The following is a 107885-nucleotide window of genomic DNA, read 5'->3' on the forward strand; positions in this document are numbered from 1 at the left end:
ATCTTTTTCTGCACCAGCGGGATGGTCGTGATGTCGTCACTGATGTTAATGATCTGACCGCCCGTGGTGTAAATGACGCCAGGCCCATAGTAGTCATGAACGTTTAATTGCAGCGTATCAACCAGGTAATAGCCACGCGGCACATACGCTCCAGAACCCGCTGCCAAGAACGCAGCAGTGCTGTCGACCTTCCCAGTCGGGTCAGCGCCGAAGTCATCCACGCGCTCAATGTTGGTCGGGCCTGAGGCGTTCGCAATTTCTTTAAAGGTTGCCGCGCTCACTTGCTCATCGCGAGCTTCGCCGGACCCTGGAGCGTTGTTACTGTTAAAAGTCATTGGTTTTCCTATGCACAAAAGCCTGCATTTGCAGGGCCTTAAAATCAGGAAGAAAAACCCACTCAAGCCGTAATGCTTTCACGTAAACCGGAAGCTTGAATTTTTGATTCTCGGCACTGCGGCGAAGTCCCAAGAAAAAACGCCGCCTTCGCGTTTCCGGTAGGCGGCGTTGTTCCTTGGATGAATAGCATGACGATTTGGAGTGGGTTTTTCGTTGTGCTCCACACAGGCCTCCCTATGTGGAAATGGCGCTCGCCGTTGGGCGGTTTCGGTATGCGCTATTTCATTGCCAATCCTCCGTGCTGAGTGGGTGATATGCAGGTGGCCGGCGCGGCGCCGGGTGTTCGTCCGCATCGGGGTGTGATCTGGTCGGAGGTGCGGTCTCTTCAACAGCCCGCCGTTCAACTCGCAGCGCTACAAAGGCTCACCGCCAGGGGCTGCCTGATCGCTGGCTTCATCCTCGGTCTGCTGTGACATCTGCAGACCAGATCACACTCCGATGCGGCCTGGTGCTGGGGAGTACCAGGTGCTCGGGCAGTTAACGTCAGGCTGACGTACACGGGGATCAAAACTGGTGAACAGGAAACCTTCGGGCAGGGCGCACGAAGAAAGCTGCCCCTTCGCCGTAAGGGCTACGCGTGCCGTCATCAAAGTCCATGAAGAAAGCGTTATGGGCTGAGCGCTGAGTGCTACTCCAGTACCAGCCTCTATCGAGGCTTGCAGCAATGCTCTGCCACGCCTGGCACAGTTCGGCGATGCATGGCAGGTAGAAGTCGTGGTGACCGTCTGCTGAGTAGCCGTGGGCCGCCTGAGCCGCCGGAAACAACCCGGCGCCATCCAGAAGGATTGCCGTGTTCTGTAATCCGTTGGTCTCGCTATTGGCTTTCGTGCCGGCGCCGTACTCGCCCCAGGCATGCTTGCCAACGTCCTTGTCCGCGAAGATCAGGTGGTACGACTCACCATCACCCTGATAAACACCGGCGTAGATACCGCCCTGGCCAGGCCAAATGCTGCCGATCGCCGGGATGGCGCCGTGCGCTACGTAACTTGTCTGCATGGTTGATTCCTTGTCGGTGTATTTCCCGGATGGCCCTGTTGCCAAGGCCATCGAGGAAATCTGTTCTCTCCACCACGCGCATCGCCCGATTCATATCTCTGGCCAGGTCACACATTTCGTGTCCGGTGTTCTTCCTGGCTGGCTTGCGTGGTTTGGCGTTCTCCCTTGTTGGGAGCCCGGCCAGTTCCAGAGCTGGCATGGAGATCGAATTTGTTGCTCGCGCTGTGCCCATGTCTGGGGATCGATCTGCGAGGTTCCCGAGCTGTTAAAGAGCGGCGGGTCTGTTGAGGCCCTTCGCAGTGCCTGTAGCGCTGCGATGGGTGAAATATGAACTATTGGTTCACATATGGTCAAGTACCAAAAGTACGTATTTTTTAGAAAGGTACAGATTCCTACAAATTTCACAGTCAATTCCTCTGGGGATTTACCGAAACGAATCGCTTCGCTATAGTTGTTTGGCGCTGGATATATATACAGTATTAGGGGTTGGAAATGGCGAAGCCGAAGAAGCAGGAAAAACCAGCACAGCGGGAAGAAATGAGCGGGGTAGAGCGGTTGGGGCTACGCGTGTCCTCTATGATCAATCACCCAGTCGCGCAGGCGCAGCGCTGGGTGAATATCCATCGCCTGGATTCGGACGGAGAGCGGGAGTGGGAGGAGGTGATGGGGTTGCTATCCGAAACGGACGGGATAGTCATGACGTTCAACGACGACGAATCGGTGACCTTGAAGTGGGAGCCTCAGGCTGAGGAAGATCGCGTGGTTGAAGTGGATGACGCGTTTGCCGCTGAGGAGCCAGCACCTTTCTGAAGGCAACAAAAAGCCCGCTCAATGGCGGGCAATCTGTCGAAGGGGCGCTGATCCGTCAGCTGATCTCAGTGTAGCCCTGGATTCTGGATAGGGAAAGGCAGATACGAAAAGTCCGTCCAGACGTATAGACCCGTGAGATCAGTGAAGCACAGGGGAAAAGAGAATCCTGGCAGTCTCGTCCAGCCGCTTCTCGATCCCAATCAGCTCAGCCTCTTTGATGTGAATCGCGCTTTTGTTTATGCAGACCATGAGCCGCAGAAGCTCAAAATCTGTAAGCGTCTGGTCAATACGCCTTTCTGATCCTAACGCTTAGTGAACCGTCACACCCATTTGTCATAGCAAATGCGATCATGTAGAGCAGTAGACTGAAGCCTGCACGCGACACAGCGATCCAACAAAGGGAAAAGCACATGACGACGTTCAATCACCAGGACGGCCAGCATATTGAGATAGACCACGCGAGCCTCTACTTTGAACAGCAAGGGAACAAGGAAGGCCCTGTCTTGGTATTCCTCCACGGCGGTTTTGGTGACATCGAGACTTTTAATTCCATCACGCCCCGTTTGGGCCGGAACTACAGGTTGATCGGCATCGACAGCCGGGGCCAAGGAAAATCCACACTTGGTCCATCACGACTGACCTATAAGCGCATCCAGCAGGATGTGGAAGCAGTGGTCAGGCACCTGGGGCTTGAGCATTTCAGCATCATCGGCCATAGCGATGGTGGCATAGCTGCACTGCGGATTGCCGCCGCCAACACTCTCCCTATAGACAAGCTGGTAACGATTGGCGCGCACTGGGCATTGAAGGCAGACGACCCAACGCGCGGCATATATACAGAGGTAACAGCCGAGAGCTGGCGCGAGATGTTCCCGCACAGCTACGATAGTTATCAGGTCATGAATCCCGCACCAGATTTTGAGCGATTGGCAGTGGCGCTGCGGGCTCTCTGGCTCGATTCAGGCGCGGATGGCTACCCGAACGAAGCTGTGCGCAACATCACCGCCGATTTGCTGGTGGTCAGGGGCGACGAAGACATGCTTGTCTCGCGCACGAATGCAGTTGAACTCGCTGATCGGGTGCCAAACGCTAGGCTCTTGAATATTCCATTCGCGAATCACTCGCCCCAAGAAGATCGACCAGAATGGTTGACACCTGTTCTGGAGGCATTTCTGGCGGATTGATCGGTACGTTCATCTTTTAGCGGTAAGCGTCCGCCAAACCAAAAGAGGGAACGACATGCGGATTTTGATAGGGGCGCTGGCAGTGCTTAGTTGAATCTACCGATGTCGGACGTGAAAAAGCCCAGTCAAGTGCTGGGCTTTTTCGTATCTGGCGCGTTTCGCAGTAAGCGTCCGCCCAGCTCACATTGTGTGACTCAGGCAGCTATCAATCACCTCTATGCCATTTGCCCTGATCCCTGCGGCTAAGGTAAACGTCCGGCCAAGTCATTTTACCTGTGCCGCAAGCTAGCCTTTTCTAGCCGTTAGCTAATTGATAGCAAGCGCTAACAAGACAAGTATGAGCAGCGCAATGTAAATGTGTGCATGCAGCTTGTCCGGGATTCTCCCTGCAAAAGGTAGTGTCAGGCGAACGCCGATTAACGAACCGACGGTCAATAAAAAAAATGCGGGGAGATAGATGTAACCCAAAAAACCGTTGTTTATTCCTGCCGTCTCGAGTTGCCCGGTAACTGCGTACATCAACGATCCTACTAGCGCTACTGGCATGCTCAAGGGATTCGCCAGTGCCGATGATTGAGCCATGCTCAAACCGGCTCTGCGCATTAGCGGCACAGTCATAACGCTGCCCCCTACGCCCAGCAGAGTAGCAACCGCTCCGATGGTGACGCCTTTGATAGGTATCGCACGCACAGTCTTTTTGGTGTGACTTGCGCTCTGTAAAAAACCCTCGCGAAGCAGGCAGTCCGCGATGGTCAGCCCCAGGTAAACCATGAACGCTATCCGGACACCGTTACTGCTCATTGCACTGGCTAGCACTGCTCCAGCCACCGAACCAAGTGCGATGTAACCTACCAGCGGCCAGATATAGCCCCGAACAAGTTTTGCAGCCTGATGCTGTTTGAACGTTGCCATCGATGCGCTGATCACCATAACAGCCGTTGAAGTAGCCACCGCGATTTGCATCGCAGAATCATAACCGGGCTGGCCCGGAGCGTGACCGGCAATCAGCACGTGATACACCAGCGGCACGACCACAAAGCCGCCGCCGAACCCGAACAGCACAGTGGTCACTCCAGTCAAGCAGCCAAAGGCTGCGAGGATCAAAAGGCTCATCCAGTATCTTCCATTGCTCAATGTTTATTGAACAGGCATCTTAGTGATGCGGCGCCTGGACGACCTTAGCGAACAAGCCAACCGTGTTTTCGTTCCGGCCAAAGCCTCTTGGATCATCACGATGCACAATGCTTCCATCACCATTTTGGATTCCACCCCTCGTAACGTTGTGGCTATCAGCACAGACTATAAGCATGGGCACCGCCTACCGATGCACAGCCATCGGCGCTCTCAATTGCTCTATGGATCGAAAGGCGTCATGCAGGTAACTACGAGCCTTGGCACCTGGGTGGTGCCACCACAACGCGCTGTGTGGATACCGCCGCAGGTACCCCATGAAGTGCTCTTTCTTGGCGTAAGGACTCACAGTTTGTACATTGAGCCCAAAGAATCACCGATCAAACAAGAGCAATGCCAAGTGATCGAGGTGAGCGCATTAATGCGCCATCTGCTTCAGGAGGCCGTGGATCTGCCTTGGGAGTACGAAGAGGAGGGTCGAGATGGCGTGCTGATCAGTCTTCTTTTGCACGAAATACAACGTGCAAAAGAAATTCCTTTGCACATCCCTATGCCCACACATGGGCGGTTGCTGACACGCTGTAAAACCTTCCTGATGACGCCGGATATAAACCTGTCTCCCCAACAATTGGCTGATTCGTTATTCATAAGTGTGCGGACATTCACTCGTCTTTTTCGGGAGCAAACCGGCCTTAGCTTTGGGCAATGGCGTCAACGAGCATGCGTCGTTGTGGCCCTTTCACGACTGGCCGACGGCCACAGTGTGACCACCGTGGCCCTAGAAATGGGTTATGAAAGCCCCGCTGCGTTCGCGACCATGTTTCGCCGAGTATTGGGTCAGGCACCTTCGGTGTACCTCATTAATTAGGCCGCTTATCGTAAGCGTCCGTCCAAGACACCTTGCGCAACGAAACTGACTTGCACCGGGCTAGAATCCTAACCGCAGCCGCGTCGGGGATGCTGGAAGCGATGCGTTAGGTGCAAATGGAAGTGCGCGTAGCGAGCAGCGGAGCGAAGTCGGAGCGCCGATGGAAGGACAAGGGCCCCCTGATATCACCCGCGATTTTGCCCGTAGCTCTACAGGCCCCGGGGGGACTGAATATTCCATGCCCGTCGTGATCGACGTAATCGCCAAGCGGTTCTTGCGGGGCGCAGAACGTGGGGACGAAATTAAGTCCAAGCTTTATGCGGCAGCGCCACCTGATTTATCGGTAAGCTACGCTTTTAGCTCGCTGTAAATCCACTCCTAACCACACCCTGATGACCAATATGCTTGACTGGGACAGCCTCCGTTTTTTCTTTGCCTTTGTTCATGAGGGCTCCTTAGCCGCTGCGGCTCGCTCGCTGGGGGTGGAGCACGCGACTGTGGCTCGCCGAATAGCTGCCCTTGAAGCCTCTTTGGACATGAAGCTGGTAGATCGTAGGGGCCGTGTCTACCAACTGACCGAGGATGGTGTGAGGGTAGGTGAATATGCAGCGCAGATGGAGTCTGCGTCACTTGCGCTCAGGCGATTCGCTGACGGGGGAGAAAGCCGTATTGAGGGTACGGTGATCTTGTCTGCACCTCCTGCATACCTCGGAACGTTGGTAGCTCGGCGACTTGGGGTATTGCGCGAGCGTTATCCCCGGTTGCAGCTGACGCTCGTCGGAGCCAAGTCCACTGCGTCGTTGGCAAGGAAAGAAACCGATATTGCCATTACCTTCAGCAGGCCGGATGAACAGAGTGTCGTCGCCAAAAGTCTCGGCTCCTTGCGTTTTTACCCTCATGCTAGCGAGGACTACATTAGTCAACGTGAACCTGAAGAGTTCGAGTTCATAGGCTACGACCGTAGCATGGACGATTCGGTACAGCAGCAATGGCTCCTGGATCGACTGGAAGGAAGACCGCTTTCCGTCACCAGCAACGACCTGCGCATCCAGGCATTAGCTGCCGTAGGCAATGCTGGCATAGTTTTCCTTCCGGATTTTTTAGGCAAAGAATATGGGCTGGCAAGGGTTGATATGGATCACACACCGCTGGAACTACCTATCTGGCTCGCGTTTCATGAAGATTTACGCAGCTCTCTAAAAATCCGGGCAGTGCTTGATTTCCTCATGGAGGGATTAGTGCAGGCACAGGAGCTGTGAATTATTTCACATCCGGTTTGTGACTTTGATGAATGGGGCATCACGAAACATTTCTCTACTCTGGGCTCCGAATTGAATTCCTGCCCACTGAGAGGCCCTTCACCAATGAGCCGTTCCCATCCCATAAAAAGCTCAATGCCTGTGTACCGTACAGCGTGGATCGTGACCGCGATTTTTATACTTTCAAATGCCGCTACGCCACTCTACAGCTTTTGGCAGCAGTCCCTCGGCTTCGCGTCGGGGGTGCTAACCGTAATTTTTTCCTGCTACATCATCGGTCTTCTTCTAACTCTCACCGTCGCTGGGCAGCTGTCCGACCACTACGGGCGCAAAGCCTTGCTTCTACCCTGTGTGGGGCTGGCTATCATTGCAGCGATTCTGTTCGACCAAGCGCACAGCATCGGCGTCTTGATGCTCGCACGCTTCCTCACCGGCGTTTCGGTGGGCCTCGTTGTATCTGGGGGTATGGCGAATGTCGTCGAGCATGCTCAGCCTCATCGCAAGCATTTTGCTTCGCTAATGGCATCTGTCGCGATGGTGGCCGGAGCGGGCACCGGGCCGCTATTGGCAGGAGTCGTTGCGCAATATCTTCCGAACCCGATCCACACAGTCTTCCGAGTGGAAATCGCGATTTTGTGCGTGGCGCTCCTAGCGTTACTCAATCAAAAGAACCAGAAGCTTGGGGTCGGTACGTTTAAACCGCGCTTGCCCACCGTCGCTAAGGAAAACCTCGGCATCGTGCTATTGGGGATAGCGTTCTTCGGCCCTGGAATAACTTCGACATCATTCATCCTGTCGCTCGGCCCCAAGCTGGTAGCGACTTTTCTAGGCGTGAATAGTCCCCTTGTCACGGGTTGTATGGCCTTTTCAATGTTCCTCGTCGCCGTGGGCGTGCAGTTTGCGGCGAAGCGATACAGCAGCCGTACCGTGTTTTCGCTTAGCGGGATCGGTACTGTCTTCTCAATGATTTCCGTGTGGATCGCGCGGGAAACCGGTTCCGCTCCATGGCTGATCGTTTCCGCTCTGTTGGCAGGCGCCGGTCAAGGCTTGGGCCAGTTAGGTGGACTGACCCTTATTGCTGACCGAGTGCCTGCGCAGCGCAGAGCCGAAGCCAACGCAGTGTTCAACATGGGGGGGTATGTGCCCGCTGGGGCGATCCCGGTGTTAACAGGTTACTTGATCGACTTTTGCGGGCTGAGCATTGGAATAAGCTCACTTGCGCTCATTATCGCGAGTCTTGCTTCTTTGGCGCTCATGCAGCTTTGGAGGCACGCCCCTAAGCAAAGCCAAACTCGTACACACGGCGAGGCTTAACGAGCCCACTTATGCGGCGGCAGATCGATAATCTGACTGGCGCGCTGGGTTGGCAAGCGCGCGAGGACGTCTTTCAGTAAGCGTTTGCCGAACCCACCTTCCTGATGCCTACGCGTAGGGCGATGGAGCCATCTATTGAGATGCCCTCTCCCGTCGGGCAAACTCCGGTTGCTTCATTGGCCGATAACAGGAGTTTACGGATGCCATTTCCACTGACGGAACATGATGCCTTGTTGGCCTTAAAGGGCGTAGGGCCGGCCGTCATTGCTCGCCTTGAGCAGATGGGCATTGACTCGCTAGCTGTGCTCAGCAGAGCGAATGCTGGTGACATCCTGGCTCAGGCGTCGGCAGCAGTGGGATCGACTTGCTGGAAGAATAGCCCCCAAGCTCGGGACGCCATTAACGCAGCCATTGAGCTTGCAAAGGACTCTCAGTTGAGCCCACCTAGTGCGTAAAGCTGATCGTTTATTTCAGTTGGTAAATCTGATTCGTGTCCATCAGCCAATCTCTGCTGAACGACTGGCTAGCCGAATTGGCGTTTCCGTTCGCTCAATCTATCGATACATCGACGACCTTTCCTTCAGTGGAATCCCAATCTATGGTACTGCTGGCGTGGGGTATGCCTTGGATGCCGATTTTGAGATGCCGCCGTTAACGTTGAACAGGCTCGAACTGGATGCATTGATGCTCGGGATGGAGATGCTTTCCGCTTGCGCCGATAACGATCTAAGTGCTGCTGCAAGGATGTTGTTGAGCAAAATCTCAGCGTCCATAGTCCATCACAAGGTTGACCCCAGCACGGCAAAAATCAGGGCTCTTGGAACGACACCGTCCTCGACACGGGGCCATTTGGCAACCCTTCGAAATGCCATTGAAAACACTCAGGCGCTGAAGATAACTTATACCAGCCTGGACGGTGTGGTTTCGCAACGCCTCATTTTCCCCCTTGGCCTTTTCTACTGGGGAGGAAAGTGGACGGTTGGAAGCTGGTGTAGTGCCAGGGCGGCTTACCGCGATTTTCGGGTCGATCGCATAGCCTCCATCGCTATTGCCCAACAACCATCACCCGACAATCCTGCCCTTGATCTCCAAGCGTATATGAAGCACCAGGCAAGCCAGTGGAAAGCGATCACCACTACTGACACTACGCTGTCAGTATGAGCCTCTGATAATTGGGACTCCCTAACACACAGAAGGTCATCCCTATGCAGCACTCATCTCATGTACTCGAATTAGCCATTTTCAAGGTCAAACAGGAATGCGTTGCGCAAGTGCCGGTGCTCCGCGCAGGACTTCGTGAAACGTTAAAGACCTTTCCTGGTTTGATTGAGTACCGCGCCTACTGCCCTATGAGCGACGACCGAATCTTCGCGGATTTAGCAATGTGGGACAGTCTTGAGAACGCACAAAAAGTGGCAAAGGCGTTCAACGATGGAGATCCGAGATTCTCTGAGTATATGTACGCTATTGAAAACCTGACGTTCATGAGTCACCTCGTTCCAGAGATGAGTTGACCCCGACGGACTGCCAGAGCAGGCAAGAGACACCGATGCCTTTGCTGTCAGGCATCGGTGTCGTCACTTCCAGTGTAAGTGTTCTCAGATCACCTATTGCTAGGTTCCGGGCTGCAAACAGACGTTGTCTGGTAAAACCGTTTCGAAAAAACGTATCGTCCGCCCTCACACGTTGTGTGACTAAACGGGCGCCCACCTATGCGGCAGCAACTCGGTAATCTTACTCGCACGCTGCGTCGGCAGGCGAGTAAGAACATCCTTCAAGTAAGCATACGGATCATGCCCATTGAGCCGTGCCGACTGGATCAAACTCATGATCGTCGCCGCACGTTTACCGCTGCATAACGAACCCGCGAACAGCCAGTTCGAGCGCCCAAGAGCCCACGGCCGGATTTGATTCTCGCACCAGTTATTATCGATGGGCACAGCACCGTCATCGAGATAGCGCGTCAGCGCTATCCAGCGTTTGAGGCTGTAATCCAACGCCTTGGCGATGGCCGAGCCCTCAGGCACAAGCTGCCTTTGGGCGATCATCCAGATATGAAGTGCATCGATGATCGGCGCTGCTTTTTCCTGCCGTATTCGCTGCCGGACACCCGGTTCCAGCTCGCGAGCCTCTCGTTCAACTTCGTACAAGGCCGCGATGTAGTGCAGCGCTTTTTCGGCGATCTGGCTCTTGTTGGTCGCGTGCAAGTCGAAGAACTTTCGGCGTGCATGGGCCATGCAGCCGATCTCCGTGACGCCCAGTTCAAAGCCTGCCTTGTAGCCAGCGAAGTCGTCGCAGACCAGCTTGTCGTTCCAGTTGCCAAGGAAGTTTCGGGCATGTTCGCCGGCACGGCTCGGACTGAAGTCATAAACGACCGCAGCAAGTTCAGAGAACTGGCTGGTGGCATAGGCCCAGACGTAAGCACGATGAGTCTTCTTCGCGCCAGGCGTCAGCATTTGTACCGGAGTTTCGTCGGCGTGGACGACGCCGTGCGTCAGCACGACTTCGCGCAAAGCGTCGATTAGCGGTTGGAGTTGTACGCCGCAGTTGCCCACCCACTGCGCCAAGGTCGAACGAGCGATGGGCAGTCCGGCTCGGCCGAAGATTTTCTCTTGGCGATACAGCGGTAGATGGTCGGCGAACTTGGCCACCATGACGTGGGCCAGCAGGCCCGCTGTCGGGATGCCCTTGTCGATGACGTGCGCCGGTACCGGCGCCTGGATCAGCGTTTCGCATTGTTCACAGACCCATTTCCCACGGATGTGGCGCTCGACCGTGAATACGCCGGGCGTGTAGTCGAGCTTTTCGCTGGCATCTTCGCCGATGCGTTTTAAGGCGCAGCCGCAATGGCAGTGGCTATTGTCCGGTTCGTGATGGATCAATGTGCGAGGGAACTGCGATGGCAGCGGTGCGCGCTTGGGTTGCTGGTGCACTTTGACTTCGACAGGTGCCGGTTGCAGCGCCTCAAGCTCCGCTTCGATAGCGGCGATATCGGTGTCGATCAAATCGTCGAGCAAGCTGGCCTGATCCGGACTTAGCTGCTCACTGCGCTTGGCAAATTTGAAGCGCTTGAGCAGTGCGATCTCGTGGGCCAGCCTCTCGTTAACCGATTTGTGATGGGTAATTTGCTTGTCCATTGTCTCGACGCGCTGGATCAACTGCGCCGCCAGGGCACGCAGTTCTTCAGGGTTTAATTGGTCGAGATTTGGATGCGAAGTCATGCCGCCAATTTTGCCAGAGAGGGCTGGTGGCGACGATAGACTGATGGGCCAATTGCGCTGGCAAGCGGGCCATGGCAGGCGAGTTAGAGCACCGTGATGGCTCCTCCAGAACCGACGCGTTGCCAAGGTAACCCGAGTACCAGGGCTTGAAGTTGCTCGACGTCCAACTCGACTTCAGAGCCGTACCGCACCCCTGGCCAAAAGAAGCGCCCTTGATTCAAGCGCCGGGCTGCAAGCCAAATCCTCACCCCGTCATGCACCAACACTTTCATACGATTGGCGCGGCGGTTGGCGAACAGATATGCACAGTGCGGCTTCGCCGCACCGAACACCGCCACGACCCGCGCAAGCGCGGTTTCTGTGCCGGCTCGCATGTCCATGGGCTCAGTGGCGAGCCAGATGGAGTCGATGCGGATCATTGAGTTAGTCTGCGAACGAATCGGGCACAGCCATCAGGATCGGAAGCTGGCCATTTCACGGTCATCGTTCCTTGCCCGCATGGCAACTCGATGCTGATGGACTTCTCGTTCGGAATGTTTGGTTCCAACTTCACCGGCAAGAAAGCGGGCAAGTCAGTGAACTGGTGATCGCGGTAAAGCGGCAACCATTTGCGCACGACGTTAGCGTTGATGCCGTGACTCATCGCGACACTGGCAACAGAGGCGCCCGGTTGCAGGCATTCCAGGACGACTTGGGTTTTGAAGGGCTTTGGATAAGAGGTTCGTTGGCGCATGGCGATCCGCTTGTGGGGCTAAAAAGTAACCGTCTGGCGAAGTCACCTCGACCAAGGGTTACCTTGAATATGCGCGCAGGCAATCCTTTCGATGAGCCCTAATAAGCCATAGCGAAGAGACGTGGAGGTCTTTCATACGCTCTGGGTGGAAAGCAGAAACCGCAAGAACGATCAAATGCTTACCCCATTCATTTGATAACGTTGCTCTAGCGTTCATGGAGATTCGTCATGCTGAGTATCGAGAGGGCCCTGTGGTACATCGAGCTGGAGCTGGGATCCCAACTCGATCTAGGACGTGTCGCGCGCCATTGCAACATGTCTCCTTTTGCCTTGGCCCGCTTGTTTGCGCTGTCGACGGGCTGGTCGGTGATGCGTTACATCCGTGCACGGCGTTTGAGCCAAGCGGCACTGATCTTGCGTCGAGGTGCACCGGATATCCTGCAAGTAGCGCTGGATGCTGGCTACGGCTCCCATGAAGCTTTTACGCGCGCCTTCTGCGATCTGTTTGGGTTCACTCCGAAGCAGGTTCGTGGGCACGAGGATGAACATCTCTCACTGGTGGAGCCGTTACGTATGAAAGAAAGGAAGCTCATAACACTCTCTGAACCCCGCTTTGAAACTAGAGCAGAGTTTTTCATCGCTGGTCTGGGGGATCGTTTTACCTTCGATAAGAACGAAGGCATCGTCGGTTTGTGGCAAACGTTCGTCCCCTACATAGGACGGGTACCAGGTCAGGTAAACAATTGGAACTATGGCCTGTGCTGTAATCCTGGACTGGATGGTAGTTTTGAGTACATTGCCGGTACAGAGGTGTCCTGCGTCGATGGTCTTCCTCCGGCTTTTCGGTATTTCAGAGTGCCGCAGCAAAACTATGTCGTGTTTCGACACCAAGGCCATATCTCGACGATCCATCAGACTTTCTTCACCATTTTCAACCACTGGTTGCCTGAATCTGAATGTGAGCTTGCCCAAGCTCCTGAGTTCGAGCAGTACAGTTCTGATTTCGAGCCATCCCAAGGGAAGGGTTACGTGGACGTGTGGATACCGATTGCAAGACTCCAAGCATCCCATGCTATGAATTTATAAATCAGACCACTAAGTATGGAGCCTGCCCCATGAGTTTTAATTGGCACAATGATCAGCTCACAAAAAATACGACAGTTTGCAAGAATTACCGAAATACACAGAATGTCCGTAGATTCATGGTGGAGCACTGCGGCGTGAACTTTAAATTCGACAGAGGTTTTATGGCCTGGATACGTAATGACGTACCTAAAACTCTCGGAGATGTCGTCAATGAGTGGCTGCACCGAAATCGCGATACCAATTGAACGACCGACAAACATCAGGCCAAACACTCTAGATGTTCAAACGGACGCCCACTTGTGCGGCAGCAACTGCGTAATCTCACTCGCCCGCTGCGTCGGCAGGCGCGTGAGCAGCTGCTGGTGAGCCTTGGATAAGCGTCAAGTCAATACCTTCCGAACATTGGCACTTAGGGCCTTAGGTCAGAAAGGCGTGTTTCCCGGACGGTTACGAAGTAGGGTAGGGAAGGGCAGATACGAAAAGCCCGGCTCTGGGCCGGGCTGCTCATTGATCGCATTGAGCGGTGGGGTCATAGCACCTTAAATGCCATAGAGACCTTGCGGTCAAAAAAGCTAGGGTCTACAGCGATCACCTTACTTTCTGGCACGCTCATCGACACGCCTTTGACTGTGAAATACGCGCCTTCGACTTTGACTTTTTTGTTAATAAGCTGCTTCCAGATGTATTCCTCCCCTTCGGGCAGATTATCTCTCATGTCCACTATCCCAATCCCGTTTTGCTCTCCAGCATTGGTGAGGGACTCGAAATACAGCCAACCGGACCATGGGCCACTACCTTGTTTCACACGGCCAAGCAGCCTTTCCTGACGGATAGGAAGGTTATCCGGTACTCCCTCGATCTTATAGCTCGGATCACCCTCAACGACGTAATCTGCCGAAGTGATAGGGATTTCGCGAGCAATATCCTTCGCATATTGCAGGGTCCGTTCGGAAACACCTCCGGCCCGTTTGAACGCTGCGCCAATCGCGTCGTTTTTTAGAAAAATGGCATAAGTCTCCAGGTTTATTTTTGACATAAACAAAACGACATTGCCTGTCCGCTCGCCTTTGAAGTAGCTGTACAGCGTCTCATCCATGCTGTAGCCAGCTTTTTCGAACGCCTTGTTCATATATTTAGCGTAAACGTAAGATTGCTCCGGCGTAGGGATGGCAAATTTTGGGACTCTAGCCATTTCGCTTTTGAAATCGTCTTCGTAGTCGTCCTTGAAGGCATTGACGATCCTCTGCGACGCAGCCATGTCCAGGGGAGCTGCGAGTTGGGCAGCCTGAACATTAGCGCACAGGAAAAGAAAGCAGGACGTTAGAAACAGTCGAATCATGAGGCATCCTTGAGACAATACTGCTGGCAATTCTCCTTGCGGCCAGCAAAAAAATTCATGACGCTTTTGACCTACCAGTATGGGGTCGAACGCGCAGGAGTCATCGGAGGATCGGCTGATTGCGGAAGATCTTTAGGAGGAGTGGCGAGCTACGGGGAAGGAGGGAGGGGCGATAGCGTTCGCCCAAAGCTAGTCTCACCTAAGGCAATTTTTGGCAGACAAAGAAAAGCCCGCGATGGGGGGTAGCGGGCTTAAAGGGATGTTCATAAGGAGCTGAGATAACCATAGACTTTAAGTTGTGAAAGATATGTGAAATTTCGGTCTGCATATTTTGCCAGCGTTATCGGTTATCAGAGCGGGGCTGCTCCATTGTTTTCAAGAATGAATCCCTAAGCCGTGGCAGCTCGACCTCTTCGGGCCATCGAAGCTCCTGTGGCCTGGAATCGGAGCTTGGCGATCCGGTGACCTTCGCATGAACGTAGGTTACCTCCCGGTTCACTACAATGGCCGCATAGGTCAGGCAAGCGCAGGCGCCCAAGAAAGCAGTGATCTTGATAAGCGTATTAGTGGCAGGTTTCATGCGCCCCCCCCCTCCATGCGGATGCGAGGAACGATCCTAACTGGTAAGGGCAGATACGAAAAGCCCGGCGCTGGGCCGGGCTTGATTACCAGGGGAGCTGGGATAAGGTATATCGCGGCCTGCCGTTGCCAACCGTTCTAGCACTAACTTGAATGATAAAGACTTCATTCAGGTGCATATTGATAACTGCCGGATTTTCAATTGCAGCGGCAATTCTTCCGTGTATCACAACCCCTTCCTGAGTCTTGAATTCGAACCGTCTTTCCGCAGGAAAGGCCCCCAAGAACTCGCCAGCAAATTCGACGCCTCTCTCGGAAATGTTTTCAGTACTGAGGCGGGACCTGCTAATTCTGACCTGATCTACGCTCGTAAACGAAAACAGATGGTCGCGGGTTGCCACCGAGCAGTACGCTTCGTAGGAAATCAGCTTGTCGAGATATTCCGAAATCGTTGCGATCGCCCGGGTACCTAGCCGAGAGGCTGGCTCGGATAACTCCTCATCGCTCTTGGTGGAGGCTTCGAGCAGCTCAGCTACCAACTCAAATGCCTGCGAAACAGACGTGGTTCCCTCAAGAGGCAATTGCGCCTCAAGAGATGGAGCCTCTTCGAACTCAAATCCGAAAGACCCGATAGCCGTACCTGTTATGAGTATCTGATTCTGGGCCTTGTTAGGTATGGGGCCAAAATCATTCAAAACACCCCCGATAGAGGCGGCTACGGCAGCAATGGCTTCTGAGAACTTCGCAGTTGCTATGGCGCCAAACTCAGCAACAACACCATGCACACCCCAAACGGGAGCGCCTCGATAGGTCACTACAGCTTTTGCGGGAGAAAATGCTCCTCGACCAGGATCAAGCAGGCGCGACTCAACCTGCTCTTTTCTTGAACTCATTGAAAGTTGTGCGAGCTTGCTTAGCCCCGGCTTGCGCGACATGCGATCCAAGAAATTGATTTCAGCCTGCGCATGGGTGAATTCAGTTCTGTTCATTCTGGACCTCCCGCTTGCGATTCTCCAAAAGACGCCTGGCACCATCATCATGGTCCGGCTCGAGCCTGACGCTCAAAAAGCCTTTCCACTGCTGAGACCTTCTGTGAGACCACATACTGTACCAGTATGCCGACATCTCCACTAAAAATTCCGCAGGTTCCGACAGAGGGAGAAGGTAAAAGTCAACCTTATAGGTTTGCTTTATCCACGGGTTATCGGTTAGCGCTTTGATGTCATCTGGTGCTAAAGCAGCTTCCACTTCCGGTCGAATATCTGCAAAGGTCACAACATCCATGTCGTTTGGCGCTCTCCCTTCCAACAATTCAACGTGTTCCATAAAGCTTCCGTTCAACCACTGAAAGCCAGAGACAACGCCTATACGGTGCATTTCAGCTCGGTGAGATAGGAAGCCTTCGAGAATCTCGCACCTTTCAATTGTAGTAGAAAATCGCTCAACGACCTGCTCGACGGTTACAGGGTATGGTGCCCGTTCAAGCGCCGTCGGGTCGTTTTCATCAATGGGGGGAATTATCCCTTGGTGGTTCCATTGCGGGATCAACACTTACCTCCTTGTGGTGCTGCTATAAGAGCGCTACGTGTAGCTTAATTTGATTTTGAGCGCGTGATCTCTCCGGCGCTGACCTCATCCGCATAACCCATCAGCCGATCCTCACCATCATGAAATACGGTGCACATCTTCAGCACAGCCTGGGCGTCCGCCTCATTACCGGCCAGGCTCAGCCGCTCAGCGATTCGCAGCAGCTCGACGGCTGACCACTTCAGGTCGGAGGCGACGCCCTGGAGGTCGCGTTTCAGGTCTTGGTTGGGTTTGGTGAGTCCCATCATCAGCTCCTACAAATCCCTATTGCGTGAATCCGGTAATCAGTCCGCCAGAGCTATTCTCAGTGCTACCGAAGCCTGCAGTAGCTTGTTCACCTGGGCCGAAACTGCTGCTGCCAGCTCTTCATCTCCTGCATCTCTCAGCGTTGCTGCCAATTCGAGCAGCTTTCCTACCTCAGTCTCGATGGTGCGGACGGATTCGCCAATCTGGTATCGAAGTGAGTGCGCCATCTTGAAAATTCCTTCCCCGAATCGCCCGCATCTCACTGGCGCACCAGATCACTCAGCCTTCGCCCTGGTGATGCGCTGATGTTTGACTTCTTCGGCATACTCCATCAGCCGATCCATATGCTCTTGCAGCTTTCCAATCTTCTCCATGGCAGCAAGGAACTCTGGCTCTGCGTAGGCCTTTGCCTCGCGAAAGAGATCGTGCGCGGCATCCTCGAGAGCGGAAGCCGCTGCTTTCAGATCACGGCGTAGTTCTTGGTTGGGCTTGGTGAGGGGCATGGGTCACACCGGATTCCCATTCCAGACGTAAAGAACTCGAGCGAGGATATGGGTGTCATCCACGCGAATCTCTTCTGGGTCGTGATGCTTGTTGTCCGAGATCATCTTGAAGCGATCCTTGCCTTTCTTCTGCAGGCGCTTCACGTACAGCATTTCGTCGTGGGAGAAGAGGTAGATCCCATCCCCGGTGAACTCCCGGGTCGTGATGTCGACCAGCAAGGGGTCGCGATCCTTGATCGTCGGCGCCATCGATTGGCCCCAGCCGGTAATCATCTTGAGGTGGAAGTGCTCCTTGAAGGTGACTCCCATCTCGCGCAGATGCTTGGGGCTGACCCTGATGTCCTGGAGCATTTCGGGGTATTCGTGTGGGATCTGTCCGCCGCCCATAGCTGCGCGTACGTCGTAGTGGGCGATCCATACCTCATCACCGACCTGGCCTGGGCGGGAGAAGTCAGCGGTTACGACATTTCCGTCATCTGTTTCTTGGGCTGCAGCAAGCAGGCGATTGCGGGCGTCCTCAGACAGCCCCTTCCCTTGCTTGGCAAGCATGTCGCGGACGATATCCGCAGCAGACTGGGAGGAGGGCTCAGTAACACCATCGCCTATCTCGGCGGGCCTTGAAAAGCTTGGCTCTTCGCCCGAGCCATGCTGTAGCCATTCTATTTTTACGCCCAGAGCAGTCGCAATCGCGCTCATTTTGGCCGGCCCTGGAAGAGTCTCACCGTTGAGCCATTTGCTTGCAGCTTTAGGGGTGACCTTGGCCATTTCGGCCAGCCGAGCGCCTGCGCCCCATTGGTCAATACCATGGGCGGAGAGGGCTTTTTTGAGGCGAGCAACAAATGCTGCGCGTATTTCTTCTATCTGAACCATAGGTTCAGCATCGCATGGGCTTGTATGTACTTTCAGTTCCGGCATAATATGTACCACAAGTTCATATTTTACTCGGAGGCCATATGCGGCCGCTCAAAAAATCGATCGATGATGCTGGCGGCGTTCCAGCTGTGGCTTTGGCCTGCGGCAAGACGCCTCGTGCGATTTACAAGTGGCTCGTCGCCGATGCATTGCCCCGCACCGAGTACACCGGCGAAACCCAATACGCCAAAAAAATCTCCGAACTGGCCGCCGAAAATGGCAAGCCGTTCGAGTTCGCCTGGCTACTTGCCGAGGCGCACCCAAAGAAAACTGCTGCTTAAACCAATTCGAACAACCAAGGAGCCTCACCAATGGCATACGACGACACACGCCACCTGAAAGACCGGGAGATCAAGTCGCGCTATGACGATGAAACGTATGAAGCACTTAAAGCCGTAGCTCGCCTGCACAAGCTGCAGCTCGCTGTTTTCGTCCGCATGTGCGTTGAGGAAAAACTGGAAAGCATCGTTGAGACGGATGCTAACGGCAAACACATGTCGGCCTGAAGGCCCTAAAGGAGGCTGCGTGCCTGAAACCACGATCTGCCATGGGATCGATGGGCGCCTCTACGAAAAGCTTGAACGACTGGCCGAGGCCGCAGGTATGACGCCTGGCGACTACGCCGCAAAGCTTGGAGCAGAGCGCTTTTTCGAGAAGACCAGGCCAAAAGGTGCCGGGAAACTCCGAAACCTTCCGACCCCCCGGCGCGACCAACCGCCGGACTTAAAAGGGCCTGAAAAAGGAGGGGCTGATGAAGGCTGCGAATAACAACCAAAAAACCGCAGGCGAAAAAAAACCACCTGGCCGGGTGGTCTTTTCAACTGCATACATCGAAAACATCTGTGGGCCGATTATGCATACCTCCAATAACGATGTACAGGGCCTGACAAAGTCCGCGACACAAAAAAGTAATCGACTGATTGTGGCGCGCGACGAAAACGAGTCGATGCTCACGGTGGATCAAGCCAGGGATCTTTTCGTTCTGAAAGACGGCGTGTTGATCAATCGCGTTATGCGAGGTCGTCGAGCTATGCCTGGGGAGCCCGCTGGGTCTCCAGACGGCCACGGCTATTTGTGCCTCAAGGTTGATAACGTCAAATACCGAGTTCACCGAGTTGTCTGGTTGCTCTCCTACGGCAACTGGCCCACTGGTCAGATTGACCACGTAAACGGCGTCCGGGACGACAACCGTATCGAGAATCTGCGGGTGGTCTCGGTTCAGGAGAATCAACGCAATTCGCACCGTCGTGTCGACAACACATCTGGCGTAACTGGCGTGTGCAAGGACCACGGAGGGTGGAGAGCGCGCATCAAGGTTAACGGCAAGCGGATCAACCTTGGTTTCTTCAAAAGCTTTGATGCGGCCGTTGCAGCTCGCAAGCAGGGCGAATCAGATTTTGGCTTCCACCCCAACCACGGCGCAACAGATGAAGCCCGTAGAAATGGGTTGAAGTCTCTTCGTGCACCTCAAGCCATGAGGTCCGCGTAATGACCCGTGCGCGCAATATCAAGCCCGGCCTGCTCACCCAGGACAAGGCTCTACGAGGTGCGGCATGAGCATGAGCCTTATGGTCGCCGCAATGAAGCTTCGCGTCGGCAATCCGTTGCGCAAACTGGTGCTGATAAAGCTGGCCGACAACGCCAGCGATGTAGGCGAATGCTGGCCGTCCTATCAGCACATCGCCGACCAGTGCGAGATCAGCAAGCGTTCTGTCATGAACCACATTGCGGCTTTGTGCGAGTCAGGACTTCTCCGCAAGGAAATTCGGAAGGGTGGACCAAAGGGCAACTCATCCAACGTTTACTTTTTGACTCTTGAGGGTGGTGCACCTCCTGCACCAGGGGTAGTGCAGCAGATTCACCAGGGTAGTGCAGCAGGTTCACCCCCTAGTGAATCTCCTGCACCAGGGGGTAGTGCAGGAGCTGCACCCAGAATCAGTCACTCTCTTGAACCAGTCATTGAACCGGTCATTGAACCAATTACGCCCCAGGCTTCCGCCAAGGTCGTGACGGGCCAGGTCGTGCCATTCGCTTCCCAGCAGCCACGCTGTGAAATCCCCGCTGACATGCCAGGTCCGAAAGACCAAACCTGCAAGACGTTCAAGGCTTGGGCCAACTACGCCATGGCTTACCGCAAGCGCTACGGCACTTGGCCAGTTTGGAATGCAACCGTTGGCGGCCAGCTTGGCAAACTCATCGACCGCCTTGGCGCCGATGTTGCCCATCACGTCGCTGCGTACTTCCTGACCATCGACGACTCACGACTCATCAACGGCTGCCACGGCATCGGCGACTTGCTCGTCAAGGCTGAGGCCTACCACACCCAGTGGGCGACTAACCGCCGCATGAACTCGACCACTGCCCAGCAGATCGAGCGCAAGCAAGCGAACCTCACCGCTGGCATGGACGCTGCGCAGCGGATCATGCAGCGCGCGGGAGGGCAGCCCAATGAATTCCTTTGAGCGCATGGCGCCTGACCAAATTGCGCGTCTGACCTTGGCGATCACGGCCACGGCGGAAGTACTGGGGCAGACCATAACCTCCGAAGCCGCCGAAATGATGGCTGATGACTTGGCTGACTATCCGGCCGAAGCGGTGGCCGGCGCGCTCAAGGCCTGCCGCCGGGAGCTGACCGGCAAGCTGACATTGGCCGCCATTCTTCAGCGTGTCCAGGCAGCAGACGGCCGACCAGGCAAGGACGAGGCATGGGCCATTGCCATGACCACCAACGATGAATTCGAAACCGTGGTGCTGACTGATGAGATCCAGCTGGCTCTGGCCGCGGCGAAGCCTGTCCTGGATGCCGGCGACAAGATCGGCGCACGCATGGCCTTCATCAGCGCTTACGAACGATTTGTGGGCCAGGCCCGGGAAGACGCGAAGCCGGTCAACTGGCACGTCTCCGTGGGCTTCGACGCCAACCGTCGAATTCAGGCCGTTACCAAGGCGATGGAGTTGAAGCGCATTCCGCGTGAGCACGGCCAGAAGTACTTGGCAGACCTGAGCATTGGGCCCGTCACCGATGACGGTCGCGCAATTGCCGGCCTGCTGACAGGAACAGTCACCCAGCCAGCTCCAGCCCTTCGCAAAAAGCTCGAGCTCGTGAAGAACTCGATGCTGGAAATGCGGAAAGCCAGCGCTGAAAGGAAGACCGAAATGCGGATTGAAGCGGCGAACGAGTTGGCAGATCGCCGGGCACTGCTGATCAAGCAGGCCCAGGAATTGGAAGCGAAGAGGGCGGCGCAATGACCGACTACACCGAGCTGAAGCGGCTGGCTGAGGCTGCACCGGAGGGTCCATGGTTTGGGCCGGAATACGCGCCGGGCACCAGCTACGTGTTTGACGTTGATCTTGGCACCCTACCGCATTACGAGAGCATCGACACAGAGCAAGACGCATGCCTCCGGTACGTCGCAGCCGCCAACCCTGCAGTGGTCCTAGCCCTGATCACCGAGAACGAGAACTTGGTTGCTTGGAGGGAGGGTTTACTCAAAGAGCGAGCAGCGCACATCCGTCAGCGCGACCAGATCAAGGCCGAGAACGAGGCGCTGCTTGAGGCGATGACCCAAATCATGCGCGTCACAAAAATTGGCGACGAGGCTTTCGACATCGCCTGCCTGGTTGTTGGCGAGCTGTGCGCCGACGCCGCCATGAGCAAGGGAGAGCAGTCATGATTGAGCTCTATTTCATGTTGGCCTGCGGAATTTTTGGGCTGAACATCGGATTGACCGAGCAGAAAGAGTTGAAGCCGTTCGTGGTTTCCGTTCTTTGTGTCGCTTCAATGTTTTGGCCGATCTATCTGGCAGTTTGGGCTTATCACCGCTACGGCAGTCGGGTGCAGCCATGACCAGCCTCCAGATCCGCAACGAATCAGACCGCAACAAGGCCATGGGCTACATCGCCGGCCTGGACCTGGCCAAGCCAAAAAAGCTGGCCATCACCGAAGTTGACCGCAGCGGGGAGCAGAACAAAGCCCTGCACGCGGCCCTGGCCGATATCGCTGCCCAGGTCGAGCACGCCGGCAAGAAGTGGGACGTCCTGATCTGGAAGCGCCTGCTGACGGCCGCCTGGCTGCGCGAGTCGGGTGACAAGCCACAGATGATCCCAGCGGTAGATGGTAATGGCTTCGACGTCATCTACGAGCGCACCAGCAAGCTCAGCGTGAGGCAGTGCGCCGAGCTGATCGAGTGGGTGCATGCATTCGGCGCCGAGCACCAGGTGCGCTGGACGCAGAAAGACAATTGGGGAGGGCGGTACTGATGCTCGCCACCAAACAACCCAAGCCCAAAACCTGCAAGAACCCAGCATGCAGGGCCTCATTCGTCCCGCAGCGCCTCGGGCAGGCGGTGTGCAACTACACCTGCGGCCTTGCCATCAAGGACGTGAACCAGGAGAAAGCGCGCAAGTCGCTGGCCCAGGTTGAGCGCCGGGAGATCAAAGTCCGGAAGGAGAAGCTGAAGAGCAGGGCGGACCACATGCGCGAGACGCAGGTGGTGTTCAACGAGTTCATACGCCTGCGCGATGCCGCTCACCCATGCATCAGCTGCGACTCGGTTTCCACTGATGAAGGCTTGATCACCGGCAGCCGATGGGACGCTGGCCACTATCGCTCAGTGGGTTCGTGCCCAGAGCTGCGCTTCGAGCCGCTCAATGTGCACCGGCAGTGCGTTCGCTGTAACCGCAACCTATCCGGAAACGCCGTGGAGTACCGAATCCGCCTGGTGCAGCGTATCGGCGCCGAAAAGTTGGATTGGTTGGAAGGCCCTCATCAGGCCCAGCGCTACACCGTCGAAGAGTTGAAGGCCATCAAGGCCAAGTATCGGGCAATGACCAGAGAACTGAAGAGGGCTGCAGCATGATCTACCGAAACGTAATTTCCGCAGTGGTCCGCGCTCTGGCATCCGAGACCATCAACTCCGCCGGCGGGTGCGACTTTGAGCCGAAGGTGCAAACCAGCAAGCTCAAAGGGGAGATCACCGGCAAGGATGCAGCCCTGCTGATCGACTGCATGGTGCACAAGGTACTGCATGCTCAGCTATCACCGCGGCACTGGAACGCGCTGACAGCGAAGTACAGCACTCACAAGGGGCGCAAGGTCGAATCGATTGGCCGATTGATCGCGGTGTTGCGCAGCCCGGCGCCGCAGCTGTTCACGCAGAAGGCGGTGACCGTGTGGGCGGTTCCGCAGATCAAGGGTGTTCGGCGCGAGGCGGTAAGGCTCGATGCACCAGATCGTCGGGAGGACGAGGAAAAGTGGGGCTGGCGCAACGACGCGGCACAGTTGTCGGTAGAGCGGGCGAACCAGGCATCACAGCAAAGGACTGAGACCCGTTCAAGCGACATGATTGTCCTTGCTGACTCGAACTACGACATGGCCACCTGGGACAATCAGGGGCTGACCGAGCGTACATACCAGCGCTGGAACAAGGCCATCAAGGGCGCGCTGGAGGGGCTGGTGAACGATGCGCTAACGGATGCGCAGGGCATTCTTGAGCAGGCCGGGGTGCTGGTAGACGAGGCAGCATAAGCAAAGTCCCTCAAAAGGCCTTGCATGTCGTGTCGCCATGTCGCATTATTTACCCATCCTGTCATTCCTGCGTGTGTAGGACTGACCAAAAGAAACCCGGCCACTGCGTCGGGTTTTTTATTGCCTGAAATTCAACTGTTGCCAGGGCAGCCTTCGGGAAGGCCTGGACGTCGATAGCCGGACAGTGCGACGTACGGAAACAACACCGGCAGCCCGCGCACCCTTACCTCACCATGCTGTCAGGGTGGCGCGAGACTGGATCAGCGAGACCGATGCAATGGGGCGTCGGCGTTGTGAATGTCTTTGGCTGGCAGCGTGGGAAGACACGCGCATCTATTCAGGGCCTCTGCATACGCAGGGGCCTTTCTGTTTTCGGGCAATGCCCAGGCCTACGCAGGCCATTTTTATTCAGTCATGCCCCACGGAGTCGAGCGCATGGATCTATTGCACCGTCTGCTCGACAAACTTGAGTGGGTTATTGCGGGCCTCATTGGGGCCATCGTTGCGAGTTGGTGGCACAAGGACGACCTGACCGACTGGCGCGCCTGGGTAATCTTCTTGATCACCGGGGTAGCCTGCGCCCTGTACCTGACGGGGATGATCAGTAACTACCTCGGCGTGACAGAGCCGAACATCGTCGCCGGCGTCGGCTTCCTGCTGGGCACCTTCGGCGGTTCGCTCCTGGCTGCCATCAATCGAGCCATCAAAGCCGCTGACCTCTGGGCACTTATCCGCCAGCGGTTCGGAGGAGGCAATCCACCATGAGCCTTGAACTGATCAACACCATTGCCTGCGGCTTGATTGCCTTGTGGGCCACCTGGTGCGTGCTGAGTGGGAAGGTGAGGGATGGCATCCTCGGGAAGTTGATTTATTCGGCGATCGCCATCAGCGGCTTTGTTGTGATGTCCCGTAACGAGAGCATTTTCATTGCACCGACCACAGCCGGGCTGACGCTCCATGTGTCCCTGGCTCTGGCCGGTGCCCGCCACATCTTTATGGTCATCTGGTGGCAGCGTGTGAAGGTGTGGCTTTGTCAGGCGTTGAACTGTGAGCACTGTCTGCACTGCGATATGCGCAAGGATCAGGTGGAGCGCAGACGGCCATAGGTGCGATGGTCTATGCCTGGATTCCTATTTTACCCTGTGCAGCTTTTAGCGCTCGCTCCTCGGTCAGTGGCATGAAAGTGGGTGTTGAGTCGCTGGCGTGCAGGTATAGAAAGTAGTGCCCGGAATCGACTAACAATACCCGGTACAGTTCAGATTTCCGGAAGTTGTTGCCGACAAAAATACTTTCCTTGAGGATCTCGAAAGACTTGATCCCATGCTCTCCCATTGTGGTTTCAAAGGCTTCGTAAAGACCTTCTCTGCGGCGTCGATTGTTTCGAGCATTTAGCTTTAAAAAAACCACCATCAGCACGGCATAACTGATCAGGAGTAACACAAGGGTGCTAGTCGGCATGCGTTGAGCTCCATGTCCGCTCAAACGTCGTGCATCTCAGTGTAGGCGCGTTCCTAGTGTTCATCGCCGAATGGCAAGTGTCGCGACACGTTTCGCGAATCAGCAAATTGTGTCGCGACATTGAGTACGCTCAGCGTTGAGCATCGAACCACTACGACTCATTGTACTCACGATAAAGGCTGTCTAGTGCCTGCTCAAACTCCTCGCCAGTAAGCTTGGCCCTGAGCGCAGTAATCGTATCTTTTGCATTCGATGCGGCCTCGAGAGGACTTTTGTTTTTCCGCGCAGCCCATTCCTGCGCGGCCTGAATTACTAACCCCTCAGTGATGGGCTCGATCATTTCGGAACTTCCTCTGTGATTTGATCAGGTGCTAACCATAGACCAATCGTGCTTCACGGGGCGGCTTGCCGATGAAATGTCGAGGGCTTCAATCGAGGCTTGATTGGCGACTGTGATGACACAGGGGTGAACTGGATGACTGTTAAGTTGCTGGAGCTCAAGCGGGAGGACTGGCGAGACGCCGCCAAGACCCTGCGCAAGATCGCTGATGATCTCGATGCGGGCGAGCATCCGGCTTGTTCAGTTGGTGCCCTGACCCTGATCGGACCAAAAGGCGAGGTCACTGTGTTCGGGCTGGGGCCTAAGTGTGATGACCTGCAGTGCTTGGGCGCCATGCGCCTGGGCGAGCAGAAGCTGACCGATGTGCTGCTGGATTGCGCGGAAGGATAGGCGTGCCGCAGGCGAGTGCGGCACGATCCGTGCTCAAAGGGAGTGATCTGTATTCAGCTGAGCGCACACATTTTTAGCTTCTTCTTTGTTCTCATAAACTCCGTGCTGGTTTATCGGAGCGCCTTTGAGGGTGTCAATAACCCTATATCGCCAAATCCCTGTTGGTTCGCCTTGGGCGTTAAGTACGTTTGCATCAACCGTTTTGAATCTGGCTTCCATAGGGCATATCCAGTATTAGTTGGTCTGTTACAAATACCGGCATATTGACATCATTTCAAGTGGTAGGTGAGCTATGGATAGGCCAAAACCGCCAGCTTCACTGCTTGAGCTGTCCGAGCTATCCGACTTCGGTATCCGCCTGACTCCAGCGCCTGAAGTCTGGGAGTGGCTCCAAGCCGAGATTCTTGCTGACGCCGGCAGCATTCACAACGAAGACCATGCCCACTTACTGGATGCAGACATCCAGGTCATGTGGGCGTCGTCGGGCTTCGAAAAGCAGGGCCGCAGCGTCCTAGGCCAAGCCGAGCAGTTGGCATTCCGTGCTGGTGGTTGGCAGAAGGCTCGGATGGAACAGCAGATGCGTGATTGGTTTGGCGAGGTGCCGGCCTTCATCATCACCTTGGCTGCCGACTACTGCGCTCAGTGCAGCGACCTTGAGTTCTGCGCCCTGATCGAGCATGAGCTGTATCACCTTGCTCACGCGACCGACAAGTACGGTCAACCAGCATTCACCCAAGACGGCGCCCCGAAGATCAAGCTGCAAGGTCACGATGTGGAAGAGTTCGTCGGTGTGGTTCGCCGCTATGGTGCGAGCCCTGACGTTCAGGCGTTGGTGGATGCTGCAAACAGTCCTGCTGAGGTAGGGAAATTGAACATTGCGAGGGCCTGTGGAACCTGTCTGCTCAGATCGGCCTGACCCCTGACAGACCCCTGACGGAATTCAACCTATGGCAGCCCTGAGCAACGAGGTGAAAGCCTTCATCGTTCAGGCCTTGGCCTGTTTCGATACCCCCACGCAAGTAGCGTCCTCCGTCCGAGAGGAATTTGGCATTGAGGTCACTCGCCAGAAGTGTGAGGCGCATGACCCAACCAAGTATGCCGGGCGAGACCTTGCTAAGCGCTGGGTAGCCCTGTTCGAAGACACTCGGAAGCGATTCCGCGAAGAAACGGCTGAGATTCCAATCGCCAACCGTGCCTATCGTTTGCGCGCACTTGGACGGATGGCCGTGAAGGCCGAGAACTCAAAGAACATGGCGCTGACTGCCCAGCTACTGGAGCAGGCCGCCAAAGAAGTGGGCGACGTGTACGTGAATCGCCGCCTTGAACCTGAAAAGCCCCTTGGCTCCCAGGCGGATCAGCAGCACGCCATTGCTGAGTACACGCTGGAGCCAGACGAGAATGTCCCGACTACCCCGTACCTATGATGCCCCGGTTCATCTGACGAAGAAGCAGGCCAACATTTACGTCTGGGGATTCCAGCCCAATGCGCGCTTTCGTGATGCTGTGTGTGGGCGCCGGTTTGGTAAGACCTTTCTCGGCAAAGCTGAGATGCGCCGTGCAGCACGATTGGCTGCCGAGTGGGGTGTGAGCGTAGAGGATGAGATTTGGTATGCCGCTCCGACCCAGAAACAGGCTCGTCGTGTCTTCTGGCGTAGGTTGAAGCAAGCTATCCCGCCAGAGTGGCGCGAGAGCAAGCCAAACGAAACCGACATGCTGATAACGCTCAAGAGCGGTCACTTGATCCGGTGCGTGGGTCTTGAGAACTACGACGACCTGCGCGGGTCGGGCCTGTTCTTTGTCCTGGTGGATGAATGGGCGGACTGCAAATACGCTGCCTGGGAAGAAGTGCTGCGCCCGATGCTTTCGACCTGCCAGTACACGATTCCCGACGTAGGAGTCCGCAAGGGCGGCCACGCGTTGCGCATTGGTACGCCAAAAGGCTTCAACCACTGCTACGACACTTATCTGGACGGAAAACCAGGCGGCGAGCCAGACCACAAGAGTTGGCAGTACACGTCGCTTCAAGGTGGAAATGTCCCACCAGAAGAGCTTGATGCGGCCAAGCGCAAGATGGACCCGCGCACTTTCCGGCAAGAGTACGAGGCGGGATTCGAGAATTATTCAGGCGTTGTTTACTACACGTTCAGCCGTGAAGAGTGCCGGACCAGTGAGCGAATCAAGCCGAGTGAGGCGTTGCACATCGGCATGGACTTCAACGTCATGAAGATGGCGGCGGTGGTCTACGTCGTGCGTGACGGCTTACCCCTGGCGCTGGATGAGCTCCACTCCGTACGCGACACGCCAGACATGATTGAGAAGATCCAGGCGCGTTTCGCAGGGCATAGCGTCGCGGTCTACCCGGACGCCAGTGGGCAGAACACGAGCAGCAAGAACGCTAGCGAGTCAGATCTATCACTGCTCAGGAAGGCAGGCTTCACGGTTGTGGTTGATTCCACAAACCCAAGCGTGAAAGACCGTGTGAACTCAGTTAACGCTATGTTCCTGAACACCTATGGCGAGCGCCGCATGAAGGTCAACATTGACCAGTGTCCACAGTTCACTCAATGCCTTGAGAGACAGACATACACAGACAAGGGTGAGCCGGACAAGGATCCCAAAAAGGGCCATGACCACATGAACGATGCTGGCGGCTACTTCATTGCCAAGCGCTACCCAATCAACGCGCAGATGACTCACATCCCTGTAACTTTCACTTTCTGAGGCCAATATGGCGAATTACAGCACCCCCCGGGCAGAGTACGCACAAGCCCTGGCTGGCTGGCAGTTGGTGAAGCGTTGCGTTGCTGGTGCCCGCGAGGTGCGCAAGCATGACGAATACCTGCCGATGCCTGACCCGGAGAACAAATCGCCGGAGAACCAGGCGCGGTACAAGCAGTACAAGAAGCGGGCTATGTTCCTCAACGTCACCGGTCGTACTCGCACCGGCTTGATGGGCGCCGTGTTCCGCAAGACTGCTGAGCTGACCCTGCCGACCGGTGTCGACTACCTCAAGGAGAACGCCTGCGGCGACGGCACCAGTCTTGAGCAACTGTCGAAAGAGGCGGTGGGGGAGTGCCTGGACACTGGGCGCGGCGGCTTTCTGGTGGACTTTCCGACGGTCAAAACCGAAAGCGGTGTGTCCTCGATGGCTGATCTGGCCACCAAGCGTGCGCTGATTCACTTCTACGACGCCCTCGCGATCATCGATTGGGATGAGCAGGTAATCGACGGAGTGAAGAAACTGGTCTACGTGAACCTGCAGGAGAACGTTACCGAGTTCAACCCAGCGCTGTTGACCCGAAAGACCTTCAAGCAAAATCGGGTGCTGCTGTTGATTGAAGGGAAGTACGTACAGCGGGTCTACAAGGAAGGTGCGGACGAACCTACCGAAACGACACCCACTGACCAGACTGGAAGGGCATTCGACCACATTCCGTTCAGCTTCTTCGGCGCCCAGAACAACGACGCCAGCGTAGACAAGTCGCCGCTTGAAGACCTGGCTGACGTCAACATCCTGCACTACGGCAACAGCGCCACGGTGGAGGAGAGCGGCTTTATCAGTAGCCAGCCGACGCTGTTCATCACCACCGACATTGATCCGGATAGCTTCATCAAGCTGAACCCGAACGGCATGCACATCGGTTCTACCCGGGGCTACAACCTCGGTAGGTCCGGTACCGCAACTCTGGTTCAGGCCCAAGAAACGCAGCTCTCCCGCGCTCTGATGAAGGACAAGGAAGAGCAAATGTTGATGATCGGCGCCCGCATCGTCCAGCAGGGAGGCGGTGCCGAGACAGCGGAAGCAGTGCGCATCCGGTACAGCTCCGACAATAGCGTGCTAGGCACTATCGCCGGCAACGTCTCTGAGGCAATCAAGCGGGCCATCCTGGACGCCGAGCGCTTCATGATTGGCGAGCCGGATGAGAAGGGCACAGTGTTCTGGCTCAACCAAGCGTTCTTCGACGAGACCATGACAGCGCAGGACATCATGGCCCAGGTGCAGCTCTGGCAGCAGGGCTTCATTGCGAAGTCCGATGTGCGAACGAATCTGCGTCAGGGTGGTGTGCTTGAAGCCGACCGGACTGACGACAAGATCGACGAGGAGCTGGCCAACCAGCCCCCAGTAGGCGGAAGCGATGAGCAATGAAGGCTTCCTCGAAGACGCGGCTATGGGCATCCGCTTTTCAATTGGGCTTGCCATCAGCGCATCAACGTCCAGGCCGCTTAACCACTTACAGACAAGGAAACTCCTCTATGGCAGGTCAAATGATCGTGCTCCCGATTACGGTGGCTGCTGCCGCCGGCGCGCCACGCATCGATATGAGCATCCCGGACTTCATTGCAGGAAAGGTTGGGTCTCTGAAACATGTGGTCAGTGCTCGCTCGCTCACCGCAGCGCCCGGCGGCGGGGTTGCGGGGCGCTGCCGTGCAACCGGCCTTCCTTTGATTCCGCGAGGGGCGTCTGCCGCGACCTTGGCCCTGTACGAGATTGCCGGAAAGGCAGCCCTTGGTATTAATGGGCCAGGATCAGCGGGGCTTGGCCTCCCGGCTGACAGCCTGACCAGCTCTTTCACGTTTGTGATGGCAATCAGCTTGAACAGCGCCGATGCCCTGGGAACCTATCCGATCAACTTTCTGTCGGGCTTCGACGCCGCAGGCACCTACATCAGTGCCTTGACCCGCGCCTACGGCATTGCCGCTTCGCTGAACGCCAATAAAATCGGCGCCAATACCGGCACCCTCGGTACTTTTGCATTTGCCACTCCGCCGAGCGGTAACTGGGGTGTGTTGGTAGTTGATTACAACAATGCCACTCGAGTGTTGTCGGTATCGGTTAACCAGGCTGCGACGTTTGTGGCTGTCACCATGCCAGCGAGCTACGCGCCGCCGGCTGGGTCGTATGTGGAGATCGGCTACCACATCGACACCTCAAGCATTCGAAACTCCAAGATGGGTGACCTGTACACGTTCAGCGATTCACTGCTTCGGACTGAGCTCGGCAAGGCACAGCTTACCGACCTGGTGGCGGCATTGAAGGCCGAGTACAGCATCGGCTGATGCCGCCCTTGGCTGTGGTCGTGGCGCCTGGTAGTGACACCAGATAAACATGAAGAAATCGTTACTTCAAAATAACCAAATTCAGTTTTTGCTCAACTTCATGTAAACTTTTTGCCAAGATTACTGATTTTGGCAAGGGCGCCTCATGACATTTGTACAGGAAGAAATCAACGCGGAATTTTTTGCTCGGGTACAAGCGGGTGGAGAGGAGGAAGCGTTGCTTGGTGACTTTTGCAAAGTGCTTATTCGTGGAAAGCATCTTCCTACGGTAATTGCGTTTTCATCAGTCAACACTATTCCTGGAAGATTCAAGCCATACAAAGCTATCACCAAGTCAGAATCGAACATAGTGTTCGTAAATGACTGTGGTAATAACTGGTACCTAAAAGGTATTGAGGGTTTTGATGAGGATTTCATCGAGGCCGCAAAAAAGATTGTAGAAGTGGCTCGGCAGGTTGGTAATGGCTTTGTAATGACTTTCGGGACCTCTATGGGGGCGTATGGTGCAATGCTATATGCAGCTGTTGGCGGCGCAGATAAATGTATCGCATTTGGTCCTGAGGTTATTCTTGATCTTCCCGGTAGTCGTAGCGCTCAGCATAAAAATAGAAAGGCGAAGCTGAGCTTCTCGGATTTGTCCTATTATATTGAAAATTCAGACTGCACATACGATGTTGTTGTGAGCGAGTCAGATGAAGTCGATTTGATCAATGCGATTTCTATGTTCAGCTTGAACAACGTCAAAGTTTCCACTGTTCGCGGTGCTGAGCATCCAGGTGTCCAGGCCTTCGACTACGAACTAGGCATAGGCAATGTCATTGACGCGTCTATAGGTGGCGCCGATTTGGTAGCCCCGCAAGGCCGTGGCGGGGCGGTGCTGGAGAATTCAGAGCTTGTAAAGGATCTTTGGATATCGCTCAACCTGAAGCGAGAAAAAAACTATTTAGCTTGCTTGGATTATCTAATTTCCCTTGCTTATAAACATGGTGAAAGTTCTCTGTATGTTCTGAGGCTCGGTGAGGCTTACTATCGGAATGGCATGCTAGAAAAGGCCGTTGAATGCCTTAAGGTCTCTGTTGAGTTGGACGGCTTTCAGTATGAGGCTCACAACTTGCTTGGAGTTGTTCTCCGTAGACTTGAGAGACATGAAGAAGCTGAACATTATTTGAAAGAGGCTATTCGCATAACTCCAATGAACCCGTTTCCATATCACAACCTTGGGTTGACATATATGGAGGTTGGATTGCTAGATCTTGCTCTGGAGAGTTGCGAAAAGGCTGTAAGCCTAAATAAAGGAAATCCTAATTTCATAAAAACCGTAAATGAAATTATGGAGATGAGGTAGGCGGTGTACTGTAGTTGCGCGGGTGCTTGATTAAGCACCCGGATCGCCAGATATCAATACTCTAATATTGGAGTTACTTCTATTCCGCCATCTTTTATGATTTCGATGATAGCTGCGTTTTGATCTTCGTCATCAGCTAAAAGATTGTCATGGCTAAACAGATTTAGTTCGTTTGGTTCATTTGCTTCTGGAGTTTGGTTGGCTCGAATTTTCATGCTTCTGTCCATGATGGCGCGTTGATATTATTGCTTGACATATTATCCTTTATAGGAATTTGCCCTGCAAGTGCCAGTGATTGTTTTCATATGCCCGCCGAGTGCGGGCTTTTTTTCGCCTGGAGAAAAGTGATGGCAAGACTTTCAGAGAGCAGGGCAGGGAGCCGCAACGCGCTTGCCTTCCTCGACATGCTGGCTTGGGCAGAGGGCACCGGCACCTCACCGGCCACGGCTATGGACGGCTACGACGTGATCGTCACCGGCATCGACGGAAAGCCAGAGGTGTTCAAGGACTTCAGCGATCACCCCTTTGCCCGGGGCCGCAAGTCCAAGGTCATCAACAGCAAGGGGCTGACCTCGAACGCTTCCGGCCGATATCAGCAGATGCTCAAGGACTGGCCGCATTACCGGGCGCTGCTGAAGCTTCCGGACTTCAGTCCGATCAGCCAGGATCTGCTGGCCCTGCAGCACGTCCGCGAATGCCGGGCGCTTCCAGACGTGCATGCCGGCCGGATCGAAACCGCAATCAAGAAGTGCCGGAAGATCTGGGCCAGCCTGCCCGGGGCCGGGTATGGCCAGCGTGAGCACCGCCTCGAGGACTTGATCAAGCAGTTCCGCCTGGCAGGCGGGACGCTGTCGTAGGGAGGGGGCATGGAGTCATTCACCGCCCCGCTGGATATCCGTTACGACGCGCAAGCCAGCAAGATCCTGGGTGCCGATCACTGGCGGGTGATCACGCCGTTCCGCTACTACCTGGGCAGCAAGTACAGCGAGCAATGGGTCACTGTGCCGGCGGGCTATCTCACCGACGGGGCCAGTGTGCCGCAGTTGCTATGGAACCTGATTCCACCGTGGGGCAGCTACGGCCAGGCTGCCGTTGTGCACGACCTGCTTTGCGAATACCTGGCCATCGTGGTCGCCGGTGAACTGGTGTACATCACGCGTGAGCGCTGCGATGAGATCTTCTGCGAGTCCATGGGCGTGCTTGGAGTGCCGGAATGGAAGCGCTGGGCGATCTATCAGGGGGTGAGCATGTACCGAAAGCTGGCTCGCATCGAGAAGCCTTCCACCATTCCGCTGAAGCGCAAGCTAGAGGCGGCCTGGCAGGCTACGCTGGGGTAACCAAGTTCGCCCACTCCTGCATCATTTCTCTGCGCTGCTCGAGGTATGTGGCGTGGTTGTACACGTCGCGAATGAAGCTGCTGTCGGCGTGGGCGAGCTGCCTCTCGATCCAGTCCCGGTTGTAGCCGCGGCCGTTCATCTCGGTGGAGAACAGGTGTCGGAAGCCGTGAGGGGACTGTTTGCCGGTCAGGCCGCAGATTTCCATGACGCTGTTCGCATAGTTGGTGCCGATTGGCATGGTTGGGTCGCTACGGTTTGTGAACACGTAGCGCAGCCCTCCGGTGATCGGCAGCATGCTCTTCAGTAGGTCGATAGCCTGGGCGGGGAGAGGTACCGAATGATCGCGGCGCATCTTCATCTTGGACGCCGGAGTTGTCCAAGTGGCCGCTTCCAGGTCGATTTCAGACCACTCCGCATGCCTGACTTCGCCCGGGCGTGATGCGGTATAGATCATCAACATGATCGCCGACCGCAACTGGTGGCCCGCAACGCACTCCTTTATGGCCGCCATCGTCTTTGGCAGTTCGCTGAACGGCAGGAACGGGTGCGGCCTGCTCTGGGCGCCTTTCTCGGTGACCGCATGCATTTCAGCGGTTGGGTTGGCTTCGATAATTCCGGTGGCGATGGCATAGCTGAACACCTGGCCCATCCGCTGGCGGACCTTCACGGCCGTGACTACCGATCCCCGCTTTTCGATTCGGCGAATCAGGCTGATGACGTCAGCTCGCTTTATCGAGTCAATTTGCCTGGGCCCGAATGTTGGCAGTACGTCCAGATCCATCAGGTTGCTGATGATTCGATGGGTGCCAGGGGAGATACTGCTTTTTCTGAAGGCGAGCCACTCTTCGTACACCTTGCGAAAGGTGCGACCACTGGCATCGATCAATCCCTCTTTTTTCTCCTTTCTCGATTCGCGTGGGTCAATCCCTTTCGCGATATCTTCCCGCGCTTCATCTCTGCGTGAGCGCGCGTCCTTTAGGCCGGTATCCGGGTACGTCCCGAATGAAATTCGCGCCTGCTTTCCAAGCCAAGTAAATCTGAAATGCCAGCTCTTGATGCCACTGGTGGCCACGTAGAGCGAAAGTCCCAGTGAGTCGGGGAGGGTGTACGCTTTTTCTTTTGGCTTCGCCTGCCTGGCTGCCGTATCCGTGAGGGCCACTAGTACATCCTATGCTTTCAGTTCTCGATGTACTGGATGATGTACTAACAGGGTTGAATTGGGAAGGTACTGCGCGGTACTGGGTGATACGGGGATTGGCCGAAGGGCCGGTGCTACGGGGAGATTTTGGTACGGAGAGGTTTTTGGCGGGATCCCACCGTGGAATCTTTGAAAATTTCCACAGTGGTTTGAGCTCTGTCAGGTGGCTATCGCCCGCGGCGATGGGGCAGGCCGCGAGTTTAACAGCTTGAAATAACGCTTGCGGGAAAACACTGACTAAAGGGTCAGCAAGCGCTCGCCCAGGCGGCCGCTGGCGGCCAGTTCGAGGAACTCGTCGCCCAGGCGCTGGCTTTCCTGCATGGTGGTGCGCCAGTACTTCTGGCGGCCTGGTGCGTCATCCATGAAACGCTTGAAGTCGTTGCGGTCCGGGAGTTTGCCGTAGGGCAGGCGGGTCAGGTAGTCCTTCGACGGCGCCAGCAACAGCACATCCTGCAGGCGCTGTGGGCAGGCGCGACGCCAGGGCAGGGTCTTGTCGAACCAGCCGGGAATCACCCGGTCGGTGAAGTGCGGGTAGAGCACGATGTCGTCGCCGCTGTAGGGCAGGTCGAGGTGATAGTCCAGCAGGCCACCGTCGCGAAAGGTCCCGGCGCCGGCGCCCGGCAGGTCACGTACGCCTTCCATGACCATCGGGATCGAACCCGATGCGAGCAAGGCCTGGCGCAGGTTGCCGGTATTCAGCGCGACATAGCGCGAGGGGAAGTCATGCAGGGCATTGAGCGGCGGCGCGAGGCGCGGGTCGTGGATGATCAGCCGTTCGAAATGGCGCGACAAGCGTGCGCGACCCCGCAGGTTATCGGCGATCACCGACGACAGCCCCAGGCCCAGCCGGCCGCGGTGATCATCCGCCAGCAGGCCGTGGCTCTTGACCACCATGATGTTCAAGCGGTAATGGGCGTTGTCGAGGATCCGCGCATCGCGACCGTCCAGCAGTTCATCGAGCATGCGTCGCGAGCTCTGGCTGATCTGCGCCATGCTCACACCCTTGCTGAAGTGCTGTTCGGTGTAGAGCTGGCCCAGGCGACGAATGCCTTCGGCGGCGTCCGGCAGGCAGGCACTGGCAAAGCGCCAGGAGCCCACCGAGGCGCCGATCAGCGAGCGCTCCCGGGGAGCGGCCGGCAACCACTCACCGAACAGCGCCAGGTCCAGGCCCTGGATGCCCAGGGCTTTCGGGCCACCGGCGGCACCGGGCAGCGTGCCCACCTGCATCGCGTTCAGGCCCTGTTGGCGAATCCGCGTGAAAGCCCGCGGGCCGGCCTTGAGGGTCAGGGCCGGGAATTTGATGTGGATAGCGCTCATGCAGCTCTCGCTTCGGGCAAGCCAGGCTTGCGGGGTGGGTGTATGTCGTCCATCAATGATGGCGATTCAGTTTCAATTAAGTTGCTGCCGGTAGTCTGGGCCCATACCGATCTGGAGACCGCCCATGAAAACCCTGACCACCTTGATCACCGCCAGTCTCATCGCCCTGACGGTCAGCCTGGCCCATGCCCGCGACCTGGGACCGGATGAAGCCCTGAGATTGCGTGACGCTGGTACCATTGTGTCTTTCGAGAAGCTCAATGCCAGCGCACTGGCCAAACACCCCGGTGCGACCATCACCGAAACCGAACTGGAAGAAGAGTACGGCAAGTACATCTATCAGATCGAGTTGCGTGATCAACAAGGCATTGAGTGGGACCTGGAATTGGACGCTGTCACCGGGCAGCTACTCAAGGATCATCAGGATACGTAATGAAGGTTAATCTGCGCGCTTATGGGCTCGGCGCCCTGGCGCTACTGGCGGTCTGCTCACTGGCAGTGGCCCGTGATCTCGATCAGGACGAAGCCCTGCGCCTGCGCCAGCAAGGGGTAATCCTGCCGCTGGAGCAACTGCTGCAGCAGGCGCTGGACCGCTACCCCGGCGCCAAGCTCCTGGAGGCGGAGCTGGAAGAGAAGCATGACGTCTACATTTATGAAGTCGAACTGCTGACTCCCCAGGGCGTGGTGCGTGAGCTGGACCTGGACGCCAGGACCGGCCGTTTACTCAAAGACAAGGAAGATTGATCGATGCGTTTGCTTCTGGTGGAAGACCACGTGCCGCTGGCCGACGAGTTGCTGGCCGGACTCAATCGCCAGGGTTACGCGGTGGACTGGCTGGCCGATGGTCGCGATGCCGTGTACCAGGGCAGCACCGAACCCTATGACCTGATCGTCCTCGACCTCGGCCTGCCGGGGCTGCCGGGCCTGGAAGTGCTCAGCCAATGGCGCGCGGGAGGCCTGGCCACACCGGTGCTGGTGCTGACCGCGCGCGACTCCTGGGCCGAACGCATCGAGGGGCTCAAGGCAGGCGCCGACGACTACCTGACCAAACCCTTTCACCCCGAAGAACTGCACCTGCGCATTCAGGCGCTGCTGCGCCGTTCCCACGGCCAGGCCAACCAGCCGACGCTCAAGGCCGCCGGTTTGCAGTTGGACGAAGGCCGGCAGTGCGTGGTGCGTGACGGCGCCGACATCCAGCTGACCGCCGCCGAGTTTCGCCTGTTGCGCTACTTCATGCTGCACCCGCAGCAGATCCTGTCCAAAAGCCACCTGGCCGAGCACCTCTACGACGGCGAAACCGAGCGCGATTCCAATGTCCTCGAAGTCCACGTCAACCACCTGCGGCGCAAGCTGGGGCGCAGCGTGATCGAAACCCGTCGAGGCCAGGGTTACCTGTTCGGCGGGCAGGCGCAGTGAGGTCGATCCAGCGGCGCTTGAGCCTGGGTCTGATCAGTGTGCTGCTGATCGTCGGCCTGGTGCTGGCGCAAACCAGCCTGTGGCTGTTCGAGGAGGGGCTGCAGCGTTACCTGGAAGCGGGTTTGCGCAATGACAGTGAAAACCTGCTGGTGGCCCTGGTGCGCGGTCCGCAAGGGATCCAGTTGGACGAGCGTCGGTTGTCGCCGGCCTATCAGCGGCCGTTTTCCGGGCATTATTTCCGTATCGACTTTGCCGACACCCACTGGCGTTCGCGCTCATTGTGGGACCAGGAACTGCCACAGCTCGAACAGCCGGGTCTGCACAGCAACCTGCAACTGGGGCCGGAGGGCCAGCAACTGTTGGTGTTGCGCTCGGACTACCGGCGCCTGGGCCAGTCGATCTCCATCAGCGTGGCCCAGGACTACACCCCGGTGCAGGATAGCTTCCGGCGCGTACGCCAGATCGGCCTCGGCCTCGGCCTGGCCGGTCTGTTGCTGATTCTGCTGTTGCAGCGGGTCACCGTGCGCCGCGCCCTGCGGCCGCTGGAAAGCGCCCGCGAGCAGATCGCCCAGTTGCAACAGGGGCAACGCTCGCAACTGGACGCCCAGGTCCCCGAAGAACTGGAACCCCTGGTGGCGCAGATCAACCATCTGCTGGCGCACACCGAAGACAGCCTCAAACGCTCGCGCAATGCCTTGGGCAACCTCGGCCATGCGCTGAAGACCCCGTTGGCGGTGTTGCTGAGCCTGGCTTCCAGCGACAAGCTCGATGCCCATCCCGAGCTGCGTAACGTCCTGCGAGCGCAACTTGCGCAGGTGCAGCAGCGCCTGAACCGTGAGCTCAACCGTGCGCGACTGGCCGGTGATGCCTTGCCCGGCGCGTTGTTTGATTGTGATGCCGAGCTGCCGGGGCTCCTGGCAACCTTGAACATGATCCACGGCGAACACCTGGACCTCAGTTACGACGCGCCGGCTGGCCTGCACCTGCCCTGGGACCGCGAGGACCTGCTGGAATTGCTCGGCAATCTGTTGGATAACGCCTGCAAATGGGCTGACGCCGAAGTGCGCTTGAGCGTGGTGCAGGCTCCCGAGGGGTTTGTGCTGGCGGTCGAAGACGATGGCCCGGGGATTCCCGAAACCCAGCGCGACCAGGTGTTCAGCCGCGGCACGCGCCTGGATGAACAGACCGACGGGCATGGCCTGGGGTTGGGCATCGTGCGCGATATCGTCGACGCGTGGGGCGGGCAGTTGCGCCTGGAAGAAAGCCAGTGGGGCGGGTTGCGGGTAGTGATCGAGCTACCCAAACTCTGAGTCTCGATCAGGCCGGTGGGGCAGGCCTGGTTGCCCCACCGGCCAATCGGTTACACCCGGAACTGATCCATCAGGCTCTGCTGCTGGTTGGCCAGGCTGTTGAGCGACTGGCTGACCCGCGCCGATTCATTGGCCTGGCCCGACAGCGATTCGGTCACGTCGCGGATGGTTGCCACGTTGTTGTTGATCTCTTCGGCCACTGCGCTTTGTTCTTCGGCGGCACTGGCGATCTGCAGGTTCATGTCGGTAATCACTGTGACCGCGTCGCCGATCTGGCGCAACGCGGTCACGGCCTGGCCAACCTGCTCGACGCTGCCCTGGGCCTGACGGTGGCTGTTGCCCATGGCGCCGACCACCTGCTGGGTGCCGCTTTGCAACTGCTCGATCACCTGGCGGGTTTCTTCCACCGACTCTTGCGTGCGGCGGGCGAGGTTACGCACTTCGTCGGCCACCACCGCAAAACCGCGCCCGGCTTCCCCGGCGCGGGCCGCTTCAATGGCGGCGTTGAGCGCCAGTAGGTTGGTCTGCTCGGCGATGGCGCGAATCACTTCCAGCACCGAACCGATTTTCTCGCTGTTGGCCGCCAGGCCTTCGACCTGACCCATGGCGGTGCTCATGTCGGCGGCCAGGCTGTCGATGCTGGCAGTGGTGCGGTCAATCACGGTCAGGCCCTGGCGGGTCGCCTGGTCCGCGTCGCGCGCTGCTTGTGCCGCTTGCGCTGCGCTGCGGGCGACGTCCTGGGCGGTGGCACTCATTTCGTGGGAGGCAGTGGCGACCTGATCGACCTGGCGGTACTGCTGCTCCATCCCGGCGCTGGTCTGGGTGGCGATGGCCGAGGACCGATCGGCGGTGCTGCGGGCGTCCTGCACCGAACGTTTGACCTGGGCAATGATCGGTTGCAGCTTGTCGAGGAAGCGGTTGAACCCGCCGGCCAGTTGCCCGAGTTCGTCCTGCTTGTCGTAGGCCAGGCGCCGGGTCAGGTCGCCTTCGCCACTGGCGATGTCTTCGAGCATGTGGGCCACGCCGAGAATCGGCCGGGTCACGCTACGGGCCATCAGCCACACCAGGAGCAGGCCGATGACCGCGGCGATCAGGCCCAGGCCCAGCTCGACCAGGGTGCCGGTGGTGTTGGTGGCGTCGAGTTCGGCCTGCAGGGCCTGCGCCGGGCCGACCACGACCTGTTGCGGCACGTCGAGCAACACCCCCCAGGCCTTGCCACCGGGAATCGGTTCGAAGGGCGACAGCACCTTGAGTTGCTGCGGGCTGCGCAGGCTCTGGGTCTGGCTGCCGGTGCCGAGCATGCGCAACAGTTCGGCGCCGTCCGGGTCCACCGCGCTCAGGCGCTGGCTGAGTTTGCTGGCGTCCGGGCTGTAGCCGGCGAGCAGGCCAACGGGGCTGAGGATGCTGACGCTCGTCTGGCCGTCGTAGAGCTCGCGGCTTGCCTGTTGGCTGACGGCCTGCAGGCTGTTGAGGTTGATGTCCACCGACAGCGAGGCGATGACTTTGCCGTCCACCTGCAGGGGGAAGACGATGCTGGTCATCAGCACGTTCTGGCCGTCGATCACATAGAAGTAGGGTTCGATCACGCAGGGCTTGAGGGTGGCTCGTGGGCAGGTGAACCAGGCATTGGCCGGTTCGCCGCTAGGGCCGGTGCTGGTGTCCGCCATGTCGCTTTCGGGCAGCGCCATCGAGTTCAGCTTGCCGGCGGTCGGCTGCGACCAGTACAGGGCAAAGCGGCCCTTGTCGTTGCTGCCCAGTTCCGCCTGGCCGGCAAACAGCTCGTCCTTGCCATCCAGGGCGTTGGCTTCGAACACCAGGGACAGCCCGAGCAGTTGCGGGTTGGCCAGCAGCGCCGACTTGACCTGGCGGGTCAGGTCCTCGCGCAGGTCGAAGGCATCGAGGAAGCGTTTCTCGGCCTGTTCGCGCAGGAACAGCACCTGGCGCGAGAAGCCGTGGCCATATTGATAGGCGTCCATGAACTGCTGGCGAATCCCCAGCGCCTGGACTTCGCCCTGGGCTTCGATGCGCGACTGGGCCGCTTCGTTGAGCATGCTCATGCTCGACGCCTTGACCAGTTCGGAACTGTGCTCCATGCGATACAACGACAGACCCACCAGCAAGGTCACGATGCCGGCCAGGCACAGCCCGGCCAGCAGGGTGATTTTCCATTGAATCGACAGCTGTCTGAGTGACATGGAGGCGCCCTTAATCGATAAATATCCAAGACCTGGACCTGTAACGGCCTCATCAGCGCTTTCTTGAGGCCGCGTAGCTTTTGACAAGCGCGGCGGGCTGCGGCACAGTGCGCGCCCTCTAATAAAACCTCTATTCCACCCGGTGTCGGCCCTTGCAGCTGGCAGGCCGGACTCATCCCGTTTGCGCTGCATTCAGCGGCGACTGTGCTTTGAGGTAACGATGATTAATGCAGTAATTGCCGCGGTCGGCATCATGCTGGTGCTCAGCCTGTCTCGCGTGCATGTGGTGATCGCGCTGATCATTGGCGCGTTAGCGGGTGGCCTGACCGGCGGCCTGGGTATCGAGGCGACGCTCAAGGCCTTCAACAGTGGCCTGGGCGGCGGCGCGACCGTGGCCTTGTCCTATGCCTTGCTCGGCGCGTTTGCGGTGGCGATTGCCAAGTCCGGCCTGGCCCATGCCCTGGCGGACAAGGCCCTGGCCCTGGTGGATCGGAAGGACACCCACGGCGGTGGCCAGATCAAATGGTTGCTGATCGGCTTGCTCTGGGTGGTGGCGATCGCCTCGCAGAACATCCTGCCGATCCACATTGCGTTTATTCCGTTGCTGGTGCCGCCGCTGCTGTATGTGCTGACCAAACTGCAACTGGATCGCCGCTTGATCGCCTGCGTCATGACCTTCGGCTTGATCACGCCGTACATGTTCCTGCCGGTGGGTTTCGGCAACATCTTCCTCAACGAGATTCTGCTGGCCAACGTGGCCAAGAGTGGCGTCGACATCAGTGGCATCAACGTCACCCACGCCATGGGCATTCCGGCGTTGGGCATGGTGTTCGGGCTTTTGCTGGCGTTTTTCAGCTACCGCAAGAAGCGCGTGTACGACCTGGAGAAAATCGAGCGGGTCGAGCAGGTGGCTGTCCAGTACAACCCACTGACCTTGCTGGTGGCAGGGCTGGCGATTGCCGCCGCGTTCATCATCCAGTTGCTGCTGGATTCGATGATTATCGGCGCGTTGGCCGGGTTCCTGATCTTCTCGGTATCGGGGGTGGTGCGCTGGCGCGAGACTGACGATCTGTTCACCGAAGGCATGAAGATGATGGCGATGATCGGCTTCATCATGATCGCCGCTTCCGGGTTCGCCGAGGTCATGAAGGCCACCGGCGAGGTACAGACCCTGGTTGAGACGTCGGCGGCGTGGATCGGCCACAGCAAGGGGGTCGGGGCGTTATTGATGCTGCTGGTCGGCCTGCTGGTGACCATGGGCATCGGCTCGTCCTTTTCCACGGTGCCGATCCTGGCGGCGATCTTCGTGCCGCTGTGCGTGCAACTGGGCTTCAGCCCGCTGGCCATCGTCTGCATCGTCGGCACCGCCGGCGCCCTGGGCGACGCCGGTTCACCGGCCTCGGACTCGACCCTGGGCCCGACCTCGGGCCTGAACATCGACGGCCAGCATCACCATATCTGGGACACCGTGGTCCCGACCTTCCTGCACTACAACCTGCCACTGCTGGCGTTTGGTTGGGTGGCGGCGATGGTGTTGTAAACCTGGGAACACACCTTCTGTAGGCGCGAGTTCCTACAGGGGCGTGGCGATGGGTTCATTGCGCAAAACCACCATCAGCCCTTGTTCACATCCCGCATCAACAGCCCATAGTGCAAATCCACTGCATCCGGAATTGGCAGGTAGACGATGTGGCCGTCTCCCGGCGCCACTTCCAGCGGCTCGCCCTTGGCGTTCTGCAACTGCTGGAGGTCGAAGTGGAAGTTGCCCTTGGGGGTCATCAGCTCCATGTGGTCGCCCAGGGCAAAGCGGTTTTTCACCTTGACCTCGGCCAGGCGTTCACGGCGCTCGCCGGTCAGTTCGCCGACGAACTGCTGGCGGTCGCAGACCGAGCTGCCGTTCTGGTAGTTCTGGTACTCGTCATGGACGTGGCGGCGCAGGAAACCTTCGGTGTAGCCGCGCTGGGCCAGGGACTCCAGGTCAGTCATCAGGCTGCGGTCGAACGGGCGGCCGGCCACGGCGTCGTCGATTGCACGCCGATAGACCTGGGTGGTGCGCGCGCAATAGAAGTGCGACTTGGTCCGGCCTTCGATCTTCAGCGAATGCACGCCCATGTGCGTCAGGCGCTCGACGTGCTGCACTGCGCGCAGGTCCTTGGCGTTCATGATGTAGGTGCCGTGTTCATCTTCGAAGGCCGGCAGCAGTTCGTCCGGGCGATTGGCTTCCTGCAACAGGAACACCTGGTCGGTCGGTGTGCCGAGGCCCAGGGTCGGTGCTGGTGCAAACGGCTGGACGATCTCGCCCACGTTGTTTTCCGTCGCCGGCTGGGCTGAATACTTCCAGCGGCAGGCATTGGTGCAACTGCCCTGGTTGGCATCGCGCTTGTTCAGGTAGCCCGACAGCAGGCAGCGCCCGGAATAGGCCATGCACAGCGCGCCGTGGACAAACACTTCCAGCTCCATGGCCGGCACCTGCTGGCGGATCTCGGCGATTTCCTCCAGGGACAACTCGCGCGAGAGGATGATCCGGCTCAGGCCTTGCTGCTGCCAGAACTCGACGCTGGCCCAGTTCACGGTGTTGGCTTGCACCGAGAGGTGGATCGGCATCTGCGGGAAATGCCGGCGCACCAGCATGATCAAGCCCGGGTCGGACATGATCAGTGCATCCGGGGCCATGGCAATCACCGGTTCCAGGTCCTTGAGAAAGGTCTTGAGCTTGGCGTTGTGCGGGGCAATGTTGACCACCACGTAGAAGCGCTTGCCCTGGGCCTGGGCCTCGCTGATCCCGTGGGCCAGGTTGGCATGATCGAACTCGTTGTTGCGCACCCGCAGGCTGTAGCGCGGCTGACCGGCATACACCGCATCGGCGCCATAGGCGAAGGCATAACGCATGTTTTTCAGGGTGCCGGCAGGGGCGAGCAGTTCGGGCGTGGCGAGAGTCATGGTGGCGTCGATCGCAAAAGGGCGCGAGGGTAGGGCAGATGCGGCACACGTTTATTGATCTGGATCTATGGTCGCTGAAGAAATCACGGCACTCGGGCGTTTCGTGGCTGACTAACCTATAAGGCGCAGACGGCGTCTATCAGACATGGATCGGACATGAACCACTCCTCGATACAGAACAAATCACTGATGGTCCTGCTGGTCCTGGTCACCCTGGCGTTTATCTGGATTCTCCTGCCGTTCTACGGCGCGGTGTTCTGGGCGGTGATCCTGGGCATTGTCTTTGCCCCGTTGCAGCACCGGCTGCAACTGAAATTGGGATGGCAACGCAACCTGGTCTCGCTGTTTACCCTCAGCGTCTGCCTGGTGATCGCGATCTTGCCGGTGATCATCATCAGCGCCTTGCTGGTGCAGGAGGGGACCACGCTCTACAAGAACATCGAGAGCGGCGAACTGGACATTGCCGGCTATCTGGCGCAGTTCAAGCACAGCCTGCCGCCGTATTTCCAGAACCTGTTGGATCGGTTCGGCATGGGTGACCTGAGTGGGCTGCGGGAGAAAATCGTCAAGGGGGCGATGCAGGGCAGCCAGTTTTTTGCCACCCAGGCGTTCAGCTTCGGTCAGGGTACGTTCGAGTTTGTGTTGAGTTTTTTCATCATGCTGTACCTGCTGTTCTTCTTTTTACGCGACGGTCCGGAGCTGGCGCGCAAGCTGCGCACGGCGGTGCCCCTGGATGAGCATCAGAAACGCTGCCTGCAACTCAAGTTCAACCGCGTGGTGCGGGCCACGGTGAAGGGCAACCTGCTGGTGGCTGTCACACAGGGTGCGCTGGGCGGGCTGATCTTCTGGTTCCTGGACATTCCCAGTGCGTTGCTCTGGGCGGTGTTGATGGCGTTTCTGTCGCTGTTGCCGGCGGTGGGGGCGGGGATTGTCTGGGCGCCCGTGGCGGCCTGGTTCCTGCTCAGCGGTGCGGTCTGGCAGGGGGTGGTCCTGGGGTTGTACGGGGTGTTCGTGATCGGCCTGGTGGATAACGTGTTGCGCCCGATTCTGGTGGGCAAGGACACCAAGATGCCGGATTACCTGATCCTGATCTCGACCCTGGGCGGCCTGGCGGTTTTCGGACTCAATGGGTTTGTCATTGGTCCGCTGATCACCGCGCTGTTTATCTCCAGCTGGGCGCTATACGTCGAAACCAAGCCACGGGTGCAGTTGCCTTAAGCGCTCAGGGAAAAGCTGCCGATGCGTTGTGACAGTGCCTGGGCGGCAGGCAGTGAAGTCAGCGGACCGCTGATGGCCTCGCCGTCCTGCACCAGGTACCAGCAGGCGAGCAATCCCAGCTCTCTGAGGGGGGCGGGAACGGCGCTACCGATAACGGACATGATCTGAACCTTGGGCATAAGTACCTCCATCAATCAATGGAGCTACCTTACCGGCGCGCTGAACCTTGGGACAATCAACGCGCTCGATAGTGGACATTGACGGCATTGAGGCGCTCAGTCGACAACCTGGTCGAGCATGTTCATCACTTCGTGCTCATTGAGCAGGCCTTTGCGCACCAGGTTCTCGGCCAGCAGCGAAAGAAACTTGGCACTGCGATGACCCTCAAGGTGCTTGAGTTCGGTCAGCGCGCTATAGACCTTGCTGGAGGTGCAGAGTCCGACAACGCGGTGCGGGTTTTGCGTGGGCATAGAGGGTCGTCCTTGTTTTTATTAACCGTTTGTGACGGACAGAACAGAGCTTGGGGTTCTGCCATGACATAAATATGACACCTGGGCCGTGCGCGCCAGGGTATTCGTCGGATCCATGATGCGCCATCTTGCCGCAGCCATTGTCCCGGCAGCGACCTTGGCGAGATTTATTCAGACATGGAATCGGGGGGGCACAACGGCAGCAGGCCCCGCTGCGAGGCGAGGCCTGGGGAGTTTCGCCCATCGATTACCAGCGTGGGCCGTAGTAGCGAGGCGGGCCGTAGTAACGATGGGGTGGGCCGTAGTACACCGGTGCCGGGCGGTAGTAGATCGGTTGTTGCACATACACCGGTTGCGGCTGGTAGTAGACCGGCGGCGGTTGCTGGATGTACACCGGCTGCGGCTGGACGTAAACCGGTTGCTGGACATACACCGGGCGTTGCGAGTGGGCGATCACCGAACCTGCGACCACCGCACCCACTACCGCGCCGACCGCCGCCGGTGCCCCCCATCCGTGGTAGCCACCACCGTGGGCTTGCGCCTGTCCTGCGACAGCGAAGGCCCCGATCAGCAAGGCAATTGCAGGGAGTTTACGGAGCATGATGGTTCCTCGTTGTGACTCCCCGGCGCCTGGTTCTGCAATAGAGCCAGCAAGTGTCGCGGGGATACCTCTCAGACAGCGTTTTTTGGCGAATTCACGAGGCGCCTGGGTAAATTTTGTGTAAGGTCTGTAGCGCCGTCCGGACCCGGCTACGCCAACAGGGCCGGGCACCTGCTCATGATTGATCAACGCTTGCGGGCTGGCTAATCCCGTTTATCTGAAAGTGTTTAGCGAAGGAGTTCCACATGCTGATGAACCCGAACAAAGACACCCAACTGTGCATGTCATTGTCGGGGCGCCCCGGAAATTTCGGCCTGCGTTTCCACAACCATCTGTACGAGCAACTGGGCCTGAACTTCTACTACAAAGCGTTCAGCAGCCAGGACCTGCCGGGGGCGGTAGCCGGGATTCGCGCCCTGGGTATCCGCGGTTGCGGCGTATCGATGCCGTTCAAGGAAGCCTGCATTGCCTTGGTCGATGAACTGGACCCCTCTGCCGCGGCCATCCAGTCGATCAATACCATCGTCAATACCGACGGGCACCTCAAGGCCTACAACACCGACTACATCGCCATCGCACAACTGCTCAAGCGCCACGCCGTGCCCCAGGCATCGAGTTTCGCCTTGCGCGGCAGCGGTGGCATGGCCAAGGCGGTTGCCAGTGCCCTGCGCGATGGCGGCTACAGCAACGGCCTGATCGTGGCCCGCAATGCAAGTGCCGGGCGCGCCCTGGCCGACTCGCTGGGGTATCGCTGGCAAGCGGAACTGGGCGAGGAGCGCCCGCAGATGCTGATCAACGTCACGCCCATTGGCATGGCCGGTGGCAGCGAGGCCGAGCAACTGGCGTTCCCGGCCGAGGTGATCGAGGGGGCACAGACCGTGTTCGATGTGGTGGCGATCCCGTCGCAAACGCCACTGATCGTGCAAGCTCGGGCAGCCGGCAAGCAGGTGATCACCGGCCTTGAAGTCATCGCCATCCAGGCGCTGGAGCAGTTTGTCCTGTACACCGGCGTGCGCCCCAGCGATGTGCAGTTCCAGCAAGCGGTGGCGTTTGCCCGCGTCTGATCAGGCGGCGGGGCTGGGTAGACGGGCCTGGCAGGGCTACTCGAGTCGGGCTAGGCGCTCTTCAAGCGCGGCAATTCGCGCTTCCAGCTCTTCAATACGCTCCAGTGACACACCGCTGGCGCTGCCGCGCTCCACCGGGCTCTGGCGCGCCGCGAGGATCGCTTCGATATCCGCCGGGTCGCCCAAGGCGTGCATGTAGCGGTCTTCGCGCTGGCCCGCCTGGCGCGGGATGAGCATCGCCAGGTTACGGGCGATCAGGCGTTCCAGTTGATGCACGACTTGCTCGGCATCTTCGAAGTCGTGCATGCGGCCGCTGCGGGTCAGCAGTTCGTTGACCGTCTGCGGCCCGCGCAGGAACAACAAGCCACTGAGGATCACCTGGGCCGGCACCAGTTCCAGCGCCTTGTCCAGGCGATGCTCCCAGCGATCGGCGCGGCTGCCCATCACCAATCGGGTAAAACCGCGCCCTTCAAGTGCGCGCAGGCTTTGCCCGACCTGACCCTGGCTCAGGTTCATCACCGGTTCGCGGCTGGTTTTCTGGTTGCAGGCGATAACCACGGCATTGAGGGTCAGCGGGTAGGTTTCCGGGCTGGTGGCCTGCTTCTCGATCAAGCAACCGAGGATGCGCAGCTCGGTGCTGCTCAGGCGCAAGTCTTCGGTGGAGGTCTCTTGTTCTGTGCTCATCGCGCTTTCCCTATGCAGTCGAAGCCGTCTAGCCTAATCCTTGCACAGTAAAAGACAAGCCGCACGGCGCCTCAGGCATGGCTATAATCGCGCCATCCTTCACAGCCCCACTCTCCTGCGAGACTGCCATGACTATTTCTCTGTACGCTGCATCCGTTCCGGTCTTCAAGCAAATGCTCAACGCCCTGAGCGATGTGCTGAACAAGGCCGAGGCCCATGCCACGGCCAAGAACATCGACCCTAATGCCTTGCTGCAGGCGCGCCTGTTCCCGGACATGTTCCCGCTGGTGCGTCAGGTGCAGATCGCCGTCGATTTCGCCAAGGGCGTTTCGGCCCGCCTGGCTGAAGTCGAACTGCCGAAGTACGACGACAACGAAGTGACCTTCGCTGAACTGCAAGCGTTGATCGCCAAGGTCCTGGCCTTCATCGACGGCATCCAGCCTGCGCAGATCGATGGCAAGGAAGGCATCGAGATCGTTACCCGTCCAGGCACGCCGAAGGAAAAACGCTTCAGTGGCCAGTCGTACCTGCTGACCTACGGTCTGCCGCAGTTCTTCTTCCACGTCACCACCACCTACGCGATCCTGCGTCACAACGGTGTGGAAGTCGGCAAGCGCGATTACATGGGCGCGTTCTAAACCCCTGCGCTACAAAAAAGCCCGCCCCGGTGTGAACCTGGGCGGGCTTTTTGTTGAGGCGGATTCTACACGGTTTGCTCGCTGTTGGTTTCCTCGGCCATACAGGCTGCAGCGGTGAAGAGCACGTCGGTGGAGGAGTTCAGGGCGGTTTCGGCCGAGTCCTGCAACACGCCGATGATGAAACCGACGGCTACCACTTGCATGGCGATTTCGCTGGGAATGCCGAACAGGCTGCAGGCCAGGGGGATCAGCAGCAGCGAGCCGCCGGCGACACCCGAGGCACCACAGGCGCAAATGGCCGCGACAATACTCAGCAGGATGGCGGTGGGCATGTCCACGGCAATACCCAGGGTGTGCACGGCCGCCAGGGTCAGCACGGTGATGGTGATCGCCGCGCCGGCCATGTTGATGGTGGCGCCCAGCGGGATGGAGACCGAGTAGGTGTCTTCGTGCAGGCCCAGGCGCTTGCTCAACTCCAGATTGATCGGAATGTTCGCTGCCGAGCTGCGGGTAAAGAAGGCGGTGATCCCGCTTTCGCGCAGGCAGGTCAGCACCAGCGGGTAAGGGTTACGGCGCAGTTTCCAGTAGACGATGGCCGGGTTCATCACCAGGGCCACGAACAGCATGCAGCCCAGCAGCACGGCCAGCAGGTGCAGGTAGCCGACCAGCGCGCCGAAGCCCGAGGTGGCCAGGGTCGAGGCCACCAGGCCAAAAATCCCCAGCGGCGCAAAGCGGATCACCAGGCGCACGATCAGGGTCACCCCGTTGGACAGGTCGCCCAGCACGGCGCGGGTGGTTTCGCCGGCGTGGCGGATGGCCACGCCCATGCCGATGGCCCAGGCCAGGATGCCGATGAAGTTGGCGTTCATCAGGGCGCTGATCGGGTTGTCGACCACGCTCAGCAACAGGTTTTGCAGGACCTCGCTGATTCCGCCGGGGGCGCTGACCGCCACGTCGTGGGTCGCCAGTACCAGGTTCGAGGGGAACAGGGTACTGGCCACCACCGCAACCACGGCTGCGGCAAAGGTGCCCAGCAGGTAGAGGAAGAGGATCGGGCGGATGTGGGTTTCCTGGCCGTGCTTGTGGTTGGCAATCGAGGCCATCACCAGCACGAATACCAGGATCGGTGCCACGGCCTTGAGCGCCGAGACAAAGACCTTGCCGATGAACGCGGTGGATTTGGCCACCTCAGGCGCAAGCAGGGCCAGGGCAATCCCGGCGATCAGGCCGATGACGATCTGGGTGACCAGGCTGGTGCGTTTGAGTCTTTGCAAAAGAGTAGGCGGGGCAGCAGTCATAGCGGTATCTCTGATTTTTTTTAGGGTGCCGTGCGTCCATGGGGGCCGCCAGCAACAAAAGGGGCAGGCTGGCGGAACCGGCAGGCAACGCGAATTGTCCAGTCTTTCGCGGGCGCGGACTTTAGCACAGCGTAGGCCCTATCCTGCAGACGTGTGACGATCTGACGCCAGTCTGTTCGGCGGTTCGGCCCATGTTGCTGCTGTACCGGGACGCATTCTGTTAAGATTCGCCATCCTCTTTTTCATCTCTCTTCAGTGAGCCCCTGGGCTGTCGCTGGCGTTGTCGTTTTCTGGAGTTACCCATGCTGTTGCCCATCCTGCTGTTGTCAGCCGCCGGATTTACTGTGCTGACCACGGAATTCGTCATTGTCGGGCTGTTGCCGTCGATTGCCCGCGACCTAGAGGTCAGCGTTTCCCAGGCGGGGCTGTTGGTGACCCTGTTCGCGTTTACCGTCGCCGCCTTTGGTCCGTTCCTGACCGCGTACTGTGCGCGGTTCGAGCGTCGCCGGCTGTTTATCAGCGTGTTGATCCTGTTCGGCCTGGCCAACACCCTGGCGGCCCTGGCGCCCAACATCGGGGTGATGGCCCTGGCGCGGCTGATACCGGCCCTGGGGTTGCCGGTGTTCTGGGCGCTGGCCAGCGAAACGGCGGTGGACATTGTCGGGCCGCAGTACGCCGGTCGGGCGATTGCCAAGATCGGTTTCGGGATCGTCTGCGCCACAGTCTTCGGCATTCCCGTGGGCACGCTGATCTCGGACGCATTTGGCTGGCGCAGTGCGTTCGCCATCCTCGCGGTGATTGCCTTCGCCAAGGCCTTGCTACTGTTTATCTACTTGCCCCGGACCGATCTGCACCAGCAGCAGGTAAGCTTGCGCGCGCAGTTCAAGATCCTGCGCAGTCCACTGATGCAAGGCCATGTGCTGTTGTCGATCCTGGTGTTCAGTGGCATGTTCACCGCCTACACCTACCTGGCCGATATCCTTGAACGCCTGGCCGGTTTCAACGGCACGCTGGTGGGTTGGTGCCTGATGGGCTTCGGCGCCGTCGGACTGATCGGCAATTCGCTGGGTGGGCGCATGGTCGACCGCCACCCGCTGATCGCTTCCATGGTGTTTTGTGGCTTCATGATCGGCGGCATGGTGGCGCTGGTGCCGAGCATCCACTCGACGCTCGGGCTGGCGGCGGCGATGGGGGTCTGGGGCGTGACCCAGGCGGCGCTGTTCCTGGTCAGCCATGTGCGCCTGATGAAGGCCGCGCCCCAGGCGCCGGCCTTCGCCGCGTCATTGAACATTGCCGGGGCCAACCTGGGGATTGGCCTGGGCGCGCTGGTGGGCGGGCGGGTGATCGACACCCTGGGCCTGGGTAGCCTGGGCTTTGCCGCGGCGGGGTTCATTCTGCTGTCGATCGTGCTGGCCCTGCTGCTGATGAAGCTCAAGGCCCCGGCCGTCTGCGCCTGAGGCCCTAGAGGCTGGTGAACAGCTCGCGTCGGGCCCCTTCGGTAATGGCGACGATGCCCGGGTGCTTGACCTTGCGCTCCACTGAAATGGCGTAGAACGACTCGGTCACCGCGTCGGTCTGGCCAATCACCTGCACGCCGTACTGGCGCCTGACTTCATCGGCGATCACGCTGGGACCGATGAAAATTCCGCTGCCGGATTGGCCAAATGCCTGCATCAGGGCGCTGTCATCAAACTCGCCGACAATCCGCGGCTGGATTTTCTGCTCGGCAAACCAGCGCTGCAAACGGCTGCGCACCACGGTTTCCTGGCCGGGAATCAGCAGTGGCGCGCCGTGCAGGCAGTGAGGGAAGTCGTTGCCGTAACGTTGTGCCAGTTCCTGCGTGGCAAAAAAACTGATGCCGCATTCGCCGAGTTTCTGGCTATAGCCCTTGATGTCCAGGTGCGAGGGCATCGGGCTGTCGGAAATCACCAGGTCCAGGCGCTGGATCGCCAGGTCGGCCAGCAGACGTTCCAGCTTGTCCTCGCGGCAAGTGATACGCAGTGGTTCGGTCAATTCCATGGTGGGCGCGATCAGGCGATAGACGATGGACTTGGGCACCACGTCCGCGACCCCGACCCGGAAGACGATCTGCTGTTCATTGGGCTGGGCCCGCAGCAGGGCTTCCAGTTCACCGCCCAACTGAAACATCTGCTCGGCGTAGGGCAGGGCCTGGCGGCCGGCCTCGGTCAACTCCAGCTGCCGTCCGACCCGGCGAAACAGCTCGATGCCGTAGGTCTGTTCGAGCAGGCTGATCTGCCCGCTGATGGTCTGTGGCGTGAGGTTCAGTTGCTCGCACGCACGCACGATGCTGCCGGTCTTGGCCACGACCCAGAAGTAATGCAGTTGCCGATAATTGAGCATGGCGAACGCCGATTCGTAAAAACCGAAGTATAGCCGCTAAAAATACGAATTTTTCTGAAGTGTTAGCCTCCTTAGAATGCCTCGCTATCGACGGGCTGCCGATACGGCCGTCTCTGTTCTAACGAGGAAAGCAATGATGACATTCAAGACCCTGACGGCTGCGTCCGTGCTGGCCGTTTCCGCTCTGCTGTTGACAGGCTGTGACCAGGCCGAAAAAAGCGCCCAGCAATTGATGGGCAAGGCAGCCGAGTCGGCCAAGCTGGCGATCGACGAGACGCACAAGGCGGCGGAACAGGCACTGAGCGATGCCACCGGTACTGTGATTGGCAAAAAAGACAGTTCGACCGATAACGAGAAAGAACAAAGTTCCTCGCAGGAAATCTAATCCGTTTAAACCCGAGTCAGGACTGACCCATGGAATACCTTTTACAACTTGCTGCAAGCCCCACTGCCTGGGTCGCCTTGGCCACCCTGATCGTCATGGAAATCGTGCTCGGCATCGATAACCTGATCTTCATCTCGATCCTGACCAACAAATTGCCGCAGCAGCATCGGGCCAAGGCGCGCCGGATCGGCATCAGCATGGCACTGGTGCTGCGCCTGGGCCTGTTGAGCACCATCGCCTTCATCGTGCAGTTGACTGCGCCGGTGATCGAGGTGCTGGGCCACGCGTTCTCCTGGAAAGACATGATCCTGATCGCCGGTGGTCTGTTCCTGTTGTGGAAGGCCACCACCGAAATCCACCACAGCATGGACCCGGCACCGGATGATCCGCTGTCGAAATCGTCTGGCGTGACCTTGGGTTTTGCCGCGGCCATCGGTCAGATTCTGATGCTCGACCTGGTGTTCTCCATCGACAGCATCATCACCGCCGTCGGCATGACCGAGCATTTGCCGATCATGATCATCGCGGTGCTGGTATCGGTGTTGGTGATGTTGTTGGCGGCTGAACCCCTGGCCAAGTTCATCAACGACAACCCGACTGTGGTAATGCTGGCCCTGGGCTTCCTGATCATGATCGGCATGACCCTGATCGCCGAAGGTTTTGGCGCCCATGTGCCTAAAGGCTACGTCTATGCGGCCATGGCGTTCTCGGCAGCGATCGAGGTGCTGAACATGATGTCGCGTCGGGCTCGGCAGAAGAAGCTGGCCGACCAGGCGTAATGCCTGAAGGCAGTACTCAACGGTCGTCTGCGCCCAGCGTGCAGGCGGCCGTTTTGTTTATGGGGGGGAAGCCTCAATGGGCGGAGGCGTGGGGTTGCTCGGGTTTCTGCTCTTGCGCCGGGGCTTGTGGCGCTCGGTAGGCGTGGTGATGCCGGCGGGTGATGCGCAATACGCCCCACAGCATGGCTGCGGCTACGGCCACCCAGCCAGTGATCAGCATCAAGATGGTGGTGGTCAGGCTCATCAGTGCCTCCTCCTCTTTGCCCTGCGTCGGGCACATACTTCTCGCAGGTGTCAGTCTAGCCGTTGTGGTGTTGCAGGCTATTGACCAATAGTCGTGAGGCACCAACCAGTTTGCTCTATCAGCCGCAGCCGACTGCCGTTTAAGGCTATACCGCTGCTATGATCAGGGGCGAAGCCGGGACGCTGACCGCCTGGCACCTGAACAAGTGAGTGATGATGTTGCCGGTACTTCCTCGATTTCGCTTTGCCTTGCTGGCTACAGCCTGCGTCTTGAGCCTGGCCGGGTGTGCCGGGACTGTGCAACCGGAAATCAAGCGCCTGCCCGAGCGTGTCGAGCTCAGCGGCCGCTTCTACCGGGGGGACGCCTACCAGGGCGGCCCGCAGACCCTGGCCAGCCTGCTGTCGCAGCAGGGCGTGACGATTACCCCGGGATTACTGGAAAAACCCCTGCATTTGCCCGGCGCCGAGGCGCAGTTGCAGCACAATATGCAGAAACTGGCCCGTGAATACGGGATGGTGGTCTATCCGCTGGACAGCAACCTGCCGGCGCTGTTGACCCAAGTGGCTGCGGGTTACCCGGTGTGGCTGCGCTACACCGAGGGTTCGGCATTCTGGGAGGAGCCCAGGTATGCCTTGCTGGCCGGCTACAACCAGCAGAAACAAACGGTGCTGTTGCGCTCGGGCCTGGAAAAACGCCTGTTGATGGACTTCAAGTCCTTCGAGTCGGCTTTCCAAAGTGCAGGGGGCTGGGCGGTGCTGGTACAGGCGCCGACGCAGATACCGGCCAAGGTCGATCGCCAGCGCTGGTTGCAGGCGGCCAATGAGCTAAGCCAGGCCGGGCGGGAAGAGGCGGCAGCCCAGGCGACCCAGGCATTGAATAGGCAGCAATGAAAAGCGGCGCCCTGGGGCGCCGTTTTGTTGTGGGGTAGATCAATCTGCCGTTTGCGCCACGCCGCTCTGGCGGCCCTTGAGGTTCTTGTCGGCCTTGTACTGCAAGGCCACCGCAGGCACCGCGCTGCTCTTGCCGGTTTCGACCCATTGGCGGATCCGGCTGGCATCGGCAAAGTGCGTGTATTTACCGAAGGCATCGAGGATCACCAGCGAGACCGGACGCCCTCCCATGCGGGTGATCAACACCAGGCAATGGCCCGCCTGGTTGGTAAAGCCGGTCTTGGTCAATTGGATGTCCCAATTATCCTTGCGCACCAGGTGATCGGTGTTGCGAAAGCCCAGGGTGTAGCTGGGCTTGCGGAACGCCACGGTTTTTTCCTTGGTGGTGCTCAGCTCGCTCAGTAGCGGGTACTTGCGCGCCGCTTGCACCAGTTTGCTCAGGTCGCGGGCGGTAGAAACGTTGCGGGTCGACAGGCCGGTGGGCTCAACATAGTGAGTGCTGGTCATGCCCAGCGCCTTGGCCTTGGCGTTCATGGCTGCGATAAAGGCCGCGTAGCCGCCTGGGTAGTGGTGGGCCAGGCTCGCGGCGGCGCGGTTTTCCGAGGACATCAGGGTAATCAGTAGCATTTCCCTGCGTGACAGCTCGCTACCAATCTTGACCCGCGAGAACACGCCTTTCATTTCCGGGGTATCGCTGATCGATACGGAAATGTATTCCTCCATGTTCTGTTTGGCTTCCAGTACCACCAGGCCGGTCATCAATTTGGTGACCGAGGCGATGGGCACCACCACATCCGGGTTGCTGGCGTAGATCAGTTTGTTGGTTTGCAGGTCGATCAGCATGGCGCTGCCGGAGGCGATATGCAGTTTCGAGGTGTCGCGAGGTACCGCGGTGGTTTCACCGGCGTTGACGCCCGGCGTCATGACAGTGCCTGAAAATGCCAAGAAGAGACTCAGGATAGAAAGACGGATTTTCACGCGAGTGGACTCGATAAATGTGGGTATGCCGTTGTTCAACGGGCTTTTTCCAGAAAAACGTTACATTTTATGAGCGTAGCTGAGGAACTGTCGAATGTTCTTCGCCGGGCAGCGCAAAGCCCTCGTTTTCGAGTAAAAAACAGGGTTTTTCGACGAGTAGCCGCTGGCGGGTTCGGAAACGAAAAACCCCGCCAAAAGGCGGGGTTTTTCGGTGCAGTTGTAGGCGCGAGACTTACCCGTGCAGGGTTTCCGCGGCATACAGGGTGTTTTCCAGCAGGCAGGCACGGGTCATCGGGCCGACGCCGCCTGGCACTGGGGTGATCCAGCCAGCACGGGGCAGGGCGGTTTCGTAGATCACGTCGCCGACCAACTTGCCGTCGTCCTGGCGGTTGATGCCAACGTCGATCACGATCGCGCCTTCCTTGATCCACTCGCCCTTGACCAGGCCCGGCTTGCCGGCGGCCACTACCACCAGGTCGGCGCGGCCGACGTGGCCAGCCAGGTCCTTGGTGAAGCGGTGGGTCACGGTCACGGTGCAGCCGGCCAGTAACAGTTCCATCGCCATCGGCCGACCGACAATGTTGGAGGCGCCGACAATCACCGCGTCCATCCCGTAGAGATCGGCCCCGGTGCTTTCCAGCAGGGTCATGATGCCTTTAGGGGTGCACGGGCGCAGCAGGGGGATGCGCTGGGCCAAACGGCCGACGTTATAAGGATGGAAACCGTCGACGTCTTTGTCCGGGCGAATGCGCTCCAGCAGTTTGGAGGCGTCCAGGTGTTCCGGCAGGGGCAGTTGCAGCAGCACGCCGTCGATGTTCGGGTCTTCATTAAGACGGTCGATCAAGTCGGTCAGGGCTTGCTGGGTGGTGTCAGCGGGCAGGTCGTAGGCTTGGGAGAGGAAGCCGACCTCTTCACAGTCTTTACGCTTGTGCGAGACATAAACCTGAGAGGCGGGATCGCTGCCGACCAGGATCACCGCGAGGCCTGGCGTGCGCAGACCTTGCTGGCGACGCTCGGCAACACGTTTGGCGATCTGCTGGCGCAGGCTGGCGGCGATCGATTTGCCGTCGATTAGTTGTGCAGTCATTGCGCGTGATTAACCATCGAGAGGGGGAAGAAAAGAGAGCGCATTCTCGCATGCCAGGACGTGAGGGCAAAGGCGCTTGGTCTGCAAATTCCCCTAAGCCCTTTAATTAAATGAATTTTTCTCAAAAATCATTTGACGACCTGTAGGTGGCTCTATACTATTCGTCGCACTTGTCGGGCACAGCCTAGCACTGGTTAGGAAGGTTGAGCGGAATCAAGATTCTGCGAGACTGGAAAGCACTTAGTTTGTAGTCCTCCAAGAGTACAGATTAATAAGGCGCCCGTAGCTCAGCTGGATAGAGCATCCGCCTTCTAAGCGGATGGTCGCAGGTTCGAGTCCTGCCGGGTGCGCCATTAGGCAGCTTTGGCACAAGTAACGCGATATGGTGGGCGTAGCTCAGTTGGTAGAGCACGGGATTGTGACTCCCGTTGTCGTGGGTTCGATCCCCATCGTCCACCCCATATTTCGAAAGGCGCCAGATTAACAGTCTGGCGCCTTTGCTTTAAAGGCTTCAACTCGCGGATGTGGTGGAATTGGTAGACACACTGGATTTAGGTTCCAGCGCCGCGAGGCGTAAGAGTTCGAGTCTCTTCATCCGCACCAAATAAAGCTTCATTCATGCCAATGGCGTGGGTGGGTTTCAACGAAGAAGTGGTTTGGCTTCTTTGTTACGCAATATGGTGGGCGTAGCTCAGTTGGTAGAGCACGGGATTGTGACTCCCGTTGTCGTGGGTTCGATCCCCATCGTCCACCCCATATTTCGAAAGGCGCCAGATTTAACAGTCTGGCGCCTTTTTTGTTTTTGTTGGTTCGAAAGTTCGGCGACCGCAGGTTCCGGGTCGCAGGGGCAGGGCGTTTCGTCGTATTTATGTTTCTCGATGATGCTGCGCTGCCCGTCGGTCTTGCTCGCAAGATCGGCTGTCGGGGTTATGGCCAGTCGCCTCTTCTATATAAGGAAGGGTTGGCGCAGAGCCCTGGCGTGATTGACTGTATTTGCCATTGGGGCGGGGTGCGTTGGTGCGTCCGTCCTTATAAATTGCCTGCTGCTTTTTTACCTGTTCTCAGTAGGGTGACTTCTTGAGTTTGACCCACTAGAATGCATGCCCTTGATTCTGGGGTCGGAAACGGCCGGCTAACGTCTGTGCAACGAGGAATATCCATGCAAGTTTCTGTTGAAAATACTTCTGCTCTTGAGCGCCGCATGAGCATCACCGTGCCAGCTGAGCGCATTGAGACTCAAGTCAACAAGCGTCTGCAGCAGACTGCCCAAAAGGCCAAGATTGCAGGCTTCCGTCCTGGCAAAGTGCCAATGAGCGTAATCCGTCAGCGTTACGAAGCTGATGCGCGTCAAGAAGCGGTAGGCGACGTGATCCAGGCTTCTTTCTATGAAGCAGTGGTCGAGCAAAAGCTGAACCCGGCCGGGGCACCTTCGGTAGAGCCGAAAGTCCTGGAAAAGGGCAAGGACCTGGAATTCGTCGCTACCTTCGAAGTGTTCCCTGAGTTCACCGTTGCCGGTTTCGAATCCATCGCAGTCGAGCGCCTGAGCGCTGACGTGGCGGACGCCGATCTGGACAAGATGCTGGACATCCTGCGCAAGCAGAACGTGCGTTACGAAGCAGTTGATCGCGCTGCGCAGAACGACGACCAACTGAACATCGATTTTGTTGGCAAGGTTGACGGTGAAGTCTTCGCCGGCGGTTCCGCCAAGGGTACTCAGCTGGTGCTGGGTTCCGGCCGCATGATCCCGGGCTTCGAAGAAGGCCTGGTAGGCGCCAAGGCAGGCGAAGAGCGCGTTCTGAACCTGACCTTCCCGGAAAACTACCAGAACCTGGACCTGGCTAACAAAGCAGCCGAGTTCACCGTGACCGTGAACACTGTTTCCGAGCCGAAACTGCCTGAATTGACCGAAGAATTCTTCGCTCAGTTCGGTATCAAAGAGTCTGGCATCGACGGTTTCCGCGCCGAAGTTCGTAAGAACATGGAGCGCGAGCTGCGTCAGGCGATCAAATCCAAGGTCAAGAATCAGGTAATGGATGGTCTGCTGGCCGCCAACCCGATCGACGTGCCAAAGGCCCTGCTGGAGAACGAAGTGAACCGTCTGCGCGTGCAGGCTGTTCAGCAGTTCGGCGGCAACATCAAGCCTGATCAACTGCCTGCCGAGCTGTTCGAAGAACAAGCCAAGCGTCGCGTTGTACTGGGTCTGGTCGTGGCTGAAGTGGTCAAGCAATTCGACCTCAAGCCTGACGAAAACCGCGTGCGTGAACTGATCCAGGAAATGGCTTCGGCCTACCAGGAGCCAGAAGCAGTAGTGTCCTGGTACTACAAAAACGACCAGCAGCTGAACGAAGTTCGTTCGGTTGTGCTGGAAGAGCAAGTTGTGGATACTGTTCTGCAGAAAGCTAGCGTGACCGACAAATCGGTCTCTTACGAAGAAGCGGTCAAGCCGGTAGAAGCTCCACAAGCCGACTGATTGTTTTTGCGTTAGAAGCACACACATAAGCCAGCCTTCGAGCTGGCTTATGCGTATTCAAGACATAACTATTTGGGAGTGACTGCAGAGCATGTTCCGTAATTCGTATATTCAGCAGAACTCTGATATCCAGGCTGCAGGCGGCCTGGTCCCGATGGTTGTCGAGCAGTCTGCTCGTGGCGAACGCGCCTATGACATCTACTCGCGCCTCCTCAAGGAGCGGGTGATCTTTCTGGTTGGTCCGGTAGAGGACTACATGGCCAACCTGATTTGCGCGCAACTGCTGTTCCTTGAAGCGGAAAACCCGGACAAGGACATCCATCTCTATATCAACTCCCCGGGCGGTTCGGTGACAGCGGGTATGTCGATCTACGACACCATGCAGTTCATCAAACCAAACGTGTCGACCACCTGTATCGGTCAAGCGTGCAGCATGGGTGCATTCCTGCTAACGGCCGGTGCTGCCGGCAAGCGTTATTGCCTGCCGAACTCGCGTGTGATGATTCACCAGCCACTGGGTGGTTTCCAGGGCCAGGCCTCGGATATCGAAATCCATGCCAAGGAAATCCTCTTTATCCGTGAGCGTCTCAACACGCTGATGGCCAAGCATAGCGGGCACACGCTGGAAGAAATCGAGCGTGACACCAACCGCGATAACTTCATGAGTGCAGAAGCCGCGCGTGCGTACGGCCTGATCGACGAAGTGATCGCCCAGCGCCCAGCTTAAAAATAAGCAGCTCAAAATAGGCTTGGTGGGCTGGTCTGATCACCGGCGGGCTTGAAAAAGCCCGCAATAGCCTTCATCTTGTGTTGCAAGCCTATCGGATTTGGATCGAACGAATGACTGACACCCGCAACGGCGAGGACAACGGCAAGCTGCTCTATTGCTCCTTCTGTGGCAAAAGCCAGCATGAAGTGCGCAAATTGATTGCCGGCCCCTCGGTCTTTATCTGCGACGAGTGCGTCGACCTGTGCAATGACATCATCCGTGAGGAGGTGCAGGAAGCCCAGGCCGAGAGCAGCGCGCATAAATTGCCTTCGCCTAAAGAAATCAGCGGCATCCTTGATCAGTATGTGATTGGTCAAGAGCGTGCGAAAAAGGTTTTGGCCGTAGCGGTGTACAACCACTACAAGCGCCTGAACCAGCGTGACAAGAAGAATGACGACGTCGAACTCGGCAAGAGCAACATCTTGCTGATCGGCCCGACAGGCTCGGGTAAGACCCTGCTTGCCGAAACCCTGGCTCGTCTGCTGAATGTGCCGTTCACCATCGCTGACGCGACCACCCTCACCGAGGCGGGTTACGTGGGCGAGGACGTTGAGAACATCATTCAGAAGCTGTTGCAGAAGTGCGATTACGACGTCGAGAAGGCCCAGATGGGCATTGTCTACATCGATGAAATCGACAAGATTTCGCGCAAGTCTGACAACCCGTCCATCACCCGGGATGTTTCCGGTGAAGGCGTGCAGCAAGCCTTGCTCAAGTTGATTGAAGGCACGGTCGCTTCCGTTCCCCCTCAAGGTGGTCGCAAGCATCCGCAGCAGGAATTCCTTCAGGTCGACACGCGTAACATTTTGTTCATCTGCGGTGGTGCGTTCTCTGGTCTGGAAAAGGTTATTCAAAACCGTTCCACCAAGGGCGGCATTGGTTTCAACGCAGAAGTTCGCAGCAAGGAAGAAGGCAAGAAAGTCGGTGAATCCCTGCGTGAAGTCGAGCCTGACGATCTGGTCAAGTTCGGTCTGATCCCGGAATTCGTTGGCCGTCTGCCAGTGCTGGCGACGCTGGACGAACTCGACGAGGCTGCGCTGATGCAGATCCTCACCGAGCCGAAAAATGCTCTGACCAAACAGTATGCCAAGCTGTTCGAGATGGAAGGCGTCGACCTGGAGTTCCGCTCCGACGCTCTGAAATCGGTCGCCAAGCGTGCACTGGAACGCAAGACCGGTGCCCGTGGATTGCGCTCGATCCTCGAAGGCGTCCTGCTCGACACTATGTATGAAATCCCCTCGCAGTCCGAGGTGAGTAAAGTAGTGATCGATGAAAGCGTTATAGAAGGCAAGTCCAAGCCACTGTATATCTACGAAAACAGTGAGCCGGCCGCCAAGGCAGCGCCAGACGCGTAAGCGTCGCACTGCTGGATTAAAGAAGGGGCCTTCGGGCCCCTTTGCTTTTGTACGGGCTGTTGCCGGCTGCGATCTTTATCGAGGTCTTCTAATCAGCTTGTTTTTTTGCAAAGCAGCCCCCATCTTGGTTTCAAGCTTACTTCCATCTGTTTACGGCCTTATGGCCGCCGTAGAGGCGAAATCATGAAGACAACCATCGAATTGCCTCTCCTGCCATTGCGTGATGTTGTGGTTTATCCGCACATGGTTATCCCGCTGTTCGTGGGGCGCGAGAAATCTATCGAAGCCCTCGAGGCCGCGATGACGGGCGACAAGCAGATCCTGCTGCTGGCCCAGAGAAACCCTGCCGACGACGATCCAGGAGAAGACGCGCTGTACCGCGTCGGGACCATCGCCACCGTACTGCAACTGCTCAAGCTGCCTGATGGCACCGTCAAGGTGCTGGTCGAGGGTGAGCAACGTGGTGCTGTCGAGCGTTTCATTGAAGTGGACGGCCACTGCCGTGCCGAAGTTTCCCTGATCGACGAAGTCGACGCGCCAGAGCGCGAGTCGGAAGTGTTCGTTCGCAGTTTGCTGTCGCAGTTCGAACAGTACGTTCAACTGGGCAAGAAAGTCCCTGCCGAAGTCCTGTCGTCGCTCAACAGCATCGATGAGCCTGGTCGCCTGGTCGATACCATGGCCGCGCACATGGCGCTGAAAATCGAGCAGAAGCAGGAAATCCTCGAGATCCTCGACCTGTCGGCCCGTGTCGAGCACGTGCTGGCATTGCTAGATGCCGAAATCGACCTGCTGCAAGTCGAAAAACGCATTCGTGGCCGGGTCAAGAAACAAATGGAGCGCAGTCAGCGCGAGTACTACCTGAATGAGCAGATGAAGGCCATTCAGAAAGAACTCGGCGACAGCGAAGAAGGCCACAACGAAGTCGAAGAGCTGAAAAAGCGCATCGATGCCGCCGGCCTGCCAAAAGATGCATTGGCCAAGGCCCTGGCTGAGCTGAACAAGCTCAAGCAAATGTCGCCAATGTCGGCCGAAGCGACCGTGGTGCGCACCTACATCGACTGGCTGGTCCAGGTGCCGTGGAAAGCGCAGAGCAAGGTCCGGCTGGACCTGGCACGTGCCGAAGACATTCTCGACGCCGACCACTATGGTCTGGAAGAAGTCAAAGAACGGATCCTCGAATACCTCGCCGTGCAAAAGCGCGTGAAGAAAATTCGTGGTCCGGTGTTGTGCCTGGTCGGTCCTCCAGGGGTGGGCAAAACGTCCCTGGCGGAATCGATTGCCCACGCCACCAACCGTAAATTTGTCCGCATGGCCCTGGGCGGCGTGCGTGACGAAGCGGAAATTCGTGGTCATCGCCGTACTTACATCGGTTCGATGCCAGGAAGATTGATTCAAAAGATGACCAAGGTGGGGGTGCGCAACCCGCTGTTCCTGCTCGATGAAATCGACAAGATGGGCAGTGACATGCGAGGCGATCCGGCATCGGCCTTGCTGGAAGTGCTCGACCCTGAGCAGAACCACAACTTCAACGATCACTATCTGGAAGTCGACTACGACCTGTCCGATGTGATGTTCCTGTGCACCTCGAACTCGATGAACATTCCCGCGGCGCTGCTGGACCGCATGGAAGTGATCCGCCTGCCGGGCTACACCGAAGACGAGAAGATCAACATCGCGGTCAAATACCTCTCGCCGAAGCAGATCCAGGCCAATGGCCTGAAAAAAGGCGAGCTGGAATTCGAAGCCGAAGCGATCCGCGACATCATCCGCTACTACACCCGGGAAGCCGGTGTGCGTGGGCTGGAGCGCCAGATTGCCAAGGTCTGCCGCAAGACGGTCAAGGAGCACGCGCTGGAAAAACGCTTCTCGGTGAAGGTCACGGCCGACATGCTCGAGCACTTCCTGGGCGTGCGCAAATTCCGCTACGGCCTGGCCGAGCAGCAGGATCAGGTGGGGCAGGTGACAGGCTTGGCATGGACCCAGGTCGGCGGTGAATTGCTGACCATTGAAGCGGCCGTGGTACCGGGCAAGGGGCAACTGATCAAGACCGGTTCGCTGGGCGATGTGATGGTCGAATCGATCACCGCAGCGCTGACGGTCGTACGCAGCCGGGCCAAGAGCCTGGGGATCCCCCTGGACTTCCATGAGAAGCGCGACACCCACATCCACATGCCGGAAGGGGCTACGCCCAAAGACGGTCCTAGTGCGGGTGTAGGCATGTGCACGGCACTGGTGTCGGCACTGACCGGGATCCCGGTGCGGGCGGATGTCGCCATGACCGGCGAAATCACCCTGCGCGGCCAGGTGCTGGCCATTGGTGGCCTGAAGGAAAAACTGTTGGCGGCACATCGTGGCGGGATCAAGACGGTGATCATTCCTGAAGAGAACGTACGCGATCTGAAGGAAATTCCCGACAACATCAAGCAAGATCTTCAGATTAAACCGGTTAAATGGATTGACGAGGTCCTGCAAATTGCGCTGCAATACGCGCCGGAGCCCTTGCCCGATGTGGCTCCCGAGATAGTTGCAAAGGATGAAAAACGCGAGTCTGACTCTAAGGAAAGAATTAGCACGCATTAGTACGTATTAGCCTGGGGGGCTTCCTTGACAGTTTTTTAGAGCCCTTGTTATAAAGCGGCTCTTAAGTGTCTGTAGGCCATTCAGCACTCGTTTTTGCTTTCACCAAAAAACTTAGAATCATCTCAAATAGATATAAGGGGACTTAGAGTGAACAAGTCGGAACTGATTGATGCTATCGCTGCATCCGCTGATATCCCGAAAGCTGCTGCTGGCCGTGCGCTGGACGCTGTAATCGAATCCGTCACTGGTGCCCTCAAGGCCGGCGACTCTGTAGTTCTGGTAGGTTTCGGTACGTTCTCCGTGACAGACCGTCCAGCTCGTATCGGTCGTAACCCACAGACCGGTAAGACTCTGGAAATCGCGGCTGCCAAAAAGCCAGGCTTCAAAGCCGGTAAAGCACTGAAAGAAGCTGTCAACTAAGCCTCACTCGGTTTTTTGCCTATCCGGGTCGGGGTCATGCCTGACCTGGCAGCGGAGCGGTAGTACAGGCAGTTCGAATATCGCCTGTCACGCCGGGGATCGCGGGTTCGAGCCCCCGTCCGCTCCGCCAGTTACGAGAAGGCGCATCCTCGGATGCGCCTTTCTTCTATCCGGATTCTACCCACGCTCCACGGTTGCCTAATTTTGAAGTTCAACCGTTTCTGGGGGACGCATGCTGCAAAATATCAGGGACAATTCACAAGGCTGGATTGCCAAGACTATTATCGGGGTCATCGTTGCACTGATGGCCTTGACGGGTGTCGATGCCATTTTCCAGGCATCCTCTACGAAAAACGAGGTGGCCAAGGTCAATGGTGAAGAAATCAGCCAGAACGAGCTGAGCCAGGCGGTTGATATGCAACGCCGCCAACTCATGCAACAGCTGGGCAAGGACTTCGATGCATCCTTGCTGGATGAAAAAATGCTGCGCGAATCGGCCCTCAAGGGCCTGATCGATCGCAAGCTGCTGCTGCAAGGCGCCCATGATTCGAAGTTCGCTTTCTCCGAAGCGGCTCTGGACCAAGTGATCCTGCTGACACCTGAATTCCAGGTCGACGGCAAGTTCAGTGCCGAGCGTTTTGACCAGGTGGTTCGTCAGTTGGGCTACAGCCGCCTGCAGTTCCGCGAAATGCTGGCTCAGGAAATGCTGATCGGCCAACTGCGTGCCGGCCTGGCAGGCAGCGGTTTTGTCACCGATGCCCAGGTACTGGCCTTCGCCCGTCTGGAAAAGCAGACCCGTGATTTCGCGACCCTGAACGTCAAGGCTGACCCTGCCTCCGTCAAGCTGACCGAAGCTGAGGTCAAGGCTTACTACGACGAGCACGCCAAGGAGTTCATGACCCCTGATCAGGTAGTCATCGACTATCTGGAATTGAAGAAGTCGTCTTTCTTCGATCAGGTCACCGTGAAAGACGAAGCGCTGCAGGACGCGTATCAGAAAGAAATCGCCAACCTGGCCGAACAACGCCGGGCTGCGCACATTCTGATCGAAGTCAACGACAAGGTGACCGAGGCGCAAGCCAAGGCCAAGATCGAAGAGGTGCAAGCGCGCCTGGCCAAGGGTGAAAGCTTCGAGGCCGCGGCCAAGGAGTTCTCCCAGGATCCGGGTTCGGCTGCCAATGGCGGTGACCTGGGTTACGCAGGCCCGGGCGTCTATGACCCGGACTTTGAAACAGCGCTGTACGCGTTGAACAAAGACCAGGTATCGGCGCCGGTTCGCTCCAGCTTCGGTTACCACCTGATCAAGTTGCTGGGTGTCGAAGCACCAGAGGTGCCGAGCTTCGCCAGTCTCAAGGACAAGCTGACCCGCGACCTGAAAACCCAGCAAGTGGAACAGTTGTTCGTCGAGGCGACCAAGCAACTGGAAGACTCATCGTTCGAAGCCTCCGACCTGGCCCAGCCAGCGGCTGATCTGAAGCTGACCGTACACACTTCCGCACCGTTTGGCCGTGAGGGTGGCGAAGGCGTTGCAGCCAACCGTGCCGTGATCACCGCCGCGTTCAGTCCGGAAGTGCTGGATGAGGGGGCTAACAGCACCGCCATCGAACTGGATCCGGAAACCGTGATCGTGCTGCGTGCCAAAGAGCATCGCAAGCCTGAGCAACTGCCTCTGGCCAGCGTCGATACGGCGATCCGTGCGCAATTGGTCAAGGAGCACGCCAGTGCTGCGGCCAAGGCCAAGGCCGATGAACTGGTCGCCAGCCTGCGTGACGGCAAGACCGCGCTCGACAGCCTGGGCTGGAAAGTCACCGAAGCGGCCACCCGTGGTCAGGAAGGTGTCGAGCCTGCGGTGCTGCAAGCCTTGTTCCGCATGCCCAAGCCTGCCGCCAAGGACAAACCGAGCTTCAGCAGCGTGGCCCTGGCTGACGGCAACCTGATGATCGTGCGCCTCAATGGGGTGAACGAAGCCGCAGCGCCGACGGAAGACGAAAAAGCTCAGTACCGTCGCTTCCTCGCTTCGCGCGTCGGCCAGCAAGACTTTGCTGCCTACCGCAAGCAGTTGGAAAGCGAGGCTGACGTCAAGCGTTACTGATGCCTGACTGACGCGTATAGCTGCAAACAAAACCCCCGGCCATCAGGCCGGGGGTTTTTTATTGGGGGTCAATCAGCGCTGGGCGGGAAAGCCGTGTCGGCGGGCGTTGAACACCACCAGCAGACACAGCAGCAACAATCCGCCGACCAGCCAGGGAAACGTCACGGCACCCAGGCGCTCCAGCACCACGCCGCCGGCCAGGCCGCCACCGGCCATGCCCAGGTTCCACAAGGTCACCAACATCGACTGCGCGGTATCCGCCGAATCGCCGGAAGTTTTCGCCAGGGCGGTTTGCAACAGGGTTCCCAGGCCGCCAAAACCCAGGCCCCAGATCGCCACTGCGCCATAGATCAACGGTGCCGACTCGCTGGCCATCGCCATGAGCAACGCCGCCACGATAAACAGCGCGCAACTGAGTAGCATCAAGCGGCGCAGCCAGCGGTCGATCAGCAGGCCAGCGATCCAGATACTCAAGAGCGCCGCGAGGCCGAACACCAGCAGCACCTGATCGGTTTGCCCGGTCAGGCCGGCAGGCTCCAGGAATGGCGCAATGTAGGTGTACAGGATCGTGTGCGCCAGTACGTAGGCCAGGGTCACGAACAGCACCGCCTTCAAGCCGGGGAGGGCGATGACCTGGCGGATCGGCAGGCGTTTGTTGGCGTTTTGCCCAGGGAAGTCCGGGACCTGCCAGCGGACCCAGGCGATCAGCAGCACGGTCAAGGCACTGATTATGGCGAAGCTCATGCGCCAGCCCACCAGGTTGCCCACGTAGGTGCCCGCCGGCACGCCCAGCGACAGGGCCAGCGGCGCACCCAGCATGGCCACGGCAATCGCCCGACCCTGCAAATGCGGCGCGACCATACGGCTGGCGTAACCGGCCAGCAACGCCCAGAGCAATCCGGCGAAAACCCCGGCAAAAAAACGCGCCACCAGGGTCAACTCGTAATGTTCGGACAGGGCGGTGACGCTGTTGACGATGCAGAATCCGCCAATGGCGATTAGCAGCAACGGACGGCGGCGCCAGCCGCGTGTGGCGATCACCAGTGGAATGGCCGCCAGCATCGAACCCAGGGCATACAGAGTGACCAGTTGCCCGATCAGGCCGTGCGAGACGTTCAGGCCCTCGCTCATTGGCAGCAGCAGGCCGGCGGGCAACGCTTCGGTCATCACGGTGATAAAGCCGGCAATGGCCAACGCCAGCAATCCCCCTAAGGGCAGGCGTTCGGCGCGTTCCAGCGCCGCCGAGGGCAAGGGCGCAAGCAGTTCAGGTTCATTCATGGGCATGAGGTCCGTTTCAGAGGGTGTGCAAACGGAGCGAAGGATAGTGCGCTGCACGCTCGGGAAAAACAGGCTAAGGTTCCGAACTTATCGGACCTGGATGTCCGCAATGGGGGGAAGGAACGATGGATAGCCTGGGCAGTATCTCGGTGTTTGTGCAAGTCGCCGACGCTCGCAGCTTCACAGCCGCGGGGCGGATTCTGGGGATCTCGTCATCGGCGGTGGGCAAAAGTATTGCTCGTCTCGAAGAGCGGCTGACGGTGCGCCTGTTTCATCGCAGCACGCGCAGTATCACCCTGACCGCCGAAGGCGCGCTGTACCTGGAGCGCTGCCGGCGCATCCTGGCGGAAGTCGAGGCCGCCGAGTTCGAGCTGTGCAGCGCCGCCAGCGCGCCAAAGGGCAAGCTACGTATCAGCGTGCCCCAGGTCCACAGCCTGGTGATGCCGGTACTGACCGAGTTCATGCAGCGCTACCCCGAGATCGAACTGGACATTGATCTCACAGACCGCATGGTGGATGTGGTCGAGGAGGGCTTCGACGCGGTGGTGCGTACCGGCAACCCCAAGGACTCACGGCTGATGGCCCGGGCCCTGGGCCGGTTTCGTCAGGTACTGGTCGGCACGCCGGAGTACTTTGCCGAACACGGCACCCCGCGTGTGCCCCAGGACCTGGCACATCATGGTTGTCTGCGCCATACCTTCCAGGCCAGCGGCAAGCTGGAGCCCTGGCCCTTGCACCGCGAGGACGATGGCAGCGACCCGGTGTTGACGACCCGCTTCGTCAGCACGTCCGTCGAGGCCGTGTTCCACGTCGTACAGCAAGGCCTGGGGATTGCCTGCCTGCCGGATTTCATGGTGCGCACGGCGGTGACGCAAGGGCGCTTGGTACGCGTGCTGGACGCGCATCTGGAGCACCATGGCACCTTCTGGGTCCTCTGGCCGTCCAGCCGTTATGCGGCCGCCAAGGTGCGGGTGTTCATCGATCACCTGAGTGCGCGACTTTTTCCGGCAAACGATGGTCAGTAGAGTGGTCAGGTGTGCAACTCACTAATCCATGCGCCGTCACGGGGTGAACTGTTGCACAATATGCCCCGTACCGATTTCCTCAGGATGTTCAATGTTCACATCATTCCCCATGCGTGCCGCGGGACTGGCGCTGGTGCTGGCGACCGCGGCCGGTTGCGCGAAGGAGCAGGCCATTTATGAGCATGAGAACTTCGACGACTCCGGAACCTTCTCGCGCAAGTATCCGGTGACCGACGCCGCTTCCTGTGAAGCGGCCCGTCGGGCCTTGCTGAGTCAGGGCTACATCATCACCAGTGCCGATCCGAAAATGATCAGCGGTCACAAGAGCTTCCAGCAGACCGGCGACACCCACATGGAGATCAGCTTCAGCGTGGTGTGCGCCGAAGACAGCAGCCATCACGCGACCATGTTTGCCAACGCCTTGCAGGACCGCTATGCGCTGAAGAAGACCAATAATTCCGCCAGCCTCGGGGTAGGGGTATTGGGGTCGGTGTCGATGCCGATCGGCTCCTCCGATGATTCGATGGTCAAGGTGGCGAGCGAAACCGTTACCTCGGACAAGTTCTATGAGCGCTTCTTTGCCCTGGTGGAATTGTTCCTGCCACCGGATGTGAAAAAGGCGGCCCATATCACCGAGAAACCCAAGACCGACCTAGGCGTACCGGAAGCCAAGCCCGCGCCGGTTGCGCCGACGCCGGTCGTCGAGCCCGCCCCCATGCCTGCTGCCGAGCCTGTCGTGCCAGCGGCAGCAATTGAGCCGCCGCTCGCTGCGCCGGCAGCATCCGAGCCGATGGCCCCGCCGCCCGAAGCCGCTCCGATCACGCCTGCGAATGCGATCGAGGCCACCCCTCAGGCCGCCCCACAGCCTTCGCCGGAGCCGACACTGGAACCCGCGCCGGAACCCGTTCTCGAGCCCGTTCCGCCCGTGATCTCGCCACCGACCAACCCCGACTCGCTGCCGGCCCCAAGCGAGCCGATCAGCCCCATGCCGTCCTCCGGCCAGTAACCTGTCAGCCAGCGCTGCGGCCTCCTCGGGGGGCACGCAGCCGGCCGCTTGACCTGCATCAACCTGCGTTCACCGGCGCCCATGATAAATTCTTCAGTGTCTGCTACGTTTTATTGGCAGGAGCCACCGTGTACCCGCGTCATTTTTCTTTCATACGGGCACTTTATGCTGATGGCGCAGGTCATGGGTGCAACGGTTTTCAACACGACTAAAAAAGGAATTGGCAATGGACGATTATCAAGAAGAGTTGCTGGAATATCAGGCATTCGAACTCGACCCGCTGGAGCCTGCGGACGACGCTACAGAGTTGTAGTGGCGCAGCTACAAGCTACCAGCTGCATTGGCTTCACGCCGATTGCCGATGGCTGCGGCGAAACTCGCCGGGCGTCTGGCCGTTCCAGCGTTTGAAGGCGCGTTGAAAGGCCTCGGCCGAGGCAAACCCCAGCAGGTAGGCGATTTCGCCAAAGGCCAGTTCGGTGTCGCGGATATAGGTCATGGCCAGGTCGCGCCGTGTGTCATTGAGAATCGCGCGAAACTGCGTGCCCTCTTCAGCGAGCTTGCGGCGCAGGGTCCAGGTCGGCAGCTTCAGGCGTGCCGCCACTTCTTCCAGGTCGGGTTCACGACCGCCATTGAGCAACGGCCCCAGTAGCTGAGTGATGCGTTCACGCAGGCTGCGGGTGCGGGTCAATTGCTCCAGTTCCCGCTCACACAATTTAAGCAGCAGGCGCCAGGTGCTGGGGCAGTGCTCGGGGTTGCGTTGCGCCAGACTGGCCTGGCTCAGGCGCAACTGGTTGTGCTCGGCACCAAATTGCAGGGCACAGTCTCCCAGCACGGCATAGCGCTCTGAGTAGTCGGGTGCTGGGAACTCGATCTCGATGCGTTCGGCCCGCAGTGGCTGGGGGCAGAGGCTGGACAGTTGCTGCAGCCAGCCGGCGATGATCGAGTCCACCACAAACCGGTTGTAGGCGTTGTACGGGCTGATGGAGTAGAACCGCAGCCATGCCCCTTGGGTGTCCTCATGGAAGCTCGACTGGCCGCGATAGTTGGAGCCGTACAAGGCCTCGAAGCGAATCAGGCAGCGCGCCGCTTCGCGCACCGTCGGTGCCTGGGCGGCCGTGACCCCGGCCAGCCCCACCTGACCCAGCCGACTGAGCTGGCCCATGCGCAGGCCCAGGGCCGGGTCCCCCGTCAGTTGAATGGCCGCGTGGCCCAGGCGCATGTAGCGTGGAATCGACAGCCGGGCGCCGGCTTCAGCCAGGCGTGCGGCGTCCAGGCCATATTGCTCCAGCAGGGGTTGCGGGTCGCAGCCGTGACTGCGCACGGCATCGGCCAGGCTATGGACAAAGCCGACGGACAAGTCCCCCAGGCGCATCGGCAGGGGTTTCATGGTTTACAACCAGATATTCAGCAAACGGGCACCGCGGGCTTCGCCATCGGCGAAGTGCTGGCCGTTGCTGCTGAGGAAGCTGTGGCCGGCGCTGCCCTGGTTCCAGAATTGACCCCGCAGGAACACGCTGACTCCGGCATTGGCCAGGCTGCTCGGCGGCTGTGCGGTCAGGGTCAGGCGATGCCAGGCCTGGCCTTCGCTGAGCTCGCCAGGCTTGAGGCTGATTTCACTCGGCGTGGAAGGCCCCTGGTAACCGCGCCAAGGTTGATTCCAGGTACTGCGCCCGGTGACGAACGCCGGCACGGCGATCAGTTCGGCGCCCTGGTCGTTGAGTTTGCGGTAATTGTCCGGGTACCAACTGTCGTTGCCGATCAGCACTCCCAGGCGTCCGGCGGGCGTCTGGACGACGTTGATGGCGCGGTCGCCACTGGGCTGGATAAACCCTTGTTCGGCGAGACTCGGGCTCAACTGCCGTTGTGGCTGGCCGATGGGCGCACCGTCGCGGCCAAACACCAGGCTGGTGTTGTACAGCGGACCCCGGCCGATGCGCAGGGCGCCGTCTTTGACGGTTGGTTCCGGCAGCACGATGGTGCCTGCCACCAGGGTGATGTCGAACTCTCGGGCCAGGCCGCCGAACAGCGCCTGGTACTGGCGGGCCATGCTCTTGGCTTTCATGCGCAGATGGGCATCGTCCAGGCGACGGTCACCCTGGGCGCCGATCAGCGCCCGCAGGAAGGGCACTGGGTTGCTCACCGCCAGCCAGTTCATGGCTTCGTCGAACGTGCTGGCCTGGTACAACTCGTCTTTCTCACCGCTGACCATCAACCAAGTGCCGATATGCTCAGGCAGCACGACGAGGGTCTTGTCGTTGAGCAGGCCCTGATCGCGGGCCTGCTGCAAGTAGGCCGCAAGCTTGCGATGCAGGCGTTCGGGGCTTTGATAGTCGGTGGGAAACAGTTCGGGCTGGATGCCCAGCAGGTTGCCCCGGCCACCGGGTACGCCCTGATCCACCGCGAGCTGGATGCGCAGGTCGGACAGGTAATGCCCCACCGGGCGTTCGGCGGTCCACATGGCATAGGTGGTGAGGGCGGCGAGCAGGGCCATGGCGAATGTCAGGTAAAGAAGTTTGCGCATGAGAAAACTAAGGATCAGCCGTGTGCAGGGTTCGCCGACTAGGGTAGGCCCCATGCCGGTGAATGCCAAGGGGGGCTGCACATTTGGATCAATAACTTGTCAGTTACGGTCATTGAGCGCGGGCGGGCCTGCTCTTAGTCTGTGACCCATAACCGATGGACGCCCAAGAGCGTTCGCACTTTTTCCGTGATTACTCGTTGTGGAGTTACCGATGGCCGCCGCTCACTACCCGCACCTGTTGGCCCCGCTGGACCTGGGTTTTACTACGTTGCGCAACCGCACCCTGATGGGGTCGATGCACACCGGCCTGGAAGAGAAGCCGGGTGGTTTCGAGCGCATGGCCGCCTACTTTGCCGAGCGTGCCCGCGGCGGCGTTGGCCTGATGGTCACTGGCGGTATCGGCCCCAACGAAGAGGGTGGGGTGTACGGCGGGGCGGCCAAGCTGACCACCCTTGAAGAAGCGCTCAAGCACCAGATCGTCACCCGCGCGGTGCATGAAGCCGGTGGCAAGATCTGCATGCAGATCCTCCACGCCGGGCGTTATGCCTACAGCCCGAAACAGGTGGCACCGAGCGCGATCCAGGCGCCGATCAACCCGTTCAAGCCCAAAGAGCTGGACGAGGAAGGTATCGAGAAACAAATCAGCGATTTCGTCACCTGCTCGACCCTGGCGCAAACCGCTGAGTACGACGGCGTCGAGATCATGGGCTCGGAAGGGTATTTCATTAACCAGTTCCTCGCCGCCCACACCAACCACCGCACCGATCGCTGGGGCGGTGCCTATGAAAACCGGATGCGCTTGCCGATAGAAATCGTGCGTCGCGTGCGCGAAGCCGTCGGCCCCAACTTCATCATCATCTTCCGCCTGTCGATGCTCGACCTGGTGGAAGGCGGCAGCACCTGGGAAGAAATCGTGCAGTTGGCCAAGGCCATCGAGCAGGCCGGTGCGACGATCATCAACACCGGGATCGGCTGGCACGAGGCGCGGATTCCGACCATCGCCACCAAGGTGCCGCGTGCAGCCTTCAGCAAGGTCACCGCCAAATTGCGCGGTTCGGTGGGCATTCCGCTGATCACCACCAACCGCATCAACACCCCGGAAGTCGCCGAGCAGATCCTCGCTGAAGGCGATGCCGACATGGTGTCGATGGCGCGACCGTTCCTCGCCGACCCGGAATTCGTCAACAAGGCGGCTGCCGGGCGTGGGGATGAAATCAATACCTGCATCGGCTGCAATCAGGCCTGCCTGGACCACACCTTTGGCGGCAAATTGACCTCTTGCCTGGTCAACCCGCGTGCCTGCCACGAAACCGAACTCAATTACCTGCCGGTGCAGCAGATCAAGAAGATCGCCGTGGTCGGCGCCGGGCCTGCGGGGCTGGCGGCTGCTACCGTTGCCGCCGAGCGCGGTCACCAGGTGACACTGTTCGATTCGGCCAGCGAAATCGGCGGTCAGTTCAACGTCGCCAAGCGCGTGCCGGGCAAGGAAGAGTTCTTTGAAACCCTGCGCTACTTCAGCCGCAAGTTGCAGACCAGTCATGTCGAGCTGTGCCTGAACACCCGGGTCGATGTGCCACAACTGGTCGCCGGCGGCTACGACGAAGTGATCCTGGCCACCGGTATCGCACCACGGTTGCCGGCGATTCCCGGTATCGACAACGCCAAGGTGCTGAGCTACCTGGACGTGATTCTGCAGCGCAAGCCGGTCGGTAAAAAAGTCGCGGTGATCGGCGCCGGCGGTATCGGTTTCGACGTGTCGGAGTTCCTCGTCCACCAGGGTGTGGCCACCAGCCAGGACCGTGAAGCCTTCTGGAAGGAGTGGGGCATCGACACTCACCTGCAAGCGCGCGGTGGCGTGGCGGGCATCAAGGCCGAGCCCCATGCCCCGGCCCGTGAAGTATTCCTGCTGCAACGCAAGAAATCCAAGGTCGGCGACGGCCTGGGCAAGACCACCGGCTGGATTCATCGCACCGGCCTTAAGAACAAGCAGGTGCAGATGCTCAACAGCGTCGAGTACCTGAAGATCGACGACGCCGGTTTGCACATCCGCATCGGCGAGACGGGCGAGCCGCAGCTGTTGCCGGTGGACCACATTGTCATCTGCGCCGGCCAGGATCCCCTGCGCGAACTGTACGACGGCCTGCTGGCCGCTGGGCAGAACGTGCACCTGATCGGCGGTGCGGACGTGGCGGCGGAGCTGGATGCCAAGCGCGCGATCAACCAGGGATCGCGTCTGGCGGCCGAGCTCTGAGTCAACCTGCGTCCGGCCGGAATGGCCGTCACCCGACACCGCGATTGTGCAGAGCAATCGCGGTGCTTTCACTTCGATCAGTATTGGTAGCAACTGCTACGAGGTGCGTGGCTGGTAGACTGGCGCTCCACTTCTTGTGAATGATGTTGCCGATGCTTTGCGTACCTGCCGATTGGTCTCCCCACGCTCCCCTCGAACCCCTGCACCTGGACTGGCTCGACCGTGCCGGGGTCGAGGTCGCGGTGCTGCGCCTGGACCTGATCGACCCGCTGATCTGTGGCAACAAGGGGTTCAAGCTGATGGATCACCTGCGGCTCGCCGGCGAGTCGGGCGCACAGGGTGTCATCAGCCTGGGCGGAGCCTGGTCCAATCACCTGCATGCCCTGGCGGCGGCCGGCAAACGTTTTGGCTTTGCCACCGTCGGCCTGTTGCGCGGGCATCCCCAATCCAACGCCACGGTGGAGGATCTGCAGGCGTTCGGCATGCACCTGCACTGGCTCGGTTACGGCGGCTACCGGGCCCGGCATGAGCCCGGGTTCTGGCAGCCGTGGCTGGCGCAGTACCCGGGGTTTGAGCCCATCCCCGAGGGCGGAGGCGGACTGGCGGGGGCACGGGGTTGCGGGCAACTGCTGGACCTGGTCGCTGCGCAACTGCCGGGCCTGGGCTGGGCCGATCACGACGGTTGGTGGCTGGCCTGCGGGACGGGGACCACCCTGGCGGGTCTGGTGCTGGCCGAGGCGGGCAGGCATCCGGTGCAGGGTGTGTTGGCGGTGCCTGACGACCACGGCGTGGCCGGGCAGGTCGAAGCGATCCTGGCGCAGGGTGGGTGGTCAGGGGGGGAGTATGGGCTGATCGATGGCAGCCGTGGCGGCTTTGCCAAGGTCGACCCGTTGCTGCTGGCGTTCATCCAAGCCACCGAGCAGGCCAGTGGTCTGCCGCTGGAGCCGCTGTACACCGGCAAGGCCTTGCTGGCGCTCAAGCACCAGATCGAGGCGGGGCAGGTGGTGTCAGGCACGCGCTGGGTCTTTGTGCACACCGGCGGCTTGCAGGGCCGCCGGGGCTTTGCCTCCCAGCTCGTGGGTTAACCGCGCTTGGGCATCATCCGCAGCAGGGTGTTGTCGCGGTAGAAGTAATGGTGCGCCAGTCCGGCCACGGCATGCAGGCCGATCAGCCAATAACCGATGGTGCCCCCCAGCACGTGCCAGCCTTCGATCTGCTTGGCCAGTTCCTTGTCTTCACCCATCAGCATCGGCAGGTCGATGCCATAGAACATCACTTGATGGCCGGCGGCGCTGGTGATCAGCCAACCGAGGATTGGCATGCCGATCATGAATACATACAGCGCGACGTGCATCAGGGTTGCCAGCAGGCTTTGCCAGCGGGGTGGCGTCGGCACGATGTTCGGTGCCACGCCCAAGCTGCGGGCGAACAGGCGCAACCAGACCAGGACAAATACGGTCAGGCCGAGCATGAAGTGCGCTTCCTTGATCAGGGTGCGGCCGTCACTGCCTTTGGGGAAGATTCCGCGCAGTTCGATGGTGGCATACACCACGGCCAGTAGAATCAGCATCAACCAGTGCAGCGCGATCGATACGCTGCTGTAGCGTGAGACAGAGTTTTTCCGGGGCATAGGGTCTTTTCCTCATTGTTCAGGTCACAAATCTCCATTCTTGTGCGACGGAGTGCCCTAACTGTAATCCTGTTAGGGGGGGATTGTCTGAGCCAGGTCAGGTTTTAGTCCTGCGTCGAGCGCTCTATCACAGGGTTTTTCGCAAAAAAAGCGCCAGCCCCGGTCAAGGGCTGGCGCTTTTTCGGGCGCGAGGGTGATCAGCTGCTTTGTGGCATTTCACCCTGGGCCAGGCGTTTGTTGATGTCGGCGATCACCTGGGGCAGGTCGGTGATGGTGTCGATCATGTAGTGCGGGCGCGACCCTTCGAACAGGCCATGAATGCGCTGGCGCTCAGTGGCCAGGGTGTCGCTGCCCAGGGCGCGATAGCCCTCGTAGGTCAGGCCCAGCGCGTTGCCGGAGCAGATCAGGGCCACGGTCCACATCCCGGCGCTTCGGCCTTCGAGGATGCCGGGCACGGTGTCATCGATCTTCACGCAGGCGGCGACGTCGTTGATGCCCAGGGCGATGACGTTGGCCAGGGCCTGGGCCGGCCATGGGCGACCGTTGGGCACCTCGTCGGTGGCGACCACGTGATCGGCGATGTAGCCGTTGGTGGCGGCCAGCTCGACCACCTTGTCCATCACCTGCTTCGGATAGCCGGAGCACGAACCGATCTTGATGCCTTGTTGGCGCAGGTTGGCAATGGTCTCCAGGGCACCGGGGATCAACGCCGAGTGCTCGGCAATCTTTTCGATCTGCAGCGGCATGAAACGCTGGTAGATGGCGGTCACGTCATCGTCGGTCGGGGTGCGGCCAAACACCTTGCGATAACGCTCGGCCACGTGTGGTTGGTCACACAGGGTGCGGATGTGATCCCACTTGCCCATGCCCATCGGGCCACGGGCCTCTTCGATGGACACCTGCACGTCGAATTCGGCGAAGGCTTCGACAAAGATCTGGGTCGGCGCGAACGAGCCGAAGTCGACCACGGTGCCGGCCCAGTCGAGGATGGCGGCTTGCAGTTGGGTTGGGTTGTTGTAGTTCATGGTTTGCAAATCCTGTAGGGGGGGAATGATGAACCCTGTAGCCGCTGGCGTAGCCAGCGTCCGGCTGATCGCTGAACTGTCAGATCTCGAGCACTTCCATCTCGCGCAAGACCTCGGCCACGGCGGCGACCGCTGCGCGCATCTCGGCCTGGTTGACGTGGCCGATGCAGCCGACGCGGAAGGTTTCGACCTGGGTCAACTTGCCCGGGTAGAGGATGAAACCCTTGGCCTTGACCCGTTCGTAGAACTCCTTGAATTGATAGCGCGGGTCCTGCGGGGCGTGAAAGGTGACGATGATCGGCGCCTGGATGGCCGCTGGCAGGAAGCTGCGCAAGCCAAGCCGGGCCATTTCTTCGAGCAGCACCTGGCAGTTGTCGGCGTAGCGCTGGTGGCGTACCGGCAAGCCACCTTCTTCGTGGTATTGCAGCAGGGCTTCGTGCAGCGCTGCGACCACGTGGGTCGGCGGGGTGAAGCGCCACTGGCCGGTCTTGGCCATGTAGCTGTGCTGGTCGAACAAGTCCATGGCCAGGGAGTGGGAGTTGCCGGCCGCCTTGGCCAGGGCGTCCTTGTTGGCGAAGACAAAACCCATGCCGGGCACGCCTTCCAGGCACTTGCCGCTGGCGGCGATCAGTGCGTCGAAGGGCACCTGTCGGGCGTCGATCGGCAGCGCACCGAACGAACTCATGGCGTCGATGATCAGGCGTTTGCCGTGCTCGGCAATGACCTGGGCAATGTCCGCCAGGGGGGTGAGTATCCCGGTGCTGGTTTCGCAGTGGATCAGCGCGACGTGGGTGATGCTGGTGTCGGCCCGCAGCAGGCGGTCGACGTCGGCGGCGGTGGTCGGCTCGTCTTCAGCGGTTTCGAAGGTGCTGAACGAGCGGCCCAGGTACTCACAGATTTTCGCCAGGCGCTTGCCGTATGCGCCGTTGATCAGCACCAGCACTTTACCGTCGCGGGGCACCAGGGTGCCGATTGCCGCTTCGACGGCGAAGGTCCCGCTGCCTTGCAGGGGCACGCAGTGATGGCTATCGGCGCCGTTGACGATGCTCAGCAGTTGTTCGCAGAGGCTGGCAGTCAATTGGTTGAAGCGGTCATCCCATGAGCCCCAGTCGACCATCATCGCTTGGCGGGTGCGGGCCGAAGTCGTCAGTGGGCCGGGGGTGAGCAGGATGGGTTCGGCAGTGCTCATTCGCGTGTCCTCGTTATCGATGGGATGAAGCTACGGGAGATAAATTGCAATTTGCTGTGCCATCAATCAAATTGTTTGTTGTTATGCCAACCATCAGTAAGGCTTATTCATGAATCTGTTCCAGCTGCGCGCATTCGATGCGGTGGCCCGCGAGGGCAGCTTTACCCGGGCCGCTGCCCGGCTGTTTATCAGCCAGCCGGCGGTGACCGGGCACATCAAGGCGCTGGAGGAGCATTACCAGATCACGCTGTTGCGGCGCACCGCGCGGCGCGTCGAACTGACGGAGGAGGGCACCAAGCTGGCGGCGATCACCCGGGCGATGTTCAGCCTGGCCGAAGAGGCCCAGGTCATGCTTGAGGCCAACCGACAATTACTGACCGGGCGCCTGGAAGTGGCGGCGGACGGGCCGCACATGGTCATGCCGATGCTCGCCAGCCTGCGGGCGCGCTACCCGGGCATCACGGTCAACCTGCGCTTGGGCAATGCCCAGGAAACCCTCGCCGCGCTGCTGGCCGAGCATGCCGACGTGGCGGTACTGACCGAAGTCGAGCCACGCAAGGGCCTGCACCTGCAAGCCCTGAGCGAGTCGCGCATCTGTGCGCTGGTGCCCGCCGGCCACCCGTGGTCGAGCCTGGAGCAGGGCATCAGCCTCGCGGCGCTGGACCAGGTGATCATGGTCCTGCGTGAGCCGAGTTCGATCACCCGGCGCACCTTTGATGAAGCCTGCAGCCAGGCGCGGATCACCCCTCGAGTGCTCCTGGAGCTGGACAGCCGCGAAGCGGTGACCGAGGCGGTGGCGGCGGAACTCGGGATTGGGGTGGTGTCGTCGGTCGAGGTCAGTCACGACCCGCGGGTGCGGGCAGTGCCGATCATCGGTGAGGGGCTGGTCAATCGGCACCTGATCGGCTGCATGGCGCGGCGCCGGGACCTGCGCCTGATCCAAGCGTTTTTTGCCCTGGCGCCGGTCTGACGGACAGTGGTGCGGCTCTCGCGAGCAAGCTCGCTCCTACAGGTTTGGTGACCGTACGCAACATTTGCGGGCAGCCAGTTTTACTGTGGGAGCGCGCTTGCTCGCGATGGGGCTGGACCTGCCTACTCCAGACTCTCGCGCACCATCTGCAAAAACGTCGCCACCACCCGCCGTGAACTCTGCTCGCGCAGACACACCAGGGTTTCGGTCAGGCGCCGGGTGCAATCAATGATCGGCAGTGCGCAAACCCGTGAGTCGGCGCCAAACTCGGCGGCCGAGACCACGCCCACGCCAATCCCGACCACCACGGCTTCCCGCGCGGCCTCACGGCCTTCCACCTGGATCGCCGGGCGAATGCGCAAGCCGGCCCGGGCCATTTCTTCCTCCAGGGTCTGGCGGGTCACCGAGCCGACTTCACGCAGCACCAGCGGGGTGTCGTCCAGATCCGCCAGGCAGATCGACTCGCGGTCGGCCCAGGGGTGGTTGCGGGAAACGAATGCCACTATCGGGTCGTTGCGCAGCGGCAGTGTCAGCAGGCGCGCATCGCTGACGTCCCGTCCGAGCAGGGCCAGGTCAGCCTGGTAGTTGAACAGGCGAAACAGCGATTCGTCGGTGTTGCCGGTTTCGATCTTCACACTGATGCCCGGATAGCGCTCGCAGAACCGGGCGATTTGCGGCAGCACGTGGACCGGGGCATCCACCGCCAGGATCAGGCTGCCGGTCTGCAGGGCCCGAGAGTCGTGCAGCAGTTCCTGGGCCTCGGCTTCGATCACGAACAGGCGTTGGGTGATGCTCAACAGGCGCTCACCCAGGTCGGTCAGGCGCACTGAACGTTTGTTGCGATGAAACAGCAACACCCCAAAACGTTCTTCGAGTTTGCGCACCTGGTCGGAGATTGCCGGCTGGGTCAAGAACAAGCGTTCGGCGGCTTTGGTGAAACTGCCGTACTTGGCCACGGCATGGAAAGCCTTGAGCTGGGCGTGGGATACCGACATCGCAGGACCTCTTAAAAGCTGAGCTTATATTTAAAATACAATAAATCGATTCCACCTATTTATCAGTCATTGTTTTTATCGCCCAGGCCCCGCTGATCGGTCAATCGACCCGCCGCGGTGGTCATGATCCTGGCGCGCGTAGACAATCTCCAGGCAGGGATGGTGCAGGACATATCTGACCGCTAACACCCGCCTTCAAAGGGGGCCTTGGCGCAGTGCTCAACAATAAAAAACACAGGCGTTTGGTTTTCTGAATCTGCCGGCACATTCACCCCCTGGGGTCAGATCCACCATGAACAAGCACATCGGCACCATCAAGCGTTGGCGTGTGCAAATCTTCGCCATCACCTGGCTTGCCTACGCGGCCTTCTATTTCACCCGCAAAGCGTTCTCCGTGGCCAAGTTGGGGATCGGCGAAGACCCGGGCCTGCACCTCGACAAAATGACCATGGCCAACCTCGACGGGCTCTACCTGGCGGCCTATGCCGTCGGCCAGTTTACCTGGGGCATCCTCGCCGACCCGCACGGTGCTGACCCTGGGCCTGGCGTACTTCATGCTCAAGCCGGCGCGCTACGCGATTCTGTTGTGGGGGCCGGTGATTGTCTTCGAGCAAATGCCCTCGGTGGGCAAGGTGGGGGCAGCGATCATCCCCACCGCGTTCGAACTGGCGGGGCTGCTGGGGCCGAGCATGATTGGCCTGGCCTCGGACAAACTGTTCGGTGCACGGCGCTTGCCGGCTTGCGTCTTGAGCCTGCAGGCCCTGACCCTGTACGGACCGGACTCGATGATCAGCGGTGCGGCCGCCATTGACTTCGGCACCACGAAGGCCGGCGCTAGCGCCGCCGGTTTCGTCAACGGCTGCGGTTCGGTCGGGGCGATCCTCGGCGGTCTGCTGCCGGGCTACTTCGACACGGTCACGGTGTTTATCGTGTTTGCCGGCTGTGCGTTGTTTTCGGCCCTGGTGCTGATCCCCCACTGGAACAGCCGCCCGGCAGGCCTGCAAGCTGAACGTACGTGTGTGCCCGTGGCGATCAAGCCACTGCGCAGTTGATAACTCGTGCACCCCTGGCGCAGGACACCGTCGCCGGTATGGCGGACAGAGACCGAAGGGGGTCAAGGCGTCTTGCCAGCGTGGGGTAGCAGCCAGTCGAACAACAGCTGGTTGTGCCCCGTGCGCGCAGGTGGGCTGATCGGCCTGGCGGTATTGATGAAGCTCAGGCGTTGCTCGCTGTTCCAGTGTTGCTGGAAATACTCAGCCAGCGCCACGCAGTGCCCCGGATACAGCAGGCACAGTTGTTCCGGGGTGCGGGCGAACTCGCAGGCCAACTGGTTTTTCTGCGCGGGCGACAGTGCCAGTTGACCTGATACCAGGCTGGTGCCTTGCATGACCACGTCGTTGCGATCCAGGCCGGTCAACTCCTTGAGCCCGGGGCGCGGCAAACGCACGATGTACCAGTTGGCGTGGGCCAGGCGGTCAGTGGTCGCGGGCGGGCGTTCGAACAGATAGATCTCACCGCTCCAGCCGCTGTCTTTGGGGGGTGATGGAGCGGCCTGTTCGAGGGGGGGGGGCGCAAGGTGCGGGCGTGGGACTGAACAGCGGACCGGACAAGGTGATGCTGTCCGCAGTCAGGTGCAGCACGTTGCCATTGGCCGAGAGGCTGATGGGGTGTGCCTCATCCTGTCGGGTGGTGTCAGCGCGCGTTGCGCCGAGGTCGGCGGCGTACAGCACCGGTCGATCGGGATCGCCATCGAGGAAGCTGACCTGGACTTCACTGCCACCTGTGGGCAACGGCGTGGCACCGGCGTCCACCTGGACCCTTGGCAACCAAAGGCCTGACGGCGCGTCACCCGCCGTTTGCGAAGGCCACAACCAGACTTCCACGCGACCTTGAGCGTCGAGCACTGGCGGCTCTGCCACCCGAGCGAGCTGCTGGCCGTGGATGCGTGGCTTGGGGTGGTTGAGCGCCGGGCGAAACTCGCTTGACCAGGGGATGGCGGTGAATTGATTGCTGTAGTGGGTCGCTGTGCCTTGGTACTCGACCTCGCAGAGCAACCATTGGTCGTTGAACGCCGCGACAGGATGGCCACTGACTTGCAGGATGCTGCCACTGCGCAGGCCGGGCTGTGTGCTGTGCCCCTGGACCTGCCGATGCAGGCAACGCAGGCGTTCGAGCTCGCGCCGGCTGAGTTGGTGTTGGTGCTGCTGGGTCGGGGTTGAGCGGGTCGTGGCCTGAGACACCTGATTGGCGGCGTCTGTCGCCGTGGGGTTCGACCCTTGCGTATCGCCCCCTGGCTGAATGCGGGCGCGCGGCGCAGAGCAGGGCGGGTTGTAGCATTGAAACATCTGGCGGATGACCGCCTGGCTGGCACCGGGCGCAAAGGCGGTCTCAAGCGGGTGCTGGGTGAAGCTGGCACTGTCTTCGGCAAACACCAGTACATGTCGCTCGTGCTGGTGTTCAAAGTGAAAGTGGATGCCTTCCTCTTCGCACAGCCGATGCAGCAGGTGCAGGTCGGTTTCGTCGTACTGGATGCACAGCGCTCGGGGCGGGTACTCGCCATGATGCAACTCGAAGCGGTAACTGTCGGCGGGCAGGCCGTGCTCCTCGAGCAACTGGTGCAGCAGGTGTGGCACGCTCAACTCGTGCCAAACACGCCGTCGCGGCGGTTGCTCCAAGGCGAGCAGGCGAGGGGTCAGGGTCAGGCGGTAAGCGATCTGCTGTGCGCTCGCCTCGACCAGGCCGACCCGCTGGACGATCCCGTGGCGGCCGGTGTCTGGAGTGAGGCCGAGGTAGGCCGGCTGGTGCAGCCACTGTTCGAGCGCAATCGCCGGAGCCGGGCCGAGCAGCTCGATGTCCAGTTCGTACAGCTGGTTCAGGGCTTCGTGCCCCTTGAACTGGCGCACCGCAAAACTCAAGGCGAGTGCGGGGAGGGTCAGGGTGGGGCTCAGGCCCAGGGGGCTATCCATGTCGTTGTGCATCACACACTCTTCTGCCATGAAGTTCGGGGCATCGAGGGTACGAAACACTGAGGGTGAATAGTCAGTCCTGGCGTGCATTTCAGAAACCCCCTACAGGCGCTTGTGATGATGTCACTCACGCACTGCACTTTTTGGTCGATTGCCAACTTTTTGCCGTATAAACTTGCGCAACGCGTCGGCCAATAGATGTCTCGGCGCCACAGATCAAGAGAGTGAGTTATGGGCGCACAGTGGAAGGTTAAACACAAAGAAGCGGCAGCCAACGCCAAGGGGAAAATCTTCGGCAAGCTGGTGAAGGAAATCACCATTGCTGCGCGTAACGGTGCCGATACCGCAACCAACGCACATTTGCGCCTGGTGGTGGAGCAGGCCAAGAAGGCCTCGATGCCCCGTGAAACCCTGGAACGTGCGATCAAGAAAGGGTCGGGTCAACTGGGCGAGACCGTGCAGTACCACCGTGTGACCTACGAAGGTTTTGCCCCGCACCAGGTGCCGCTGATCGTTGAGTGCGTGACCGACAACATCAACCGCACCGTGGCGGAAATCCGCGTGGCGTTCCGCAAGGGGCAACTGGGGGCTTCCGGCTCCGTGGCCTGGGACTTCGACCACGTGGGCATGATCGAGGCATCGCCGGACACCCCGGACGCCGACCCGGAAATGGCGGCGATCGAAGCCGGGGCCCAGGATTTCGAACCGGCCGAAGACGGCGCGACCCTGTTCATCACCGAAGCCACCGACCTCGACTCGGTACAGAAAGCCTTGCCGGAGCAAGGGTTCACCGTGCTGTCGGCGAAACTGGGCTACAAACCAAAGAACCCGGTCAGCGGTTTGACTGACGCGCAAATGGAAGAAGTCGAAGCCTTCCTCGAAGGCCTGGACAACCACGACGACGTGCAGGACATGTTTGTCGGGTTGGCCGGTTAAACCAGGCACCTGCGGATCATCGCCGGCAAGCCGGCTCCCACCGTTTCGCCGGTTCCCCACACATCACGGGTATACCGAGCACGGGGTAGGAGCAAGGCTTGTCCGCGAGCCCATCAAGCCTGGCGCAACGCTGCCTGGATATCCTTGAACCCAGGGCGTGCCAGCACGTGGGGTTGACAGCATTGCCGTTGCAACAGCGCCAGGGCCTCGCGCCGTGCCGCACTCAGGCCGGAGTCGATTCGCGCCAACAATTCCCCCAGCAGAATCCCGAAGGCTCGCACTTCGATGCGTTGCAGTGCGCGGGTTTCCAGGGTCTCGGCGTGGGCATGGAAGGACGCCGCACCGAAGTCGCCCAGCAGGCAGTCGCCCTGATCGTTGTACAAGGTGTTGTGGCCGTAGAGGTCGCCGTGGGTGATGCCCTGTTGATGCAGGTGCCCGGCGGCCGAGGCGATACCGCGGGCGATGTTCAACGCCACTTCGGCGGTAAAGCGTGTGCCGGGCTCATACAGGTCACGGCTGCAGGAATCCAGGCTGGGCAAGGCGGCCAGGTTGCGATAACTGGGATCGATCAACCCCATCACCAGGCCCGCCTGCTGCTGCGGATGGTCGACGATGCGCCCCAGCACGCTGATCAACTGCGCATGACTGCCGGCGCTGAGGCAGGCGTTCATTTCATGCAGGGGCGAACCGTCGCTGGTCATCGGCCCTTTGTAGAGTTTCACCGCGACCTCGCGTGCCGGCTGTGATGGCGACTGCCACAGCGCCTGATGAATCACCCCCGAAGCGCCTTCGCCCAGGCGCTGCTGCAGCTGCAACTGCGCCCAGGGGATGTGCGCGGTGGCGGCCAACGCGCTGGCTTCGGCCTCGGTTTCCAGGGGGTTGCCGGCATACGCCAGCCAGGCCAGGGCCGGCAGGCTCAGCAACCATTCGGGCAACTCGGTGAGGCGGTTTTCGGCAATGCGGATCAGCTCCAGCCGGTGGCACTGGCCAAGGCTGGCGGGCAGGCTGCGCAGCCGGTTGCCGGCGAGCATGAGTTTTTGCAGCAGAGGGCGTTGCCCCAGTTCGCTGGGCAACGCCTCCAGCTCATTGTCGGTCAGGATCAACCAGCGTAACTGGGGCGGTAGCGCAGCGGCGGGGACTTCCTTCAAGCGATTGCTCTTGAAGCCGATCATGCTCAGTTGTGGGCATTGACCCAGGCAGGCGGGCAGTTCGCTGAACTGATTGTCCGAGCAGAACAGCACCCGCAGGTGGCGCAGCCGGTGCAGGTCGTCCGGCAATTGGCGCAAGGCGTTGCCACTGAGGTTAAGCACCTCGAGTGAGTCCGCCAGGTCGAAGATTTCCTCGGGAAATGCCTTCAGGCCGCACGACAGGTCCAGCCGTTTGATCCCGGCCAGCTCGCCGGCGCGCAGTTGTGCAAGGGTATGCATGAACACATCCAGTCAATGGAAGAGAGGGCGGCATCAAGCCTGCAAACGCCGGCATGATAGCGATAAAAGTCCAGGTCGGGCGGCTAGAACTTCAGGCTCTGCTTGATGATCTGGGTCGCTGGGTCGCGGGTTTCGCTGACCATCGCATAGTTGTAGCCGGCCCCCGACCAGTACTGCGCCTGCAATTCACCGTCGCTGCGACTGCCTTTGGGCAGCAAGTAGTTCCGCGGGCCGGGCGGACGGATGTAGAAGCTGATCTTGCGCCCGCCTTGATCTTCATACATCACCATGGCGGCCGGGCCCTGGTCAGTGCTCAACAAACGGGCGCTGACCGGCTGGAAACCCGAGTTGGCGAGGTCCGGCAGGCGGTTGGCGTGGGCAAAATAATGGTCGAGCCAACCCTGCATGTCGCCGTCATCGCTGACCCGATAGTCGGCCGGCAGCATGCCCTGCTGGGCGAACATTCGATAGGCCTGCATCGCGTCGGTCATCGGCAAGGGGCCGCCGCTGAGGGTCATTTGCCGTGCTTGCCAGCCGCCCAGGCCGCCGACACTCACCGCAATCAGCAGCACGGCGGCGCTGGCCAGGTAGCGTCGGGACTGGCGCTTGCGGCGCTGGCGAATCAGGCCTGGGTCGAGGTCCAGGTTGCCCGGCCGTTGCAAGGCGCCGCCCAGGGCTGCCCGCAGTTGCTGGGCGTCCTGCTGCCAGGCGCGTACCTGCCCGGCCATTTGTGGATTGGCCACCAGGTACGTCTCTACCAGGCGCCGGTCGGCATCGTTGAGCTGATGGTCGACGTAGGCGTGCAGGTCATTGACGCTGGGAGGCATGCTGATCATTTGAGTATCCGCAGTGAAGGGCTGCTGATTTCGCCGTCGCTGAGCTGGCGCAAGGCCTGGCGCGCGCGGGACAGACGAGACATCACGGTACCGAGAGGGACGGCGAGGATCTCGGCGACCTCTTTATAACTCAAGCCCTCCACGGAAACCCAGAGCAACAGCGCCCGTTGTTCGGTGGGCAACCGGTCGAAGGCTTCCAGGGTGGTCTGCGCGATCACCGTGCGTTCCAGCGAGGGCTGCGGCTCGTCGCGGCCGGTGAAAAACTCGAGCATCCGCGCATAACGCCGGGAGCGGCGATGGGCGTCGAGAAACTGCCGGTACAGAATCGCAAACAACCAGGCCCGCAGGTCGCCCTCCGGGTGTTTGCTGCCCCAACTCGACAGCGCGCGTTCCAGGCAGGACTGCACCAGGTCGTCGGCGCTGCTGGGGTTGCGCGTCAGCGAGACGGCAAAGCGGCGCAGCCTGGGGATGAGATCACGTAACTGTTCGTCGAGAGGGTTCATGGTGGGCGGGCCAGTCACTACGCGTGGGACCAGAAAGACGCTTGGCAGGGGAGGTTATTCCCGTGGCGCACAAATAAACACCGGGCCCTGGAATAAACCTGTGCGGGCAACGTCTGCCTGATCCTTGCCGCAAGCCGAACCCGGCCCTGGAGTGTTACATGGTAGATCGTTCCCCGACCCCCGATAGGCCCCCTTTAAGTCCCTTCAATCTGACCTTGCGCCTGGCCGCGATTGGCCTGGTGGTGGGCGTCATGGCGGTGGCCTTTGCCTATGTCAACGGCTCACTCGACCCACAGCGCCTGACCCCCAAGGCACTGGTCAACGTGCTCGAAACCAACAACGGTGTTCACCCCGGATTTCGCCGCAACCACGCCAAGGGCGTGTGCGTGATCGGCTATTTCGAGAGCAGCAACGAGGCGCGTGCCTATTCCACCGCGCAGGTGTTCAACGCTGCGCGAACCCCGGTGGTCGGGCGGTTTGCCTTGCCCAGCGGCAATCCCTATGCGCCGGATACCCGCGTGCCGATCCGTAGCCTGGCACTGCGCTTCACCCAGGCGGACGGGCAACAATGGCGCACAGGCATGAACAGCATGCCGGTGTTCCCGGTGGGTACGCCGCAGGCGTTCTATCAGTTGCAGCAGGCGCAGAGCCCGGATCCTGCGACCGGCAAACCGGACCCGGCGGCGGCCCCGGCATTTTTTGCCGCGCACCCGGAAACCGCACCGTTCCTGCGCTGGATCAAGAGCGCCAAGGCCTCGGCCAGCTACGCCACCGAGACCTATAACGGCCTCCATGCGTTTTATCTGGTGAGCCCGGCGGGTCAGCGCCAGGCCGTGCGTTGGGGGGTGGTCCCGCTGGCCCGGGACGGCGCAACGACCAGCGTCGCGCAAGGCGCCGATGTTCTCGAGCAGGACTTGCGCGAGCGTCTGCAGGCCGGACCGCTGCGCTGGCAGTTGCTGATCACCCTGGCCGATCCGACGGACCCCACTGACGACGCCAGTCAAGCCTGGCCGGCCGAACGCAAGGTGCTGAACGCCGGGACGCTGGTGCTGCAAAGCAGCCAGGCGCAAAACAGCGGCGAGTGCCGGGACATCAACTATGACCCGCTGATTCTGCCCAGTGGCATCGAAGCCTCGAAAGACCCTTTGCTGGCGGCGCGCTCGGCTGCCTACGCCAGCTCTTACCTGCGACGGACCAGCGAAGTCGGCCAGTTGCCCGGCGCTAAACAGGAGGCCGCCCAATGAGCGCGCAACCGAATCACTTCGCGCCCCTGGCGCGGCTGCTGCACTGGCTGATGGCGTTGCTGGTGATTGGCATGCTGTTCATCGGCGCCGGCATGGTCGCCTCGGTGTCCGAACGCCATGAATGGCTGATCCACCTGCACAAACCGCTGGGCGTGGCGATTCTGTTGCTGGTGATCGTGCGCCTGGTTGTGCGCTTCTCGACGCGTCAGCCGCCCTTGCCGGCTGATCTGCCCGGCTGGCAGGTGCTCGCGGCCAAGGCGTCCCATGGCCTGCTGTATGCCCTGATGCTGGTCTTGCCGCTGCTCGGTTGGGCGATGATTTCGGCGGCGGGCGACCCGGTCACCCTGGGCATTGGCGTGCAACTGCCGGCACTCCTGCCGGCCGATGCCGCGCTCTTTGCCTTCCTGCGCCGGGCCCATGGTTACCTGGCCTACCTGCTGTTCCTCACGGTATTGCTGCACTTGGCCGCGGCGCTGTTCCATGGCTGGATACGGCGTGACGGCGTGTTGCAGAGCATGCTGTCCGGCAAGGATCACTGATCGAGCAGGGCGCTGCCGCGCTGGCCGGCAGCGCTTCTGAAGGTCGATAACCAATAGACCAGCGCCAGGGCATTGATCCCGGCACCCAGCAGGCACACGCCGAGCCAGCCGGCCCAGGCGTAGACGGCGGTCGAGGCGAGTGAACCCAGGGCACTGCCAATCGAGTAGAACAGCATGTACCCGGCGGTCAGCCGGCTTTGCGCCTCGGGCCGTACGCCGTAAATCAGGCTCTGGCTGGTCACATGCATGGCCTGCAAGCCGAGGTCGAAGGTGATCACCCCCAGCAGCAAGGCCCAGAGCGAGGACTGGGCCAGACCGATCGGCAACCATGAGGCAAGCATCAACAGCAGGGACAGGCCGCTGACCCAGTGGCCCAGGCCACGGTCCGCCAGATGCCCGGCACGGGCAGCGGCCAGGGCCCCGGCGGCGCCTGCCAGCCCGAACAGGCCGATTTCACTGTGGGACAGCGACAAGGGCGGCGCGCTCAGTGGCAATACCATGGGTGTCCACAGCACCATGGCGCTGGCGAACGAGAGCAAGGCCAATACGGCCCGCTGGCGCAGCACGGGTTCTTCCTTGAACAGCACAAACACCGAGCCGATCAAGCGCCAGTAGCGTTGCGGTGGCTGCGCGGCTTCCTGTTTGGGCAGCACGTAAAGCAGCAGCAGGGCCATCAGCAAGGTCAGCGCGGCCGATAGCCAATAGATCGAGCGCCATCCGGCCAGGTCAGCCATGCCCCCGGACACCGTGCGGGCCAGCAGGATGCCGACCACGATGCCGCTGGTAACGATGCCGACCACTCGACCCCGTTGCTGCGGCATGGCCAGCGTGGCGGCGTAGGCCACCAACACCTGGGTGACCACCGCGAGCAGCCCGGTCAGGGTCATGCCCAGCAGCAGCCAGCCGGCGGTGGGGGCCAGGGCGATCATCAGCAACGCCACGCTCGATAGCAGCGTTTGGCCGACGATCAAGCGTCGGCGGTTGAGCAGGTCGCCCAGGGGCACCAGCAACAGCAGGCCGATGCCGTAGCCGACCTGGCTCAAGGTCACGACCAGGCCAATGGTTGCCGGGGCAATGGCGAAGGCTTGCGCCATGGCGTCCAGCAGTGGCTGGGCGTAATAGACATTGGCCACCGCCAGGCCACAGGCAATGGAGAACAGCAGAACGACGGCGCTGCTCAGGTGCACGCTAGGCTTCATGGTCGACCTCGTATGTAGTTTCAAATCAAAACCAGTTGTACGGTAGAGAGGCTGGTTTTATATTGCAACTACATTTTCGATTGCCTACCTGCGAGCTTACCCATGGTCAAACGCACTGCCTTTGCCGACGCCGAATGCCCGGTCGCCCGCTCACTGGACGCCATCGGCGATGTCTGGTCATTGCTGATCGTGCGGGATGCCTTCGATGGCCTCTGCCGTTTTGGCGAGTTCCAACGCAACCTGGGCATGGCCAGGAACATCCTTTCAGCGCGCCTGCGGGCGCTGGTCGAACACGAGATTTTCGAGCTGCTGCCGGCTTCCGATGGCAGCGCCTATCAGGAGTACCGGCTGACCGAGAAGGGTCGCGGGCTGTTTCCGTTGATCATTGGCTTGCGCCAGTGGGGCGAGGGGTTTTTCTTCACGCCGGGGGAGGCGCATTCGCGCCTGGTGGATCGTCAGACGGGGCAGCCGATCAGGTCGCTGGAACTGCGCGCCGAGGACGGCCGTCTGCTGGGGCCGGACGATTGCCGGCGGCTGGCTGCCGGCGAGGCCTGAGGGCCGCATGCGCCAGGGCATGCGGCCAGTTGGGCGATCAGCGCAGGGTCTTCACCAGCTCGGCGACGGTCGACAACACATCCTTGCCCAATTGCATCGAACGCTTGCCGGACCAGCCGGTGAGGGCGTTCGGGGCGTCGTTGTGGTCCTTGAACGGCATTTCCAGGGTCAGTGACAGGCAGTCGAACTTCTGTCCGACGCTGTTGCAGGCCAGGGTCATGTTGGCTTGCCCTGGCAGGTCGCGGGTGTAGCCGTGGGTGGTCTGGAAGTCGCGGGTCTTGTGTTTCAGATGGCTGCGAAAATGTTCCTCAAGCGCGGCCAGGCGCGGGGTGTAGCCAGGGTTGCCTTCACAGCCGGCGGTGAACACGTAGGGGATTTCTTCATCGCCGTGGATATCCAGGAACAGGTCGACGCCGTATTGGTCCATGTGCTGCTGCACAAACAACACTTCCGGACTGCTTTCCTGGCTTGCGCTCTGCCAGGCTCGGTTGAGGTCCTGGCCCATGGCGTTGGTACGCAGGTGGCCGTGGAATGCCCCGTCCGGGTTCATGTTCGGCACCAGATACAGGTCGGCACTGGCCAGCAGGCTGCTGAGCTCTGGGTCATTGTGCTGTTGCAGGCGTTCGATCACCCCCTCCATGAACCATTCGGCCATGTGTTCGCCAGGGTGCTGCTGGGCGATGATCCAGACCTTGCGCTGGCCTTCGGCGCCAGTGCCCTTGCGCAACAGTTGAATGTCACGGCCCTCGACGCTCTTGCCGGTGGCCAGTAGTTCGGTACCGGCCTTGCCCAGCGCCTGCTCGATCAGCCAGTCATGGCGGCCGCGGCTGTAGGGCTCGAAGTAGGCGAACCAGGCGTGAGTCTCGCGGGCTTCCAGGCTGAAGCGCAGGCAGTCGCCTTCAAAAATGGTCGGCACCCGGAACCAGTTGACGTGGTCGTAGGAGGCCACGGCCTGGTAACCGTCCCAGGCCTTGTTGTAGGAGGACTTACTGGCGTTGCTCAGGCGAAACCAATGTTCTTCGCCCACATGCAGGCCGCTGGCCTTGAAGTGGAACCACTGGAAATGCGGGCTGCGGGTGTCGGGCTTGATGGCCAGCAAGGCCTGTAGCGGGTTGCTGAGGTCCAGCACTTCGATGTTGCCGCTGTCGAAGTTGGCAGTGATATCAAAGGAGCGTTGAGCCACGGTCATAATCTCATCCTGGATATGATTTTTATGACGCTACTGTACACGGGCGGGGGGTAAAGCCGAGGGCAATTTACCGGGAAAGGAGGGGGGCGTCGTCCTTGACGCTGCAGCAGCTTAGTGGCTATGCAATTGATTCTCAAGTGCTATTTATCAGTGTTTAATCCGGGTTTTTGTGAGTCGTGTTGCAAAAAGGTGGTCTTTTGATATCATCCGCGCCATCGAATTCAGCAGTACCCGTCTTCATTAGCCTGAAGCCAAAGCCAGAATAACTGGCAAAAAAAAGACCCGGCAAAAAGCCGGGTCAAAAACCGTGATTAGCCTGATGAGGAGATATTCCAAGAGTCCGACCTAAGGTCCCTTGGTCTATCGACTGATCTCGCGACCAGCTGCATGCAATAATAATCATTATCATTTACAAGTCAACTATTTTTACCCCCCCCTCATAGGAAATTCTTTCCTGTCGTTTTGCCAGACGTTGCCGACCGATCCTGGTTCGCACGTCTTTGCACGGTCTCAACCGGCTTATCTCAATAGATTTGTTCTGCGTCCAGTGACCTGTCCACCATGGCTTTGGCCATGTCGATCATGTGCACCACCGATAACGCCAGGTCGCGGCGTGCGCCCTGCAGGGTGTCCGCCGACTCATGGGCGGAGGCGGCGGCACAGCGCAACAGGTCCGAGGCATGCACCAGGGCCTCCTCGCGGCTGACGTGATGGCTGACAGCGAAGAGCCGTTCGACTACCTGGGGTTCTGAAACAGCGGGTTTCAAGTAATAGTCCAGTGCGCGCTGGGCGGCGGCGCAGTGCTTGAGTGAGGTGAAGTCGCGGGTGGTTTCCGACGCGGGTAGCGTGGTGTCGGTGATGTCCATGGTGAGTACCTACTCCGTGGGTGGGGCCTTTGGTGTTGGTAGAGAGTAGTACTAATTGTATTCATTACCAAAAATTAAATACTACAATGTGTGTGTTGAGGGTCAGCCAACGCGAAGTATTGTTCCGCCCATGGATAAATGGATTGAATTGGTCAAGGCCAAGATGAGTGAACTGCGGATCACTCAGGAAAAACTCGCCGAGCGCCTCGCCATGTCACAGGGTGGCGTCGGGCATTGGCTCAACAAACGGCGCCAGCCCAGCCTCGATGACATGAACCGGGTCCTTCAGGAGCTGGGATTGGGCTTTCTCGAAGTGGCCATGGTGCTCAGGGAGGTCGAGCAGGCGCAGGACGATAGCGGTGAGCAACCGCCATCGCTGGCGCAAAAGTACAACCCGTACTTTCGATACCCGGTGAGCGACTGGCGAGAATTGTCTGAAGTGCGCGAAGCGCAGGTACCGGCCTACAGCAATGTGCGCTCCGAGATGTCGGATTACCATGCCTTGGGTGCGGCGTTCTGGCTGGTGGTGGTGGGGGATGCGATGACTGCACCCACAGGCATCAGTATTGCCCAGGACATGCTGATCCTGGTCGACCCGGCGCTGGAAGCGGTGCCGGGCAAACTGGTGATCGCGCAATGGGCCGACAGCGCCGAAGCGACCTTTCGCAAGTTGATCGAGGAGGGCGGGCAACGTTATCTGGTGCCCTTGAATCCAACCTACCCCAAGGCCCTGTTTACCGACCAGTGTCGGATCATCGGCGTGGTGGTGCAGGCCACCGCGCGGTTTTAGCCCGCTGAGGTCCTGCCGCGCAGGACCTCAGCGCTGCTCCCGATTACTCCAACTCGACCAGCGTGCTGCCTTCGGTGACCATCTCACCTTCCTGGCAGTACAAGGCCTTGACCACGCCATCCTGGGGCGCCCGAATGCTGTGCTCCATTTTCATCGCCTCGAGCACCACCAGCGGTGTACCGGCTTGCACTGTCTGCCCGGGCTCGACTAACACCCGGACAATGCTGCCGTTCATGGGGGCGGTCAGCCCGCCCTGATGGCTGTGGCTGGCGTCAACCGCGGCAATCGGGTCGTACTCATTGATGCAGCGCAACTCGCCTGCCCACTGCAGGTACAACTGGCGGTCCTGGCGGATGGCCCGCAGTTGGCGGCGCACCCCCTGATGCTCCACTCGCAACTGCTCACCCTTGAGCTCGGCTGTGTGGGCATTGGCCGGCGCCAGGGTAATGGCCCGGTCCTGGCCTTCACAGCTCAGGTGCAGGGTGGTTTCCGCCGGCAAGCCGGCACGGAAACCGTTGCCGTTGGCCCAGGGTGAACGGGGGTCGTCGCCGCGCACGTTGGGGCGCTGGCTTTGGGCGAAGGCCTGGGCGGCGGCTTGCCAGAATTCGTCACTGAGTGCCTGGGGCGCCGGCAGCAATTGTTCCTGGTAGCGTGGGATAAATCCGGTGTCCAGTTCGGCTGCGGCGAAGGCCGGGTGGGCGACGATTCTGCGCAAAAAGCTGATGTTGGTCTTCAGGCCGCCAATGGCGAACTCATCGAGCATGCTCAGTAAGCGCAGGCGCGCCTGTTCGCGGTCCTCGCCCCAGGCAATCAGCTTGCCGAGCATCGGATCATAGTACGGCGAAACTACATCACCTTCCTCGACGCCACTGTCCACTCGACGTCCCGGGCCCGCGGCGGATTCGCGGTACAGCGCCAGGTGCCCGGTGGCCGGCAGGAAGTCGTTGCCCGGGTCTTCGGCGTACAAGCGCACTTCAATTGCATGGCCGATCAGCGGCACCTGCGCCTGGGTCATTGGCAGTGGTTCGCCCTGGGCGACGCGAATCTGCCAGGCCACCAGGTCCAGGCCGGTGATGGCTTCGGTGACCGGGTGTTCGACCTGCAGGCGGGTGTTCATTTCCATGAAGAAGAACTCGCCACGCGAGTCCAGCAGAAACTCCACGGTTCCGGCGCCGACATAGCCGATGGCCTGGGCGGCCCGAACCGCCGCTTCGCCCATGGCTTGGCGCAACTCGGCGCTGAGGCCGGGGGCTGGCGCTTCTTCCACCACCTTCTGGTGGCGACGTTGAATCGAGCAGTCCCGTTCGTTGAGGTACAGGCAGTTGCCGTGCTGGTCGGCGAACACCTGGATTTCCACGTGGCGCGGCTTGAGCAGGTACTTTTCCACCAGCATCCGCGAGTCGCCGAACGATGACAGGGCTTCACGCTGGGCCGAGGCCAGGGCTTCGGCCAACTGGCGAGTGTCCTCGACCACTTTCATGCCCTTGCCGCCGCCACCGGCTGTGGCCTTGAGCAGCACCGGGTAGCCGATGCGCTCGGCGGCGACGCGGAAGGTCTCCAGGTCCTGGGCTTCGCCGTGATACCCCGGGACCAGCGGCACACCGGCGGTTTCCATCAAGGCTTTGGCGGCAGACTTGCTGCCCATGGCGTCAATGGCCGAGGCCGGTGGGCCGAGGAAAATCAGCCCGGCGTTTTCGATGGCGCGGGCAAAACCGGCGTTCTCCGAAAGGAAGCCGTAGCCGGGGTGAATCGCCTGGGCGCCACTGGCCTTGGCCGCGGCCAGCAGTTTGTCGATCTGCAGGTAGCTGTCGGCCGCTTTGCTGCCGCCCAGGTCCACGCGGATATCGGCTTCGCGGCTGTGGCGTGCGTCACGGTCAGTGGCGCTGTGCACGGCCACGGTGGTCAGGCCCAGGGCCTTGGCAGTGCGCATGACCCGGCAAGCGATTTCGCCGCGGTTGGCCACCAGCAGGGTGGTGAGTACAGGTGCGCTCATCAACGCGGCTCCTTGGTGGTGGATTCGGCCTGCCAGCTCGGCGGGCGTTTGTGCAGGAAGGCGCGCAAGCCTTCCTGGCCTTCGGGGCTGACCCGGATCCGGGCAATGGCGTTTTCGCAGTAGCGACGCAGGGCCGGGTTCAGTGCACCGCTGCCGACTTCACGCAGCAACTCTTTGCTTGAACGCATGGCTTGCGGGCTGTTGAGCAGCAGGTTGCTGATCCAGCTTTCGACTTGCGCCTCCAGCTCGCTGGCCGGATAACTCTCGCTGAGCAGGCCCAATTCCTGGGCCCGCTGGCCGCTGAAACGCTCGGCCGTCAGCGCATAGCGACGGGCCGCACGTTCGCCGATGGCTTGCACGACGAAGGGGCTGATCACCGCTGGCGCCAGGCCGATGCGCACTTCCGACAGGCAGAACTGCGCGTCATCGGTGCCGATCGCCAGGTCGCAGCAACTGACCAGGCCCACCGCGCCGCCAAAGGCCGCGCCTTGCACCACGGCCAGGGTCGGGAGCTTCAGCTTGGCCAGGTTGTACATCAACTCCGCGAGCTCGCGGGCATCGTCCAGGTTGGTGTGGTAATCGAGTTCGGCCGATTGTTGCATCCAGGCCAGGTCGGCGCCGGCACTGAAATGCTTGCCGCGGCCGCGCAGCAGCAGGAAACGCAGGCTCGGATCGGCCTGGACCTTGTCCAGTGCCAGGATCAGCTCACGAATCATCTCGGCATTGAACGCGTTGTTCTTGGCTTCGCGGCTGAGCCAGAGCGTGGCGAAACCACGGGGATCGGTCAGCAGTTCCAGGGTATTGAAGTCGCTCATGTCTAACCTCTGCACAACTCTTCGAGGCAGGCACATGGCTTGCCGGCGAACGTCATTGCACCTGGCTCAGGCGCTATTTTCGCGGGCAGTCTTGTGCCTGCGGGATCACATCCGGAACACGCCAAAACGGGTCGGTTCGACCGGTGCGTTCAGCGATGCCGACAACGCCAGCGCCAGCACGTCGCGGGTTTGCGCCGGGTCAATCACCCCGTCGTCCCACAAGCGCGCGCTGGAATAGTAGGGGTGGCCCTGTTCTTCGTACTGATCGAGGATCGGTTGCTTGATCTCGGCTTCCTGGGCGGCGCTGAAGCCCTGGCCGCTGCGTTCGGCCTGTTCGCGCTTGACCTGCACCAGCACGCCAGCGGCCTGCTCGGCCCCCATCACGCCGATGCGCGCGTTGGGCCACATCCACAGGAACCGTGGGTCGTAGGCGCGCCCGCACATGCCGTAGTTGCCGGCGCCGAAGCTGCCGCCAATGATCACGGTGAACTTCGGCACCTTGGCGCAGGCCACTGCGGTCACCAGTTTGGCGCCGTGCTTGGCGATGCCGCCGGCTTCGTATTTCTGGCCGACCATGAAACCGGTGATGTTTTGCAGGAACAGCAGGGGAATCCCGCGCTGGCAGGCCAGTTCGATGAAGTGCGCGCCTTTCTGCGCGGCTTCGGCGAAGAGGATGCCGTTGTTGGCCAGGATCGCGATCGGGTAACCGTGCAGATGGGCAAAACCGCACACCAGGGTGGTACCGAACAGTGCCTTGAACTCATCGAACACCGAGCCGTCGACCAGGCGCGCGATCACTTCACGCACATCGAACGGTTGCTTGGCGTCAGCCGGAACCACGCCGTACAGCTCGTCGTTGGCAAACAGCGGGGCGATCGGCGTGCGCTGCTGCAGCTCGCCCAGCTTGCGCCAGTTGAGGTTGGCCACGCTGCGCCGGGCCAGGGCCAGGGCATGTTCGTCGCTGTCGGCGTAGTGGTCGGCGACCCCGGAAATCTTGCAGTGCACATCGGCCCCGCCGAGGTCCTCGGCACTCACCACTTCACCGGTCGCGGCTTTGACCAGGGGTGGGCCGGCGAGGAAAATCGTCGCCTGCTCACGCACCATGATGGCTTCGTCGGCCATGGCCGGCACATAGGCTCCACCGGCGGTGCAGGAGCCCATGACCACGGCGATCTGGGGAATGCCCATAGCGCTCATGTTGGCCTGGTTGAAGAAGATCCGCCCGAAGTGCTCACGGTCCGGGAACACCTCATCCTGGCGTGGCAGGTTGGCGCCGCCGGAGTCCACTAGGTAGATGCACGGCAGGCGATTCTGCTGGGCAATGGTCTGGGCCCGCAGGTGTTTTTTGACCGTCAGTGGGTAGTAGGAGCCGCCTTTGACCGTGGCGTCGTTGGCGACGATCATGCATTCAACGCCTTCGACGCGGCCGATGCCGGCAATCACACCCGCTGCCGGCACGTCTTCGCCGTAGACCTGGTACGCCGCCAACTGGCTGATTTCCAGGAAGGGCGAGCCGGGGTCGAGCAAGCGGTTGATCCGCTCGCGGGGCAGCAGTTTACCCCGCGAGGTATGCCGCTCCTGGGCCTTGGCGCCGCCGCCTTGCTGAACCTGGGCGAGCAGGGTGTGCAGCGCGTCGACCTGGGCGAGCATCGCCGCGCTGTTGCTGGCGAACTCCGCCGAACGGGGGTTGAGCTGGGTGTGCAGGATGGCCATGGACAGCTCCGTTAGCGGGTTTCGTTAAACAGTTCGCGACCGATCAGCATGCGACGGATCTCACTGGTGCCAGCACCGATTTCGTACAGCTTGGCGTCGCGCAGCAGGCGGCCGGCCGGGAATTCGTTGATGTAGCCGTTGCCTCCCAGGATCTGGATGGCGTCGAGGGCCATCTGGGTGGCGCGTTCGGCGCTGTAGAGGATCACCCCGGCGGCGTCCTTGCGGGTGGTTTCGCCACGCTCGCAGGCTTGGGCCACGGCATACAGGTAGGCACGGCTGGCGTTGAGCTGGGTGTACATGTCGGCGACCTTGCCCTGGATCAGCTGGAATTCGCCGATGCTCTGGCCGAACTGCTTGCGGTCGTGGATGTAGGGCACGATCAGGTCCATGCAGGCTTGCATGATTCCGGTCGGGCCGCCGGACAGCACCACGCGCTCATAGTCCAGGCCGCTCATCAGGACTTTGACGCCACCGTTGAGTACGCCGAGGATGTTCTCCTGCGGGACTTCGACGTCATCAAAGAACAGCTCGCAGGTGTTGGAGCCGCGCATGCCCAGCTTGTCGAATTTGTTGCTGCGGCTGAAGCCTTTCCAGTCGCGCTCGACGATGAACGCGGTGATCCCGTGCGGACCCTTTTCCAGGTCGGTCTTGGCGTAGATCACGTAGGTGTTGGCGTCCGGACCGTTGGTGATCCAGGTCTTGCTGCCGTTGAGCACGTAGTGGTCGCCACGTTTATCGGCGCGCAGCTTCATCGATACCACGTCGGACCCGGCATTCGGCTCGCTCATGGCCAGCGCGCCGATGTGTTCGCCGCTGATCAGCTTGGGCAGGTACTTGGTTTTCTGCTCGTGGTTACCGTTACGGTTGATCTGGTTGACGCACAGGTTGGAGTGGGCGCCGTAGGACAGGGCGACCGAGGCCGAACCGCGGCTGATTTCTTCCATCGCCACCACGTGGGCCAGGTAGCCCAGGCCGGCACCGCCGTATTCTTCCGCGACCGTGATGCCCAGCAGGCCCATGTCACCGAACTTGCGCCACAGGTCCGCGGGGAACAGGTTGTCGATGTCGATCTGGGCGGCGCGGGGCGCGATCTCTTTGCTGACGAATGCGCGGACCTGGTCACGCAGCATGTCGATGGTTTCGCCGAGGGCAAAGTTCAGAGACGGATAGCTCATGGGGCACCTTCAAACTTGTTTTTATCAATGGAGAATCGGCCTGCGATGCGCGCCGAGTCGACTGTCACCTTTACGTTAACGTAAACCTGAGACGAATGGCTGTCAATCGCCCTTTACGTTAACGTCAACTTGAGCGAGAGTAGAGGCAGTTCAGGTCGGGTCCGGCGGCAGGATGCCGGACTTCCACACACCCGCTAATAAAGACAATAGGGGTCGTCATGGATCAACACAGTGCTCACCCACAGCACAGCTACACCCGTGGCTCACAGGACAAAGCCTTGCTGGCGATGACCATTGGCCAGGCATTCGATAACACGGTCGCCCGTTACCCGCAGGGCGCAGCGTTAGTGGTTCGCCACCAGCAGTTGCGCTACAGCTGGACGCAACTGGCCGAGGCGGTGGAGTTGCACGCCAGGGCGCTGCTGGCGCTGGGCCTGCAGGCCGGGGACCGCCTCGGTGTCTGGGCACCCAATTGTGCCCAGTGGTGCATCAGCCAGTTCGCCAGCGCCAAGATCGGGGTGATTCTGGTCAACATCAACCCGGCCTATCGCAGCTCGGAGCTGGAGTACGTGCTCAAGCAGTCCGGTTGCCAGTGGCTGGTGTGCGCCGGCTCGTTCAAGACCTCCGATTACCACGCCATGCTGCAGGGCCTGGCGCCGGAGTTGGCGCAACACCCGGTCGGTCAATTGCAGTGCGAGCGCTTGCCGCAACTGCGTGGCGTGATCAGCCTCGACCCGCAGCCGCCAGCAGGCTTCCTGCCCTGGTCGCAACTGACGGATCTGGGGGCTGGGGTGCCGCGCGAGCAGCTCAAGGCGCGGCAGAACAGCCTGCATTTCGACCAGGCGGTGAACATTCAGTACACCTCCGGCACCACCGGTTTCCCCAAGGGGGCCACCCTCAGTCACTACAACATCCTCAACAATGGCTACATGGTGGGCGAAAGCCTCGGGCTGACGGCCGGCGACCGCCTGGTGATCCCGGTGCCGCTGTACCACTGCTTCGGCATGGTCATGGGCAACCTGGGGTGCATCACCCATGGCACCACCATGATCTACCCCAACGACGCCTTCGACCCCTTGCTGACCCTGGAAACCGTGGCCCAGGAGAAGGCCACTGGCTTGTATGGCGTGCCGACCATGTTCATCGCCATGCTCGACCACCCGCGGCGCAAGGAGTTTGACCTGTCCTCCCTGCGTACCGGGATCATGGCCGGGGCGACCTGCCCGATCGAGGTGATGCGCCGGGTGATCAGCGAAATGCACATGAACGAAGTGCAGATTGCCTACGGCATGACGGAAACCAGCCCGGTGTCGTTGCAGACCGGTCCTGCGGATAACCTGGAGCTGCGGGTGACCACCGTCGGCCGCACCCAGCCGCAACTGGAAAGCAAGATCATCGATGAGGCCGGCAACCTCGTGCCGCGCGGCACCATTGGCGAACTCTGTACTCGCGGCTACAGCGTGATGCTCGGCTACTGGAACAACCCCGAGGGCACTGCCGAAGCCATCGACCAGGCCGGGTGGATGCACACCGGCGACCTGGCGACCATGAACGACGAGGGCTACGTGTGCATCGCCGGGCGTAACAAGGACATGATCATTCGCGGCGGCGAGAATATTTACCCGCGCGAGCTGGAAGAGTTCTTCTTCACCCACCCGGCGGTGGCGGATGTGCAGGTGATCGGCATTCCCTGCGAGAAATATGGCGAGGAGATTGTCGCCTGGATCAAGTTCCACCCCGGCCATAGCGCCAGCGAGCTGGAGCTGCAAACCTGGTGCAAGGAGCGCATTGCCCACTTCAAGACGCCACGTCACTTCAAGTTCGTCGAGGAGTTCCCGATGACCGTGACCGGCAAGATCCAGAAGTTCAAGATGCGCGAGATCTCCATCGAGGAGCTGCGGGAGGTCAAGGGCTGACTGCAGGGGCGAGCAAGCCGCATGCGGCTTGCTCGCGATGGCGATGGTATGTCCAACATGGATGTCGGATGAGCTACCGCTATCGCGAGCTGGCTCGCTCCTACAGTGGGGGATGGGTTGATCCGCCGCTTCTACAATCGGGGGCGGGGAACCCTAAACCCCAGGCAGCACAAAGGGGAGCCGAAGCTCCCCTTTAATTTGTCGTTGCGTGCTCTTTTTTTATTATTAAGGGGCGGTCTGTTGTTGTTTTTGGCAACCGTGGCCCTTTACCGCTGTTTTGTGCGACCCCCATGCGGGGTCAAGAGCAAACGTATTTTTTTGAGCGCTGATCTGCTTTTTCGCCAAGCGATCCAACCAGTTCGGGAGCTACCTGAAGGTAGTTTTATTGTTCTCTGCCCGGTTGCGGGTCACTGCAAGCAGCACCCTGAAAAGCACACCTTCTCCAAAAAAATCTGTTAGCTGCGTCTCTGTCGTGTTGTTTTTGTTAGGTCAGAGTCGTTACGTCTTATTTTTATTAGGTTTGCCGCTTTTTTTGTTCTTGTTATGCCATAGAGATAGCAGAACCCGTGCCAACTTTTAAAAAATCCTTTAAAATCAACGATTTAGTTTTTCGTCGAAAAAATCCAGACTTAAAATTCCCTCAGGTTGTTTCCGTGTTACTCGTTTTGTTGCGGGACGGTAACACCCCGCGACACATTTACTGGGCGCTGCGGGCCTTGGCCACGCGCGAACCTGTCGTGCGCCCCAGGACGTCGCAGATCTGCTGGCCGGCCACCAGCAATTGCTGCATATCCACCCCCGTCTCGATCCCCAGGCCGTTGAGCAGGTACAGCACGTCTTCGGTGGCGACGTTACCGCTGGCGCCCTTGGCGTACGGGCAACCGCCCAGGCCGGCGATGGAGCTGTCGAACACCGCGATGCCCTCGAGCAGGCTGGCGTAGACGTTGGCCATGGCCTGGCCGTAGGTGTCATGGAAGTGGCCGGCCAGCTTGTCCCGTGGCACCTGGGCGCCCACTACCTCGAACATCCGCCGGGTAGCGCCGGCGGTACCGGTGCCGATGGTGTCACCCAGGGACACCTCGTAGCAGCCCATGGCATACAGCTCGCGGGCGACCAGGGCCACTTGTTCCGGGGCCACGTCACCTTCGTACGGGCAGCCCAGCACACAGGACACGTAACCGCGCACACTGACACCGTGCTGGCGGGCGGCGTCCATGATCGGCACAAAGCGCGCCAGGCTTTCGCTGATCGAACAATTGATGTTGCGTTGCGAGAAGGCTTCGGAGGCGGCGGCAAACACCGCGACTTCCTTGACCCCGGCGGCCATGGCGTCTTCGAACCCACGCAGGTTCGGCGCCAGCGCACCGTAGGTAACCCCGGGCTTGCGCTGGATCTGCGCGAACACCTCAGCGGAGCCGGCCATTTGTGGCACCCATTTGGGCGAAACGAAACTGCCGACTTCTATATAGCCCAGGCCCGCGGCCGTGAGCGCGTCGACCAGTTGCACCTTGTCGGCGACGCTGATGGGCTGGGCTTCGTTTTGCAGGCCATCGCGCGGGCCGACTTCGATCAGGCGTACATGGGAGGGGAGGGACATATCAGGTTCACCTGTGGTTAGGGGTGTGAAGGCGCGGCCTGCTGGCTCTTGAGGGTCTGTTCCAGCGCCTGGACGCAGCGCTCTTCGGCGGTGTCGAGTTCCAGCTTCATCTGTTCGATGTCCAGCAGTTGTTGTTCCAGTTGCTCACGGCGCTCGCTGATTTTCGCCAGCATGCTGTTCAACTGCTTGGTGTTACCGCTGGTGGGGTCGTAGAGTTCGATCAGCTCGCGGCATTCGGCCAGGGAAAAGCCAATGCGCTTGCCCCGCAGGATCAGCTTCAGGCTGACCTTGTCCCGAGGCGAGTAGACCCGCTCCTGCCCGCGTCGCTCGGGGCTAAGCAGGCCTTGCTCTTCATAAAAGCGGATGGCGCGGGTGGTGATGTCGAGCTCGCGGGCGAGGTCGGAAATGCTGTAGGTCTGGCTGCTCATGGCGCGCTCGAAAAAGGGGCTTGGCGCTAAGCTAATGTCAGGTTGACGTAAACGTCAAGCGGCAAGCGCTGCGCCAGGCTCCATTGTCCGATACCAGCCCTCAAGCCTGCGGCTTGTCGAGCTTCTTCTCGTGCGCGGTGACTTGCTGGCACAACTCGATCATCTGCTCGCGCATCCAGCGGTTGGCCGGGTCCTGGTCGGTGCTTTCGTGCCAGTACAGGTGGGTTGCCACCGGGGGCACGTCGTTGACCGGCAACAGGAACGATTGCAGTTCATGGCGGCGGGCAAAACGTTCCGGCACGGTCATGACCATGTCGGTCTGCTGCAACACCTGGGAGGCCATCAGGTAATGCTGCGACCGCAGGGCGATCTTGCGCTGGATGCCCATCTTGCCCAGTGCCAGGTCGACATGCCCCAGGCCGCTGCGGCGGCTGGAAATATGGATGTGGGTCAGGGACAGGTAGTCGTCGAGGCTGAATTTTTCCTTGCCAGCCATGGGGTGGCCCTTGCGCATGGCGCAGACGTACCGGTCTTCCATCAGCTTGACGTGGCGCACTTGCGGGTCGGTGTTGAGCGGCGCATCGACGGCGAAATCCAGGCGTCCGGCGGCCAGTTCCTTGGTGGTCTCGCGGCGCTTGGACAGGAAGCTCTCGATGATCACGCCCGGGGCCAGGCGGCGCAGGCGCTGGAACAACGGCGGCAGGATCACCGCTTCCGTGAGGTCGGTCATGCTAATGCGGTAAGTCTTGACCGCCTGCAACGGGTTGAAGATCCGGCTTTCCTGGACCGAGACCCGCAACAGCGAGAGCGCGTTGCGCACCGGACCGATGATGTTCTGCGCCATCGGTGTCGGCACCATGCCCTGGGCGGTGCGCACGAACAGCGGGTCGTTGAAGGTCTCGCGCAGACGGGCCAGAGCGTTGGACACCGCCGGTTGGGTAATGCCGACAATCTGCCCGGCACGGGTCAGGTTGGCTTCGGTATAGATGGCATCGAAGACGATGAAAAGGTTGAGGTCGACCTTGCTCAGATTCATGTCACTACGCTCTTGTTGTAGGGGGGGCTCGATCAGTCGATCATATATCGGTGATGAATGTTAATACACGCTGAGAATAGGCTAGGTAAATTTTCGTAGCTGATCTAGCATCGATTCATGCCCTCAATAACGACTTCACCACCTCGTCAAAAAAGGTAGCTGCCCATGGATTTCGCTTATTCGCCCAAGGTTCAGGAATTGCGTGAACGCGTGACTGCGTTCATGGATGCTTATGTTTATCCAGCCGAAGCCGTGTTTGAGCGCCAGGTCGCCGAAGGCGATCGCTGGCAGCCCACCGCGATCATGGAAGAACTGAAAAGCAAGGCCAAGGCCGAAGGCCTGTGGAATCTGTTCCTGCCGGAATCGGAACTGGGGGCCGGCCTGAGCAACCTCGAATACGCACCGTTGGCGGAGATCATGGGCCGCTCCCTGCTGGGGCCGGAGCCCTTCAACTGCTCGGCGCCGGACACTGGCAACATGGAAGTGCTGGTGCGCTATGCCAACGAAGAGCAGAAACAGCGCTGGCTCGAACCGCTGCTGCGCGGCGAGATCCGTTCGGCGTTCGCCATGACCGAGCCGGACGTGGCTTCCTCCGATGCCACCAACATGGCGGCCCGTGCCGAGCGCGATGGCGACCAGTGGGTGATCAATGGCAAGAAATGGTGGACCTCCGGGGCCTGCGACCCACGCTGCAAGATTCTGATCTTCATGGGCTTGAGCAACCCGGATGCGCCGCGCCATGCGCAGCACTCGATGATCCTGGTGCCGGTGGACACCCCCGGGGTAACAATCCTGCGGCCGCTGCCGGTGTTCGGCTACGACGACGCCCCCCACGGGCACGCCGAAGTGCTGTTCGAAAACGTCCGTGTGCCCTATGAAAACGTGCTGTTGGGCGAAGGCCGTGGTTTCGAGATCGCTCAGGGCCGCCTCGGCCCAGGCCGCATTCACCATTGCATGCGCTCGATCGGCATGGCCGAGCGCGCGCTGGAGCTGATGTGCAAGCGCTCGGTGAATCGCACGGCCTTCGGCAAACCGCTGGCACGCCTGGGCGGTAACATCGACAAGATTGCCGACTCGCGGATGGAAATCGACATGGCGCGCCTATTGACCCTCAAGGCCGCCTACATGATGGACACCGTGGGTAACAAAGTGGCGAAAAGCGAAATCGCCCAGATCAAGGTGGTCGCCCCGAACGTCGCCTTGCGGGTCATCGACCGGGCGATCCAGATCCATGGTGGTGCCGGGGTTTCCAACGATTTCCCGCTGGCCTACATGTACGCCATGCAACGCACCTTGCGCCTGGCCGATGGCCCGGACGAAGTGCACCGTGCGGCGATCGGCAAGTTTGAAATCGGCAAGTATGTGCCCAAGGAAATGCTCCGTAGCGGCCAATGAACTGCACCCCACCTGGCACCCGCCCGCGCCTTTGGTGTTGGCGGGTGCTGGCGCTTGGGCCCTAGGCCGGCAGTGCCTGCTCGCCCCGACCAAAACGCTCGCGATACACCGACGGCGCCAGCCCGACCACCGTGCGAAAGGCCACGCGAAAACTCTCTACGCTGCGATAGCCGCACTGCTGTGCGATCTGTTCGGTGGTGTGCCGGCTGCTTTCCAGCAGTTCGCGGGCGCGGGCCAGGCGTTGCTCTTGCAGCCAGGACTTGGGCGAGGCCCCGGTGGCTTCGCTGAAACGGCGCAGGAAGGTGCGCTCGCTCATTGCTGCCTGGCTGGCCAGGTCGCGCACTTGCAGCGGTTCATGTAAACGCTCGCGAGCCCATTGCATCACCCGTGACAGGTCGTTGCGGGGTGTGCGGCTGACCGGCGCGGGGATGAACTGCGCCTGGCCGCCGGTGCGTTGCGGTGACATCACCAGCCGGCGCGCCACCGAGTTGGCCACCTGGGTGCCAAAGTCCCGTGCCACCAGGTGCAGGCAGGCATCGATGCCGGCGGCGCTGCCGGCCGAGGTGATCAACTGGCCCGCGTCCACGTACAGCACGTCCGGGTCCACCAGGATGTTGGGGTAGCGCGCGCCCAGTTCGTCGGTGTAGCGCCAATGGGTCGTGGCGCGCAAGCCGTCGAGCAGGCCGCTGGCCGCCAGCACAAACACCCCGGAACAGATCGACACCAGGCGTGCCCCGCGCCCGTGGGCTCGGCGCAGTGCGGCCAGCAGGCCGGCGGGCACCGGATCGCAGCGGCTGCGCCAGCCGGGAATGATGATGGTGCGGGCGGTTTCCAGCAGTTCCATGCCGCCATCGGCCAATACCTGAATGCCGCCGGTAGCCCGCATCGGGCCCTGATCGACGGCGACGATCCGGTGCTGGTACCAGGGAAAGTCGAACTCGGGCCGTGCCAGGCCGAAGATCTCCACCGCAATACCAAACTCAAAGGTGCAGAGGCCGTCGTAGGCCAGGATCGCTACAGAACCGGGTGTGCTGTGCATTTGGCGGAAAGTTCCCAGTGAGTGTCTTGTGCGCCACTGTAGCGCTTCAGGTCGATTCGATACAGTGCTGGCAAGCCCATACCTGCTTTGGAGAACACCCATGACCAGCCTGGTTCGCTCGATGCCTGCCGCCCCTTGCGCCGTTGCCCTGATGCATTTCAGCAATCGCCTGACCTTTGAAACCGATTGTTCCGACGTCTTCAGCAGCCAGGAGGCGGGTGAAGTGGATTTTGTCCTGGTGGATGTGCGCGGGCCTATGGCTTACCAGCGCGGTCATGTGCCGGGTGCGATCAACATGCCTGGACGCTTGATCACGGCCCGGCTGTTGGCGGGCTACCCCAAAGACACCTTGTTCGTGGTGTATTGCGCCGGTCCCCATTGCAACGGCGCCAACAAGGCTGCGGTGAAACTGGCGGCGCTGGAGTACCCGGTCAAGGAAATGATCGGTGGAGTCACCGGGTGGCTGGATGAGGGATTCGAGTTGAGTGGCCCGGACGAAGCCCGGGCCGATGTGGCGATTGGCTGCGAGTGCTGAGCAGCCGTGACATGACGCAATGCGTGGCGCGTCTGTAGGCCATTTCAGCGCGTCGGGGCAGGGGGTTACCTGCGCTCATACCTTTGCCACTTTTCTATAACTATTTGTCGCATTTAAACAGTTTGCTCGCTGGGTGCAGCTCTAGACTGCCGGCCACTTCGATAAATACTAGCCACAAGCTACCGTCGAGGTTGCCAACAAGAGTCTCCGCACACAGGAGTTATAAATGAAGAAGTTAGCGATGTTCGGTGCTCTGGCACTGTCCGTGTTGTCCCTCTCGGCCGTGGCCGCAGACGCCAAGCCGATCCGTATCGGTATCGAAGCCGGTTACCCGCCGTTCTCGATGAAAACCCCTGACGGCAAGCTGACCGGTTTCGACGTGGACATCGGCGACGCGCTGTGCGCGCAGATGCAAGTCAAGTGCACCTGGGTCGAGCAGGAGTTCGATGGCCTGATTCCCGCGCTCAAGGTCAAGAAAATCGACGCGATCCTGTCGTCCATGACCATCACTGACGACCGCAAGAAGAACGTCGACTTCAGCATCAAGTACTACCACACCCCGGCACGTTTCGTGATGAAGGCCGGTTCCGACATCAAGGACCCTTTGACCGAGCTCAAGGGCAAGAAAGTCGGGGTTCTGCGTGCCAGTACCCACGACCGCTTCGCCACCGAAGTGCTGCAGCCAGCCGGGATCGTCCTGGTGCGCTACGGTTCCCAGCAGGAAGTCAACCTGGACATGGTCTCTGGCCGCCTCGACGCGATGCTGGCCGACTCGGTCACCCTGGACGACGGTTTCCTGAAAACCGACGCCGGTAAAGGTTTTGCGTTTGTTGGCCCGACCTATGAAGACGCCAAGTACTTCGGCGGCGGTGCCGGGATTGCCGTGCGCAAGGGTGATAAGGAGCTGGCGGACAAGTTCAACACC

117 protein-coding genes, 4 tRNA genes and 2 pseudogenes (2 of these 123 running past the window's edge) are annotated in these 107885 nt (G+C 59.9%); 69 read left to right on the top strand and 54 right to left on the bottom strand.

Features of this window, described 5'->3' with window-relative positions; translation table 11 throughout:
• Positions 1-335, bottom strand: the beginning of a protein-coding gene (locus AACY45_RS08855) for a hypothetical protein (protein ID WP_339545109.1). It extends 1831 nt beyond the left edge of the window; only the first 335 of its 2166 coding nucleotides appear in the window; its start codon is at positions 333-335; the stop codon falls past the left edge of the window.
• A 565-nt stretch (positions 336-900) separates the two neighbouring features.
• Positions 901-1392, bottom strand: a complete 492-nt coding sequence (locus AACY45_RS08860) for a DUF1566 domain-containing protein (RefSeq protein ID WP_339545110.1) — start codon at positions 1390-1392, stop codon at positions 901-903.
• A 492-nt stretch (positions 1393-1884) separates the two neighbouring features.
• Between AACY45_RS08860 and AACY45_RS08865 the strand changes: the two genes are divergently transcribed.
• Together AACY45_RS08865 and AACY45_RS08870 are read left to right on the top strand one after the other, a co-directional pair.
• The gene (locus AACY45_RS08865) at positions 1885-2202 is read left to right on the top strand and encodes a DUF1654 domain-containing protein (RefSeq protein ID WP_339545112.1); all 318 of its coding nucleotides are present in this window, start codon (positions 1885-1887) and stop codon (positions 2200-2202) included.
• Between the two features lie 410 nt (positions 2203-2612).
• Positions 2613-3386, top strand: a complete 774-nt coding sequence (locus AACY45_RS08870; protein ID WP_339545113.1) for an alpha/beta fold hydrolase — start codon at positions 2613-2615, stop codon at positions 3384-3386.
• 306 nt (positions 3387-3692) lie between these two features.
• Here the strand turns inward: AACY45_RS08870 and AACY45_RS08875 are convergent, their stop codons facing one another.
• Entirely contained in the window at positions 3693-4499 is an 807-nt protein-coding gene (locus AACY45_RS08875; protein ID WP_339545115.1) for a sulfite exporter TauE/SafE family protein, read from the bottom strand.
• Between the two features lie 121 nt (positions 4500-4620).
• Here AACY45_RS08875 and AACY45_RS08880 point away from each other — a divergent pair, with 121 nt between their 5' ends.
• From AACY45_RS08880 to AACY45_RS08905, 6 genes are all read left to right on the top strand, one after another.
• Positions 4621-5385 carry an AraC family transcriptional regulator gene (locus tag AACY45_RS08880; RefSeq protein WP_339545237.1) on the top strand — a complete coding sequence of 255 codons (765 nt, stop codon included), beginning with the start codon at positions 4621-4623 and terminating at the stop codon, positions 5383-5385.
• 392 nt (positions 5386-5777) lie between these two features.
• Positions 5778-6644, top strand: a complete 867-nt coding sequence (locus AACY45_RS08885; RefSeq protein WP_339545116.1) for a LysR family transcriptional regulator — start codon at positions 5778-5780, stop codon at positions 6642-6644.
• A 105-nt stretch (positions 6645-6749) separates the two neighbouring features.
• Positions 6750-7958 (top strand): MFS transporter, encoded by a 1209-nt coding sequence (locus AACY45_RS08890; protein WP_177014876.1) that lies wholly within the window; start codon positions 6750-6752, stop codon positions 7956-7958.
• Between the two features lie 200 nt (positions 7959-8158).
• Positions 8159-8413, top strand: a complete 255-nt coding sequence (locus AACY45_RS08895) for a helix-hairpin-helix domain-containing protein (protein WP_339545117.1) — start codon at positions 8159-8161, stop codon at positions 8411-8413.
• On the top strand, positions 8406-9119 hold the full coding sequence (locus AACY45_RS08900; protein WP_177014877.1) for a WYL domain-containing protein: 714 nt from the start codon (positions 8406-8408) through the stop codon (positions 9117-9119). The genes AACY45_RS08895 and AACY45_RS08900 overlap by 8 nt, the downstream gene beginning before the upstream one ends.
• A gap of 44 nt (positions 9120-9163) precedes the next feature.
• Complete coding sequence (locus AACY45_RS08905; RefSeq protein ID WP_019579374.1) at positions 9164-9472, top strand: hypothetical protein; 309 nt, start codon at positions 9164-9166, stop codon at positions 9470-9472.
• Between the two features lie 180 nt (positions 9473-9652).
• Here the strand turns inward: AACY45_RS08905 and tnpC are convergent, their stop codons facing one another.
• From tnpC to tnpA, 3 genes are all read right to left on the bottom strand, one after another.
• The gene (tnpC, locus tag AACY45_RS08910; protein WP_339545119.1) at positions 9653-11179 is read right to left on the bottom strand and encodes an IS66 family transposase; all 1527 of its coding nucleotides are present in this window, start codon (positions 11177-11179) and stop codon (positions 9653-9655) included.
• A gap of 83 nt (positions 11180-11262) precedes the next feature.
• Positions 11263-11598 (bottom strand): IS66 family insertion sequence element accessory protein TnpB, encoded by a 336-nt coding sequence (gene tnpB / locus AACY45_RS08915; protein WP_177014879.1) that lies wholly within the window; start codon positions 11596-11598, stop codon positions 11263-11265.
• A complete protein-coding gene (gene tnpA, locus AACY45_RS08920; protein ID WP_339545120.1) occupies positions 11595-11912 on the bottom strand; it encodes an IS66-like element accessory protein TnpA in 318 nt (105 codons plus the stop codon). Before tnpA ends, tnpB begins: the two co-directional genes overlap by 4 nt.
• Positions 11913-12140: 228 nt before the next feature.
• On the opposite strand from tnpA, the gene AACY45_RS08925 reads away from it, so the two are divergent.
• Both AACY45_RS08925 and AACY45_RS08930 read left to right on the top strand, forming a co-directional pair.
• Complete coding sequence (locus AACY45_RS08925) at positions 12141-12998, top strand: AraC family transcriptional regulator (protein WP_339545121.1); 858 nt, start codon at positions 12141-12143, stop codon at positions 12996-12998.
• Between the two features lie 29 nt (positions 12999-13027).
• A complete protein-coding gene (locus AACY45_RS08930) occupies positions 13028-13243 on the top strand; it encodes a DUF6434 domain-containing protein (protein ID WP_339545122.1) in 216 nt (71 codons plus the stop codon).
• 284 nt (positions 13244-13527) lie between these two features.
• Here AACY45_RS08930 and AACY45_RS08935 read toward each other — a convergent pair whose 3' ends face one another.
• The 7 genes from AACY45_RS08935 to AACY45_RS08965 all read right to left on the bottom strand — a co-directional run bounded on the left by AACY45_RS08935 (position 13528) and on the right by AACY45_RS08965 (position 18167).
• A complete protein-coding gene (locus AACY45_RS08935) occupies positions 13528-14337 on the bottom strand; it encodes a hypothetical protein (protein ID WP_339545123.1) in 810 nt (269 codons plus the stop codon).
• A gap of 665 nt (positions 14338-15002) precedes the next feature.
• A complete protein-coding gene (locus AACY45_RS08940) occupies positions 15003-15905 on the bottom strand; it encodes a hypothetical protein (RefSeq protein ID WP_339545124.1) in 903 nt (300 codons plus the stop codon).
• Positions 15892-16464, bottom strand: coding sequence for a DUF6932 family protein (locus AACY45_RS08945; protein WP_339545125.1), 573 nt, complete (start codon positions 16462-16464; stop codon positions 15892-15894). The genes AACY45_RS08940 and AACY45_RS08945 overlap by 14 nt, the downstream gene beginning before the upstream one ends.
• Before the next feature lie 44 nt (positions 16465-16508).
• A complete protein-coding gene (locus AACY45_RS08950) occupies positions 16509-16748 on the bottom strand; it encodes a hypothetical protein (RefSeq protein WP_339545126.1) in 240 nt (79 codons plus the stop codon).
• A gap of 39 nt (positions 16749-16787) precedes the next feature.
• Entirely contained in the window at positions 16788-16976 is a 189-nt protein-coding gene (locus AACY45_RS08955) for a hypothetical protein (RefSeq protein ID WP_339545127.1), read from the bottom strand.
• A gap of 48 nt (positions 16977-17024) precedes the next feature.
• Positions 17025-17252, bottom strand: a complete 228-nt coding sequence (locus AACY45_RS08960) for a hypothetical protein (protein ID WP_339545128.1) — start codon at positions 17250-17252, stop codon at positions 17025-17027.
• A gap of 3 nt (positions 17253-17255) precedes the next feature.
• Positions 17256-18167, bottom strand: coding sequence for a LexA family transcriptional regulator (locus AACY45_RS08965; RefSeq protein WP_445261174.1), 912 nt, complete (start codon positions 18165-18167; stop codon positions 17256-17258).
• Positions 18168-18205: 38 nt separating this feature from the next.
• Between AACY45_RS08965 and AACY45_RS08970 the strand changes: the two genes are divergently transcribed.
• The 13 genes from AACY45_RS08970 (at position 18206) to AACY45_RS09030 (ending at position 24797) form a co-directional block, all read left to right on the top strand.
• Positions 18206-18445 (top strand): hypothetical protein, encoded by a 240-nt coding sequence (locus AACY45_RS08970; protein ID WP_339545129.1) that lies wholly within the window; start codon positions 18206-18208, stop codon positions 18443-18445.
• 30 nt (positions 18446-18475) lie between these two features.
• A complete protein-coding gene (locus tag AACY45_RS08975) occupies positions 18476-18670 on the top strand; it encodes a hypothetical protein (protein ID WP_339545130.1) in 195 nt (64 codons plus the stop codon).
• A gap of 19 nt (positions 18671-18689) precedes the next feature.
• Positions 18690-18932 carry a hypothetical protein gene (locus tag AACY45_RS08980; RefSeq protein ID WP_339545131.1) on the top strand — a complete coding sequence of 81 codons (243 nt, stop codon included), beginning with the start codon at positions 18690-18692 and terminating at the stop codon, positions 18930-18932.
• Positions 18916-19653 carry an HNH endonuclease signature motif containing protein gene (locus tag AACY45_RS08985; RefSeq protein WP_339545132.1) on the top strand — a complete coding sequence of 246 codons (738 nt, stop codon included), beginning with the start codon at positions 18916-18918 and terminating at the stop codon, positions 19651-19653. The genes AACY45_RS08980 and AACY45_RS08985 overlap by 17 nt, the downstream gene beginning before the upstream one ends.
• A gap of 64 nt (positions 19654-19717) precedes the next feature.
• Positions 19718-20626 (top strand): helix-turn-helix domain-containing protein, encoded by a 909-nt coding sequence (locus AACY45_RS08990; RefSeq protein ID WP_339545134.1) that lies wholly within the window; start codon positions 19718-19720, stop codon positions 20624-20626.
• Entirely contained in the window at positions 20613-21413 is an 801-nt protein-coding gene (locus AACY45_RS08995; protein ID WP_256350973.1) for a hypothetical protein, read from the top strand. The genes AACY45_RS08990 and AACY45_RS08995 overlap by 14 nt, the downstream gene beginning before the upstream one ends.
• Complete coding sequence (locus AACY45_RS09000; protein ID WP_339545135.1) at positions 21410-21838, top strand: hypothetical protein; 429 nt, start codon at positions 21410-21412, stop codon at positions 21836-21838. The genes AACY45_RS08995 and AACY45_RS09000 overlap by 4 nt, the downstream gene beginning before the upstream one ends.
• On the top strand, positions 21835-22011 hold the full coding sequence (locus AACY45_RS09005; RefSeq protein WP_339545137.1) for a hypothetical protein: 177 nt from the start codon (positions 21835-21837) through the stop codon (positions 22009-22011). Before AACY45_RS09000 ends, AACY45_RS09005 begins: the two co-directional genes overlap by 4 nt.
• Complete coding sequence (locus AACY45_RS09010) at positions 22008-22424, top strand: recombination protein NinB (protein ID WP_339545138.1); 417 nt, start codon at positions 22008-22010, stop codon at positions 22422-22424. Before AACY45_RS09005 ends, AACY45_RS09010 begins: the two co-directional genes overlap by 4 nt.
• Complete coding sequence (locus tag AACY45_RS09015) at positions 22424-23023, top strand: recombination protein NinG (protein WP_339545139.1); 600 nt, start codon at positions 22424-22426, stop codon at positions 23021-23023. Before AACY45_RS09010 ends, AACY45_RS09015 begins: the two co-directional genes overlap by 1 nt.
• Entirely contained in the window at positions 23020-23691 is a 672-nt protein-coding gene (locus AACY45_RS09020; protein ID WP_339545140.1) for a hypothetical protein, read from the top strand. Before AACY45_RS09015 ends, AACY45_RS09020 begins: the two co-directional genes overlap by 4 nt.
• Positions 23692-24126: 435 nt before the next feature.
• Positions 24127-24456, top strand: coding sequence for an MFS transporter (locus AACY45_RS09025; protein WP_339545142.1), 330 nt, complete (start codon positions 24127-24129; stop codon positions 24454-24456).
• Positions 24453-24797, top strand: a complete 345-nt coding sequence (locus AACY45_RS09030; protein ID WP_339545143.1) for a hypothetical protein — start codon at positions 24453-24455, stop codon at positions 24795-24797. The genes AACY45_RS09025 and AACY45_RS09030 overlap by 4 nt, the downstream gene beginning before the upstream one ends.
• A 10-nt stretch (positions 24798-24807) precedes the next feature.
• Here AACY45_RS09030 and AACY45_RS09035 read toward each other — a convergent pair whose 3' ends face one another.
• Positions 24808-25149 (bottom strand): hypothetical protein, encoded by a 342-nt coding sequence (locus tag AACY45_RS09035; RefSeq protein ID WP_339545144.1) that lies wholly within the window; start codon positions 25147-25149, stop codon positions 24808-24810.
• A 151-nt stretch (positions 25150-25300) separates the two neighbouring features.
• Positions 25301-25489: a hypothetical protein gene (locus AACY45_RS09040; protein WP_339545145.1), complete on the bottom strand. Its 189-nt coding sequence runs from the start codon at positions 25487-25489 to the stop codon at positions 25301-25303.
• A gap of 135 nt (positions 25490-25624) precedes the next feature.
• Here AACY45_RS09040 and AACY45_RS09045 point away from each other — a divergent pair, with 135 nt between their 5' ends.
• A complete protein-coding gene (locus tag AACY45_RS09045) occupies positions 25625-25879 on the top strand; it encodes a hypothetical protein (protein ID WP_339545146.1) in 255 nt (84 codons plus the stop codon).
• Between the two features lie 33 nt (positions 25880-25912).
• Here the strand turns inward: AACY45_RS09045 and AACY45_RS09050 are convergent, their stop codons facing one another.
• On the bottom strand, positions 25913-26098 hold the full coding sequence (locus tag AACY45_RS09050; protein ID WP_339545147.1) for a hypothetical protein: 186 nt from the start codon (positions 26096-26098) through the stop codon (positions 25913-25915).
• Between the two features lie 73 nt (positions 26099-26171).
• Between AACY45_RS09050 and AACY45_RS09055 the strand changes: the two genes are divergently transcribed.
• The 6 genes from AACY45_RS09055 to AACY45_RS09080 all read left to right on the top strand — a co-directional run bounded on the left by AACY45_RS09055 (position 26172) and on the right by AACY45_RS09080 (position 32282).
• Positions 26172-26795 (top strand): putative metallopeptidase, encoded by a 624-nt coding sequence (locus tag AACY45_RS09055; RefSeq protein WP_339545148.1) that lies wholly within the window; start codon positions 26172-26174, stop codon positions 26793-26795.
• Between the two features lie 31 nt (positions 26796-26826).
• The gene (locus tag AACY45_RS09060; RefSeq protein ID WP_339545149.1) at positions 26827-27303 is read left to right on the top strand and encodes a DUF2280 domain-containing protein; all 477 of its coding nucleotides are present in this window, start codon (positions 26827-26829) and stop codon (positions 27301-27303) included.
• Positions 27278-28600: a phage terminase large subunit family protein gene (locus AACY45_RS09065; RefSeq protein ID WP_339545150.1), complete on the top strand. Its 1323-nt coding sequence runs from the start codon at positions 27278-27280 to the stop codon at positions 28598-28600. Before AACY45_RS09060 ends, AACY45_RS09065 begins: the two co-directional genes overlap by 26 nt.
• Positions 28601-28607: 7 nt before the next feature.
• The gene (locus AACY45_RS09070) at positions 28608-30026 is read left to right on the top strand and encodes a DUF4055 domain-containing protein (RefSeq protein WP_339545151.1); all 1419 of its coding nucleotides are present in this window, start codon (positions 28608-28610) and stop codon (positions 30024-30026) included.
• Between the two features lie 107 nt (positions 30027-30133).
• Positions 30134-30937: a hypothetical protein gene (locus tag AACY45_RS09075; protein WP_339545152.1), complete on the top strand. Its 804-nt coding sequence runs from the start codon at positions 30134-30136 to the stop codon at positions 30935-30937.
• 145 nt (positions 30938-31082) lie between these two features.
• Entirely contained in the window at positions 31083-32282 is a 1200-nt protein-coding gene (locus AACY45_RS09080) for a tetratricopeptide repeat protein (protein ID WP_339545153.1), read from the top strand.
• Positions 32283-32335: 53 nt separating this feature from the next.
• Here the strand turns inward: AACY45_RS09080 and AACY45_RS09085 are convergent, their stop codons facing one another.
• Positions 32336-32497: a hypothetical protein gene (locus AACY45_RS09085; protein WP_339545154.1), complete on the bottom strand. Its 162-nt coding sequence runs from the start codon at positions 32495-32497 to the stop codon at positions 32336-32338.
• Positions 32498-32629: 132 nt separating this feature from the next.
• Here AACY45_RS09085 and AACY45_RS09090 point away from each other — a divergent pair, with 132 nt between their 5' ends.
• Both AACY45_RS09090 and AACY45_RS09095 read left to right on the top strand, forming a co-directional pair.
• A complete protein-coding gene (locus tag AACY45_RS09090) occupies positions 32630-33139 on the top strand; it encodes a glycoside hydrolase family 24 protein (protein WP_339545155.1) in 510 nt (169 codons plus the stop codon).
• A gap of 9 nt (positions 33140-33148) precedes the next feature.
• Complete coding sequence (locus tag AACY45_RS09095; protein ID WP_339545156.1) at positions 33149-33619, top strand: DUF1353 domain-containing protein; 471 nt, start codon at positions 33149-33151, stop codon at positions 33617-33619.
• Here the strand turns inward: AACY45_RS09095 and AACY45_RS09100 are convergent.
• The gene (locus tag AACY45_RS09100) at positions 33606-34778 is read right to left on the bottom strand and encodes a tyrosine-type recombinase/integrase (RefSeq protein WP_339545157.1); all 1173 of its coding nucleotides are present in this window, start codon (positions 34776-34778) and stop codon (positions 33606-33608) included. The two genes, AACY45_RS09095 and AACY45_RS09100, sit on opposite strands and share 14 nt — an antisense overlap.
• Positions 34779-35054: 276 nt before the next feature.
• Positions 35055-36134 carry a patatin-like phospholipase family protein gene (locus AACY45_RS09105; RefSeq protein WP_339545158.1) on the bottom strand — a complete coding sequence of 360 codons (1080 nt, stop codon included), beginning with the start codon at positions 36132-36134 and terminating at the stop codon, positions 35055-35057.
• Positions 36135-36258: 124 nt separating this feature from the next.
• Here AACY45_RS09105 and AACY45_RS09110 point away from each other — a divergent pair, with 124 nt between their 5' ends.
• The 4 genes from AACY45_RS09110 to AACY45_RS09125 are packed head-to-tail and all read left to right on the top strand — an operon-like array spanning position 36259 to position 38860.
• Positions 36259-36567, top strand: coding sequence for a PepSY domain-containing protein (locus AACY45_RS09110; RefSeq protein WP_339545159.1), 309 nt, complete (start codon positions 36259-36261; stop codon positions 36565-36567).
• Entirely contained in the window at positions 36567-36878 is a 312-nt protein-coding gene (locus AACY45_RS09115) for a PepSY domain-containing protein (RefSeq protein ID WP_095167754.1), read from the top strand. Before AACY45_RS09110 ends, AACY45_RS09115 begins: the two co-directional genes overlap by 1 nt.
• Positions 36879-36881: 3 nt before the next feature.
• On the top strand, positions 36882-37550 hold the full coding sequence (locus tag AACY45_RS09120; protein WP_339545160.1) for a response regulator transcription factor: 669 nt from the start codon (positions 36882-36884) through the stop codon (positions 37548-37550).
• Entirely contained in the window at positions 37547-38860 is a 1314-nt protein-coding gene (locus AACY45_RS09125; protein ID WP_339545161.1) for a sensor histidine kinase, read from the top strand. The genes AACY45_RS09120 and AACY45_RS09125 overlap by 4 nt, the downstream gene beginning before the upstream one ends.
• A gap of 50 nt (positions 38861-38910) precedes the next feature.
• Here AACY45_RS09125 and AACY45_RS29265 read toward each other — a convergent pair whose 3' ends face one another.
• Entirely contained in the window at positions 38911-39666 is a 756-nt protein-coding gene (locus AACY45_RS29265; protein WP_371927853.1) for a methyl-accepting chemotaxis protein, read from the bottom strand.
• A gap of 102 nt (positions 39667-39768) precedes the next feature.
• A pseudogene (locus AACY45_RS29270) lies at positions 39769-41247 on the bottom strand (HAMP domain-containing protein); the annotation flags it as partial.
• A 31-nt stretch (positions 41248-41278) separates the two neighbouring features.
• On the opposite strand from AACY45_RS29270, the gene AACY45_RS09135 reads away from it, so the two are divergent.
• On the top strand, positions 41279-42595 hold the full coding sequence (locus AACY45_RS09135; protein WP_339545239.1) for a Na+/H+ antiporter family protein: 1317 nt from the start codon (positions 41279-41281) through the stop codon (positions 42593-42595).
• A 74-nt stretch (positions 42596-42669) separates the two neighbouring features.
• Here the strand turns inward: AACY45_RS09135 and trhP are convergent, their stop codons facing one another.
• Positions 42670-43995: a prephenate-dependent tRNA uridine(34) hydroxylase TrhP gene (gene trhP, locus AACY45_RS09140; protein WP_339545163.1), complete on the bottom strand. Its 1326-nt coding sequence runs from the start codon at positions 43993-43995 to the stop codon at positions 42670-42672.
• A gap of 156 nt (positions 43996-44151) precedes the next feature.
• Between trhP and AACY45_RS09145 the strand changes: the two genes are divergently transcribed.
• Positions 44152-45213: an AI-2E family transporter gene (locus AACY45_RS09145; protein ID WP_339545164.1), complete on the top strand. Its 1062-nt coding sequence runs from the start codon at positions 44152-44154 to the stop codon at positions 45211-45213.
• On the opposite strand, the gene AACY45_RS09150 is transcribed toward AACY45_RS09145, so the two are convergent.
• The 3 genes from AACY45_RS09150 to AACY45_RS09160 all read right to left on the bottom strand — a co-directional run bounded on the left by AACY45_RS09150 (position 45210) and on the right by AACY45_RS09160 (position 46284).
• Positions 45210-45392 carry a hypothetical protein gene (locus AACY45_RS09150; RefSeq protein ID WP_339545165.1) on the bottom strand — a complete coding sequence of 61 codons (183 nt, stop codon included), beginning with the start codon at positions 45390-45392 and terminating at the stop codon, positions 45210-45212. The two genes, AACY45_RS09145 and AACY45_RS09150, sit on opposite strands and share 4 nt — an antisense overlap.
• 96 nt (positions 45393-45488) lie before the next feature.
• On the bottom strand, positions 45489-45683 hold the full coding sequence (locus AACY45_RS09155; protein ID WP_166590789.1) for a hypothetical protein: 195 nt from the start codon (positions 45681-45683) through the stop codon (positions 45489-45491).
• A gap of 247 nt (positions 45684-45930) precedes the next feature.
• The gene (locus AACY45_RS09160) at positions 45931-46284 is read right to left on the bottom strand and encodes a hypothetical protein (protein ID WP_339545166.1); all 354 of its coding nucleotides are present in this window, start codon (positions 46282-46284) and stop codon (positions 45931-45933) included.
• Between the two features lie 245 nt (positions 46285-46529).
• On the opposite strand from AACY45_RS09160, the gene AACY45_RS09165 reads away from it, so the two are divergent.
• Entirely contained in the window at positions 46530-47348 is an 819-nt protein-coding gene (locus AACY45_RS09165) for a shikimate 5-dehydrogenase (RefSeq protein WP_339545167.1), read from the top strand.
• A gap of 36 nt (positions 47349-47384) precedes the next feature.
• On the opposite strand, the gene AACY45_RS09170 is transcribed toward AACY45_RS09165, so the two are convergent.
• Positions 47385-48032, bottom strand: coding sequence for a YceH family protein (locus AACY45_RS09170; RefSeq protein WP_339545168.1), 648 nt, complete (start codon positions 48030-48032; stop codon positions 47385-47387).
• Positions 48033-48160: 128 nt separating this feature from the next.
• Here AACY45_RS09170 and AACY45_RS09175 point away from each other — a divergent pair, with 128 nt between their 5' ends.
• Positions 48161-48670, top strand: coding sequence for a DUF1993 domain-containing protein (locus AACY45_RS09175; protein WP_339545169.1), 510 nt, complete (start codon positions 48161-48163; stop codon positions 48668-48670).
• 65 nt (positions 48671-48735) lie between these two features.
• Here AACY45_RS09175 and sstT read toward each other — a convergent pair whose 3' ends face one another.
• Positions 48736-49968 carry a serine/threonine transporter SstT gene (sstT, locus tag AACY45_RS09180; RefSeq protein WP_339545170.1) on the bottom strand — a complete coding sequence of 411 codons (1233 nt, stop codon included), beginning with the start codon at positions 49966-49968 and terminating at the stop codon, positions 48736-48738.
• 302 nt (positions 49969-50270) lie between these two features.
• Between sstT and AACY45_RS09185 the strand changes: the two genes are divergently transcribed.
• Entirely contained in the window at positions 50271-51425 is a 1155-nt protein-coding gene (locus tag AACY45_RS09185; protein ID WP_339545171.1) for an MFS transporter, read from the top strand.
• A gap of 4 nt (positions 51426-51429) precedes the next feature.
• On the opposite strand, the gene nhaR is transcribed toward AACY45_RS09185, so the two are convergent.
• Positions 51430-52329: a transcriptional activator NhaR gene (gene nhaR, locus AACY45_RS09190; protein WP_339545172.1), complete on the bottom strand. Its 900-nt coding sequence runs from the start codon at positions 52327-52329 to the stop codon at positions 51430-51432.
• A 136-nt stretch (positions 52330-52465) separates the two neighbouring features.
• On the opposite strand from nhaR, the gene AACY45_RS09195 reads away from it, so the two are divergent.
• Together AACY45_RS09195 and AACY45_RS09200 are read left to right on the top strand one after the other, a co-directional pair.
• On the top strand, positions 52466-52714 hold the full coding sequence (locus AACY45_RS09195) for a hypothetical protein (RefSeq protein WP_339545173.1): 249 nt from the start codon (positions 52466-52468) through the stop codon (positions 52712-52714).
• 29 nt (positions 52715-52743) lie between these two features.
• On the top strand, positions 52744-53493 hold the full coding sequence (locus AACY45_RS09200; protein ID WP_339545174.1) for a TerC family protein: 750 nt from the start codon (positions 52744-52746) through the stop codon (positions 53491-53493).
• Positions 53494-53566: 73 nt separating this feature from the next.
• Here the strand turns inward: AACY45_RS09200 and AACY45_RS09205 are convergent, their stop codons facing one another.
• Positions 53567-53737, bottom strand: a complete 171-nt coding sequence (locus tag AACY45_RS09205; RefSeq protein WP_445261175.1) for a hypothetical protein — start codon at positions 53735-53737, stop codon at positions 53567-53569.
• Positions 53738-53952: 215 nt separating this feature from the next.
• On the opposite strand from AACY45_RS09205, the gene AACY45_RS09210 reads away from it, so the two are divergent.
• Entirely contained in the window at positions 53953-54627 is a 675-nt protein-coding gene (locus AACY45_RS09210) for a peptidase C39 family protein (protein ID WP_445261176.1), read from the top strand.
• A 39-nt stretch (positions 54628-54666) separates the two neighbouring features.
• Here the strand turns inward: AACY45_RS09210 and pbpG are convergent, their stop codons facing one another.
• Together pbpG and folD are read right to left on the bottom strand one after the other, a co-directional pair.
• Complete coding sequence (gene pbpG, locus AACY45_RS09215; RefSeq protein ID WP_339545177.1) at positions 54667-55605, bottom strand: D-alanyl-D-alanine endopeptidase; 939 nt, start codon at positions 55603-55605, stop codon at positions 54667-54669.
• Positions 55606-55837: 232 nt separating this feature from the next.
• Complete coding sequence (gene folD / locus AACY45_RS09220; RefSeq protein ID WP_095167791.1) at positions 55838-56692, bottom strand: bifunctional methylenetetrahydrofolate dehydrogenase/methenyltetrahydrofolate cyclohydrolase FolD; 855 nt, start codon at positions 56690-56692, stop codon at positions 55838-55840.
• A gap of 276 nt (positions 56693-56968) precedes the next feature.
• Here folD and AACY45_RS09225 point away from each other — a divergent pair.
• From AACY45_RS09225 to AACY45_RS09270, 10 genes are all read left to right on the top strand, one after another.
• A tRNA-Arg gene (locus AACY45_RS09225) sits at positions 56969-57045 on the top strand.
• Between the two features lie 32 nt (positions 57046-57077).
• Positions 57078-57153 (top strand) — tRNA-His (locus AACY45_RS09230).
• 57 nt (positions 57154-57210) lie between these two features.
• Positions 57211-57295: transfer RNA gene (locus AACY45_RS09235), tRNA-Leu, on the top strand.
• Positions 57296-57372: 77 nt separating this feature from the next.
• Positions 57373-57448: transfer RNA gene (locus AACY45_RS09240), tRNA-His, on the top strand.
• 403 nt (positions 57449-57851) lie between these two features.
• The gene (tig, locus tag AACY45_RS09245) at positions 57852-59162 is read left to right on the top strand and encodes a trigger factor (RefSeq protein WP_339545178.1); all 1311 of its coding nucleotides are present in this window, start codon (positions 57852-57854) and stop codon (positions 59160-59162) included.
• Positions 59163-59253: 91 nt separating this feature from the next.
• Positions 59254-59889 carry an ATP-dependent Clp endopeptidase proteolytic subunit ClpP gene (gene clpP, locus AACY45_RS09250; protein ID WP_339545180.1) on the top strand — a complete coding sequence of 212 codons (636 nt, stop codon included), beginning with the start codon at positions 59254-59256 and terminating at the stop codon, positions 59887-59889.
• 113 nt (positions 59890-60002) lie between these two features.
• Positions 60003-61286, top strand: a complete 1284-nt coding sequence (gene clpX, locus AACY45_RS09255; RefSeq protein WP_095167797.1) for an ATP-dependent Clp protease ATP-binding subunit ClpX — start codon at positions 60003-60005, stop codon at positions 61284-61286.
• A gap of 183 nt (positions 61287-61469) precedes the next feature.
• Positions 61470-63866 carry an endopeptidase La gene (gene lon / locus AACY45_RS09260; RefSeq protein WP_095167799.1) on the top strand — a complete coding sequence of 799 codons (2397 nt, stop codon included), beginning with the start codon at positions 61470-61472 and terminating at the stop codon, positions 63864-63866.
• A gap of 147 nt (positions 63867-64013) precedes the next feature.
• The gene (locus AACY45_RS09265; RefSeq protein ID WP_002552737.1) at positions 64014-64286 is read left to right on the top strand and encodes an HU family DNA-binding protein; all 273 of its coding nucleotides are present in this window, start codon (positions 64014-64016) and stop codon (positions 64284-64286) included.
• Positions 64287-64518: 232 nt separating this feature from the next.
• Complete coding sequence (locus AACY45_RS09270) at positions 64519-66378, top strand: SurA N-terminal domain-containing protein (protein WP_339545181.1); 1860 nt, start codon at positions 64519-64521, stop codon at positions 66376-66378.
• A gap of 72 nt (positions 66379-66450) precedes the next feature.
• Here the strand turns inward: AACY45_RS09270 and AACY45_RS09275 are convergent, their stop codons facing one another.
• Positions 66451-67656 (bottom strand): MFS transporter, encoded by a 1206-nt coding sequence (locus AACY45_RS09275; RefSeq protein ID WP_339545182.1) that lies wholly within the window; start codon positions 67654-67656, stop codon positions 66451-66453.
• 125 nt (positions 67657-67781) lie between these two features.
• On the opposite strand from AACY45_RS09275, the gene AACY45_RS09280 reads away from it, so the two are divergent.
• Together AACY45_RS09280 and AACY45_RS09285 are read left to right on the top strand one after the other, a co-directional pair.
• Positions 67782-68681 (top strand): LysR family transcriptional regulator, encoded by a 900-nt coding sequence (locus AACY45_RS09280; protein WP_339545183.1) that lies wholly within the window; start codon positions 67782-67784, stop codon positions 68679-68681.
• Between the two features lie 91 nt (positions 68682-68772).
• Positions 68773-69687 carry a DUF2242 domain-containing protein gene (locus AACY45_RS09285; protein ID WP_339545184.1) on the top strand — a complete coding sequence of 305 codons (915 nt, stop codon included), beginning with the start codon at positions 68773-68775 and terminating at the stop codon, positions 69685-69687.
• A gap of 346 nt (positions 69688-70033) precedes the next feature.
• Here AACY45_RS09285 and AACY45_RS09290 read toward each other — a convergent pair whose 3' ends face one another.
• Both AACY45_RS09290 and AACY45_RS09295 read right to left on the bottom strand, forming a co-directional pair.
• The gene (locus tag AACY45_RS09290) at positions 70034-71074 is read right to left on the bottom strand and encodes an AraC family transcriptional regulator (RefSeq protein WP_339545185.1); all 1041 of its coding nucleotides are present in this window, start codon (positions 71072-71074) and stop codon (positions 70034-70036) included.
• A gap of 3 nt (positions 71075-71077) precedes the next feature.
• Positions 71078-72208 (bottom strand): nitrilase-related carbon-nitrogen hydrolase, encoded by a 1131-nt coding sequence (locus tag AACY45_RS09295; protein ID WP_339545186.1) that lies wholly within the window; start codon positions 72206-72208, stop codon positions 71078-71080.
• Between the two features lie 211 nt (positions 72209-72419).
• Here AACY45_RS09295 and AACY45_RS09300 point away from each other — a divergent pair, with 211 nt between their 5' ends.
• Both AACY45_RS09300 and AACY45_RS09305 read left to right on the top strand, forming a co-directional pair.
• Positions 72420-74459, top strand: a complete 2040-nt coding sequence (locus AACY45_RS09300; RefSeq protein ID WP_339545187.1) for an NADPH-dependent 2,4-dienoyl-CoA reductase — start codon at positions 72420-72422, stop codon at positions 74457-74459.
• Between the two features lie 152 nt (positions 74460-74611).
• Entirely contained in the window at positions 74612-75544 is a 933-nt protein-coding gene (locus AACY45_RS09305) for a 1-aminocyclopropane-1-carboxylate deaminase/D-cysteine desulfhydrase (protein WP_339545188.1), read from the top strand.
• On the opposite strand, the gene AACY45_RS09310 is transcribed toward AACY45_RS09305, so the two are convergent.
• The 3 genes from AACY45_RS09310 to AACY45_RS09320 all read right to left on the bottom strand — a co-directional run bounded on the left by AACY45_RS09310 (position 75541) and on the right by AACY45_RS09320 (position 78303).
• Complete coding sequence (locus AACY45_RS09310) at positions 75541-76089, bottom strand: cytochrome b (RefSeq protein WP_339545189.1); 549 nt, start codon at positions 76087-76089, stop codon at positions 75541-75543. The genes AACY45_RS09305 and AACY45_RS09310 overlap by 4 nt on opposite strands.
• Before the next feature lie 197 nt (positions 76090-76286).
• A complete protein-coding gene (phnX, locus tag AACY45_RS09315) occupies positions 76287-77114 on the bottom strand; it encodes a phosphonoacetaldehyde hydrolase (RefSeq protein ID WP_339545190.1) in 828 nt (275 codons plus the stop codon).
• Positions 77115-77193: 79 nt separating this feature from the next.
• A complete protein-coding gene (locus tag AACY45_RS09320) occupies positions 77194-78303 on the bottom strand; it encodes a 2-aminoethylphosphonate--pyruvate transaminase (RefSeq protein WP_339545191.1) in 1110 nt (369 codons plus the stop codon).
• 109 nt (positions 78304-78412) lie between these two features.
• Between AACY45_RS09320 and AACY45_RS09325 the strand changes: the two genes are divergently transcribed.
• Positions 78413-79273: a LysR substrate-binding domain-containing protein gene (locus AACY45_RS09325; RefSeq protein WP_339545192.1), complete on the top strand. Its 861-nt coding sequence runs from the start codon at positions 78413-78415 to the stop codon at positions 79271-79273.
• A gap of 122 nt (positions 79274-79395) precedes the next feature.
• On the opposite strand, the gene AACY45_RS09330 is transcribed toward AACY45_RS09325, so the two are convergent.
• Complete coding sequence (locus AACY45_RS09330; protein ID WP_339545193.1) at positions 79396-80268, bottom strand: LysR family transcriptional regulator; 873 nt, start codon at positions 80266-80268, stop codon at positions 79396-79398.
• A 292-nt stretch (positions 80269-80560) separates the two neighbouring features.
• On the opposite strand from AACY45_RS09330, the pseudogene AACY45_RS09340 reads away from it, so the two are divergent.
• Positions 80561-81320: pseudogene (locus AACY45_RS09340) on the top strand (hypothetical protein).
• A gap of 62 nt (positions 81321-81382) precedes the next feature.
• Here the strand turns inward: AACY45_RS09340 and AACY45_RS09345 are convergent.
• Entirely contained in the window at positions 81383-81715 is a 333-nt protein-coding gene (locus AACY45_RS09345; RefSeq protein WP_339545194.1) for a hypothetical protein, read from the bottom strand.
• A 64-nt stretch (positions 81716-81779) separates the two neighbouring features.
• Entirely contained in the window at positions 81780-83324 is a 1545-nt protein-coding gene (locus AACY45_RS09350; RefSeq protein WP_339545195.1) for a type VI secretion system Vgr family protein, read from the bottom strand.
• 141 nt (positions 83325-83465) lie between these two features.
• Between AACY45_RS09350 and AACY45_RS09355 the strand changes: the two genes are divergently transcribed.
• Positions 83466-84170 (top strand): YebC/PmpR family DNA-binding transcriptional regulator, encoded by a 705-nt coding sequence (locus tag AACY45_RS09355; protein ID WP_095167828.1) that lies wholly within the window; start codon positions 83466-83468, stop codon positions 84168-84170.
• 113 nt (positions 84171-84283) lie between these two features.
• On the opposite strand, the gene AACY45_RS09360 is transcribed toward AACY45_RS09355, so the two are convergent.
• The 3 genes from AACY45_RS09360 to AACY45_RS09370 all read right to left on the bottom strand — a co-directional run bounded on the left by AACY45_RS09360 (position 84284) and on the right by AACY45_RS09370 (position 86936).
• On the bottom strand, positions 84284-85597 hold the full coding sequence (locus AACY45_RS09360; protein ID WP_339545196.1) for a leucine-rich repeat-containing protein kinase family protein: 1314 nt from the start codon (positions 85595-85597) through the stop codon (positions 84284-84286).
• A gap of 83 nt (positions 85598-85680) precedes the next feature.
• Positions 85681-86433 carry an anti-sigma factor family protein gene (locus AACY45_RS09365; RefSeq protein WP_339545197.1) on the bottom strand — a complete coding sequence of 251 codons (753 nt, stop codon included), beginning with the start codon at positions 86431-86433 and terminating at the stop codon, positions 85681-85683.
• Positions 86430-86936 (bottom strand): sigma-70 family RNA polymerase sigma factor, encoded by a 507-nt coding sequence (locus AACY45_RS09370; RefSeq protein ID WP_339545198.1) that lies wholly within the window; start codon positions 86934-86936, stop codon positions 86430-86432. Before AACY45_RS09370 ends, AACY45_RS09365 begins: the two co-directional genes overlap by 4 nt.
• A 158-nt stretch (positions 86937-87094) precedes the next feature.
• Between AACY45_RS09370 and AACY45_RS09375 the strand changes: the two genes are divergently transcribed.
• Positions 87095-88180, top strand: a complete 1086-nt coding sequence (locus tag AACY45_RS09375) for a catalase family peroxidase (protein ID WP_339545199.1) — start codon at positions 87095-87097, stop codon at positions 88178-88180.
• Positions 88177-88719, top strand: coding sequence for a cytochrome b (locus AACY45_RS09380; RefSeq protein ID WP_339545200.1), 543 nt, complete (start codon positions 88177-88179; stop codon positions 88717-88719). Before AACY45_RS09375 ends, AACY45_RS09380 begins: the two co-directional genes overlap by 4 nt.
• Here the strand turns inward: AACY45_RS09380 and AACY45_RS09385 are convergent.
• A complete protein-coding gene (locus AACY45_RS09385; protein WP_339545201.1) occupies positions 88713-89918 on the bottom strand; it encodes an MFS transporter in 1206 nt (401 codons plus the stop codon). The two genes, AACY45_RS09380 and AACY45_RS09385, sit on opposite strands and share 7 nt — an antisense overlap.
• Before the next feature lie 102 nt (positions 89919-90020).
• Between AACY45_RS09385 and AACY45_RS09390 the strand changes: the two genes are divergently transcribed.
• Positions 90021-90473, top strand: coding sequence for a winged helix-turn-helix transcriptional regulator (locus tag AACY45_RS09390; RefSeq protein WP_339545202.1), 453 nt, complete (start codon positions 90021-90023; stop codon positions 90471-90473).
• 37 nt (positions 90474-90510) lie between these two features.
• On the opposite strand, the gene AACY45_RS09395 is transcribed toward AACY45_RS09390, so the two are convergent.
• Positions 90511-91662: a M14 family metallopeptidase gene (locus tag AACY45_RS09395; RefSeq protein WP_339545203.1), complete on the bottom strand. Its 1152-nt coding sequence runs from the start codon at positions 91660-91662 to the stop codon at positions 90511-90513.
• A 524-nt stretch (positions 91663-92186) separates the two neighbouring features.
• Positions 92187-92528, bottom strand: coding sequence for a DUF6124 family protein (locus tag AACY45_RS09400; RefSeq protein ID WP_339545204.1), 342 nt, complete (start codon positions 92526-92528; stop codon positions 92187-92189).
• Positions 92529-92658: 130 nt separating this feature from the next.
• On the opposite strand from AACY45_RS09400, the gene AACY45_RS09405 reads away from it, so the two are divergent.
• Entirely contained in the window at positions 92659-93318 is a 660-nt protein-coding gene (locus tag AACY45_RS09405) for a LexA family transcriptional regulator (RefSeq protein WP_339545205.1), read from the top strand.
• Between the two features lie 43 nt (positions 93319-93361).
• On the opposite strand, the gene AACY45_RS09410 is transcribed toward AACY45_RS09405, so the two are convergent.
• From AACY45_RS09410 to AACY45_RS09425, 4 genes are all read right to left on the bottom strand, one after another.
• Positions 93362-95311, bottom strand: coding sequence for an acetyl/propionyl/methylcrotonyl-CoA carboxylase subunit alpha (locus AACY45_RS09410; RefSeq protein ID WP_339545206.1), 1950 nt, complete (start codon positions 95309-95311; stop codon positions 93362-93364).
• Positions 95311-96126 (bottom strand): gamma-carboxygeranoyl-CoA hydratase, encoded by an 816-nt coding sequence (locus tag AACY45_RS09415; protein WP_339545207.1) that lies wholly within the window; start codon positions 96124-96126, stop codon positions 95311-95313. Before AACY45_RS09415 ends, AACY45_RS09410 begins: the two co-directional genes overlap by 1 nt.
• Before the next feature lie 105 nt (positions 96127-96231).
• A complete protein-coding gene (locus AACY45_RS09420) occupies positions 96232-97839 on the bottom strand; it encodes a carboxyl transferase domain-containing protein (protein ID WP_339545208.1) in 1608 nt (535 codons plus the stop codon).
• 11 nt (positions 97840-97850) lie between these two features.
• Complete coding sequence (locus AACY45_RS09425) at positions 97851-99014, bottom strand: isovaleryl-CoA dehydrogenase (protein ID WP_095167847.1); 1164 nt, start codon at positions 99012-99014, stop codon at positions 97851-97853.
• 218 nt (positions 99015-99232) lie between these two features.
• Between AACY45_RS09425 and AACY45_RS09430 the strand changes: the two genes are divergently transcribed.
• Positions 99233-100930, top strand: coding sequence for an AMP-binding protein (locus AACY45_RS09430; RefSeq protein ID WP_339545209.1), 1698 nt, complete (start codon positions 99233-99235; stop codon positions 100928-100930).
• Positions 100931-101627: 697 nt separating this feature from the next.
• Here the strand turns inward: AACY45_RS09430 and AACY45_RS09435 are convergent.
• The 3 genes from AACY45_RS09435 to AACY45_RS09445 all read right to left on the bottom strand — a co-directional run bounded on the left by AACY45_RS09435 (position 101628) and on the right by AACY45_RS09445 (position 103991).
• Positions 101628-102527 carry a hydroxymethylglutaryl-CoA lyase gene (locus AACY45_RS09435; RefSeq protein WP_339545210.1) on the bottom strand — a complete coding sequence of 300 codons (900 nt, stop codon included), beginning with the start codon at positions 102525-102527 and terminating at the stop codon, positions 101628-101630.
• Positions 102528-102544: 17 nt separating this feature from the next.
• Positions 102545-102955, bottom strand: coding sequence for a MerR family transcriptional regulator (locus AACY45_RS09440; RefSeq protein ID WP_339545211.1), 411 nt, complete (start codon positions 102953-102955; stop codon positions 102545-102547).
• Positions 102956-103055: 100 nt separating this feature from the next.
• Positions 103056-103991: a LysR family transcriptional regulator gene (locus tag AACY45_RS09445; RefSeq protein ID WP_339545212.1), complete on the bottom strand. Its 936-nt coding sequence runs from the start codon at positions 103989-103991 to the stop codon at positions 103056-103058.
• 165 nt (positions 103992-104156) lie between these two features.
• On the opposite strand from AACY45_RS09445, the gene AACY45_RS09450 reads away from it, so the two are divergent.
• Entirely contained in the window at positions 104157-105386 is a 1230-nt protein-coding gene (locus AACY45_RS09450) for an acyl-CoA dehydrogenase (protein ID WP_339545213.1), read from the top strand.
• A 61-nt stretch (positions 105387-105447) separates the two neighbouring features.
• Here AACY45_RS09450 and ftrA read toward each other — a convergent pair whose 3' ends face one another.
• Positions 105448-106425, bottom strand: a complete 978-nt coding sequence (gene ftrA / locus AACY45_RS09455; protein ID WP_339545214.1) for a transcriptional regulator FtrA — start codon at positions 106423-106425, stop codon at positions 105448-105450.
• Positions 106426-106525: 100 nt separating this feature from the next.
• On the opposite strand from ftrA, the gene AACY45_RS09460 reads away from it, so the two are divergent.
• Both AACY45_RS09460 and AACY45_RS09465 read left to right on the top strand, forming a co-directional pair.
• The gene (locus AACY45_RS09460) at positions 106526-106960 is read left to right on the top strand and encodes a rhodanese-like domain-containing protein (protein ID WP_339545215.1); all 435 of its coding nucleotides are present in this window, start codon (positions 106526-106528) and stop codon (positions 106958-106960) included.
• 226 nt (positions 106961-107186) lie between these two features.
• Positions 107187-107885, top strand: partial view of an ABC transporter substrate-binding protein gene (locus AACY45_RS09465; protein WP_339545216.1) — the 5' portion only. 81 nt of this gene lie beyond the right edge of the window; only the first 699 of its 780 coding nucleotides appear in the window; its start codon is at positions 107187-107189; its stop codon lies beyond the right edge, outside the window.

Origin of the sequence: Pseudomonas sp. RA_35y_Pfl2_P32 (genome assembly GCF_963970735.1) — a bacterium.
Lineage (GTDB): Bacteria > Pseudomonadota > Gammaproteobacteria > Pseudomonadales > Pseudomonadaceae > Aquipseudomonas.

Excerpts from the sequence above, each read along its gene's own strand:
- AACY45_RS08860 (WP_339545110.1), bottom strand. The coding sequence starts at position 1,392 with ATGCAGACAAGTTACGTAGCGCACGGCGCCATCCCGGCGATCGGCAGC.
- AACY45_RS08865 (WP_339545112.1), top strand. The coding sequence starts at position 1,885 with ATGGCGAAGCCGAAGAAGCAGGAAAAACCAGCACAGCGGGAAGAAATG.
- AACY45_RS08870 (WP_339545113.1), top strand. The coding sequence starts at position 2,613 with ATGACGACGTTCAATCACCAGGACGGCCAGCATATTGAGATAGACCAC.
- AACY45_RS08875 (WP_339545115.1), bottom strand. The coding sequence starts at position 4,499 with ATGAGCCTTTTGATCCTCGCAGCCTTTGGCTGCTTGACTGGAGTGACC.
- AACY45_RS08880 (WP_339545237.1), top strand. The coding sequence starts at position 4,621 with ATGCACAATGCTTCCATCACCATTTTGGATTCCACCCCTCGTAACGTT.
- AACY45_RS08885 (WP_339545116.1), top strand. The coding sequence starts at position 5,778 with ATGACCAATATGCTTGACTGGGACAGCCTCCGTTTTTTCTTTGCCTTT.
- AACY45_RS08890 (WP_177014876.1), top strand. The coding sequence starts at position 6,750 with ATGAGCCGTTCCCATCCCATAAAAAGCTCAATGCCTGTGTACCGTACA.
- AACY45_RS08895 (WP_339545117.1), top strand. The coding sequence starts at position 8,159 with ATGCCATTTCCACTGACGGAACATGATGCCTTGTTGGCCTTAAAGGGC.
- AACY45_RS08905 (WP_019579374.1), top strand. The coding sequence starts at position 9,164 with ATGCAGCACTCATCTCATGTACTCGAATTAGCCATTTTCAAGGTCAAA.
- tnpC (WP_339545119.1), bottom strand. The coding sequence starts at position 11,179 with ATGACTTCGCATCCAAATCTCGACCAATTAAACCCTGAAGAACTGCGT.
- tnpB (WP_177014879.1), bottom strand. The coding sequence starts at position 11,598 with ATGATCCGCATCGACTCCATCTGGCTCGCCACTGAGCCCATGGACATG.
- tnpA (WP_339545120.1), bottom strand. The coding sequence starts at position 11,912 with ATGCGCCAACGAACCTCTTATCCAAAGCCCTTCAAAACCCAAGTCGTC.
- AACY45_RS08925 (WP_339545121.1), top strand. The coding sequence starts at position 12,141 with ATGCTGAGTATCGAGAGGGCCCTGTGGTACATCGAGCTGGAGCTGGGA.
- AACY45_RS08930 (WP_339545122.1), top strand. The coding sequence starts at position 13,028 with ATGAGTTTTAATTGGCACAATGATCAGCTCACAAAAAATACGACAGTT.
- AACY45_RS08935 (WP_339545123.1), bottom strand. The coding sequence starts at position 14,337 with ATGATTCGACTGTTTCTAACGTCCTGCTTTCTTTTCCTGTGCGCTAAT.
- AACY45_RS08940 (WP_339545124.1), bottom strand. The coding sequence starts at position 15,905 with ATGAACAGAACTGAATTCACCCATGCGCAGGCTGAAATCAATTTCTTG.
- AACY45_RS08950 (WP_339545126.1), bottom strand. The coding sequence starts at position 16,748 with ATGGGACTCACCAAACCCAACCAAGACCTGAAACGCGACCTCCAGGGC.
- AACY45_RS08955 (WP_339545127.1), bottom strand. The coding sequence starts at position 16,976 with ATGGCGCACTCACTTCGATACCAGATTGGCGAATCCGTCCGCACCATC.
- AACY45_RS08960 (WP_339545128.1), bottom strand. The coding sequence starts at position 17,252 with ATGCCCCTCACCAAGCCCAACCAAGAACTACGCCGTGATCTGAAAGCA.
- AACY45_RS08965 (WP_445261174.1), bottom strand. The coding sequence starts at position 18,167 with ATGCCGGAACTGAAAGTACATACAAGCCCATGCGATGCTGAACCTATG.
- AACY45_RS08970 (WP_339545129.1), top strand. The coding sequence starts at position 18,206 with ATGCGGCCGCTCAAAAAATCGATCGATGATGCTGGCGGCGTTCCAGCT.
- AACY45_RS08975 (WP_339545130.1), top strand. The coding sequence starts at position 18,476 with ATGGCATACGACGACACACGCCACCTGAAAGACCGGGAGATCAAGTCG.
- AACY45_RS08985 (WP_339545132.1), top strand. The coding sequence starts at position 18,916 with ATGAAGGCTGCGAATAACAACCAAAAAACCGCAGGCGAAAAAAAACCA.
- AACY45_RS08990 (WP_339545134.1), top strand. The coding sequence starts at position 19,718 with ATGAGCATGAGCCTTATGGTCGCCGCAATGAAGCTTCGCGTCGGCAAT.
- AACY45_RS08995 (WP_256350973.1), top strand. The coding sequence starts at position 20,613 with ATGAATTCCTTTGAGCGCATGGCGCCTGACCAAATTGCGCGTCTGACC.
- AACY45_RS09000 (WP_339545135.1), top strand. The coding sequence starts at position 21,410 with ATGACCGACTACACCGAGCTGAAGCGGCTGGCTGAGGCTGCACCGGAG.
- AACY45_RS09005 (WP_339545137.1), top strand. The coding sequence starts at position 21,835 with ATGATTGAGCTCTATTTCATGTTGGCCTGCGGAATTTTTGGGCTGAAC.
- AACY45_RS09010 (WP_339545138.1), top strand. The coding sequence starts at position 22,008 with ATGACCAGCCTCCAGATCCGCAACGAATCAGACCGCAACAAGGCCATG.
- AACY45_RS09015 (WP_339545139.1), top strand. The coding sequence starts at position 22,424 with ATGCTCGCCACCAAACAACCCAAGCCCAAAACCTGCAAGAACCCAGCA.
- AACY45_RS09020 (WP_339545140.1), top strand. The coding sequence starts at position 23,020 with ATGATCTACCGAAACGTAATTTCCGCAGTGGTCCGCGCTCTGGCATCC.
- AACY45_RS09025 (WP_339545142.1), top strand. The coding sequence starts at position 24,127 with ATGGATCTATTGCACCGTCTGCTCGACAAACTTGAGTGGGTTATTGCG.
- AACY45_RS09030 (WP_339545143.1), top strand. The coding sequence starts at position 24,453 with ATGAGCCTTGAACTGATCAACACCATTGCCTGCGGCTTGATTGCCTTG.
- AACY45_RS09035 (WP_339545144.1), bottom strand. The coding sequence starts at position 25,149 with ATGCCGACTAGCACCCTTGTGTTACTCCTGATCAGTTATGCCGTGCTG.
- AACY45_RS09040 (WP_339545145.1), bottom strand. The coding sequence starts at position 25,489 with ATGATCGAGCCCATCACTGAGGGGTTAGTAATTCAGGCCGCGCAGGAA.
- AACY45_RS09045 (WP_339545146.1), top strand. The coding sequence starts at position 25,625 with ATGACTGTTAAGTTGCTGGAGCTCAAGCGGGAGGACTGGCGAGACGCC.
- AACY45_RS09050 (WP_339545147.1), bottom strand. The coding sequence starts at position 26,098 with ATGGAAGCCAGATTCAAAACGGTTGATGCAAACGTACTTAACGCCCAA.
- AACY45_RS09055 (WP_339545148.1), top strand. The coding sequence starts at position 26,172 with ATGGATAGGCCAAAACCGCCAGCTTCACTGCTTGAGCTGTCCGAGCTA.
- AACY45_RS09060 (WP_339545149.1), top strand. The coding sequence starts at position 26,827 with ATGGCAGCCCTGAGCAACGAGGTGAAAGCCTTCATCGTTCAGGCCTTG.
- AACY45_RS09065 (WP_339545150.1), top strand. The coding sequence starts at position 27,278 with ATGTCCCGACTACCCCGTACCTATGATGCCCCGGTTCATCTGACGAAG.
- AACY45_RS09070 (WP_339545151.1), top strand. The coding sequence starts at position 28,608 with ATGGCGAATTACAGCACCCCCCGGGCAGAGTACGCACAAGCCCTGGCT.
- AACY45_RS09075 (WP_339545152.1), top strand. The coding sequence starts at position 30,134 with ATGGCAGGTCAAATGATCGTGCTCCCGATTACGGTGGCTGCTGCCGCC.
- AACY45_RS09080 (WP_339545153.1), top strand. The coding sequence starts at position 31,083 with ATGACATTTGTACAGGAAGAAATCAACGCGGAATTTTTTGCTCGGGTA.
- AACY45_RS09085 (WP_339545154.1), bottom strand. The coding sequence starts at position 32,497 with ATGAAAATTCGAGCCAACCAAACTCCAGAAGCAAATGAACCAAACGAA.
- AACY45_RS09090 (WP_339545155.1), top strand. The coding sequence starts at position 32,630 with ATGGCAAGACTTTCAGAGAGCAGGGCAGGGAGCCGCAACGCGCTTGCC.
- AACY45_RS09095 (WP_339545156.1), top strand. The coding sequence starts at position 33,149 with ATGGAGTCATTCACCGCCCCGCTGGATATCCGTTACGACGCGCAAGCC.
- AACY45_RS09105 (WP_339545158.1), bottom strand. The coding sequence starts at position 36,134 with ATGAGCGCTATCCACATCAAATTCCCGGCCCTGACCCTCAAGGCCGGC.
- AACY45_RS09110 (WP_339545159.1), top strand. The coding sequence starts at position 36,259 with ATGAAAACCCTGACCACCTTGATCACCGCCAGTCTCATCGCCCTGACG.
- AACY45_RS09115 (WP_095167754.1), top strand. The coding sequence starts at position 36,567 with ATGAAGGTTAATCTGCGCGCTTATGGGCTCGGCGCCCTGGCGCTACTG.
- AACY45_RS09120 (WP_339545160.1), top strand. The coding sequence starts at position 36,882 with ATGCGTTTGCTTCTGGTGGAAGACCACGTGCCGCTGGCCGACGAGTTG.
- AACY45_RS29265 (WP_371927853.1), bottom strand. The coding sequence starts at position 39,666 with ATGGAGCAGCAGTACCGCCAGGTCGATCAGGTCGCCACTGCCTCCCAC.
- trhP (WP_339545163.1), bottom strand. The coding sequence starts at position 43,995 with ATGACTCTCGCCACGCCCGAACTGCTCGCCCCTGCCGGCACCCTGAAA.
- AACY45_RS09145 (WP_339545164.1), top strand. The coding sequence starts at position 44,152 with ATGAACCACTCCTCGATACAGAACAAATCACTGATGGTCCTGCTGGTC.
- AACY45_RS09150 (WP_339545165.1), bottom strand. The coding sequence starts at position 45,392 with ATGCCCAAGGTTCAGATCATGTCCGTTATCGGTAGCGCCGTTCCCGCC.
- AACY45_RS09155 (WP_166590789.1), bottom strand. The coding sequence starts at position 45,683 with ATGCCCACGCAAAACCCGCACCGCGTTGTCGGACTCTGCACCTCCAGC.
- AACY45_RS09160 (WP_339545166.1), bottom strand. The coding sequence starts at position 46,284 with ATGCTCCGTAAACTCCCTGCAATTGCCTTGCTGATCGGGGCCTTCGCT.
- AACY45_RS09165 (WP_339545167.1), top strand. The coding sequence starts at position 46,530 with ATGCTGATGAACCCGAACAAAGACACCCAACTGTGCATGTCATTGTCG.
- AACY45_RS09170 (WP_339545168.1), bottom strand. The coding sequence starts at position 48,032 with ATGAGCACAGAACAAGAGACCTCCACCGAAGACTTGCGCCTGAGCAGC.
- AACY45_RS09175 (WP_339545169.1), top strand. The coding sequence starts at position 48,161 with ATGACTATTTCTCTGTACGCTGCATCCGTTCCGGTCTTCAAGCAAATG.
- sstT (WP_339545170.1), bottom strand. The coding sequence starts at position 49,968 with ATGACTGCTGCCCCGCCTACTCTTTTGCAAAGACTCAAACGCACCAGC.
- AACY45_RS09185 (WP_339545171.1), top strand. The coding sequence starts at position 50,271 with ATGCTGTTGCCCATCCTGCTGTTGTCAGCCGCCGGATTTACTGTGCTG.
- nhaR (WP_339545172.1), bottom strand. The coding sequence starts at position 52,329 with ATGCTCAATTATCGGCAACTGCATTACTTCTGGGTCGTGGCCAAGACC.
- AACY45_RS09195 (WP_339545173.1), top strand. The coding sequence starts at position 52,466 with ATGACATTCAAGACCCTGACGGCTGCGTCCGTGCTGGCCGTTTCCGCT.
- AACY45_RS09200 (WP_339545174.1), top strand. The coding sequence starts at position 52,744 with ATGGAATACCTTTTACAACTTGCTGCAAGCCCCACTGCCTGGGTCGCC.
- AACY45_RS09205 (WP_445261175.1), bottom strand. The coding sequence starts at position 53,737 with ATGAGCCTGACCACCACCATCTTGATGCTGATCACTGGCTGGGTGGCC.
- AACY45_RS09210 (WP_445261176.1), top strand. The coding sequence starts at position 53,953 with ATGTTGCCGGTACTTCCTCGATTTCGCTTTGCCTTGCTGGCTACAGCC.
- folD (WP_095167791.1), bottom strand. The coding sequence starts at position 56,692 with ATGACTGCACAACTAATCGACGGCAAATCGATCGCCGCCAGCCTGCGC.
- tig (WP_339545178.1), top strand. The coding sequence starts at position 57,852 with ATGCAAGTTTCTGTTGAAAATACTTCTGCTCTTGAGCGCCGCATGAGC.
- clpP (WP_339545180.1), top strand. The coding sequence starts at position 59,254 with ATGTTCCGTAATTCGTATATTCAGCAGAACTCTGATATCCAGGCTGCA.
- clpX (WP_095167797.1), top strand. The coding sequence starts at position 60,003 with ATGACTGACACCCGCAACGGCGAGGACAACGGCAAGCTGCTCTATTGC.
- lon (WP_095167799.1), top strand. The coding sequence starts at position 61,470 with ATGAAGACAACCATCGAATTGCCTCTCCTGCCATTGCGTGATGTTGTG.
- AACY45_RS09270 (WP_339545181.1), top strand. The coding sequence starts at position 64,519 with ATGCTGCAAAATATCAGGGACAATTCACAAGGCTGGATTGCCAAGACT.
- AACY45_RS09275 (WP_339545182.1), bottom strand. The coding sequence starts at position 67,656 with ATGAATGAACCTGAACTGCTTGCGCCCTTGCCCTCGGCGGCGCTGGAA.
- AACY45_RS09280 (WP_339545183.1), top strand. The coding sequence starts at position 67,782 with ATGGATAGCCTGGGCAGTATCTCGGTGTTTGTGCAAGTCGCCGACGCT.
- AACY45_RS09285 (WP_339545184.1), top strand. The coding sequence starts at position 68,773 with ATGTTCACATCATTCCCCATGCGTGCCGCGGGACTGGCGCTGGTGCTG.
- AACY45_RS09290 (WP_339545185.1), bottom strand. The coding sequence starts at position 71,074 with ATGAAACCCCTGCCGATGCGCCTGGGGGACTTGTCCGTCGGCTTTGTC.
- AACY45_RS09295 (WP_339545186.1), bottom strand. The coding sequence starts at position 72,208 with ATGCGCAAACTTCTTTACCTGACATTCGCCATGGCCCTGCTCGCCGCC.
- AACY45_RS09300 (WP_339545187.1), top strand. The coding sequence starts at position 72,420 with ATGGCCGCCGCTCACTACCCGCACCTGTTGGCCCCGCTGGACCTGGGT.
- AACY45_RS09305 (WP_339545188.1), top strand. The coding sequence starts at position 74,612 with ATGCTTTGCGTACCTGCCGATTGGTCTCCCCACGCTCCCCTCGAACCC.
- AACY45_RS09310 (WP_339545189.1), bottom strand. The coding sequence starts at position 76,089 with ATGCCCCGGAAAAACTCTGTCTCACGCTACAGCAGCGTATCGATCGCG.
- phnX (WP_339545190.1), bottom strand. The coding sequence starts at position 77,114 with ATGAACTACAACAACCCAACCCAACTGCAAGCCGCCATCCTCGACTGG.
- AACY45_RS09320 (WP_339545191.1), bottom strand. The coding sequence starts at position 78,303 with ATGAGCACTGCCGAACCCATCCTGCTCACCCCCGGCCCACTGACGACT.
- AACY45_RS09325 (WP_339545192.1), top strand. The coding sequence starts at position 78,413 with ATGAATCTGTTCCAGCTGCGCGCATTCGATGCGGTGGCCCGCGAGGGC.
- AACY45_RS09330 (WP_339545193.1), bottom strand. The coding sequence starts at position 80,268 with ATGTCGGTATCCCACGCCCAGCTCAAGGCTTTCCATGCCGTGGCCAAG.
- AACY45_RS09350 (WP_339545195.1), bottom strand. The coding sequence starts at position 83,324 with ATGCACGCCAGGACTGACTATTCACCCTCAGTGTTTCGTACCCTCGAT.
- AACY45_RS09355 (WP_095167828.1), top strand. The coding sequence starts at position 83,466 with ATGGGCGCACAGTGGAAGGTTAAACACAAAGAAGCGGCAGCCAACGCC.
- AACY45_RS09360 (WP_339545196.1), bottom strand. The coding sequence starts at position 85,597 with ATGCATACCCTTGCACAACTGCGCGCCGGCGAGCTGGCCGGGATCAAA.
- AACY45_RS09365 (WP_339545197.1), bottom strand. The coding sequence starts at position 86,433 with ATGATCAGCATGCCTCCCAGCGTCAATGACCTGCACGCCTACGTCGAC.
- AACY45_RS09370 (WP_339545198.1), bottom strand. The coding sequence starts at position 86,936 with ATGAACCCTCTCGACGAACAGTTACGTGATCTCATCCCCAGGCTGCGC.
- AACY45_RS09375 (WP_339545199.1), top strand. The coding sequence starts at position 87,095 with ATGGTAGATCGTTCCCCGACCCCCGATAGGCCCCCTTTAAGTCCCTTC.
- AACY45_RS09380 (WP_339545200.1), top strand. The coding sequence starts at position 88,177 with ATGAGCGCGCAACCGAATCACTTCGCGCCCCTGGCGCGGCTGCTGCAC.
- AACY45_RS09385 (WP_339545201.1), bottom strand. The coding sequence starts at position 89,918 with ATGAAGCCTAGCGTGCACCTGAGCAGCGCCGTCGTTCTGCTGTTCTCC.
- AACY45_RS09390 (WP_339545202.1), top strand. The coding sequence starts at position 90,021 with ATGGTCAAACGCACTGCCTTTGCCGACGCCGAATGCCCGGTCGCCCGC.
- AACY45_RS09395 (WP_339545203.1), bottom strand. The coding sequence starts at position 91,662 with ATGACCGTGGCTCAACGCTCCTTTGATATCACTGCCAACTTCGACAGC.
- AACY45_RS09400 (WP_339545204.1), bottom strand. The coding sequence starts at position 92,528 with ATGGACATCACCGACACCACGCTACCCGCGTCGGAAACCACCCGCGAC.
- AACY45_RS09405 (WP_339545205.1), top strand. The coding sequence starts at position 92,659 with ATGGATAAATGGATTGAATTGGTCAAGGCCAAGATGAGTGAACTGCGG.
- AACY45_RS09410 (WP_339545206.1), bottom strand. The coding sequence starts at position 95,311 with ATGAGCGCACCTGTACTCACCACCCTGCTGGTGGCCAACCGCGGCGAA.
- AACY45_RS09415 (WP_339545207.1), bottom strand. The coding sequence starts at position 96,126 with ATGAGCGACTTCAATACCCTGGAACTGCTGACCGATCCCCGTGGTTTC.
- AACY45_RS09420 (WP_339545208.1), bottom strand. The coding sequence starts at position 97,839 with ATGGCCATCCTGCACACCCAGCTCAACCCCCGTTCGGCGGAGTTCGCC.
- AACY45_RS09425 (WP_095167847.1), bottom strand. The coding sequence starts at position 99,014 with ATGAGCTATCCGTCTCTGAACTTTGCCCTCGGCGAAACCATCGACATG.
- AACY45_RS09430 (WP_339545209.1), top strand. The coding sequence starts at position 99,233 with ATGGATCAACACAGTGCTCACCCACAGCACAGCTACACCCGTGGCTCA.
- AACY45_RS09435 (WP_339545210.1), bottom strand. The coding sequence starts at position 102,527 with ATGTCCCTCCCCTCCCATGTACGCCTGATCGAAGTCGGCCCGCGCGAT.
- AACY45_RS09440 (WP_339545211.1), bottom strand. The coding sequence starts at position 102,955 with ATGAGCAGCCAGACCTACAGCATTTCCGACCTCGCCCGCGAGCTCGAC.
- AACY45_RS09445 (WP_339545212.1), bottom strand. The coding sequence starts at position 103,991 with ATGAATCTGAGCAAGGTCGACCTCAACCTTTTCATCGTCTTCGATGCC.
- AACY45_RS09450 (WP_339545213.1), top strand. The coding sequence starts at position 104,157 with ATGGATTTCGCTTATTCGCCCAAGGTTCAGGAATTGCGTGAACGCGTG.
- ftrA (WP_339545214.1), bottom strand. The coding sequence starts at position 106,425 with ATGCACAGCACACCCGGTTCTGTAGCGATCCTGGCCTACGACGGCCTC.
- AACY45_RS09460 (WP_339545215.1), top strand. The coding sequence starts at position 106,526 with ATGACCAGCCTGGTTCGCTCGATGCCTGCCGCCCCTTGCGCCGTTGCC.